The sequence below is a fragment of the Bacillus sp. MBGLi79 genome, assembly GCF_002953915.1.
Map to the genome: position 1 here is coordinate 250816 of NZ_CP026521.1, position 115343 is coordinate 366158.

Consider the following 115343-nt stretch of genomic DNA (forward strand, 5'->3'; position numbering starts at 1 on the left):
AAGAAGGAAATCCTTTAAATCCTATCTTTTGACTAAATTTCACTATTGCTGATTGGCTGACTCCCATAATTTCGGCTTATTGCTTCTGGGATAAGTGGACTTTTGTTTTTACATCCGCGAGTGCCCTTGAGTTTTGTTCGCATTCATATTGGGATTTTGGCTTTACCACTTTTGGTTGCCTTACTGATCCTTGCCAATAGCAGTGTGAGTGGAAATGTTGGCCCTTGGCACTTAGATACCTTAGCTTGTTTAATGACTTTCTTTGTTCTTGCAATTGGATTCGTTATTCAGCGTTTTTCTGTACGTTACTTAATGGGGGATCGATCTTATCGCAAATACTTTGTGCTTTTTACTTTTACAACAGGTGCTGCTTCAATGACGTGGTTAAGTGGCGATCTCCGTTTGATGGTTTTATTTTGGGGAGCAACTCTTGTTGGTTTAACTTTACTGATAAGGTTAAACAGTGCTTGGCAAGTGGCTAGTGAAGCAGCCAAAATTTCTGGCCGGTTATTTTTGTTAAGTTGGTTTTCTTTGTTTTTTGCAATGATGTGGCTTTTTCATGCCACAGGTCAATGGCAGTTATCATTGGTTGTAACAAATGAAAGTTTAGCTGGGCTGGGAGAATGGGAGAGAACAGGGATTCAGCTATTGATTGTACTAGCGGTAATTATTCCTGCAGGTCAATGGCCATTCCAAAGATGGTTAGTTGAGTCTATTGTTGCTCCAACCCCTGTTTCTGCAATTATGCATGCAGGTTTAGTAAATGCAGGAGGAATAATACTAACTCGATTTTCACCTCTATTTCATGGCGGTATCGCTTCGATTATCTTACTTCTGCTTGCTGGCATTTCTGTATTGATTGGAACTGGTATTAGTTTAGTCCAAGTTGATTATAAACGCCAATTAGTAGGCTCCACGATTGGACAAATGGGATTTATGCTCATTCAGTGTGCACTAGGGGCCTATATAGCAGCCATTATTCATCTTATTTTACATGGTTTATTTAAAGCTACGTTGTTTTTACAGGCTGGTTCAGCCGTACAGCGTCATGAAGTATCGACTCGTGTTAAAGAGAGATCATCCTATTTATGGCTCGTGGCTGGTCGTACGTTAGCCTTAGTTATAGGTGTTGCTTTTTGGCTCACTGCTCCTGGAGACGGATATCAATTAATGAGTGCGCTGATCTTAGGGTGGTCATTGTCCGTTTCCTGGACTCAGCTTGTAGCTTTTGGAGAGGGGCGAATTGGCCGAATTGCCGGCTTAATCGTTTTAGGAGGAGCAGCCTTTATATATTTTATCATTCATAACCTTTTCTATGATTGGCTGCATGCAGCCGTTTCTCAAACTGTTCAGCCTCCAATGCCAGCTGTCATCATTGTCGTATGCCTCTTCCTATTTGGCAGTGCTTTAGGTTCGTGGGTTGCTCGTCATCGTTCTTCCGTTTTCTTCACGATACTCTATCTTTGGCTAGTTCGGTTAGGTGAAGCAAAACCAAAGTCAGTGGAGAGTCACCCAGACTACCTTAAACAATATTTATCATAAGGAGCTAATCTGAGATGGGCATTACATCCGTATTAACGAAAGAAAATGTAAAAAAGATAGATACAGATATTGATGTTCAAGAAAGGGATCTTAACGTTTTGATTACATCTGCCAGCCGAGTGATTGCGCCACTTTGGCCTATTTCTACATTTGCTGCACGCAATCCGTGGATGGGACTTGAAAACCAGACTTTTGATCAGGTTGCAAGCTGGTTGAAAAATACGCGTGATGTTGATATATACCCAAGTGCGTCTATGATCCGTTCAGCAAAGAATAAGGGTGAGATTGATGAAGTTTTTGTGGAAATGGGGCTGCAGCGTTGGCTTGATTCACATTCCTTTCACATCCCACGGGACGTGGCAGAACGGTTTTGTCATGCGGGATTACAATTGGATCCATTACCTTCCGATCTTTTATCATCACACGAGATGGAGAAATTAGTAAGTGGATGTAGTGGATTGGATCCTATCGATAATGTTTTTATGGAACCACTAAGTTCATATATAGAGAATCAAGATGGTGAAAGGTTAGTCACTATACTAGATCATCATGTCATTAAGTGGAGTAAATTATATCTTGATGACTCTCAAGCCGGTTGGACAATGCCTAATCGTGAGGAAGGCTTCTATCGTGCCTGGCAGCAGCTCATACAATATGATCCAGCACTTAGCAAAAAGCAGCGTGAAAGGTTAAAAGGTTTGCCGCAAGAGGCGCATTTGGCTTTACAAGAAGCCTTATTCGCACTAGGAATCCCCGAATCAGAAATCCAGGCTTATCTTGAAGCTCACTTACTTTCCTTACCTGGATGGGCAGGGATGATGCTTTGGCGCTCCCAACAATCGAGCCATGAACATGCACTCTTAACAGAATATTTAGCGGTTCGATTATCCATGGAGTGGGCACTGATAAAGCCATATTTGCCTTTGACTAATGAACGAGCTGAGAAAAAATTTCCGATTGCTCCCCTTATAGCAGCTTGGATTCATTGGGGTGGGCTTACATTAGAGGAATGGTCACAGATGTCGGCCAGTGAACAAAATGAATATTTATCATTTGCCTACAGCTTTGATGAGAAACTTCGCAGGAAACTTTGGTTAGAAGCTTGGGAACAAACTTACACTGATCGATTGAGCCAGAAGATCATCTCGAAACAACGTGAAACCGGTAAAAAATCTGCATTAGCTCAATTAGCATTCTGCATTGATGTACGATCAGAACCTTTTCGCCGTCATCTAGAAAAACAAGGTCCGTTTGAAACGATTGGCATCGCAGGTTTCTTCGGGGTGCCGATTGCAACTTGTGAACTTGGCAGTAAACACAGTCATGCCTCCTTGCCGATCATACAAAAACCGCAAAATAAAATAAAAGAGTTCGCGGATGAGGATGTATTCAACAAATACAATCAACGGAAGCAAGCAGTTCATTCGTTAAGCTATACATTTAAAACGATGAAACAGAATGTGCTTTCAAGCTTACTTCTGCCTGAGCTAAGCGGACCTTGGCTTACTCTGCAAATGGCAGCCCGTAGCTTTGTGCCAAGAAAGGCGGGTCGTTTCATTCGAAATCTCCGTGAGGCTTGGTTGCGCAAACCTGATACAAAACTCTCGCTTCATCATGATGCTACAGAGGCAGAAATACCTGTGGGTTTTACTGATGAAGAAAAAGTGAACTATGCTCGCCAAGCATTAAAAATGATGGGGTTAACAGAAAACATCGCACCATTGGTCGTGATATGCGGGCACGGCAGTCAAAGTACCAATAATCCTTATTCCGCAGCCCTTGACTGTGGTGCCTGCGGTGGAGCGGCCGGTGGATTCAATGCAAGAGTTTTAGCTGCTTTATGTAATCTTTCAGAGGTGAGAGAAGCACTTTTAACTGAAGGAATTAAAATCCCTGAGGATACGGTGTTTGCAGCAGCTGAACATAATACAACGGTGGATGAATTACATTGGCTTTATGTACCGGAGCTTTCTGAAGCTGCACAAGAAGCATTTGAGCAAATTGAAGCTGTTATGCCGAAAGTGAGACATCATGTAAATGCAGAACGTCTGGCCCAATTACCGAATTTCCATTCGGAATTTAAAAATCCGAAGGCTGAGGCACACCGATTTGCGGAGGATTGGAGTGAGATACGCCCGGAATGGGGGCTGGCTCGTAATGCTGCTTTTATTATCGGCCAACGTGAATTAACCCAGGATTGTGATTTGGAAGGAAGAGCCTTTCTCCATAATTATGATTGGAAACAGGATGAAAGCGGCGAAATCCTAGCAAATATTATTGCAGGACCTGGAACTGTGGCCCAATGGATTAATTTACAATATTACGCATCAACGGTAGCACCTCATTATTATGGCAGCGGAAATAAAGCAACTCAAACCGTTACAGCAGGTCTCGGCGTTATGCAGGGGAATGCAAGTGACTTGTTAGCCGGACTGCCTTGGCAATCCGTCATGAAATCAGATCACGAAGCCTATCATTCTCCGCTTCGTTTGTTGATACTCATTCAAGCACCTAAAGAATATGTAGAACGGTTATTAAACAATGACTCAGCATTTATGCAAAAAGTTCAAAATGGATGGGTCCGACTGGCTAGTATTGATCCAGAAGGATGTTGGGAAAGCTGGTAATTATGAATCTAAACATTTATTAAATGGATTTGTTACTCAATACTAAACATAAGGAAGAGGTGTGCTATATGAATGGAAATCAAAATAAAAAAGTATTATTTTTGACGGACATTGAAAACGGCTTGGAGCCTATTTTACAAGAAGTGACTAACACTCCTGCAGAAAGTATGTTGACTATACAAAGCTATGGTGCCAGTATTTCACATCCTTATGGAGAAATCATGAGGTCTGTTATTTTTGCGATTTTCCAGGAAGATGTTGAGGAGATTTTTGTAGTAGGAACAAAAGATAAGAAAACTTCCACAGGTCATAGACTTACTCAACTTGAAGCAATGAAAGATAAAATACAAACATTGGATTATCTCTTTCAGAATTGCAAACCTGAATTTTTAGGTGGTACGGTCGATGAATGGCTACATGAAAATAGCAGTGACACCATTGAAAAAAGTGTTGATATCATTCGTCATCATCCATTAGTGCCGTCATATGTTAAAGTTCGAGGTTTAATCATTAATCAAGAGGATGGAACATCATCAATTGTGGAGGTTCCTGCTATGAAAACAGGTCAACCTGATCATTGCTTGTCATGATGAAATGGAAGAACTTCTATGCACCTATATGTAAAAAAAACAGCTCTAAGGAGAAGGTATGGATTCTAATTTAACTGATTTTGTCACGAAAACAATAGAGGACATGAACTCGTTTGATCGTGAAAATATGGAATGTATGAAAAAGGTAATAAGAAAAGCAATTGATTTTTATCATCTACAATCTTATGAAGAAGTTGAGGAAACCCATTTAGGAAGCATTCGATTTTTGCATATACACTCTATGATGGAGGAAAATATGTTATCCAAAATGATAGTGGTCACAAGAAACGGTAATACTGATTTGGATATTGAAGGTGTATATGAAGGACATGTTGTAAGAGAATATTAATGAGACGAAATCACAAATAGAATATGCCAATTTTTTTGCTCAGGAGATGTATGATATATGAAAAAATCGAAAGGTTCTATTGAATCAGAGATCAGTAAGTCCATTACTCAATGGGAGAAAGATTATCTTGGGCGCGGGTCTGTATCTGTTAAAACTGATATACTCCGGGATATGGTCATCGTCAATTTAAAAGGGATTTTAACACCAGCTGAATATGTAGTGTGTGGATCAAAAGAGGGTATGTTATCTATTAAACAAACTCGCTCGGAGTTAGTCGAATCAGGTATAGAAGGTCTTAAGGATATTATCCTAAAAATCACCGGAGAAAAAGTGATAAGTTTTCATACTGATTTAAGCTCCCGGACAGGTGAACGAGTAATGGTATTTAAATTATGTAATGATCTAGAGAAAAATCTTTAATATAAATGTTTGATGATCCCTGCTATTCAAGCCAGGGAGAGGGCATTCAAAATATTACCTGCCGCTTCTTTTGCTTTACAGTTATGTCATCATTACTATTTTTTATTCATAACCCACGAGCGGACTTGTTATTCCTGCTGAAAAGATCTAACATCCGCTTTTGTTACGAGCGGATGTTTTTTCACATCTAATTAAAATGCATGAATTTGGTGCTGGTGCTTAGTCAATGCCAAATTCATTAAAAACATCCAAAATACCCGAACCCAAACATCTGTGAAACGTAAGCCTCTAGCGAATAGTGTTGTTTACTCCCTTAGCCAAAATCAAAATGTTTTATTGATTTAAATTAGAAGCTTTGCTTCGGTTAACAAAGTCACCGCCGAGTTCCCCCAAGAATAACATGATAATGAGACCCATTCGAAAGTGTAGGGTTTTTGATATGCTGTCTTCAGTTTCATTCCTCGAAATGAGTACCAAAAAACGAATTGACATATCGAAATATAACGATATAATAATCGGTATGGAGCCAATTGAAGTATTCAAAGCTTTATCAAATGAATCAAGGCTGCAAATTTTACAATGGCTGAAGGAGCCCGATCGTCATTTTGCACCCCATGAAGGGATTGATATGAACACAATCGGGGTATGTGTCAGTCAAATAACAGACAAATTGAAAATGACGCAATCGACAGCTTCTCAATATCTTACCATCCTTTTAAGAGCCGGCTTGATTAAGGCGGAGCGTATTGGAAAGTACACATATTACAAAAGAGATGAAGAAGCCATTGGGAAACTTGCTGACTTTCTTAAAACAGAGATATAAAAATAAACATCAAAAGATGTTTATTTTTACACTATACATATCGACATATTACGATGTGTTTATTTTTTATAATAACATATCGATATATCGTGATATGTTTATTAACAATTAAGGAGTGAATGCTTTATGTCTAATACTTGGAAAATTTATATTTTAGCCATTGTCAGCTTTTTAGTTGGAACCTCAGAATACATCATTTCGGGAATTTTGGATCAAATTGCTCATACTCTCGGGATCACTATAGCTGCCGCGGGCCAGCTTATTACCATTTTCTCACTTGTATATGCTCTTTCTACACCCGTACTTATGGCGTTGACAGCAAGTATGGATAGACGCAAATTGATGATGTATGCCCTCGGTTTGTTTGTGTTCGGTAATGTCCTGGCTTTTGTACTGCCTGGTTATGGATGGTTTATTGCAGCGCGGATCATTATGGCGATGGGAGCAGGTGTGGTTGTTGTTACCGCTTTAACCATTGCCGCTAAGATTGCATCGGAAGGAAAGCAGGGCAGTGCCATCGCTACGGTGGTTATGGGATTTACCGCTTCTTTAATCATAGGTGTTCCGCTTGGAAGAATGATAGCAGTAGCATTAGGCTGGAAGTCCGTATTTGGTGCCATTGCTTTGTTGGGATTGATCGCAATGGCCGTTATTTTCTTTACTCTTCCGCATACTAAAGGGGATAAGCCTGTGCCTTTACTTCAACAGCTTGCTCTTTTCAAAAAACGGAAAGTGGCTATGGGATTATCAATCACTTTCTTTTGGCTCGGGGGATATTCTGTTGCTTACACTTATTTGTCACCGTATCTCTTGAACATCTCAGGTATAAACGGCAAGTTGCTTAGCGGTGTTTTGCTTATATTTGGAATTGCCAGTTTGGTTGGGTCGAAGTTTGGGGGTTATAGCACCGACAAATGGGGAGTGCCCTTTACACTTGTTGGCGGGATGACATTGCATATCGTCACACTGATTCTGCTGTCACTTGTTACTCATTCCTATATCGGCGTGTTGGTGATTCTCATATTATGGTCGTTTGCCGCATGGTCTACCGGTCCGACACAGCAATTTCACTTAGCTACAATAGAACCGGAAATGTCAGGTGTTTTGCTCAGCATGAATCAGTCTATGATGCAACTCGCCATGGCAGTTGGCGCAGGGATAGGAGGGGTTTTTGTGGAAAATGTATCATTAGCCTCGATTACCTGGATTGGGGCATTGGGGGTTATGATTGCCATTATTGCATCATTGATGATTTTCAATTCGCAACCGAAACAAGCGCTAAAAGATATTAATCAATAATTTCGAAAGATCTAACATCCGCTCGTTATACAAGCGGGTGTTTTTTTATAAGCCCAAGTAGAAGGCACACTGAAGCTGAAAGAGATTTTTGCCGACGGAGATCTGAGGTACAGCAATTTATAATATACTAGGAATGGAAATAACGATATGGCGGAAGGATTCTAATGCTTCTCACCTGTAATCACTACTTTGAGGATGTGTCATCGTGAATCAAAAGACGTACATTGAAATGAGCAGGACATCGCAGTACATCAACAAATTGAGAGAGTATTCAGTGCTAATTGATGAGGCTGAGATGGGAAATATCAAAGATGGAGGGAGGCTGCGAATTGATTTACCGCCTGGTGAGCATGTTATTCAAGTGAAGATTGCTTGGTGTACAAGCCCAACTTTGAGGTTTACTTTAGCGGAAGGAGAAGTGTTGAAGTTTAGATGCGGAAGTCCGCTTCGAGGATGGAAGTTGCTTTTGGCGCTTTTTTCTGTTTTGGGCCGTCCTGAAAATCATCTGTTTATCGAGCAGGAAGAAGAGAAAAAGGCTTTGTGGTGATTTTGTTGTGTGAATAAATAGATTAAATACCCCTGAATTATGTTTTGTGAAAGATTGATATAAGCGGTAGCCTTCTCAATGTCGTTCTCCTTGGAGAAGGCTGCGTATAAGAAATTCTCGGACTTTGCGGATAGACCCTCCGATATCCATTTTTAGGATTAATGTCTTCTGGGTGGATGAGTCCGATTTCATCATAGTATCGCAGTGTTTTTGTTGATACTTTGCATATCTTTGAAAATTCTCCGATCGATAGCAAGCGATCACCTCCTTGCTCCAAATGTACACCTTTCCGTAAGGACAAAGTCAAATGTGGAAATAAAATCTCTCCAAAGTTAATCAGAAATTTATTTTCATATCGTATCCTTTCAGTATCACGTGAAAGGAGCATCTTATGAAAACATTATGGAAAGTCGTAAAAATCTTTTTTGGTAGCTTAGCTGCTTTGGTTTTGCTGGTATCCGTCTCGGTATTTATTTATCACCATTGCCAACTAAATAAGGAAGCACCACTTCTTAAAGAAAAAGGCACATTGGTCGATGTTGACGGTAAAAAGATGAATGTGTATCAAGAGGGAAGCGGAAAGGATACGTTTGTGTTTATGTCCGGCTCGGGGATTGCTGCGCCTGCTTATGAGATGAAAGGTTTGTACAGTAAGTTTTCAAAGGAAAACAAGATTGCTGTTGTTGATCGGGCAGGTTATGGATACAGTGATGTGTCTCACGATGACAGAGATATTGATACGATACTGGAACAGACAAGGAAAGCGCTTATGAAAAGCGGAAATAAGCCTCCTTATATTTTAATGCCTCATTCGATATCCGGGATTGAAGCGATGTATTGGGCACAGAAATATCCTAAGGAAATTAAGGCGATTATTGCGATGGATATTGGATTGCCTCAGCAGTACGTCACGTATAAATTGAGCAGGATCGACAGACTGAAAGTGAGAGGATTCCATCTGTTAACGTCGATTGGTTTTCATCGGTTTATGCCTTCCGCTGTATATAACCCTGAGGTGATTCGTCAGTCGTTTTTAACCGATAAAGAAAAAGAAATCTATAAAGCCATTAACTTTAAGCAATTTTTTAATGCTGATATGGAGCATGAGCTGTTACAGTCTTACCAAAACGGCAGCAAATCTGTGAATTTGCCGGCGCCAAAAGAAACTCCTGTCTTATTTTTAGATGCGGTTTCTGACCAAAATAGACATTCAAAGTATGCCATACAAAACCGAAAAGACTATGAAGCGTTTGCGGCTCAATTCAATACTGCCGATATAAAGGAACTAAGGGGAACACACAGTATTTATTTATATCAGCCTGATCAAATATATAAACTTTCCATGGAGTTTATGAGAAAGGTTCGCTAGGATGAAGGGTTATCATATTTTAATCGTAGAAGACGATGTGATGATTGGTGATTTGCTGCAAAAGATTTTGCAGCGTGAGGGATATCGTGTGATATGGAAAACAGATGGAACGGATGTGCTTTCGGTCATACAGAAGGTGGACTTGGTCATTATGGATGTGATGCTGCCGGGTGAGGACGGGTATCAAATGTCTGCAAAAATCAAAAAGCTGGGGCTGCGCATTCCGGTCATTTTTCTTTCGGCCCGCAATGACATGGACAGTAAGCTCCAAGGGTTGAAAATCGGCGAGGATTATATGGTGAAGCCCTTTGATCCAAGAGAGCTGCTGTTAAGAATGCAGAATATGCTTGAGCATCATTATGGGACCTTTACGCAAATCAAGCACTTGTATATTGATGCTGAAACCAAAAAAGTGTTCAATGAAAGCCTGCATGATGAGGTGTTGTTTACTGCGATTGAGCGGAAAATTTTCTTTTACTTATATGAAAATAGGGACAGCACCCTGACAAAGGATCATTTCTTTGAATATCTGTGGCAGCTCGAAGACAGAAACCCGAATATCGTCAATGTGCACATTAAAAAAATAAGAGCCAAAATCAACGATCAAGCGGGTGAGATTATTGAAAATATATATGGAGAAGGGTATCGGCTGAATACCGTTGTGAAGAAATGAAGTTAAAGACAAAATATATGTTGTTATTATGTACGGCTGTCATTAGTGTCCCGGTGCTATTGCTGGCGGTTAGTATTTTGATGTCTGTCATTTATGAAAACATGTTTAAATCAATGAATCACGGTACGCCTTTTCATAGGTCGTTTGCATATCCTGCAATGCTCATTGTATTTTTGTTATCACTCTTATTGTTAGCTTTTTTATTTTCGAAGTCGATTCATTCTCTGCTGCATAAAATCAATCTATTACATCATACCATTCGGCATCTGGCGAGTGATCAAAAGGTGCCGGATAAAATAGAAGTGAAACGCGCTGATGAAATCGGGGAGCTGATCAAGTCGGTCAATTTGTTAATTGAACGGACGACATATCGTGAACTGGAATTGAAACAGCAGGAGGAAATCAAAAAGGAGCTTTTGCAAAAACTGCGTCATGACATTAACACACCTTTAACAGCTCTCAGGCTGCAGTTGTTTTATTTGGAAGGCCAATGTCATGATCAGGCTGTATTCGAATCGTTGTATCAGCAAATCGATTATATCTCGGAATTAACCAATGAATTTAATCTATATTCCGCCGAAACGCTAGAAAGTTCTTATATCGTAAATGAAGAAGTGCGTCTAAATGAGCTGTTAGAAACAGCGGTGAAAAAGTGGGATTATTTATATAGTATGAATGGGGTTGAATTGCACTTTAAGCCGGCAGATCAAGATGTGATATGGGTGAGCAACGTGTTATGGATGCAAAGGCTGTTTGATAATATTTTTCAAAATACGTTAAAGCATTCAAAAGCTGAAAAGATGGAAGTCAGGATCGAAAATGGCACTGTTTCTATCCGCGATGATGGTATTGGATTTGATCGGAATGAGAACAGTGAGGGGCTTGGGTTGAAGATTATTGAGGATATATGCAGACTGCTCGCGATGACTTATGAGTTGGAGACAAATGAGTATGGAACGCGGTTTTTGTTTTCAAAAGAGTGACCCCGCTGATGTTTTTCTTTCTCCCATAAACTATATATAATAGGAAGAAAGAAATGAGGTGATCAGTATATGTTTAAAAAATTCATCAAAACGATCAAAAACCTCTCAAGCAGTTCTAGTGACCGATATCGCAGACACCGGCATTACAGCAGCAGCCGGCGCAGACATTATCGCAGCTATAGCAGCAGCTCGGGCAAAAGAAGACACTACGACCGTTATGGCGGGAGTCATCGTTACAAACGCCGGAGCTACAGCAGCAGTTAATCCGAAAAAAGTTCTTGTTCCGCTTTTGGGACAAGGGTTTTTTTATGTGACCGATTGAATGGCCCGGTTTAGATCCTCGCGAATGGAAGCGGTGTGCTGATACTCTTCATCAATGCCCAATAATTTTTTCAGCAGCAGGGTTACTTCTGTTGTCAGCGTTAATTCCTCCAGCCAAGTGCCGTTTTTCTTCTTTTTTCCTTTATATTGAGAGTACAGCAGAAATAACAGCGTTTCTCCGAGATCGAAGAAGTCATCCTGTTTTCGCACCTTTATTTCCTTCGTTTCTTCAGGAGTCAATTGCTTTGCAAGGCCGAAATCAATGAGGCAGAGCCTGCCGTTATTGATGATGATATTAGGCGTTCTGATGTCGCTGTGAAAGATAAGGCGATCATGCAGGTATTCTATAATCTCAAGCAGCTGCGAAATCATCTGTAATGCCATAAGCTCTGTGAACGGCTGCTTTCGAAAAAATAATAATTCTTCTATATTCTCTCCCTCAACGAGCTGCATGACATAATAAGCCTGTCCGTCTATGATGAACTCATCTATGAAGCCCGGGATTTGCGGGTGATGAATGCTTTTGAGCAGTTTTATTTCCTGCTGGAACCGGACTTTCTCTTTTTCCTTTTTCGCTTTTGTCGACCGAAGCTGTTTTAAGACATAAGGTGTTTGAGTTAAAATATCGATGCACAAATAAACCAAACCGTAGCCGCCCATGCCGAGGCATTCTTCGATTTTGTATTGATGATTTAATATAACGCCGTTCTTTAGAGGGCGGTCAAAAAGCAGTTTTTTTAGAAGTTTTAATGCCATGTCTGCACTTCCCTTGGTTGTACTGACTATAGTTTACCTTCTAGACTGAGAATAAAAAAGAGCCGGATAATCGGCTCGGTATAAGTTAAAACTGCTTGGTGACATCGTATTCATAATCTATTTTTGCTTTGACATTGCTCATCGTCGATCTGGCAGTCGCTAATGTATTATATTTAAAACTCCATACCTTTGCCACACTGAGTTGATCCGACAAAGAGATATCATAAGACCCTGAAGTCGAGCTGTTTACAAGGGCACGGCGCCATTCGTTATTTTCGTTTGTCATGATCAGATGGCGTGTATTTCCTTGGCTTGGTGTTTGAGTGGCGGTTGTTTGCACTCTGGTTACAATGGCATCACGCGGTATCCCGGATTGGTTTGTTAAATCAGCCTTGATCACGCTGGAATCAGAACCTGAGGAGCTAAGGCTTGTATTTCCTTTATTTTCAGCAATGCCGCTGAATTGGAACGTTCCGCTGCCTGATTTGATTCGGTCTTCAATTGAAAGCGTAAAATACATGTTTCCGGTATAGGTGCCTCGTGACACCTTCACATAGAAGGTATCCGTCGTGTTTTGGGCGTCTGCATTTGCATAAATAAAAGAGGAGAACGTATTGGGGTTAATGACTTCTGTGCCTTGAGAAACAGGTATTCTGTTCTTATCGTAAATTTCAATTTTCATCCCTGTATATGCGCTCTGGTATGTACTCCTCACGTATACCTTTTCTCCCTTATTAGCCGTAAAAGTGAAATAGGCTTCATCTTGACCAGCTTCCAGTATTGTTGTATCGATATTTTTATATTTCCAATAACCGATCGGCATTGCGGTATCAAATGAATTGTTTCCTGTGATCGCAGTGACTCCGGCAGCTGATGCCGAATACGTAAAGGTGAATAAGACAGACAGCACAATAGCAAATGGAATAAGCCATCTTTTCGCCATGCAAACAACCTCCTTTTATTTTCATCATACATAATGACAGTACGAGTGTAAATAAATGTTTTTAGAGGTTAATATATACATTGTCATTGCCGATAAAAAAGAGTAAGAGAGAATACTCGGGAGGGAATTCAATGCGTCTGAATCGGCAATTTATCCGCACTCAGCTGATAGCACAGAATATATTAAGCAAGAATGCGCCTGCCAAACGAGAGAATTTGACTGAAAGTACAGCGGCAGTTCTGGAAAAGGCATACAGCAGGCTTGAGCCGCGATCTTCAACTGTGGGAATCAATCAGTTCAACTATTCTAAAACCAGTGTGTCGGGACACAGCGGGACGTTCAGCAAAGTGTATCAATCAGCGAATGACCGAACAGTGACAGATACAGGGAAAGAAACAGTGATCGAATCCAATAACCCCTATGACTCTGAGAGTGATATCAGAATCAAAATACTAGATGAAAAATACAGCAGGATGAATGCCATAAACAAAGCAAAGCCTGATCCCTTAGGCTATATTAAGGATAAGTACCAAAATTCAAAGTCTCCTTATTTCAGAAGTGATCTGTCTGCCGCAGAAAGACAGGCTGCTTACGATAATGAAACAGAATGGCTATTCAAAGGCAAGGCCCAAAACTATAACCTCCAGGATGCTGCGTTTCGCAATGTTACATTTAATGGGGAAGTGGAAGCTGAGAATGAAAAGGTGTATCAGCGGAGCCAAGTGAACCAGCAGCTGCAAGTGCTTTTGAATCGGAACCATATTCACATTCCAGAGGGGACGGAGCTGACGTTTACGATTACGCCGATTGACTATCAGGTGCGGGTGAGCGGGACAGACGATCAGGATCTGATCAAGCAAATTGAGCAAGTGCTGCAATCTGGAGACAACAGCAAAGAACTATTTTTACACATCATGAAAAGCCAAAGCAGTGATTCAACACAATTTTCCGAAGAGGCCTATAAAAAATATCAGGCAGCTCGTGAGATGTACGAAGTCACAGGCTACCATTTGAAGGATTTAGAAGTGATTGACGGGCGGTATGTAACGCCTGATGGACGTGACTTGTTAGACGTCTATCAAGAAGAGCTTGAAAAAAATCCTGTGCAAAAAGAGACGGCCTCTTATGCTATATCTCACTATCGTTCAGAGCTTAGTGAAATTGCGGAAGCTGGGTATGATGCCATTCCGGATTTCATCCTATCAATTGATTATAGCAATGGATCTCTGAGAGATGTGGGACAAAGCAAGAGCTATGGAACCGGAGATACCGGGTGGCTTGAAGCATTAAAGCGTCAAACGGGCGTAAATTATTAGGTAAGCTGTTCATGTAGAACAGCTTATTTTTTATGAAAATCTAAAAAATATAGTTTTAATATTCAAATAATTTTATTATTTTTATATAGAAGATTTTAAATGAAGCAAATGATTCAAAACTTAGCACAAAGGTGTTTACCTGAAAAAAACAATTGTATTTTCCAGAGAAATTTATTATGATGAAATAAGTAATTTAGGAGATTATATAACAATTTTGAGTTTGAATTTTCTGATTGTTATCACTGAGTGATGTGAGGGCAAGCAGGTCTGCTGTTTTCTCATTTGTGAGTATTTTTGTTAGGAGGAGGAAGAGGAGTGGCAAATAAAGAATTAAAGAGGGGCCTGGGCGCGCGTCATATTCAGATGATCGCCTTGGGCGGCACGATCGGTGTTGGCTTGTTTATGGGGTCTGCCAGCACAATTTCATGGACTGGCCCATCTGTCCTTCTGGCTTATGCAATATGCGGAATTTTTATCTTTTTTATTATGCGTGCGATGGGTGAAATGCTGTATGTCGAGCCGAGCACAGGTTCTTTTGCGACATTCGGCCATCAATATATTCATCCGATGGCAGGTTATATAACAGCGTGGAGCAACTGGTTCCAGTGGATTATCGTCGGCATGTCAGAAATCATCGCTGTCGGTACTTATATGAAGTATTGGTTCCCGGACTTGCCTGCTTGGATACCTGGTATCGTGGCAATGGTGATTCTTGGCGCGGCGAATTTAATTTCTGTTAAGTCGTTTGGTGAATTTGAATTTTGGTTTGCGATGATTAAAATCGTGACGATTATCTTGATGATTATTGCGGGGATCGGAATTATTTTCTTCGGTTTTGGCAACGGCGGAGATGCGATCGGATTGTCGAACCTGTGGTCTCACGGGGGCTTCTTTGCAGGAGGTTTCTCAGGTTTCTTCTTTGCGCTGTCGCTTGTCATTGCGGCTTATCAAGGAGTTGAGCTGATCGGGATTACAGCGGGCGAAGCGAAGGACCCGCAAAATACGCTAAGAAGTGCGATTCAAAGTATTATTTGGCGTATTTTGATTTTCTACATTGGCGCTATTTTTGTGATTGTGACGGTGTATCCTTGGGATGAGCTCAATTCACTCGGAAGTCCGTTCGTGTCCACGTTCTCGAAAATCGGAATCACGGCAGCGGCCGGCATTATTAACTTTGTCGTAATTACAGCGGCAATGTCGGGCTGTAACAGCGGCATTTTCAGCGCGGGCCGCATGCTGTATACACTGGGTGTAAATGGACAAGCACCGAAGTTCTTTACGAAGATTTCACGCAACGGTGTGCCGCTGTATGGCACAATTGCGGTGCTGATCGGTTTGGCTGTCGGTGTTGTACTAAACTATATCGCGCCGCCGAAGATCTTTGTCTATGTATACAGCGCAAGCGTGCTTCCTGGGATGATTCCTTGGTTTATCATTTTGATCAGCCATATTGGATTCAGAAAAGCGAAGGGCGCCGCATTAGATAAACATCCATTCAAAATGCCATTTGCTCCTTTTACAAACTATTTGACGATTGCTTTCTTGCTGATGGTTCTGGTCGGCATGTGGTTTAACGATGATACTCGTATCTCTCTGATTGTAGGCGTGATTTTCTTAGCGCTTGTGGTCATTAGTTATTATGTGTTTGGGATAGGCAAACGCACACAAGCCAATTTGACCAAAAGCCAACAAGCAGCTGAATAACGATAAAAAAGAGACATTTACGGATGTCTCTTTTTTTATTTTTCGCGTATGGATTTTCCCTGTTTTAGCAAGCTATAGGGTAAAGATAGCAGAAGGAAAGGTGTTCATAAAATGGATGTTACACTCGGTTATTTGCGTGAATCACTTTCGAATCATCTTGAAAATGAAGTCTGCCAGCGGATTTGCAAGAAAATGCTAGCGAAGCGGTATGCGAATGAAGAGGAATTTGTAAAAGACTTAGATGATAATGAAATGTCTTTTTTGAACCATGTATTAGAAAAGGAAATTAAGTATGCGCAGAATGAACAGGATCAAAAGCGGGCTAAGGAATTAAATGAGGTGTATGAATTACTGCTTTGAGAAAGGCGGGAAAAAGGAATGGGAGCAATTGAACGAAGCGGATATACTTTTCAGCCGGAGTTTAGCGTTGTCCGTCAAAATGGAGCCATCCATGTGTACCATCAAGGAGAATTTGTGGAAGAAATCGAATTTGAATTTAACGGGGAATATCCTGATCATGATTTGATTGAAGAGCTTGTGAATCATTATTGTTTTGAGCATGAGATTTAGAGCCCTGCCATGCAGGGCTCTTTCATTTATGATGTGATCAAGCCATACTTTTTCAGGATATTCACGGTGATGTTTTTGGCTTTTGTGCCGGAATCATCGACATTGGTGACAAAGACATAAGAGCCGTGCTCTGTTTTGATGAATCCGACAAACCAGCCTAATCCCATATCGGTCAGGCGGGTTCCGGTTTTCCCGTAAAGCGTGTAATGATCGCCTTCCTCTTGAATCATCATGCGCTTGACGGTTTTCATTACCGGCTTGTCAAATGGAAGCTCCTCTTTAGCCAGTTTCTCCAAAAAAGTTTCTTGTTCCAGCGGAGATATTGTAAGCGAGCTTTGCAGCCAAAACTGGTCGATTCCCCCGCTGATATCCTCGTTGCCGTAAGATAGTGTATGAAGCCATGATTTCATCCTTTCCTCGCCGATATCTCTCGCTAATTCCTGATAATACCAGATTGCGGATTCGCGCATGGCCGAGCCAAGCGTATGGTCGCGGTTCCATGATTCGAATTCACGCTTGACCCCGTCCCATCGTTTAACATCGTATTCATCTCTTACAGCTTTGACCTGCAAACCGATTAAAGCGTTCACGACTTTAAAGGTGGATTGCGGAGTTTGTCTTTGATTTGCCCGTTTTCTGTTATAGACAAATGTCTGATCCTTTTGCAAATCGTGGAGAATGAAGGTTCCATCCGTATCCTTGAATTCGTCATCGACATTCATTCTGTTGACATTCAAGTGTTTTTCATGAGCAGATGATGCTGCGTGCACGGAAAAGCCGCCGATCCCTGCAATACTTAGCACAAGCACAACATATACCCATTTCTTCATTTTGTTCTCCCCTTTGTTTTGATTAACTACCTTTTCTCTCTTTCGTTTGTTCTTCCTTTAAAAAATAATCAAAAAGCGCTTAAATTTGGATGCAAACAAATACTGTTACTGGGTTTATATTCGGAAGATAACGTGAAAATAGAGGGTAAAAAGGAAGGCAGGGTAAGCGGATGAATGAGCAGATTCCACATGACAAAAGTCTCGATAACAGCCTGACACTGCTGAAGGAAGGGTATTTATTTATTAAAAACAGAACAGAGCGCTACAATTCAGATTTGTTTCAGGCCCGTTTGTTGGGAAAAAACTTTATTTGCATGACTGGCGCTGAGGCGGCGAAGGTGTTTTATGATACGGATCGATTCCAGCGGCAGAACGCTTTGCCTAAGCGGGTGCAGAAATCACTGTTTGGTGTTAATGCGATTCAGGGAATGGATGGCAGCGCGCATATCCATCGGAAGATGCTTTTTCTGTCATTGATGACACCGCCGCATCAAAAACGTTTGGCTGAGTTGATGACAGAGGAGTGGAAAGCAGCAGTCACAAGATGGGAGAAGGCAGATGAGGTTGTATTATTTGAAGAAGCAAAAGAAATCCTGTGCCGGGTAGCGTGCTATTGGGCAGGTGTTCCGTTGAAGGAAACGGAAGTCAAAGAGAGAGCGGATGACTTCATTGACATGGTCGATGCGTTCGGTGCTGTGGGACCGCGGCATTGGAAGGGAAGAAGAGCAAGGCCGCGTGCGGAAGAGTGGATTGAAGTCATGATTGAAGATGCCCGTGCCAGCTTGCTGAAAACGACTCCCGGAACAGCGCTGCATGAAATGGCTTTTCACACACAAGAAGATGGAAGCCAGCTGGATTCCCGCATGGCAGCCATTGAGCTGATTAATGTACTGCGGCCTATTGTCGCCATTTCTTACTTTCTGGTGTTTTCAGCTTTGGCGCTTCATGAGCATCCGAAGTATAAGGAATGGCTGCGGTCTGGAAACAGCCGGGAAAGAGAAATGTTTGTGCAGGAGGTCCGCAGATATTATCCGTTCGGCCCGTTTTTAGGGGCGCTTGTCAAAAAAGATTTTGTATGGAATAACTGTGAGTTTAAGAAGGGAACATCGGTATTACTTGATGTATATGGAACGAATCACGATCCTCGTCTATGGGATCATCCTGATGAATTCCGGCCGGAACGATTTGCGGAGCGGGAGGAAAATCCGTTTGATTTGATTCCTCAAGGCGGGGGGCACGCCGAGAAAGGCCATCGCTGTCCAGGGGAAGGCATTACAATTGAAGTCATGAAAGCGAGCCTGGATTTTCTCGTCAATCAGATTGAATACGACGTTCCGGAACAATCACTGCACTACAGTCTCGCCAGAATGCCGTCATTGCCTGAAAGCGGCTTTATCATGAGCGGAATCAGGCAGAAAAGGTAAATCAAAAGCTCTCTTCCTTATCGAAGAGAGCTTTTTTGATTACTTCTTTTTTTCATCGTAGTATTGGACGGGATACATGGAGCCTTCTGATACCATTTTGTTGTCCTCGATATCTTGCGGGTCCGGGTGGCCGGCTTTATCGACTGGGAACGTTTCCATGTCTGGCTGTTTTGTTATTTTCATCTTCATGCTGTGAATGAATTCTCTTGCTTTTTGGCGATTTGACGGGTCTTTTAATAGATAAGAAGTGATGCCGACAGTTGAAACAGCGAGACCTGAAAGTAACAGTTTTTGTTTCATGGTGATACTCCTTTCTATTTTAAGAGTAGTGTTTCCTGTATCATTCCCGTTTTGGCTATAGCTAAACCTACTATGTTTTTATCATTCGAATTCTCAGTAAAATCCATTTTTTAAAAATTAGTGACTTCATTCCTGTATTGGAAGGTAATATACATTGATTTATTATTATTTTAGTCAAAATTCGATAAATATTGACAAGGTCAAGTAATCAGAATAATAATATAACTAGCAAGAGAATGCCATCATACATGAAAGGTGTTTACGATATGAATCAATTGCATCGAAGAATGGGAACGTTTTCCCTCATGATGGTCGGGCTCGGGTCGATGATTGGCTCAGGCTGGCTGTTCGGGGCGTGGCGTGCGGCCCAGATAGCAGGACCAGCTGCTATTATTTCATGGATTATTGGAATGGTCGTCATTTTATTTATTGCTCTTTCTTATAGTGAATTAGGATCTATGTTCCCTGAAGCCGGGGGAATGGTAAAATATACGCAGTATTCACACGGTTCGTTTATCGGTTTTATCGCAGGCTGGGCCAACTGGATTGCGATTGTGTCAGTTATTCCGGTTGAAGCCGTTGCCTCTGTTCAATATATGAGCTCTTGGCCTTGGGAATGGGCAAAATGGACAAGCGGTTTGGTGAAGAATGGAACACTGACTGGGGAGGGGCTGGCATTTGCCTCTGTATTGCTTCTCATTTATTTCCTGCTGAACTACTGGACAGTCAATCTATTTTCTAAAGCGAATTCATTCATTACAATTTTTAAAATTATTATTCCGGGTCTGACGATTGGAGCTTTGCTGTTTGTCGGATTCCACGGAGAAAACTTTACTGACGGTCAAAGCGTTGCGCCGAATGGCTGGGCGAGTGTGCTGACAGCGGTGGCCACTTCCGGTATCGTTTTTGCGTTTAATGGTTTCCAAAGCCCGATTAATATGGCGGGTGAAGCAAAAAATCCGGGAAAATCAATTCCGATTGCAGTTGTCGGTTCTCTTTTCGTAGCAACAGTCATTTATGTCCTGCTGCAGATCGCCTTCATCGGAGTGGTGAATCCTTCTGATATTGCTCACGGCTGGAGCCACCTGAACTTTAATTCTCCTTTTGCTGATTTGGCGATTGCGCTGAATATTAACTGGCTTGTGATTGTGTTATATGCGGATGCATTTGTATCACCGTCTGGAACTGGGATTACGTATACGGCGACAACGTCCCGAATGATTTACGGAATGGAAAAAAACAAATATATGCCGAGTATATTCGGGAAGCTTCACCCGATTTACGGTGTGCCGAGACAAGCCATGTTCTTTAACTTGATTGTTTCGTTCATCTTTTTGTTCCTGTTCAGAGGGTGGGGCGTGTTAGCGGAAATTATTTCTGTTGCTACGTTAATTTCTTATATCACCGGCCCGGTTACAGTGATGACATTGAGACGGACGGGGAAAGACCTGTACAGGCCTCTTCGTTTAAAAGGCTTAAACGTGATTGCGCCGCTTGGATTTATCTTTGCGTCGCTGGTGCTATATTGGGCCCGCTGGCCGTTAACAGGACAGGTGCTGTTTATTATCCTGATCGGTCTGCCGATTTATTTCTATTATCAGGCGAAGGCGAAATGGAAAGGGTTTGGCCGAAACTTCAAAGCCGGCGTCTGGATGGTGTTTTATCTGCTGGCCATGATGGTCATTTCTTATTTGGGCAGTGATAAATTCGGCGGCCTGAATGTCATTCATTATGGCTGGGATATGGTTCTGATTGCGATGGTATCACTTGTATTCTATGTGTGGGCGCTGAAGAGCGGCTACCAGACAGAATACTTAAAGGATGCGAAAGAGATAAATTCTCAGCTGCTTAATGGACAGTCAGAAGCTGCTGCCGGAAAAGAATAAATGAAAACCTTGCGCGGAGGGCGCAAGGTTTTTTTGTTGATTTGCTTCATATTGAAATGTTACACCATTGTAAATTCAATTTGGGTTTTAAAGGCCCATTGTTAAGTTAGTGTAAATTTGTTAGAAGATTCATTTACATTCATATGAACTTGAAACATAATCATAGGGAGTTTTGCTGATATATGTCGAGACAGAGGTGAAAGCGTTGACGATTGATATCCAAACATTACTGTTCGAATTCTTTGGGGGTCTCGGTATTTTCCTAATTGGAATTAAGTTCATGGGAGAGGGACTTCAGAAATCGGCTGGGGATAGATTGAGAAATATATTAGACCGTTTTACAAGCAATCCGCTGATGGGCGTATTGGCGGGCATCATTGTGACGGTTTTGATTCAAAGCAGCTCAGGAACGACGGTAATTACCGTCGGGCTTGTCAGTGCGGGCTTTATGACGCTTCGTCAAGCCATTGGCGTTATTATGGGAGCCAATATTGGAACAACAGTTACCGCGTTTATTATCGGGATTGACATAGGGGCTTATGCATTGCCGATTATTGCTGTCGGCGGATTTTTACTGTTTTTCTTTAAGCATAAACATGTGCAAAATGCCGGTCAGATTGTGTTTGGGTTTGGGGCTCTGTTTTATGGGCTGGAGTTAATGAGCGGCGGCATGAAACCGCTCCGTTCACTTGAGGCATTTCATGATTTAACTGTCAGTATGAGCTCTAATCCGTTACTAGGTGCTGTCATTGGGACTTTGTTTACGGTTCTTGTGCAAAGCTCCAGCGCCACGATCGGCATCTTGCAAGGTTTATTCTCAGACGGGCTGATTGATATTAACGGTGCGCTGCCGGTGTTATTCGGTGATAATATCGGGACGACGATCACCGCGGTTCTTGCGTCTTTAGGTGCATCTGTTGCGGCGAGGCGTGCTGCTGCTACTCATGTGCTGTTTAACCTAATCGGGACAGCAATTTTCCTGATTTTTCTTAAGCCGTTTACAGCATTGATTCTGTCACTTCAGGCTTCGATAGGGCTTGATCCGAAAATGACAATTGCATTCGCACATGGAATCTTTAATACGACCAATACGATTATACAGCTTCCTTTTGTCGGGATATTGGCTTTGATCGTAACAAAACTGATTCCGGGCAAGGATTCAATGGTCGAATACAAGTCGCATCTTGATCCGATTTTTATTGAACAATCACCATCTATTGCTCTCGGACAGGCAAAAGAAGAAGTGATCCAAATGGGGAATTTTGCGGTGCAGGGGCTGGAAGTCACAAAGCAGTTTTTGGTAACAAAACAGCCAAAATATGCGGCCAATGCTTATCAGATAGAGGATGCGGTTAACAATCTCGACCGGAAAATTACCGATTATTTGATCGAACTTTCTTCAAGTTCTCTCTCAGAGCACGAGTCTGAGGAGCATCATATGTTGATGGATACGGTCAGAGACATTGAAAGAATCGGAGATCATTTCGAAAATGTGATTGAATTGATAGAATACCAGCAGGCGCATCGTGTGGTTATAACTGAATCTGCCATGACGGATTTAACTGAAATGATGGATTTGACGATTTCTACTGTGAAGGCGTCCATTGAAGCTTTGCACCACAATGATGCAAAGATAGCTGAACAAGTCATTGAAAAAGAAGATGACATTGACAAAATGGAACGGAAGCTTCGCAAAAAGCATATTATCCGTTTGAATGAAGGGCTGTGTACTGGACAAGCGGGCATCGTCTTTGTTGATATGATCAGCAACCTAGAGCGTATCGGCGATCATGCGGTCAATATTGCTGAAGCTGTTATTGGTGAAAATCGATGAGGAAAAAGCATAGAATCCTAGGGATTCTATGCTTTTTTGTAGTCTTTTTTCACCTTCTGGAAGACATCAGCGTAATTTGTGAACACCCCTGTCACGCCCCAATCAAGCAGGCGGCGCATATCTGCTTCTGTATTGACTGTGTAAGGGTGCAGCAGGAGGCCGTGGCTGCGGATCATACGGACGTTTTCTTGATTCAAAGCTTTATAATCCGGGCCTGCACCAACAGCGTATGTTTTGATTTCTTCCAGTTCAGCATCTGTCATTGTCGCCATTTGTTTGGCTTCCAGCAATTGAACGGTCGGCAGTTTTGGCTGTAATTGATGGACTTTTAACAGGCTTTCTTTGCTGAACGATTGAATGATCACCTGGCCGGGCTTAGAATGTTTGCCCAGTAATTTATGTTTCTGCAAGGAAGCGATCAGTTTTTCTTCCATACCAGGGTAGGTGTCAGGCGATTTTGTTTCAATGTAGTAGTTCGCGTGCTTTCCGAAACGGTCTAATACTTCTTCTAATGTAGGAACTTTAAGGCCGGCGTACTGCGGCTTCGCTTTTTCCGGATAAGCTTCATTAAACCAAGAACCGGCGTCCAGCTTCTTAATGTCTGCGAGCGTATGGTCTTTCACCCAGCCCGTTCCGTTTGTGGTACGGTCCAGTTTTTCGTCGTGCATGACAATCAATTTCCCGTCTTTTGTCATTTGCAGATCCAATTCAATATAATCTGCTTTCATTTTTTGAGCGGTTTCGTAAGACAGAATCGTGTGCTCAGGCACATATCCAGAAGCCCCTCTATGCGCAACAGTCAGGATACGGTCAGGCGACAGCAGGTTTCCTTTTGACGCTGCCGACACTGGTGTTACCATAAATGAGAGTAAGCCTAGCGACAGAACAACCAAGGCAAGTATTCTATTTTTTCTCATGATTTCTCCTCCTTATCGATAAAGACTACCTGTCTTTCATATTAAAAAACGGATGTAAACGGCGTGTTGGAAAATGATTAATCTTTTATGTGGCTTTTTTAAACGTGCTCTGCCCGTTTGCCTGTATTCCATGTCAAAGCTAAGAAGACGATAGCAAGAATGCAGGAAGAGATCAGCATGATAAAGCCGCCGTTCCAATCAAACCGATCAACGACAAAGCCCATAATGGCGTTTGCGAAAGCAGATCCGCCGATGTATCCGAAAAATCCGGTCAAACCGGCTGCAGTTCCGGCTGCTTTTTTCGGTGCTAGGTCAATCGCTTGCAGGCCGATCAGCATAACAGGTCCGTAGATTAAGAAGCCAATGCTGATCAAGGCGATATTGTCTACGAGCGGATTGCCGGCTGGATTCAGCCAGTACACCAATACGGCAATGAAAACACCTGCCATAAACAAAACGCCTGCCGGTGCCCGGCGGCTTTTGAAGAATCGGTCACTGATCCAGCCGCACAAAATGGTTCCCGGTATGCCGGCATATTCGTAAAGAAAATAGGACCAGCGCGAGTCTTCAGGAGAAAAGCCTTTGGCTTCTGTTAAGTAAGTAGGCGCCCAGTCAACCACGCCGTATCGCACGAAATAGACAAATACATTGGCAAACGCGATATACCAAAGAAATTTGTTATTCAGCACATATTGAAAAAGGATTTCTTTTGTTGTTAATTCCTTTTCTTGATTTTTAAAAGCGTGTTTTGGATAGTCATTCCGATACTCTTCAATTGGCGGGAGTCCGCAGGATTGAGGCGTATCACGAACCAATAAAACAATTAAAAATGAAATGATAATGGCGATGATGGCAGGGAAGAAAAACACGCTTTTCCAAGTGACGAACATCGCGATGCCAAGAGTGACAAGCGGAGCAAGAATACCGCCGCCTATGTTATGTGCGACATTCCAGATCGACATTTTTGTGCCGCGTTCACTTATAGAAAACCAATGGGCCATTGTCCTGCCGCATGGCGGCCAGCCCATTCCTTGAAACCATCCGTTGATAAACATAAAAATAAACATGATGGTGACGCTCGAAGTCACCCACGGCATTGAAACGAATAGAATATTGACGATTGCTGATAGAAATAAGCCTGTTGCGAGAAAATATCTCGGATTACAGCGGTCAGATACCATTCCCATGATGAATTTGCTGAAGCCGTACGCAATGGACACAGCGGCCAGCACCAAACCTAGTTCTGTTTTGGAAAATCCCTGTTCCTGCAGATAAGGAATGGCAAAGGCAAAGTTTTTCCGCAGCAGGTAGTAGCCTGCGTAGCCAATGAAAATACCAATGAATACTTGCAGCCTGAGCCGTTTATAAGCCGCATCCATCTTTGAATCATCCAGTCTCTCAATATGAGGAGCCGGTTTAAATATATGAAGCATCAAAAATTATCCCCCTTTGTTGTTTGTGCTGGATGTATGCGTGCCTCCTTTCTGAAAAACAAAAAGAGCCAGAAAACACCCCTTGTCAAAAGGGGGGGGATTCCTGGCTCTCCTCATCTCCATCCAAGCTATTAACTTATTATGATAGCGCTTTCTTAAGTTATCATAGTCTAGAGTGAATGTAAACGGGTAATTTCAAATTGGGTATTGAGTAAGTAAATATTATCCTTTTACTAAATGGAGTTATGTTTTTTTACTGGCAGCATAAAAATCTGGAGGGAGGCTGTTGCAGGTGGATGAATTAGATATCGCATTCGGTATTTTACCGTTAGGAATTATGCTGTTGTCGATTGTCGGGACTTGTATTTGTAAAAAAGCGTATCTGATGCCAATGCTTAGTTTGGTGATTTCTCTAGTGCTCACCTTTACCATTTTTAATGAATCATTTTTGGGATGGGTTGTAGTCTATAGCTTGATTTCCCTGGTTTTATCCTATATCACATTGATTGTGGTAAGGAAAAAGAAAGAATCAGGAAAATAAAAATCCTCACTTTCTAACAGAATTGTTGACTAAGGCAACTATATGTGATTATAATTGGCTTAGTCAACGATATTAGAAAGTGGGGATTGATTTGAAAACAAGAGAATCATCTGTCGGATTAAAATTCAGAAAGTTCAATCGATTTTATACAAACGTCCTTGGTTTCCTTAATGAGCATATTTACGACAGCCCGTTTTCCTTAACGGAAACACGGATATTATTTGAAGTTTATAATACGCCTAATTGTACGGCAAAAGCCCTTCAGGATAAGCTGGGGCTTGACCGGGGATATGTCAGCAGGATTGTGAAGCAGTTTGAGAAAGAAGGTTTGATCTATAAACAGAGGAGCAAAGATGACGCCCGCCACCATTATATTTTTGTCACAGAAACAGGAAAAACGATTTATAAAAAGTTGGAGGAGAAAGCCAACGAACAAGTAGAACTGATGCTGAAGGAAATCAACCAAAAGGAGCAGCACAAGCTTGCCGAGGCGATGGCAGAGATTGAAGCGATCCTTTCACAGTCGCTTTCTGCCAGAACATCAGAGATATCGATTAGAGATTATTTTCTGTCGGATGATCTTCAACTCCTTATTGAGAAACAAAGACAATTTTACGCGGAGGCTCACGGTTGGGACGACACGTTTTTAGCTTACCTTCAGGAGACATTTGACGCTGACATCGAAAACATATGGATTGCGGAAAGCGGCGGGAAATTTGCCGGCTCTGTCGGGCTGGTCAAGCATGATGATAAGACAGTCCAGCTCAGATGGTTTCTGGTTGATGCGGCTTTTCGGGGCAGGGGGCTCGGCACTCAATTGCTGGAGCATCTGGTTGCATACTGCCAAGACATGAAGTTTGACCGCATTTTCCTTTGGACGGTGAGCACCATGGCTGAGGCTCGTCCGCTCTACGAAAAATTTGGATTCAGGATAAGTGAAGTGAAACAAGAAGCGCCATTATGGGGACAGCAGCTGACAGAAGAACGGTGGGATTTGGAGCTGTCATGAAAAGACTGCACTATGCTTGGATCATCGTCTCCGTCACCTTTTTGATCTTATTGGCGGTTCAGGGGGTGCGGCTGTCGTTTGGTGCATTTGTGGAGCCGTGGGAACGGCAATTTTCAATGGATAGAAGCATCATCTCGTTGATTTCGACGATGAGCTTTATTGTTTACGGCATATCACAGCCTGTGATCGGCCGGCTTGTGGACAAGTGGGGTGCTCGGGCTGTTTTGGCATGGAGTGCGTTACTGACAGGCGTCAGCATTTTCTTAACATACCTTGTGACTTCGCCTTGGCAGCTGTTTTTGCTTTATGGGCTGGGTGTCTCGCTTGGGGTTGGCGGAGCATCGAATGTGGCAGCAAGTGTATTGGTCGTCAATTGGTTCAGCAAAAAGCGGGGACTAGCCTTTGGGATCATGGAAGCAGGATTTGGCGCGGGGCAAATGCTTCTCGTCCCTGTCTCACTCATGCTGATCCATTGGTTTAGCTGGAAGCTGACGGTTGTGGTGTTGGGGCTGCTGTTAATCGTGATTGTTTTTCCGGCTGCGCTGCTGATGCTGAGGAACAATCCTGCAGAAAAGAAGACAGAGCCGATAGGCGGACTGGCTGCTTCAGAAAAAGACACAGCACCTAAAACAACTGCTCTTTCAGTGACCGGGATGTTTCGAATGAGGCAATTCTGGTTTTTGATTTTGCCGTTTTTGATCTGCGGATTTACGACCGTGGGGCTGATGGATACCCATTTGATTCCCTTTTCTCACGATCACGGCTTTTCCACGACGGTCACAAGTGCCGCTGTCAGTCTGCTGGCAGGCTTTAATATTGCCGGCATCTTACTGTCGGGAATTATAGCGGACCGGTGGAGCAGCCGGAAAATCCTTTGCTTTTTATATGCGGTGCGCGCAATGTCGATCGTGATTCTCATTTACAGCCACGAGCCTTACTTGCTTTTAGCTTTTGCGATTCTGTTTGGATTAGTGGACTTTGCAACGGTAGCACCGACTCAAATGCTCGCCACCCAGTACTTTCAAAACTACTCGATCGGCCTCATGATTGGCTGGCTCTCACTCGCCCACCAGATCGGATCGGCACTTGGCGCGTACGTGCCTGGCGTCATCTATACGATAACAGGTGAATATACACTGGCTTTTTATTTGTCGATTGGAATGCTCGTGCTGGCGAGCGTGATGAATGTGATGCTGAGGGAGCCCGCAGCGGTCACGCGTGACAGTGCAGCTGTGATAGAGAAGTGATAAGGGCAGAGGGGAAGCATCTCTGATTTCGGAATTATTCAGAGATGCTTTTTTTGTATTTTTGTTCTAATACGAAGTCGATCATACCGACAATGCGGGCGTTTTCGGATTTTTGCTTGAAGCGCTCAGAGATTTGAACTTTTCTTGAAAATGGGGAAACACCAAATACCCATATTAGGCCAATTAACACAAAAAACATTTGTACACCCATTTCTATTAAATCATTGTAATGAGAACTGAAAAAATAAATATATAAGGTTATTAGTGTCACTGTAAATACGATTTTGACAGTGTGTTTGAATGTGAGCTGTGGTTCAATTAAACACACTTTCATTTGGTTGAGTGTGAAAGAGTCTTGTTTCATTAGGTAAGAAAGTAAATCGTTATCGTTTTGACTGATAGGGTACAAATCGGTTTCTATTTTTTTTGTGATTTCCTGATATTTATGTATATTGTTTTTCATACAGTATCCCCCCTTTTTTAAGAAGAACTCCATGAATCCTCTAAAAGGACCCATGGAGATCAAGACTATTAATAATGTACGGAAGAGTCTTGCAACTGCTCCTGCTTCAGGGCCTATTTTAAATCTAATCGAAGTCTTAAGTCCAGAAGTAGCGCTGTTACATATTGCAACGTCAAAAAGGTACAAATTAAATTCAATGTTTGAGTTATTGAATGACATAAAGTTCAGTCGGTAAGCTAAGACTGTTAGATAGATTTTGATAAAGTGGATTTGGAACCCAGTGAGCGCCGTTTGTGTCTGCCCATACACCCCGTGTATAGATGCCGTTAAGCATCCATTCTAGATCCGTTCTCCATCAGCTTCGCTTTCGGTTTCAGTTCTGAAATGTAGAGGCCTGAAAGTGTAAGTGCGCCTCCTAGAAGAGCGATCCATGTCATGTTTTCGTGCAGAATCAGGACGGAAGCGGCGATTGTGATAACCGGGACCATGTAAATATACGCACTGGATTTGACGGCTCCGAGCACGCCAACTGAATAATTCCAAGTGGCGAAGCACAGGGCGGAAGCGCCAATGCCTAGGAAAAGCATGTTAAGCGCATTCGAAGCAGATGAAAACCGGCTCAGGCCAAAATGGAAGTCGAACAAAAATAAGGCGGGCACCATAAACAATAAGCCGTACAAAAATACTCTCTGTGTCAGCTCGATGATGTGGTATTCGTAAGCGCTTAATTTTTTCATGAATATCGAGTAGCCTCCAAACACGAGAGCCGCCCCGGCTGCCATGATGTCTCCGAGCGGATTCAGACGCAGTACCACATTGCCGTTAAACGTAATCAATAAAAGCCCGATCAGTGCCGAGACAAATCCAATGAAAAAAGTGAGACGCAGTTTTTCGCCTTCGAGCAGAAAATGGGCCAAAACCGCAGTGATCATCGGTATAATGGACACGATCATGCCGACATTGGATGCGTATGTATAGGTGAGAGCTATATTTTCTAATAAAAAGTATAAGGTTACGCCAAATAAACCAGCCCCGGCAAACAACAGCTCCTGCCGCCAATTTCTGAACGGAATCATGTTGGGACGAACGAGGATCAGAGCGATAAAGCCCATCAAAAACCGATAAAATAATATTTCCATTGGAGAGAAGTCAGCCAGCAGAACCTTTGTCGAAATAAAGGTCGTCCCCCAAATCAGAATGGTCACAATGGCTGCGATATGCCCGGAAGTTTCTCTTTGTATGTTCATCTGTGAAGCTCCTTTTCAAAAATCTTCATGTATTGCTTCGGTGTCAGCCCCACCTGCCGTTTAAAAAACTTCGTCATATGGCTCTGATCACTGAACCCTGTCTGAAATGCGGCATCAATTGGTCTAACCCCTTGTTCAAGAAGTTTTTTCGCTTGATTAATCCGGATTGTTTCCATATAGCTATTAGGCGTAATTCCTTTTTGTTTTGTAAACGAACGCAATAAATGATAATTGCTCCACCCTGTTAATTCACTCAAATCATTGAGCGTGACGTTTTCGGCATAATGCTCTTCTAAAAATTCGCAAACCAATTTGACTTCGTCGGATGGTTCGGGAACGCTATTAAGGAACGTAACATCAGAATAGCGGCGAATCAGCTCTTCCAGCAGATGAAGAAACAGCTCCTCCTTACGCAAAGCTTGTTTTTCGTCTGATATCAAAATATGCAATTCCTGCAGGCTGGCTGTCAGCTCATGGCGGAATAACACATGCTGGGAGAAGTAAGGGAGATGCCCGGCGCCGGTAATCTCTTTCACTGCCTTCTCCATGACATCCGGCATGACATTGATACACCGATAATCAAGCGTCCGGCCGTCAATCTGTTCACAGCTATGCGTGTCACGGGGGTTAAAGAGGAGAAGATCACCTGGATTGATGATATATTCTTGATCCTGACAGGCCAGATACCGTTGCCCTTTTTCAATAAATCCAATCACATAATAATCGTGAAAGTGGTTCGGGAACTTTTGCATAATCCCCTTGAAGCGGTAGGCTTCTATATGAAGATGTGGGTCAAGCTGCAGTGTGCGGGTTTCGTTTTGCATGGGATCCCTCCTGTCGGTATGGTGGTCTTGGATTAAGTGTAGCATGGTTTTGGGGGATTTCTTGTATGATGTTGCTGTTTAAAAAAGCTAACCTTTATTGGCTGCTTTCGTTTAGGAATCAAATAATAATATTTTCTATTTTAATAAAAATTTATTTTTCAAATATTTCAGTTATAATGGTTTGGAACAGATAGGAGGGGCAAAGATGTATCAATCAAAGAAGGTTTTATTGTTAGGTTCAGGTGAGTTAGGTAAAGAGGTAGTGATTGAAGCCCAGCGTCTTGGGGTACAGACGGTGGCGGTTGACAGTTACGAGCATGCTCCGGCGATGCAGGTGGCGCATAACAGCTATGTCGTTGATATGCTTGACCCCGAGCAGATCAGAGCCATCATTGAGAAAGAAAAGCCGGATTTGATTGTGCCTGAGGTTGAGGCGATTGCGACGGATGAATTGCTGAAGCTTGAAGAAGAAGGATTTCACGTTATCCCGAATGCCCGTGCGGCCAAGCTGACAATGGATCGGGAAGGCATCAGACGGCTTGCGGCGGAAACGCTCGGACTTGCGACGGCTGGCTATGAATTTGCGAATACATATGATGAATTTATACAAGCGGCAGCTCAGATCGGGTTTCCTTGTGTCGTTAAACCATTGATGAGTTCTTCTGGAAAAGGCCAAAGTGTGTGCCGCTCAGAAGCGGATTTAGAGAGCTGCTGGGAGACGGCGATGGAAGGCGGACGGGTGAAAAACGGCCGCGTGATCGTTGAGGAGTTTATCCCTTTCGAATCAGAAATCACACTCTTAACCGTACGTGCGGTTAACGGTACGGCATTTTGTGAGCCGATCGGTCATGTGCAAAAGGATGGGGATTATATCGAATCGTGGCAGCCGCATGATATGACAGAGCAGCAAATAGAAGAAGCGAAGCATATTGCAAAAGCGATCACGGATGAGCTTGGCGGATACGGCCTGTTTGGTGTTGAACTGTTCCTTGCGAAAGATAAGGTATATTTCAGTGAAGTATCTCCCCGTCCGCATGATACAGGCCTTGTCACGCTGGTGACGCAAAATTTGTCAGAATTCGCGCTGCATGTCCGGGCGATTCTCGGCTTTCCGATTACAGAAATCACACAGCTTTCTCCTGGCGCCAGCAGGCCCCTCAAAGCACCGGAAGAATTAGCGGATTACACTGTTGAAGGACTGGAACACGCACTGGCAGTCCCACAGACACAAGTGCGCGTCTTTGGAAAGCCAATAACGAAAGCCGGACGGCGTATGGCAGTTGCGCTTTCTGCTGCTGATACAGTCGAAACGGCGAGAGAGAACGCTAAGAAAGCATTGGATCAGCTAACGATAAAATAGAGTTTGAGCAGGCTTTGTCATCGCACAAGGCCTGTTTTTTTTCTTTCTCTATAAAAGTTTTATCATAAGAATCCGAAACCTGATTATAATGTAAAAGTCTTCCATCAATGCTGGTGGTTGACACTAAAGGAGGGAGATGACAAAATGAAATTAGTTCCAAGATTCAGAAAACAATGGTTCGCTTACTTAACGGTTTTGTGTTTGGCTTTGGCGGCAGCGGTATCTTTCGGTGTACCGGCAAAAGCAGCAGAGAATCCGCAAACTTCTGTATCGAATACCGGTAAAGAAGCTGATGCCACGAAAAACCAAACGTCAAAAGCAGAACAGGTTTCCGCACCTTATGAGGGAACTGGGAAAACAAGTAAATCATTATACGGCGGCCAAACGCAACTGGAAAAAAACATTCAAACCTTACAGCCTTCGAGCATTATCGGAACTGATGAACGCACCAGAATCTCCAGCACGACTTCTTTTCCATATAGAGCAACCGTTCAGCTATCAATCAAGTATCCCAACACTTCAAGCACTTATGGATGTACCGGATTTTTAGTCAATCCAAATACAGTCGTTACGGCTGGACATTGTGTGTACAGCCAGGATCATGGATGGGCTTCGACGATAACCGCCGCGCCGGGACGCAATGATTCGTCATATCCATACGGAACTTATTCAGGCACGATGTTTTATTCAGTCAAAGGATGGACGGAAAGCAAAGACACCAATTATGATTACGGAGCTATTAAATTAAACGGTTCTCCTGGAAACACGGTTGGCTGGTACGGCTATCGGACAACAAACAGCAGCAGTCCCGTGGGCCTTTCCTCGTCAGTGACAGGATTCCCGTGTGACAAAACCTTTGGTACGATGTGGTCTGATACAAAGCCGATTCGATCTGCTGAAACGTATAAGCTGACCTATACAACCGATACGTACGGCTGCCAAAGCGGCTCGCCTGTATATCGAAACTACAGTGATACAGGGCAGACAGCTATTGCCATTCACACGAACGGGGGATCGTCATATAACTTGGGAACAAGGGTGACGAACGATGTATTCAACAATATTCAATATTGGGCAAATCAATAAATACAGCAAACTAGCCATATTCATATCTATTTTGTTTTTATGCGGATGCAGTTCGCAGACGCATTCTTCACAAAAAGAAATGACGATTCCTGTCACTCTTCATGTGGAGGATGCTAAGGGGCTTCCGGTCGAAGGAGTTCAAGTGACGATTGTCAAAGCGCCTGCGTCAGATGAGGAGCCGAGTACAGAGATCGGCGAGATACTCGGTAAAACAGACAAAAACGGAGACATCAAATGGGATACCGGTAAAAAAGGCGATTATTCAGTCGCGTTGACGAAGGGTGAAACATCAGTAACCCATCAAATTTCATTAACAGAGGATAAAAAAGATCAAATCATTCCATTAGTCTTTAAAGAATAGCAGTTTCCCTGATTTTAAGGGAAACTGCCTTTTTTTTATTGATCACAGGAAGCCAAACTATATACTGGAAATTTATAATATGAGATAATAAGAAATAGGTATTTTTTCTTACGAGACAAAAGGGCGCTATCCTTTCATTTATATCAATCAAACCCGGAGGAAAAAGAAGAAGATGACACAAGATTCGATGCAGCTTGCCGCGGTTGAAAGCGGTCTTCGCTTTTACAAGGCGTATAATCAAAGCCTTTCTTTGTGGCCGATTGAGTCGGAAGCATTCTATGTTTCTACTCGTTTTGGAAAAACACATATCATTGCAAGTGGGCCAAAGGGCGCACCTTCGCTCATTTTGCTTCACGGGGGCCTTTTTAGCTCTGCGATGTGGTATCCGAATATTGCGGCGTGGAGCAGTCAATTTCGTACATATGCGGTCGATATAATAGGAGACAAAAGTAAAAGTATACCATCAGCAGCGATGGAAACAAGAGCTGATTTTGCAGAATGGATGAAAGATGTCTTTGATTCTCTTGGACTTGAGACAGCACACCTGGCCGGTCTTTCGCTTGGCGGCTCCCATATCGTGAATTTTTTGCTTCAAGCGCCTGAAAGAGTAGAGCGGGCGGTTGTTATGAGTCCCGCTGAAGCGTTTATTTCATTTCATCCGGATGTCTATAAATACGCTGCGGCGCTTACAGGGGCAAGAGGAGCCGAAGCATATATCAAGTGGATCACAGATAACAGATATGATCTGCATCCTTTACTGCAAAGCCAAATTATGGAGGGCGCGGCGTGGCAGGATGAACAAAGGAGCCTGAAGCCGACAGAAAATGGCTTTCCGTACGTGTTCACAGACCAGGAATTGAAATCAATACAAGTCCCGGTACTGCTGATGTTCGGTGAGCACGAGGTCATGTACCATCAGCAAATGGCTTATGAGCGGGCGTCGGTGCTGGTGCCGGGAATTCAGGCTGAAATCGTAAAGGACGCCGGACACTTGTTATCTCTGGAGCAGCCAGAGTACGTCAATCAACGCGTTTTGTCCTTTTTGGACGGAGAATAAATGAGTAAAAAACATGAAAAGGTTGGCATTCATTTTTCAAATGGTAACAAATGTTGTATAATAATAGAATTTGAATGCTGCTTTTTTGGGGGCATTTTATGTTATCATGCTTATTGAAGAAATTTTTTCCTGAAACGCTATTCGATTACTATCGTCGAATAATATAGATGGTTTTACAATTGGAGGTTTGGTTACACTGTGAATTACATCCCCTGTATGATTACGATAGGAAACTTCATTTGCGGATTGCTGGCGATTCATTCCTTGCTCTATCACAACATTCATTCAGCAGTGCTATTCATTTTTACCGGCATGTTCCTTGATTTCTTTGACGGTATGGCTGCACGTAAGCTGAATGCCGTTTCTGATATGGGAAAAGAATTGGATTCGTTTGCCGACTTGGTTACGTTTGGGGTGGCTCCCTCTATGCTTGCTTACAGTGTCGCGTTGTATACCCTGCCATTTATAGGGATCTTATGCGCATTGACGTACAGCATTTGCGGAATGCTTCGTCTCTCTAAATTTAACATTGAACAAAGCAAACTCCCGACATTTATTGGTATGCCGATTCCATTTGCGGGCATGTGCCTTGTTATTCTAAGCTTCACCTATAACCCGATCCTTCTGGCAATCGGCACTTGCGGACTTTCATATTTAATGGTGAGTAAAATAAAATTCCCTCATTTTAAAAAACATGCGGCAGAAAACCTGGAGTCCGGGAGATGGAATTAGTTCAGCAGCTCATAGCGGATTACGGTTATCTCGCTATTTTTTTGATGCTCGTATTAGGGATTGTAGGATTGCCGATTCCAGATGAAGTGATGATGACCGTTGTTGGCTATTTCACGCATACCGATGTATTGAATTATGAGCTTTCGATATTGATCAGTTTTGTCGGGGCTTTGTTAGGTATGCTGATCAGCTACATGATTGGCAGAAAAGCCGGACGCCCGTTTATCGATAAGTACGGCAAGTGGGTCGGCTTAAAAGAAAAAAGAATGATGAAAGTGGAGAAATGGATGAAGAGATACGGTCCATATTCTCTTATTTTAGGTTATTTTATTCCAGGCGTCAGACATGTGACATGCTACTTTTCGGGGATCGGCAAAATGGATTTGAAAACGTATATTGCGTTTGCGGCAATCGGCGCCTTTTTGTGGTGCTTTGTTTTTATTACAATCGGAAGGGTAATAGGGATTATTCATGTTTAATACGGCTGTAAAGATTCTGTATCGATCATTGATAGAGCTGACGAATCATCGTCTGTCATCCTATCTGATTAAAGGATTTTGCGAGTCGAAAATCAGCAAACCGGTCATTCCGCTGTTCTCAAAACATTTTCGGCTGAATTGGGATGATGTGGACGGGACGGCTGCTGATTACGGATCGCTGTCCGAATTGTTCATTCGACAAATTAATCTGGAGCGGCGCCCTGTTTCAAAAGAGGCGCATGCGGTGGTCAGCCCTGTTGACGGTGTGGTTCAGACGGTAGGAATCATCAACCCGAATCAAACCTTTACGGTGAAGGGGAAAGATTACTCATTCGCTGAGCTGACTGGCTGTAAAAGCGCGGACCATCAATACAACGGCGGATACTTCGTCGTGCTGTATCTAAGCCCGCGTCATTATCACCGTTTCCATTCTCCGATCAGCTGCAAGTATCAAAAGCTGGCCGAGCTCGGAAATCGCTCATATCCGGTCAATCAATTAGGGTTGAAATACGGAAAAGATGTGCTGTCGAAAAATTATCGGTTTGTGTACGAACTGAATGGCGGCAGCCGAAATATCCTGATGATTCCTGTCGGGGCGATGAATATTAATTCTATCGTGCAGACAAATACCCGTGCTGAATTGGAGATCGGCGAGGAGCTGGGATACTTTTCATTTGGATCAACCGTCATTTTGATTTTTGAAAAAGACGCGTTCCAGCCGTCCGCCAATTTAACAGAAGGCCAAGAAGTTCAAGTCGGAGAACTGATAGGTTACGAAGAGTTAAAAGAGGAGCTTGCATAGACGCAGCGCCTCTTTTTTTGAAGAAAGGTGAGACCCATGGAGAAACAAATCATCAGCTGGATTACAGATTATCAGAACACCGGAGATGAGACCGTCCTGAGGCAAGTGCGGGAAGCGTGCTGGCCGATCATTGAAGCGGTTTTGCAAGAGACGGCAATAGATGAAGAGCAAGCGAACAATTTGCGCGAAAAAGGAATCGAGCGGTTTCCCTTTATCATCAGCAAATACCAAGCGGATGTGCAGCTTCCGGTTGAGACATTTTTACGAAATACATATCGGTTTTACTTTCATCAGGTGATAAGAGAATCCAGCTAAAGCTTCTTTCAACAGAGAAGCTTTTTTTGTTGGCGGAAAAAGGAAACTTTTTCAATATCTATCTCGTAACGACTAGAGAACCTAATAGAAAAGGAGAGATAGAATTGAAACGAATCATAGTGAGAATGACCCTGCCGCTGCTGATTGTCTGTCTGGCGTTTTCTTCTTTTTCAGTCTCGGCACGTGCTGCTTCTGAAGAAAAACATTGGGAGCGCTGGATTGAACGACATGCACAGCCGCTGGATGCTTCCGATGCTTCAAACAAAGACCTTCGCTTTCTGAAGAAAGTGCTGAAAGGAAAACGAATCGTTCAGTTAGGAGAAACCACACACGGCGCTGGTGAAATCAACGCCACAAAGGTCCGCATGATCAAATACCTTCATGAAGAGCTGGGTTATGATGTGTTGGCCTTTGAATCTGCCTTTACCGATACTAATGCCTCCTACCTCAATATGGATCAATCCACACCTAAGAGCACGATGAAAAACTCCATTTATGCTGTATGGCACACAGAAGATGTCGTTGAGCTGTTTGATTATATGAAAGAGCAAAAAGAGAAAGGGGATCCGCTGATCCTTACCGGTTTTGATATTCAAAGCATGAAGAATTCATTCAATGATGCTGCGACTCAATGGGTAAAAGCGGTGGACCCGGAAAAAGCAGAGCTGCTTTCCCAATCAGAAAATGATTTTTCAACATTAGTGACAGACAGCAATACGTTTGATGAATTTTCGCAAAAGAAGGAAAAGCTTGTGAAAAACTATCAGGAGCTGATCAAATTCGCTGAAACACATGCCTCAGAGCTAAGAGCTAACCTTCCGAAAGAGCCGAAAGCTTATGAAATGTTTATGCATTCCCTTCAGCTGAGAATTGATGTCATGGAAACGTATATGCTGGAAGAAATGAAAGAAAAACTAGAGGATTATCCCAAGAATATTGAGGATTTTTCATTCTTTATGAGAGACCGCATGATGGCTGAACAATTTCAGTGGGTAGCCGAAACCCTTTATCCGAAAAAGAAAATCATTGTCTGGGGCCACAATTACCATCTTCGCAAACAGAATACGAAAATGATAAAGGACTGGGTACAGCTAAACGGCCCTAACATGGGTGATTATTTGCCGGAGCGACTGAAGAAACAAACATATACGATTGGCATTTATGCTTACTCTGGTGCGAGTCTGAATAGTTCCGATAATAAGACGGTTATGCCGGTTACAAGCCCGCCGCCGTCTGGAAGTCTTGAAGCTTTGCTAAAAGCTGCGGACCATCCTGCTGTCTTTGTTGATTTTCTCCACACAAAAAACAAGAAAGGCACTTCGTGGATGTATACCCCGCGGACTGCGCTCTATTGGGGGAACATGGAAGAGCAGATGATCCTGAAGGAACAATATGACGGTGTCATTTGGCTGGAGCATATCACGCCGTCAGTCATTATCAAGTGACCAGTGTCCCCTGTGCTACAACAGGGGATTTTTACATATCGCAAAAATAATCAAAACATATAATCAGTGATCCATTATTCTAAAACAGAAAGGAGATTGGAGCGTGCAATGTATTATGAAAAGGCTGTCCAGAAAACAATCAATTGGATTGAATCACATTTACATGAGCAAATATCAAACGAGGATATTGTAAACGTTTCAAGCTTTTCAAAATTCCATTTTCATCGGATTTTTCAAAAAGAAGTCGGTATGTCGGTTGCTTCTTATATTCGCTTAAGACGTCTTGCGAATGCGGCAGCGGCTTTGCTTTATACAGATCTTCGTATTATCGATATTGCTTTGTATTTTCAGTTTGAATCTCAAGAAGCATTTACGAGGACGTTCAAAAAGATGTATCACATGCCGCCAGGTGCATACCGAACATTTATGAAACGCTTTACTTCAAAAAAGGAGGAATCTTACATGGAGAAAAAAATGAAGGGCTGGGTATTGAGCGGGAGCCATCCGTTCCAATTCGAAATGGGGATTGACCGGGAAAATGTACATCAGGGAAAAGCTTCAGGGTATTTAAAGTCAACAATGGTTCAGGATATTGGTGAATTTGCGACGATGATGCAGCAATTCAAAGCAGGCCGCTATCTTGGAAAAAGGCTTCGTCTATCAAGTTTTATCAAAACAAAAGGAGTGCAGCATTTTGCCTCGCTTTGGATGAGGGTTGACAGTGCCGCTGATGATGTTCTCCAATTTGATAATATGAGCAACAGACCTATTACCGGAACAACCAATTGGAATCATTATGCTATCGTTTTAGATGTTCCAGAAAATAGCGCAGTGATATCCTTTGGCGTTCAATTAGCTGGACCGGGGCAGGTGTGGATGGATCATGTTGTTTTTGAAGAGGTAGATAAGAGCGTACCTTCAACAAACCTTGAAATGCCGGGAGAGCTTTTAAATGAACCGGTAAATTTATCTTTTGAAGAGGAATGATAATAATAGTTTTCAGACAACTACATTTATTAGTAAGTTAATGGAAAATACTATCCGTCATTCAGAAACCCTTGTGCCACGCAGGTTTGTAAGAGCTTGGATATTTTTATTAGTCTGGGCGGATCTGTTCATCTTTGCGGCATTTTCCTGTATGATATAGTAAGAGTGTGCATAGCAACTAACTATAATTGAACAGGGTGTTTAAAACATGGAAAAACAATACAGAGTATTACTTTACTATAAATATGTTCCGATTGAAGATCCAGAGGCGTTTAGAGAGCAGCATCTGGCTTTTTGTAAGGAGCTTGGTTTGTTAGGCCGTATCCTTGTTTCTTCTGAAGGAATTAACGGTACGGTATCAGGAACGGTTGAACAGACTGGAAAATATATGGAAACAATGAAAGCTGATCCTCGTTTTGCGGACATGGTATTTAAAATTGATGAAGTAGAAGGCCATGCCTTCAAAAAAATCTTCGTGCGCCATAAAAAAGAACTTGTCACGCTTCGTCTTGAAGATGATGTCGATCCGAATGAAACAACAGGTCAGCATTTGAAGCCAGCAGAATTTTATGAGAAGATGCAGGATCCAAACACAATTGTAATCGACGCGCGTAATGATTACGAGTACGACCTTGGCCATTTCAGAGGTGCAGTCCGTCCTGACATCGAAGCCTTCCGCGAATTACCGGAATGGATCGAAGAACACAAAGATATGCTTGAAGGCAAAAAGATTTTAACGTACTGTACAGGCGGCGTACGCTGTGAAAAGTTTTCAGGATGGCTGGTGAAGCAAGGCTTTGAAGATGTAGCCCAGCTTGACGGCGGCATCGTGACATACGGAAAAGATCCTGAGGTGCAAGGCAAGCTTTGGGACGGCCAGTGCTACGTATTTGATGAAAGAATCAGCGTGCCTGTCAACCGTGTCGAGCATGTGATTGTCGGAAAAGACTACTTTACAGGAGAACCGTGTGAGCGTTATGTGAACTGCGCGAATCCATCTTGCAATAAAAAAATGATATGCACACCGGAAAATGAGTATAAATATATGCGCAGCTGCAGCCACGAGTGCCGCACGAATCCAAGAAACCTGTATGTGAAAGAGCATAATATGTCAGAAGAAGAAGTAAATGCAAGACTGGCAGCGATTGAAACAGAAGAACATGCTTCTGTTGAATAATGGAAAGAACACCTCGGAATGAGGTGTTCTTTTTTTATAAGCTTTCGGTTTGGCTGTTTGCGGAAACCCATTCTTTTTGGCGGAAGGCTTTTTCCCATTTTGACACCACGATGCAGGCGATCGCATGTCCCGGAACGTTCACGCCTGTTCGCGCCATGTCCATGACGCGGTCAACACCCGCGATAATGGCAACGCCTTCAGCCGGCAGTCCTACAGCATTTGCAGTCGCCAGAAGCACAACAAGCGAGCCAGAGGGAACAGCTGCAATGCCTTTACTGGTCATCACAAGCACAAGCATCATGAGGAGCTGCTGGGACAATGTCATGTCTACATGAAAGGCCTGCGCCAGAAAGATACAAGAAATCGATAAATATAAGCTCGAGCCGTCACAGTTCAATGACAAGCCGGAGGGAATGACGAATGATACCACTCGTTTGGGACAGCCGTATTTCTCCATTCTATCCATCAGCTGAGGGAGAATGGTTTCAGTGCTGGTGGTGGAAAATGCAATTAAAAACAGATCCCAGATCATTTTCAATACTTCGAAATACTTAATCTGAAAGATGAGACCGACAAGCGGAAAGAGGACAAAGAGGATTAGGAACAGGCCAAGGAATACTGTGCCAACCAGCTTAAACATAGGAAGGAGGAGTTCAATGCCATATTGGCCTACAGAAGCTGCCATCAGGGCTAACACGCCGATAGGAGCAGTCACCATGACGATTTGCGTGAGTTTAAACATAATTTGTGCGGCGGATTCAAAGAAATTCATCACGGGTTCAGAGGCTTTGCCAATACCGGCAGCGGCGACACCGAATAAAATCGCAAAGAAAATCACGGCAAGCAAATCATTTCTGGCCATGACATCAATAATGTTTGTAGGGATAATATCGAGGATCATTTGTTTGAAATCAACAACTTTTTCAGTGTAGCCTGACAGTTCATTGATATCTTTTTTCGCCAAATGGGAGAGATTAAGCCCGACACCCGGTTTTAAGACATTTGCTAATAAAAGACCGAGCGCCAATACAAGCGTGGTAATCACTTCGAACCAAATGATTGTCTTGATACCGAGGCTACCCATTTTTTTCATGCTTCCGCTTCCTGCGGCTCCGATGACAATGGTAGAAAACACAATCGGCACAACAATCATTTTAATCAAGCGGATAAATCCATCCCCGACAGGCCTGAGTGCCATCCCGAAATCAGGAAAAAAGTGGCCGATCACCGCTCCGGCAGCCAAAGCGATTAAAATTTGAAACGCGATTAATTTTTTCAAATGAATCCCCCTTTAGAATGATAGAATGAAGGCATATTCATATCATTCGTGATTCTAATGCAAACCCCTTTTTTCAAGTTATTTTATTTTGGTAACGCTTTCATTATGTTGGCGAAAAAGTCCCCCGCAGGAGGGGGGACTTTTTTACTTCATTTGAATGTGCTTCATATTACCTTCAGAGATATTTGTAAAAATAACCGGTGTTACGGCTGAAGCGGCATGCTGCTTGATGTAATCAAGATCAAAAGTGAGAAGCAGTTCACCTTGTTTGACGGCTTGTCCGCTCGTGACATGTGCTTCAAAGCCTTCCCCATTCAATTTCACGGTATCAATGCCGACATGAATCAGGATTTCGGTGCCTCCGGCGCTCATAAAGCCGATGGCGTGTTTTGTTGGAAAGATCGAGACGATCTCGCCGTCCGCAGGTGCAACGACTTTTCCTTCTGTTGGATTAATCGCGAACCCCTCGCCCATCATTCTTTCTGAAAAGACTTGATCGGGCACGTCCCCCAGAGAGACTGTTTCTCCTTTGAGCGGATAAATAAAGGCCTCGCCGGAAACAGGATTTTGCTGCTTGTCCGTTTCCGTGTCCAGCGCGGCGGCGGTGTCAGGGACGCCTCCGGCCATGATCGTTTTGATGTCGTCTTTTAAGGCATCGGATTTTGTTCCGAATATCGCCTGAAAGTTGTTGTTGATTTCGAGCACACCTACTGCGCCAAGCCGTTTTAATTCATCTTTGCTGACTTGGCTTGGCTGATGAACGGTCACGCGAAGCCTTGTAATACACGCATCCAGATTAGCGATATTTTGCTGTCCGCCCAAGGCCTGCAGCACGTGAAAGGCAAGCTGGTCTTTTGCGACTGGAGCTTTCTCCTCATCCTGACCGTCTTCATCTGTTTCACGGCCGGGCGTTTTCAAATTCCATTTCAGAATCGCAAATCGGAACAAATAATAATAAATGAAAGCAAACACGATCCCGACAGGAATGACAACCCAGCCGTTTGTAGACAGTCCGTAGTTCAAGACGTAGTCAATTCCGCCGCCTGAGAACGTATAGCCGTGGCGGACATGGAATAAATCACAAACGACAAAGATGACGCCGGCAAGAATAGAGTTAATCAAATAGAGCACGGGCGCAACGAACAAGAAAGAAAACTCAACCGGTTCTGTAATTCCGGTCAGCATAGATGTGAGCGCCGCAGAAATCATCACGCCAGAGATCATTTTTTTCTTATCCGGACGCGCGGTATGGATAATGGCAAGAGCAACTGCCGGCAGACAGAAAATCATGTAAGGAAAATCCCCCATCATAAAGCGCCCGGCTGTCGGGTCTCCCGCGAAAAACCTTGTCAGGTCGCCGGTTACGGTGTTGCCTGTTGATGGGTCTGTGTATTCTCCCATCATAAAATAGAAAGGCGTATAAAAAATATGATGCAGGCCAAAAGGAATCAGCAAACGATAGATCGTTGCATAAAAGAACAGGCCGACTGTTGAATCGGCAATTAAACTGCTGGCTGCGTTAATTCCGTTTTGGATCAGCGGCCAAACGAATGAGAAAATGACGCCGATCACCAATGAACTGACGGAAGTAATAATCGGGACAAAGCGTTTTCCAGAGAAAAATCCAAGGACCGGATGCAGCTCGATTGATGAAAATCGCTTATATAAATAGGCGGCGAGAAGCCCGATGATGATTCCTCCGAAAACCCCCATATCAATCAGGTGCTCGGCTCCTTCATACGGAGGCTGAAGGCCGAGTAATTTCCCCATATTGTCGAGAGTGACGGTTAAAATTAAGTATCCGATGACAGCGGCAAGTCCGGCTACACCTTCTCCGCCGGCTAATCCGATCGCGACCCCCACGGCGAAAATCAGCGGAAGATTATCGAATACAACACCGCCCGCATCCTTTATAATAGGGATGTTCAGTAAGTCCTTGTCTCCGAAACGGAGCAAAAGACCCGCTGCCGGCAGGACGGCAACCGGAGTCATCAACGCGCGGCCAAGCTGCTGCAGAATTTGAAATGCCTTTTTAAACATGACAGTCTCCTTCTATTGTTTTATGAGTATGGTGCACTCTTTAATTTTTGAGCTGCTTTATTATCGACGATAACGGTTACATGATTGTGTTTTTGAAGAATGGAAGCCGGTACATCTGTCGTGACAGGACCTTCAGCCATCTTTTGAATGGCGTCTGCTTTTTCCTCGCCGCTTGCTAAAAGCACAATATGTTTGCTGAATTCCATGATGGTTTTAATGCCCATTGAAATCGCGAGTCTCGGCACCAGCACCGGATCACCGCTGAAGAATCTGGCATTTGCCTGTATCGTGCTTTCTGAGAGCTTCACAACACGTGTCCGGTCCTCAAAATCAGATCCCGGTTCATTGAAACCGATATGGCCATTGGCGCCGATGCCGAGAATCTGGACATCAATGCCTCCCGCCTGGCGGATGAGATTTTCGTATACCTTGCATTGAGCCTCAAGCTGCGGATTGTCTCCTTGCGGGATATGAATATGATCAGGCTGCATATTGATATGCTGAAAAAGATGTTCATGCATAAATTTGTTATAGCTTTGAGGATGAAATGGAGAGAGACTAGCGTACTCATCCAAATTAAATGTAGTAACCTTTGAAAAATCAATTTCACCTGCCTGATAGTCTGAAATCAGCTGCTTGTACAAGCCGACCGGTGTGCTTCCGGTTGCCAGGCCGAGAACGGCATCTTTCTTAGCTTGTATTTGCTCTTTAATAATGGTAGCGCTTAACTTACAGAGTTCATCGTAGTGCTCAGCAATCAGAATCTTCATGTGACACCCCCTCAAAGAGATAGACAAGCACCATATTTGTTATGACCAATTTTCGATACTTGTCATTACGAATTTAGCACCACCGTTATCAAACTGTCAATATTAATTTCTGAAAATTTGTTATAAAGGAAGGATACAAATCTTTCATATTGGGATGGCAAATGGTATTATGGTCTCAATGAAAAAGAACGGATTGCATACAGAATGGGGAGAATGAAATGACAGCTTTATATTCTGTTATCAAGTTTAAAATCATTGAATTAATTAAGTCGGGCAAATATCAGGCGAATGATCAGCTGCCGACGGAGAGTGAGTTTTGCGAACAATATGATGTCAGCAGAACAACTGTGAGACTGGCCCTGCAGCAGCTAGAGCTTGAAGGATATATTAAGAGAATTCAGGGGAAAGGGACGTTTGTATCGGCGGCAAAAATACAAACGCCGATTCCGCATAAGATTACGAGCTTTGCAGAACAAATGAGAGGCCTGCGTTCCGAATCAAAAGTGCTTGAGCTTGTGGTGATACCCGCTGATCACTCCATTGCCGAACTTTTGAAAATGAAAGAGAATGAACCTGTCAACAAGCTTGTCAGAGTCAGATACGCCGAGGGGGAGCCTTTGCAGTATCATACCTCGTATATTCCCTGGAAGGCGGCACCGGGGCTGGCGCAGGAGGAATGCACCGGCTCGCTGTTTGAATTGTTAAGGACAAAATACAATATTGAAATCAGCAGGGGAACGGAATCGATCGAACCGATTTTAACGGATGAAACGATCAGCGGCCACTTATTAACCAATGTCGGAGCGCCTGCGTTTTTATCAGAATCCCTTACCTATGATAAAAATGAAGAAGTGGTGGAATATGCGCAAATTATTACGCGGGGAGACCGAACGAAATTCACCGTAGAACAGTCATATCATTCATAAAGCAATAAGAAGGGAATGGTCGTTCTATGTTTCTATTGACGAATGGAAAAGTGCTGTGGGGAGCTGTAATTGTTGCATTCATCCTTTCAATCGTGTTTTACCCTTTTCTGCCGGCGCAGATGCCGATTCATTATGATGTAGCGAACAGCCCGGATCTGACAGTGAACAAGCTGGCGGGGACTGTGATGCTGCCTGTTTTGATGGTGGTGTTTGCATGGGCGCGGAAGATCAATTGGCAATTAGTGTTCGCAGTGTATATTTTGCTGATTTGCCACATTGTCGTCCTTTGTTTAGCGGTCTAAATCAAACAGCCAGAATAAAACTGGCTGTTTTTCTTTAATTTCAGCTTCATCTGACAATGAATGTGGTGTATAATAGCTGATGATCCTAAAGAATATTCTGAAATTTATCGGTGTGGAGCGGCGTATCATGAAAGGAAGGGCTGTATATTTTTTGCAGCCTAAAAAAGACTGAATATTTAAACAATTATATGAAAGGTGTGCTGGTCAGATTGAATAAGCTTATTGAACGAGAAAAAACTGGATATTATAAGGAAAAGCCCGACCCGTCTTCCTTGGGGTTTGGACAATATTTTACAGATTATATGTTTGTGATGGACTACGAAGAGGGAATTGGATGGCATCATCCGAGAATTGCACCGTACGCACCGCTTACGCTCGATCCGTCTTCATCTGTTTTTCATTACGGCCAGGCTGTTTTTGAAGGATTAAAAGCATACAGAACAGAGGATGGCAGGGTGCTCCTGTTCCGTCCGGATCAAAATATCAAACGGCTGAACAGATCGTGTGAGCGCATGAGCATGCCCCCTTTAGACGAAGAGCTTGTGCTTGAGGCATTGACGCAATTAGTTGAGCTGGAGAAAGATTGGGTTCCAAAGGAAAAAGGAACGTCACTTTATATTCGTCCTTTTGTCATTGCCACAGAACCGAGTCTCGGTGTGAAGGCATCCAGGAGCTATACATTTATGATCGTGCTTTCGCCTGTCGGCTCCTATTATGGCGACGATCAGCTGAAGCCGGTTAGAATCTATGTCGAAGATGAGTATGTGCGGGCGGTCAACGGCGGAGTCGGATTTGCAAAAACGGCTGGGAACTACGCGGCCAGTCTTCAGGCACAGCGGAAAGCGAATGAGCTGGGCTATGACCAGGTACTGTGGCTGGACGCCATTGAAAAGAAATATGTGGAAGAAGTAGGGAGCATGAACATCTTTTTCGTCATAAACGGGGAAGCTGTCACACCTGCTTTAAGTGGAAGCATTTTAAGCGGGGTGACACGCGCGTCTGCGATTGAATTGATTCGAAGCTGGGGCATTCCGGTTCGTGAAGAGAGAATATCAATTGATGAGGTGTATGCAGCCTCTGCACGCGGAGAATTGACAGAGGTCTTCGGCACAGGCACGGCAGCCGTCGTTACGCCTGTCGGTGAACTCAACATTCATGGAAAAACGGTGATTGTCGGCGACGGGCAAATCGGGGACCTCTCGAAAAAGCTGTATGAAACGATAACAGATATTCAGCTTGGCAAGGTAAAAGGCCCGTTCAACTGGACAGTGGAAGTGTAAAAATTGAAAAAGAACCTGCCTGAAGGCAGGTTCTTTTTATTTTGAATGAGTCATATCAGCAGCCGGCAGGCTTTTGCGGTTTTTCACATAATATATTGCATAGCAAATGGCCATAAACGGAACGCCGCAATACAGTGCGATTCTTTGATTCGGATCAAAGGCAATGCCAATGACGGAAGCCAGGCATAACAGAAACGCTGCAATCGGCACGATCGGATACAAAGGCGTTCTGTATTTCAAATCAGAAACTTTGTTTCCCGCTTCGATATAACGTTTTCTGAACATGAATTGAGATGCAGCGATTCCCATCCATACGACAACGACAGCAAAACCGGAAATCGACACGAGCACAACGTATACAGTGTCTGGTGCAAATACACTGGACAGTAGCGACAGAATGCCGCCGATCATGCTGAACACCAGCGCGTTAAACGGGGTTCCTTTTGACGTCAGCTTTGCAAATGTCGGATGAAGCGTTTTTTCTTTTGATAAAGACCACAGCATCCGGGAAGAAGCGTAGAGTCCGGAATTAGCCGCTGACAGGATCGCTGTCAGGATAACAAAGTTCATGAGATCGGCCGCGTATGGTACACCGACTCTGTCAAAGACAGCAACAAACGGGCTTTTGATGACACCTGCATCTTGAATCGGAATCAGCCCTGACAGCACAAAAATTGTTCCGACAAAGAAGAGTGAGAGGCGCCAGACCGTTGTTTTAATCGCTTTTGGTATCGTCTTGTCCGGATCAACACTTTCACCGGCTGCGATTCCGATCAGTTCCGTTCCCGAAAAGGCGAAATTGACGGACAGCATCGTCATCAATATCGGAACAAATCCATTAGGAAAGAGCCCGCCTTCCGCCGTGAAGTTAGACAGCATCGGAGCGGCTTCTCCGCCTTTGATGGGGATGAGGCCGAACATGGCAGAACCGCCTAAAAGAATAAATAATATGATGGCTAATACTTTGATGCTGGAAAACCAAAATTCTGATTCAGCGAAAAACCTGACCGAAAATGTGTTAAGCAAGAAAATGAACAGCGCAAATACGGCACTCCACATCCAAACCGACGTATGGGGAAACCAGCGCTGCATTAACAGGCCGGCTGCTGTGAATTCCGATCCCAATGCCACGGTCCATGTCAGCCAGTACAGCCAAGCGACCGTAAAGCCGGTGCCAGGCCCTATGTATTTGGCTGCATAGGTGTGAAAGGCGCCTGTCACAGGCATGGCGACTGACAGCTCACCGAGGCATAGCATGACCAGATAGACAATTCCGGCCCCGACTAAGTAGGCAAGTATCGTTCCAGCGGGGCCTGCCTGCTGAATGGTATAGCCAGAGCTTAAAAACAGTCCTGTTCCGATGACACCTCCTAAGGAAAGCATAAAGAGATGCCGGCTTTTCATACTTCTCTGAAAGGTTGTCTCATTCTTGTTGTGAGCAGAGTCCATCTTTTTCCAACTTTCTATCGGCGATTTATTTCCTTCCTAATAAAAAATCTCATGTCAGGAAGTGACACGAGACTCCGGCGAACCGGCTTTAAGTTAGAATATACAAACAATTCCGATAAGTCAAGTTGTTTTTAAAGAGCTGACCCAAGCCGCGATTTCTTGAATATCTTCGGGTTTTGTCCGGCAGCAGCCGCCGATCAGCTTCGCACCTTTTTCATGCCAGATGCGGGCGCTCGCCCCGTAAGATTCTGCGCATGCTGCGCCGTTCCACGTTTTAGTTTCCGGATCATATTGCTCACCTGAATTCGGGTAGACGATGATCGGCTTTGACGTGTTCTTTTTTAACTCCTCTATCAAGGAAGAAATATGCTGAAGCGGCGTACAGTTGATGCCGAGCGCTGCAATTTGGCGATGTTCATCAAGCCACGCCGCGCAGTCAGCGGCCGATGTTCCGTCACTGATATGCAGGCCGTCTTTGGCACTGAAGCTGATCCACGCATACGTTTCGGGAAATTCCTTCAGCAGCCGCACAATCGCTTTGGCTTCAGTCAGACACGGAATCGTTTCGCATGCCAATACATCAGCTCCGGCTTCAATCAGCGCCTTCATCCGGGGGCGATGAAATTCAATCAGTTCATCTTCTGATATTGCGTAGTTGCCGCGATACTCAGACCCGTCTGCAAGATAAGCGCCATAAGGGCCTACAGAAGCCGCAATGATCGGTTTTGGCCGATTCAAACGGTTCTCTTCAAGCGACCAAAATTCATCACGTGCTTCAGCTGCGATGCTGACGGACAACTCGATGAGCCGGCGTGCTTCCGCTTCGCTCAGCTCGCGTGCGGCAAAGCCTTCGAATGTGGACTGATAGCTGGCGGTAATCGCACAATCGGCGCCTGCCGCGAAATAATCAGTATGAACTTGTTTAATCAGGTCCGGCTCTTCCAGCAGGATTTTTGCCGACCACAGACTGTCGTTCAAGTCACAGCCCTTGCGTTCAAGCTCGGTCGCCATGGCGCCGTCTAGCACAATAAGCGGGAATGTATCTAGTATGTGTTGGATAGGATTCATAGAATGTACCGATGCCTTCTTTCAGATTTTTTAAAAAGATATGAAAATCGTAATGGAGGCTTACGTGTTTGTCAATAAACGCAAATAGAGAAAGGTGTTCAGCCCATATGTCTGAACACCTCTTTTTTATGATATTTGTTTGTTGTGTGAGTCTGACGATGTATCAGAAAGCGGCCAGCATTCAATGCCGTTGTGGTTTTTGAGCACATCTTTATAGAAGACCGGATCTTTGCCAGCTTTTTTCTGGCGTGTATAGTCCTTCAGCGCTGTAAAAACGACCTTTGATAATAAGAAAATTGCAATTAAATTCACGACGACCATCAAGCCCATGAACAAATCAGCAAGATCCCAGACGAGCTGGACTTTGGCGACACAGCCAAACACAATCATCGCCAGCACGCCGATACGGTAAACGAATATTAGTTTTTTGCTTTTGTTCAAAAAGCCAATATTGGTTTCGCCATAATAATAGTTTCCGATTAAAGCACAGAATCCGAATAACAAAATCAGAATGGCGAGAAAGCCTGATGCCCATGATCCGACATGGGAGCTTAGAGAGGCTTGTGTCAAGGCGATTCCGCTCAGACCCGGAGTATGATAGGCATCCGAAAACAGAATGATAAAGGCGGTGCTTGTACAAATGACCAGTGTATCAGTAAGCACACCAAAAGCTTGGATCAGCCCCTGTTTGACGGGATGGCTTGTTGTGGCGGTGGCAGCGGCATTCGGTGCGCTCCCCATTCCCGCTTCGTTTGAAAAGATTCCCCGTCTGACACCTTGCATGAGTGCCGCACCCAAAGCCCCGCCGGCGGCCTGGTCAAAACCAAACGCATTTTTCACGATTAGCGCAAGCACATCTGGAAGCTGCGTAATGTTGGTGAAAATGACGAAAAACGCAACTCCGATATACAGGACAGCCAATACGACGACAATGGATTCAGCCAATTTTGCAATGCGCTTGACTCCGCCGAAAATGATCGTGCCGAATACAGCAATTAAAATGAGTCCCAATGTCAGGCGGTTTGTGCCGAACGCGTTTTCAAAGGCAAGGCTGACTGTATTGGATTGAACCGAGTTGAAGACGATACCGAACGATAGGGTGATTAACACAGCGAACAGCGCGCCCATCCACCTTTTGTTCAGCCCTTTTTCCATGTAATACGCTGGCCCGCCGCGGAAGCCGTTTACATCTTTTACTTTATAAATCTGAGCCAGTGTGCTTTCCACAAAGCTGGATGCTGATCCGATAATGGCGATAATCCACATCCAGAAGATTGCACCGGGCCCGCCGAGTGCAATGGCGATGGCAATGCCCGTAATATTTCCCGTTCCGACACGGGCCGCCATGCTGATGCAAAAGGCTTGAAACGGAGAAATGGTGTTTTTCGACCGGGAAGCAGCACCTTCTCTTAACACCCTCACCATTTCTTTCAGCATGCGAACCTGTAAAAACTTAAGCCTGAACGTAAAATAGATTCCAAGAGAAAGAAGCAATACAATTAATAGCTTTGACCACAAAAGATCATTTGCGATACCGACGATATGTTCCAGGATTTGCTGCATACAATCACCTCTTTTTTATGTTTAAAAAATACTGAGTTCCCACTCCTGTGCCATATGCTTCAGCAGCATACCCCCGGTGAGGCTGTTGCCGTATTCGTCAATGGCAGGCCCGTAAATGCCGATACCGCATCCGGATTGAAAAGGCTGTTCTCTTCTGGCGCTTGGAGGAACCAGCGCCATGATGCCGCCGGAGACGCCGCTTTTGGCCGGCACGCCGACAAACGCCGCATATTTGCCTGAAGCATTGTACATGCCGCACGTCAGCATTAACGCCTTGGCCAATTTTGCCACATCTTTTGGAATCACCTGCTCGCGTCGAATCGGATGATACCCGTCATGGGCAAGGATCAGGCCGATCAACGCGATGTCTTCTGTGGTGCTCTCCATGGCGCATTGCTTCAAGTACACTTCAAGTGTTTCTTCTACGTCAGCTTCTAAAAAGTTTGTTTCTTTTAAATAGTAGGCCAGCGCTCTGTTGCGGTGGGCGGTTTCCCATTCAGAACGGAACACTTCCTCATTAATTCTCGGTTGTTTTCCTATTAAAGTTTCCATCACCGAGTATAGAAACTCGAGCTTTTTGTATGCCGATTCACCGGGAAGAATCGAGGCGATGGTAAGGGCACCCGCGTTGATCATAGGATTAAACGGCTTTCCCGGCTTGTTGATTTCGAGCCGAATGATTGAATTAAAGGCGTCGCCTGTCGGTTCGACATCTACGCGGTCCAGCACATAGGGAATGCCGCGGCTCATGCAGGCGGCGATAAAGCTGATCACTTTGGAAATGCTTTGCAGGGTAAAAGGGACGTTCCAATCGCCGGCATGTATCATCGTTCCGTCAGGCTCCAATATACAAATGCCGAGCTGTGAGTCATTGACTTTTCCTAAAGCGGGGATATAGTTTGCACTTTGTCCATTGGCGGCAAAGGGGCGATAATGCTCAACCCAATGATGCAGCTGTGACGCCGGGTTTATTTCTTTCAGAGTCTCTTTTATCAATTCTTTCATCGAATTCCTCCTCACTGATTTTCTTCTTTAAGGACTGAGGTTTATCAAAGCGAAGGCTGAAGGGGCGTTAAACGCTTTCATAAAAGCGGATGGTATATTTACTTTATAATGGCGACTACAGAATCATACAAAATACGACAAAAACATTTTGAAAATAAGCAGTAAGATTTATAAAAACCTGATTTTCTGGGTCAAAAGCAATTTGCAGGTTTTCTCCCGTTTCTCCAAAATAAAAAGCGAGGATGTGATCATCATAAAACTGGAACGTTTTATCGAAAAAGACGGATATATACTGGCTCTCATGCTGATTACGGTGCCGCTGGCCGGTGAACTGAAATTTTATCCCCTCAATGAAGAATTCCGGGTCAGCTTTGGCGCACCGGTTTTTTTCTTCTTTTTATCGTTGTTGCGGCATGTGCCCGCTGTGCTGCCGGGTTTTCTGACTGGAGCGGCTGTGTTTATCTTTCGCGTCTTTCTGGAATTATGGGGCGGAGGGCACAACGGATTGACTCCGATTCTGTATGACCAAGCGTCTAGCTTTTTCTTTTATATGACTTACGCTTGCCTGTTTTACATACTAAAGGCCAATCGTTTCCGTGAACGGCCGATTATGCTCGGTTTCATCGGGTTTATGATTGAAGTTGTGTCAGATTGTGTCGAGCTGGCTGTGCAATTTCTCATTTTTCATACGGTTGTCACGCCTGAGGAAATCACTGACATTGCGGTGATTGCGATTTCTCACACATTTATCGTGATGAGCTTTTATAGTGTGCTGAAGCTGTATGAAACACAATCGAGAGAAAAACAGACAAGGCAGCAGCATGAGCACATGCTGATGATCGTTTCTAATTTATATGAAGAAACGGTGCATCTAAAAAAGACTTTGAAAACGACAGAGAAAGTGACAAACGATTCGTATCAGCTCTATCGGGAAATGAAGGGCAAGGATCATCAGCTCAGCGGCAGAATCCTGAGACTGGCCGGGGAGATTCATGAAGTGAAAAAGGACAACCAACGGATATTCGCCGGGCTTTCAAAACTGATTTCGAATGAGAGTTTGAGAGATTATATGAGGGCCTCTGATTTGCTGCAGCTCGTGATTCGAATGAATGAAAAGTACGCTGAAGCACTGGGAAAGCAGATTGATTTTTACTGCTCCATAGAGGGAGAGCATGACGAATATCACGTATTTATTGTGCTTTCGATCATTAATAATCTAACGGCAAATGCGGTAGAGGCTATGGATGAAGAGGGAATGATCAGCCTGAGGCTCCATAAGTTAAATGAGAGTATGGTAGAATTTCAGGTGGAAGACAATGGTCCCGGTATATCTGAAAAAATAGGGGAGATTGTGTTCGACCCGGGCTTTACTTCAAAATATGACGAATTCGGCACGCCTTCTACGGGAATAGGACTTTCCTATGTGAAGGAAATGGTGACTGAACTAGATGGGGATATTACGTTTGATAATCAGCAGCGGGGAGTGGTGTTTGCCATCAGGCTGCCTGTCCGGCATTTGATTCAGAAAGGGTGAACCGAAAGCTATGCGTTTTTTTATCGCTGATGATGACCGTGCGGTACGGTCGATTTTAAGGCAGATCATTGAGGACGAGGATCTTGGGGAAGCTGCTGGTGAAGCAGACGACGGAAGCCAAGTGGAAGGGCATATGCTGCAGTTCAAACAGATTGATATTTTATTAATTGATCTGTTAATGCCCGGAAGAGACGGCATTGAGACAATTCGTGAGATCCAGCATACGTACTCCGGCAAAATCGTCATGATCTCTCAAGTGGAGGCAAAGGAAATGGTCGGAGAAGCCTACTCGCTCGGCATCGAATATTTTATCCATAAGCCGATTAACCGCATTGAAATTGTTACGGTTCTCCAAAAGGTGAAGGAGCGGATTGAGCTTGAACACTCGATTGGAGCCATTCAGCATTCACTAAGCCGGCTTGTCAATCGGACTGATCGGAAAGCGCGTCCCCAGCAGAAGAGTGACAGCGGTTTAAAAGAGGCGGGAGCATTTCTGCTGTCCGAGCTGGGCATGATGGGAGAAGGCGGCGCACAGGATCTCATGGCGGTCCTGCAGTATTTAGCAGAATATGAGCAATCCGAGCCGCACGAAAAACAAAGCCCTTCGCTAAAACAAATATTCACCCAAGTAGCCGAACGGAAGCTGGGGACAGGGGCCTCTCAGACGGAGGTCAATCGAGAAATGAAAGCCTCAGAGCAGCGTATCCGCAGAGCGATTATCCATTCGCTGCACCATTTTGCATCACTGGGGACAACTGATTTTTCGAATCCAAAATTTGAAACCTATGCGTCGAAGTTCTTTGATTTTCCGGTAGTCAGCCAGAAAATGAAAGAACTCCAATCCAAGGATGCAAAACCTCTCGCCCCTGCTAGAATAAATATGAAAAAATTCATCCACGTGTTTTTTTTGGAAGCGAAGCTTTTGCACGAGACGATGAAACAAAGAAGGATATAAACCAAACAGCCGGCTGATCCGGCTGTTTTTTTGCTGCGCAGAATCCCGGCGGGACAGCGATTTACTGTTTTTTTATAAAATATCAGAAAATAAAGATATTGACTTATTGTTTATTTGTCTTACAATTAAACAAAAGGATATACGGGAAGGAGCGGATGTGAAAAAAAGATTTATAAAGCGCTTTCAGTTAGGGGCTGTATACACAAATAACAGGAGGTTATGTTGATGAGCCGTATCAGAAAAGCACCCGCTGGCATTTTAGGTTTTCCGGTTGCTCCTTTTAACACACAAGGAAAGCTGGAGGAAGAAGCTCTTTTTCAAAACATTGAGTTTTTGCTGAAAGAGGGCTTAGAAGCGATATTTATCGCTTGCGGGTCTGGTGAATTTCAATCTCTCAGCCAGAAGGAATATGAGCAAATGGTGGAAGTCGCAGTCTCTGCAGCCGGGGGAAAGGTGCCGGTTTACACTGGGGTGGGCGGCAACCTCAGCACAGCGCTTGAATGGGCGCAGCTGTCGGAGAAAAAGGGCGCCGACGGCTACTTGATCCTGCCCCCGTATTTGGTGCATGGCGAACAGGAGGGACTGTATCAGTATGCGAAAACGATTATTGAAAGCACTGACTTGAATGCGATTCTCTATCAGCGTGATAACGCCATTCTCGCTGTAGAACAGATCAAACGCTTGACCGAATGTGAACAGCTTGTCGGTGTCAAAGACGGGGTAGGGAATATGGATTTAAATATTAACCTCGTCTATACGATCGGCGACCGCTTAGGATGGCTCAATGGAATGCCGATGGCTGAAGTGACGATGCCGGCTTACCTGCCGATCGGATTCCACTCTTACTCTTCAGCGATTTCAAATTATATCCCGCATATTTCGCGAATGTTTTATGATGCATTGAAAAACGGAGATGCCGAGCTGGTGAAGGAAATCTATCAGCATGTGATTCTCCCAATCAACGACATTCGCAAACAACGAAAAGGCTACGCCGTATCCTTGATTAAAGCGGGGATGGAGATCATGGGGCTGAATGTAAGAAATACAGCCAGACCGCCTGTCGGCCCGGTTGAAAAGGATCATTATCAGCAATTGGAAGCGATTTTGAAGCAGGCGGCTGACCGTTTTCCGAAAAAAGCCGCAACGGTTTGACCAGAAAAAACACGAGAGGGGCAATGGGCATGTCTGTGATCACGGAACAAAACACGTATCTCAACTTTATTAACGGAGAGTGGGTTCAGTCTCAATCAGGCGATATGGTTAAGGTCGAAAACCCTGCCGATGTGAATGATATTGTCGGTTATGTACAGAATTCAACAGCTGAGGATGTGGAACGTGCCGTCGCCGCCGCCAATAAAGCCAAAACGGCTTGGAGAAAGCTGACGGGTGCTGAGCGGGGCCAATACTTATACAAAACAGCGGATATCATGGAGCGTCGCTTGGAGGAAATCGCTGCCTGTGCAACGCGTGAAATGGGCAAAACACTGCCGGAAGCGAAGGGAGAAACAGCCCGGGGGATTGCCATTCTGCGCTATTACGCCGGAGAGGGCATGCGCAAAACGGGTGACGTCATTCCGTCTACTGACAAAGACGCCCTCATGTTTACCACCCGTGTCCCGCTCGGTGTGGTCGGCGTGATTTCTCCGTGGAACTTCCCTGTGGCGATTCCGATTTGGAAAATGGCGCCGGCACTGGTATACGGCAATACCGTTGTCATCAAACCGGCGACAGAAACAGCTGTGACATGCGCGAAGCTCATTGCCTGCTTTGAGGAAGCGGGGCTGCCGGCAGGGGTCATCAATTTGGTGACAGGCCCGGGCTCTGTTGTCGGGCAGGGGCTTGCTGAGCATGACGGTGTAAACGCCGTTACGTTTACCGGTTCAAATCAAGTCGGAAAAATCATCGGGCAAGCCGCTTTAGCGAGGGGAGCTAAATATCAGCTTGAAATGGGCGGCAAAAACCCTGTCATCGTAGCTGATGACGCTGACCTTGAAGCTGCGGCTGAAGCTGTCATTACGGGGGCCTTCCGTTCAACCGGCCAGAAATGCACCGCGACAAGCCGTGTCATCGTACAAAGCGGCATTTATGAGCGCTTGAAAGAAAAACTGCTCCAGCGCACAAAGGATATTACAATCGGAGACAGCTTAAAAGAGGATGTCTGGATGGGACCGATCGCCAGCAAGAATCAGCTTGATAACTGCCTGTCATACATTGAGAAAGGCAAGCGGGAGGGCGCTTCCCTTTTAATGGGAGGAGAAAAGCTGGAGAACGGAAAGTATCAAAACGGCTATTATGTTCAGCCTGCGATCTTTGACAATGTGACATCTGAGATGACGATTGCCCAGGAGGAAATCTTCGGTCCGGTGATTGCTTTGATCAAGGTTGATTCGATGGAGGAGGCGCTGGATATCGCCAATGATGTGAAGTTCGGTTTAAGTGCATCCATCTTCACGGAAAACATCGGCAAAATGCTTTCTTTCATTGAAGAAATCGATGCCGGGCTGGTTCGGGTGAATGCAGAAAGCGCAGGTGTTGAGCTGCAGGCGCCTTTTGGCGGCATGAAGCAGTCGAGCTCCCACTCCCGCGAACAGGGGGAGGCGGCGAAGGACTTTTTCACAGCGATCAAAACCGTTTTTGTGAAGCCGTAATGGTGCTGGAAAGAGGCGTATGTCTCTTTCCCAGCTTTATCACAGCCAGCATATGATTCTCTACTTTGAAAAGGAGAAGATACTATGAAAAAAGACTTTGCGAGTGTTACACCGGCGGGCAAAAAAACGTCTGTGCGCTGGTTCATCGTGTTTATGCTGTTTCTTGTGACCTCTATTAACTACGCGGATCGAGCGACGCTTTCCATCACCGGAGATTCCGTCCAGCATGATTTGGGATTGGATTCGGTCGCCATGGGATATGTCTTTTCTGCCTTTGGCTGGGCCTATGTCATCGGGCAGCTTCCGGGCGGCTGGCTGCTGGACCGTTTTGGTTCTAAGACTGTCATTGCGTTAAGCATCTTTTTCTGGTCGTTTTTTACGCTGCTGCAAGGGGCGATTGGCTTTTTCTCAGCCGGCACAGCGATTATCCTGCTGTTTGCACTGCGTTTTCTGGTAGGCTTATCAGAAGCGCCTTCATTTCCTGGAAACGGCAGAGTTGTTGCCTCATGGTTTCCAAGTTCCGAGCGCGGGACAGCTTCAGCCTTTTTTAATTCAGCACAATACTTCGCAATCGTCATTTTTTCTCCTTTAATGGGCTGGCTCACCCACTCTTTCGGCTGGCATTCCGTCTTCGTTGTCATGGGGGCTGCGGGGATTCTTCTGGCTGTCATCTGGCTAAAAACGGTGTATGAACCGAAAAAACACCCAAAGATTAACGAAGCTGAGCTTGCGTACATCGAACAGGGCGGCGGGCTGATTTCCATGGATGACAGTAAAAGCAAACAAGAAACAGAATCGAAATGGCCGTATATCAAACAGCTGTTAACGAACCGCATGCTGATTGGCGTGTACATCGCGCAATATTGCATTACGACTCTCACCTATTTCTTTCTCACATGGTTTCCGGTATATTTGGTTCAGGCCCGCGGCATGTCTATTCTAGAAGCTGGGTTTGTCGCTTCCCTGCCGGCGCTGTGCGGATTTGCCGGCGGCGTGCTTGGAGGTATTGTGTCAGACATCTTACTCAAAAAAGGCCGTTCACTGACCTTTGCTAGAAAAGTGCCAATCATTGCCGGCATGCTGCTGTCTTGCAGTATGATCGTCTGCAACTATACAGATTCAGCGTGGCTCGTCGTTGTTATGATGTCGCTCGCGTTTTTTGGAAAAGGCTTCGGCGCACTGGGCTGGGCTGTCGTGTCGGACACGTCTCCGAAAGAGTGTGCAGGACTGAGCGGCGGTTTGTTCAACACTTTCGGAAATATTGCCTCGATTACAACACCGATTATTATCGGTTACATCGTCAATGCCACAGGATCATTTAATGGCGCGCTCGTGTTTGTCGGCGCTAATGCGATTGTTGCGATCCTCAGCTATTTGCTGCTGGTCGGCCCGATTAAACGGGTCGTGTTAAAGAAACAAGAACAAGACCCCGATCAATCATTGCCTGTCTAATATTTATGAAAGCGCTTTATAAAAGGAGGAGAAAGCATGGGTTCATCGATACAAGAGCAGGTTCAAAAAGAAAAGAGATCGAATATTCCCTCAATTTCAGAAATGAAGGTGATTCCGGTTGCGGGACATGACAGCATGCTGCTGAATCTAAGCGGAGCGCACAGCCCGTTTTTCACCCGGAATATCGTAATCTTAACAGACAGCAGCGGAAATCAGGGAGTTGGCGAGGTGCCAGGCGGAGAGCGTATTCGCCGCACACTGGAGCTGGCAGAGCCGCTTGTTGTCGGAGCATCCATTGGTGCGTACCAGGCGATATTGCAAAGGGTCAGAAAGCAGTTTGGCGATCAGGACAGGGGAGGACGCGGAATCCAGACGTTTGATTTGCGCACCACTGTGCACGCCGTCACCGCATTGGAAGCGGCTTTGTTGGATTTGTTTGGAAAATTCCTTCAGGAACCGGTCGCAGCTTTGCTTGGCGAAGGGAAGCAGCGAGATGAAGTGAAAATGCTTGGTTACCTTTTTTACATCGGCGACCGAAAGCGGGCGACCTTGCCTTATCAAAGCGATGAGCAGTCAGATTGTGCGTGGTTCCGTCTGCGCCATGAGGAAGCGCTGACCCCCGAGGCCATTGTGCGTCTTGCAGAATCAGCACAGGAGCGCTATGGCTTTCAGGATTTCAAGCTCAAAGGCGGGGTGCTGCGAGGAGAAGAAGAAATCGAAGCTGTTACCGCCTTATCGAAACGTTTTCCAGAGGCAAGGATCACCCTTGACCCGAACGGGGCGTGGTCATTAGAGGAGGCTATTGCATTATGCAAAGGAAAGCAAGATGTGCTCGCGTACGCAGAAGATCCATGCGGTGATGAGAACGGCTACTCCGCTCGTGAAGTGATGGCTGAATTCCGCCGCGCGACAGGGCTTCCGACTGCGACAAATATGATTGCGACCGACTGGCGGGAAATGGGTCACGCGATTCAGCTTCAAGCGGTGGATATACCGCTGGCTGATCCGCACTTTTGGACGATGCAAGGGTCAGTGCGGGTGGCGCAAATGTGCCATGATTGGGGTTTGACATGGGGCTCGCACTCCAACAACCACTTTGATATTTCCCTTGCGATGTTTACCCATGTGGCAGCAGCAGCTCCGGGGCGCATCACGGCGATTGATACCCATTGGATTTGGCAGGACGGCCAGCGATTAACGAAACATCCCTTTGAGATTTCCGCTGGCTGTGTCAAAGTCCCTGATAAACCTGGGCTAGGCGTCGATATTGATATGGAACAAGTGGAAAAAGCGCATGAGATCTACCAAAAAATGAATGTAGGCGCCCGAAATGACGCGATCTCTATGCAGTTTCTGATCAGCAACTGGAAATTTGACCGAAAGCGCCCGTGTCTTGTGCGATAAGTTTTATTGTAAATATTGTCATATCGGCTATTTTGTCTTACAATTGAACAACTGAAGGGAGAGTTGTTCGTGTACGAAGGTTTAGAGGATTTGAAAGTCGATACAGTCAATCGGAAAACATTAGCCAAACAGGTCATCGAACGGATTGTCCATTTATTATCGAGCGGACAGTTGAGGGCCGGAGACAAATTGCCGACAGAAATGGAACTGATGGACATTTTGCATGTCAGCAGGCCGGTGCTTAGGGAGGCGCTCAGTTCACTTGAAACGCTGGGCGTCATTACGAGAAAAACCCGCGGGGGCACATATTTCAACGATAAAATCGGCATGCAGCCCTTTTCCGTCATGCTTGCCTTGGCGACTGATAATCTTCCGGCAATCATTGAAGCGCGGATGGCGTTAGAACTAGGACTCGTGACGATTGCCGCGGAAAAAATCAACGAGGATGAGCTTCAGCGTTTGCAGAAGACAATCGACGACATTGCCAACAGCACTGACAATCTTTATGGTGAAGCGGATAAAGAATTCCATCGAATTATAGCGTTAAGTGCCAATAATCCCGTTGTAGAGGGGATGATTCAATCCCTCTTAATCACCCATGCGAAAATTGACAGCCAAATACCGTACAGGGAGAGAGATGTAACGGTCGAATATCACAAAAAAATCTACGACGCCCTAGTCAACAGAGATCCTTACAAAGCGCATTACCACATGTATGAGCATCTGAAATTTGTCCGTGACAAAATTCTAAAAGGACTGGATGAAAAATAATGGTGAGACAACCGCAGTTGAAACGTAAGAGCTGCGGTTTTTTTAAAACCAATTTAGAAAACGCTTACTAAGATATGAGGAGTGATTTTCATATGGCGATGAATCTCAGGCAAAACCAAGCGCCCCTCTACATCAAAGTGAATGCCACAGATAACACGGCGATTATTGTAAATGATGGAGGACTGCCAAAGGGCACTGTTTTCTCATGCGGGCTCGTCCTTGAAGAGGATGTCCCTCAAGGCCATAAGGTGGCCTTAACCGATCTCAATCAAGGGGATGAGATCGTGCGTTACGGAGAGGTGATCGGGTTTGCTGATGAGACGATCAAGCGCGGAAGCTGGATACGGGAATCCCTCGTGAGAATGCCCGCTCCTCCGGCGTTAGACGATCTTCCTCTCGCAAACAGGGTGCCGCAGCCGCGGCCGCCTCTTGAAGGCTACACTTTTGAAGGATACCGTAATGCGGATGGCAGTGCGGGGACAAAAAATATCCTCGGCATCACCACAAGTGTTCAATGTGTCGTTGGCGTATTAAATTATGCGGTCAAACGGATCAAAAAAGAGCTGCTGCCGAAATACCCAAATGTCGATGACGTTGTGCCGCTGCATCATCAATATGGATGCGGCGTGGCGATCAATGCGCCCGACGCCGTCATTCCGATCCGCACGATTCAAAATCTCGCGAAGCATCCGAACTTCGGCGGAGAAGTAATGGTAATCGGATTGGGATGTGAAAAGCTCCTTCCGGCAAGAATTGCCTCTGAGAATGATGATGACATTCTATCGCTCCAGGATCATCAAGGTTTTGCGGCGATGATCCAATCCATTTTGGAAATGGCGGAGGAGCGGTTAATCAGGCTGAACAGCAGAACCCGGGTGTCTTGCCCTGTTTCAGATCTGGTTATCGGCCTGCAATGCGGCGGCAGTGATGCGTTTTCCGGCGTGACGGCGAACCCTGCCGTGGGGTATGCGGCTGATTTATTGGTTCGCGCAGGTGCGACGGTTTTATTTTCTGAAGTGACAGAGGTACGTGATGCCATTCATTTATTAACGCCTCGTACTGTCAGTGAAGAGGTCGGACAATCGCTGATCAATGAGATGAAGTGGTATGACAGCTATCTCCGGCGGGGAGAAGCTGACCGAAGCGCAAACCCGTCACCAGGCAATAAAAAAGGCGGATTATCCAATGTTGTGGAAAAAGCGTTAGGCTCGGTGGCGAAATCAGGCACTAGCCCTATCTCCGGCGTGCTCGGCCCAGGTGAAAGGGCAGAGCAAAAAGGCCTGCTGTTCGCCGCGACACCGGCAAGCGATTTTGTGTGCGGCACCCTGCAGCTGGCTGCGGGCATGAATCTGCAGGTGTTTACGACAGGGAGGGGAACACCGTACGGCCTGGCGGCTGCACCGGTGCTGAAAGTATCGACGCGGCATTCATTATCAGAGCATTGGGCGGATTTAATCGATATCAATGCCGGCCGAATCGCGACAGGAGAGGCCAGTATCGAAGATGTAGGCTGGGAAATCTTCAGAACGATTTTGGATGTGGCAAGCGGCCGCAAACAAACGTGGGCTGACCGTTGGGGTCTTCATAACGATTTGTGCTTGTTCAATCCTGCTCCAGTGACTTGATTCATTTTTTTATAGCGAAGAGATGGAATATGCTGTAAAATGCAATTAACGTCTAGGAAACGGAGGGGTTACAGCATGGCATTTATTAGATTCCGAGTGACACGAATTCAATAGTGAACAACTCTCGCCTGAATGAGGGAGAATCGGGATGAATCCGCCTATGTATGAGCCCTTATATGGTTATCAAAAAAGAGGGTGGCGATGCTTGCCCTCTTTTTTTGTGCCTTCAAACATCCCTTCTCTCTACAGCAGGCCGGAGCATGAGAAAGGGGAAATGGGGATGACAAACCTTGCCGAAAAACAGCTAATTACAGAGATTGTCGGGCTTGCACGCAACCAAGGTTTGAGAGTTCGCTCTGAGAACGCGCAATTGAATGAAACCGGAATGGACTTTCAAGTTGTATTTGCCGAGGACGATACAGGTATGCAATGGGTGCTGCGAAAGCCGCGTCGCAGTGATGTTGTGGAAAGAGCATCTGCGGAAGGCAAAACGCTTGCCTTTCTCCGCGCGAATCTTACAGCTGATGTGCCGGATTGGAGAATTCACACACCGGAATTGATCGCTTACCCAATGTTAAAAGGAACGCCGGCTGCTGGAATTGATTTGGAACAAAAGCAATATGTATGGAATATGGATCATCAGCCGCCGCCAGACGACTTTGTCCGCACACTTGCTGGCATACTGGCTGAATTACATGGCACGGATCTAATATCTGCTGGGCAATCCGGAATAGAAGTGATAAGTCCAGAAGATTTCAGGCAAATGACAGCAGACTCTATGGTTGATGTGAAAAATAAGCTTGGCGTATCTACGACGCTTTGGGAAAGATGGCAAAAGTGGATAGATGATGATGCATACTGGCCGGGTTTCTCTTCTTTGATACACGGCGATCTCCACCCGCCGCATATTCTTATCGACCAAAATGAACGTGTCACAGGGCTTCTGGATTGGACAGAAGCGAAGATTGCAGATCCAGCCAAGGATTTTGTTCTTTATCAAACCATTTTTGGGGAAAAAGAAACTGCCCGTTTACTTGAACACTATGATCGAGCAGGCGGCCGGATATGGGCAAAAATGCAGGAGCACATTTCAGAGATGCAGGCGGCGTATCCGGTGGAAATCGCCAAGCTCGCTCTGCAAACACAGCAGGAGGAGCACGTTCATATGGCGCTGGAAGCGCTCGGTGTAACATCGGATTAGGAATTGACTTCATTTCATGAACCAAGTATTATAAACTTTACAAATAATAGAACGGAACAACAATCGTGAGGAAGAGTAAGTACGCATCAGAATGGAGGTTCAGAGAGTCGGTGGCAGGTGTGAACCGATCCTCCCCTGATGCCGAATGGGCTTCTGAATTGCTTTGCTGAACGGATAGTAGGCGATGCCGGGTTTCTCTCCCCGTTACCAGGAGAGGAGTATTGAAACATAGGTTTTCTGTACTTAGAGTGAACGGCTGTATAGCTGTTAATAAAGGTGGTACCGCGAGACCCTCGTCCTTTGCATAGGATGGGGGTTTTTTTGTGTTTCTTAAAGGAGGTGACGGCCAATGGACGATGGCTGGTGGTGCATAGCAGATGAATAGGAAAGGAGGATGTCAAATGGTCATTGCAACTGATGATCTTGAGGTCGCATGTCCTAAATGTGAAAGAGCGGGAGAAATTGAAGGAACACCATGCCCGGCCTGCAGCGGGAAAGGTGTTATTCTGACTGCCCAAGGATATACGCTTCTCGATTTTATCCAAAAGCATTTGAATAAGTAAAGGAGAATAGCTGAGCTGAGATGAGAAAAGAAGAGAAGAGGAAGTTTCGCGAGGCCGCTTCAGGTACAATTTTTTTGCTGATCGGAACGGTTTGTTTTGCGTCTAAGTCAATTTGGATTAAATGGGCCTATCAAATGGGTGCTGAGCCAGACGCGGTGTTGTTATACAGACAGCTGATGGCTGTTCCGCTGTTTTGGCTGATTTTTTTGATATACCGCCCTCCAATGCCAGGCGGCAATAAAAAAGGAGACCTATGGAAGGCTTGTGGCGCGGGAGTGTTTTGTTTTTTTCTGTCTCCCCTGCTTGATTTTATCGGGCTGAACCATGTATCCGCAATGGTTGAACGTATATTGCTGATGAGCTATCCATTGTTTGTGTTTGGATTTACCGCGTGTCGTGACCGGAAAATGTCTTCAATTCAGGACCTTTTCGCAGTGCTGGCGGTCATGTTCGGACTTTTCTTAGCGTTGGGCGGCTGGGATGCTGAGCTTTTTCAGGCGAATATGATTGGATCTGCATTCATTTTGTTATCCTCGGCCGTCTATGCCGGTTATCTTGTCCTTTCCGGGCGGCTCGTCCATCAAATCGGAGGCATCCGTCTTAATGCGTACGGGATGACAGCTGCCGGAGCGGCCATGATGCTTTACATTGGCATCAAATCGACAATCGGTCTGAATACACCAATAGCAGCATATCCGCCTGCTGTCTATGGTTTGTTTGTGTTAATCGCAGTCGCGACTACTGTGATTCCATTTGTGCTGATGCTTGAAGGCATAAAACGAATCGGGGCACAGCGAGCCGCCGCCATTTCAATGGCAGGGCCTGTCCTGACGATTTTCTATGGGGCTTTATTTCTTGGTGAACGGCTTCGGCTTATTCAAGCCATCGGATGTGGTGCCGTATTCTTTGTCATTACGGTGATGGAATACAGGAAGCTGAAAACAGGAAAAAATGAATAATTTTTATAAAACACACACGTTTTTCAATTACAATAAGTGTAATTACGTGTGTGTTTTTTGATTTTGTAAAGGTTAGGTGAGAAGATGCAGAGCATATTGCTTGTGGAAGACGACCACTCAATCAGTGAAATGGTGGATCATTATTTAACAAAAGAAGGCTTTCGGATTGTACATGCTTTCGACGGAGAAGAGGGCATCCGGCTGTTTCAGCAGAGTTCATACGATTTGATCCTCCTCGATATCATGCTCCCGAAGCTGAACGGCATGGATTTTCTGAAAATCATCCGGGAAAGAAGCAATATACCGGTCTTAATGATTTCGGCAAAAGACGGAGATGTGGACAAGGCATTGGGATTGGGTTTTGGGGCGGATGATTATATCGCCAAACCGTTTTCGATGATTGAGCTGACAGCAAGAGTAAAAGCCGCGATACGAAGGGCGACTCAATATTCAGCAGAGGAACCGGCTGAGAATAAGGTGATCCGGATTCACCAGCTTGCGATCGATATAGACAATGTCTCAGTTATGAAAAATGGAGAACCGCTTCAGCTGACATCAACAGAATGGCAGCTGCTGTGCCTATTTGCGGCAAATCCTAAAAAAGTGTTTACGAAAGAACAAATCTACCGTTCTGTCTGGAATGAAGAGTATTTTGGCGATCAAAACATTATTAACGTACATATGCGGCGGCTTAGAGAAAAGATTGAAGATGACCCCTCCTCCCCTCAATATATTAAAACCCTATGGGGCATCGGTTATAAATTAGGAGAGTTTTAGAATGACAGTGCTATGGGTGGCCGCCGTCATCGTTCTGGCGTGCCTGAATGTGATTCAATTCATAATGAAAAAGAAGCGAGACGGGAATTTGGCATATATGGCAGAACAGCTTGGCTCCATGCTCAGGCAGGATTCGGCGGGGCGAATTTTGCTTCCTACAGACGATCAAGCGCTCAAAGACTTGCTTGTTAACATCAATCTTTTCCTTGAGAATCGTCAGCAGATCAGTGCCCGGTTTGCGAAAACAGAGCATTCCATGAAGCGAATGCTGACCAATATGTCGCACGACCTGAAAACGCCGTTAACGGTCATTCTCGGTTATATCGAAACCATTCAAAGTGATCCGAACATGCCTGACGAAGAGCGGGAAAGATTGCTGGGGAAGCTCCGCCAGAAAACAAATGAACTCATTCAGATGATCAATTCCTTTTTTGATTTAGCGAAATTAGAATCTGAAGATAAAGACATCCCAATCACCAAAGTACATATGAACGACATATGCAAACGCAATATCCTGCATTATTATGACGCAGTTCAATCTAAAGGCTTTCGTGCAGCCATTGATATCCCGGATACGCCGGTGTATGCGCAGGCGAATGAAGAGGCTCTGGACAGAATCCTGCAAAACCTATTGTCAAATGCGATTCAGTATGGCGCGGCCGGCAAGTTAATCGGACTGACGCTGTCATATGATGAGACGAACATTGCCATCACCATATGGGATCGCGGAAAAGGGATAAGTGAAACCGATCAGCAGCGGGTGTTTGAAAGGCTGTACACACTTGAAGAATCCAGAAATAAAGCATTTCAGGGAAGCGGTCTCGGTTTAACCATCACAAAGCGGCTTACAGAAAAAATGGGGGGCGCTATATCTGTCAAAAGCAAGCCGTACGAACGGACTGCATTTACGATCACATTGAAACGCATGACATTTTAAACGTAAGAATTTCGTAAGGTGTGAGAAATAAAAATGACAGGGCTCGCCGCTACAATAAAAAACAGGAAAAGAGAGGGAAGGAGAAACAAATTTGACTTATATCGTACAAACAAACGGACTGACCAAAACGTATCAGGGCAAAGAGGTTGTATCCGATGTCAGCATGCATATTAAAAAAGGTGAAATCTATGGCTTTCTCGGCCCGAACGGCGCGGGGAAAACAACCATCATGAAAATGCTGACGAGCCTTGTTAAACCGACAAGCGGTGAAATCATCATCCTTGGGAACAAGCTCACCCACACGTCATATGAGGTGCTGGGAAACATCGGCAGCATGATTGAATATCCGATTTTTTATGAAAACCTGACAGCTGAAGAAAATTTAGAGCTGCATTGTGAATATATGGGATATCACAATAAAAAAGCCATTCAAGAAGTGCTGGATATGGTGAATTTAAAACAAATCAACGAGCAGCCCGTCAAAACCTTTTCGCTCGGAATGAAGCAGCGCCTTGGAATTGCGCGTGCCATCCTCACAAAGCCGGATCTGCTTATTCTGGATGAGCCGGTGAATGGGCTTGACCCTCTCGGCATTAAAAAAATCAGGCAATTGTTTCAAGTGCTGAGCAAAGAGTACGGCATAACGCTGCTGATTTCAAGCCACCTGCTGGGTGAAATCGAACAAATCGCGGACACGATTGGCGTCATTCGGGACGGCAGACTGATTGAAGAGGTATCAATGGAGGATGTCAGAGGCCAGAACACTGAATACATTGAGCTTGTTACATCGAATCAGACAAAGGCCTGCTTTGTGCTTGAGAAAGAGCTGAATTTAACGAACTTTAAAATCTTAAATGAGAAAACGATTCGAATTTACGAGGCTGAAGCCACTCAGTCTGACATATCCAAAGCGTTGGTTTTGAATGATGTAGACATTGAATCAATGAACAAAAAGTATACGTCGCTGGAGGATTATTTTATCAACTTGATCAACGGCAATAGCATCAGTGCGTAAAGGAGGAGAGACACGTTGGTGAATTTGATCAGAATCGAATTAAGAAAAATGAAAATAGGCTGGTATGTCAGAGGCGCCCTCATTGCCAACCTGATTATTATGGGCTTTTTATGGCTGATCAGTTATTCCGAAAAAGCTGATGGCGGGGTTTCGTTCCAAAGTACGGATGAAGCATTCCTCATCATCGGTACCTTCGTCAGAGCGGTATTTATCGTATTTGGCGCAGTGCTGATCGCAAAATTGGTGATTTCGGAATATAAAAACAAAACCATTCTTGTGATGTTTACGTACCCGATCAGCCGTAAAAAGCTGCTCACCGCTAAGCTCATGATCGCGGGCGGACTGACGTTTATCACGATTTTACTTTCAAATATACTCATAGCCGCCGGTTTCTTTTGGCTGAACTCGATCTACCATTTCATACCGGGAGAGCTTACTTCCGAGATCATTTCTCAACAGGCGGTCAAAATGGCGGTTTTCGCTTTTGGCGCCGCTGGAACCAGTTTAGTTCCCATCTTTTTTGGGATGCGTAGACACTCGGTTCCGGCGACCATCATTTCATCTGTAGTAATTGTGATGCTCATCAGCTCAACAAGTCCGGGCTTCTCGATTTCATCTGTTGTGTATATCCCGTTATCGTTAGCGGCATTCGGATTGTTCTTTTCCTACATGGCGATCAGGAATGCGGACAAGCAGGATGCGTAAACAAAGGCGCCCAATATGTATAAAAGGCCGATGCTGTCAGCACCGGCCTTTCCATTATGAGTCTGTTCTTGTTTCAAGATAATGCTTCTTGCCAATTTCTTTGCTCATCATATAGAAATGGAAGCAATATTCACCGATTGCCATGACGATCGCGCCGAATAAAGCCGCCAATGCAATTTCACCGCCAGTCATCCCCATAGAAAGCGGCATGCCCATCAGCCAGATCACGAGAAAGGCCAAACCAAAATCAGCCAAAGTTGCAATCATATTATTCCATTTCGGCAATACATAAAGATCGCCCAGCAAATAAGAAATAACCCCTAACACAATCGTCATTAGCAGCGTATCACCAAACGTGAAACCAAAGCCCAGACCAAGCACCAGATACAACACAATAATCGTCATAATACCTTTAATCGCGAGCGCTTTCACATGTGTCATTACATTTCCTCCTTTTGTCAGTTGATTTGTTATGTATAATTCCTCAAATGTAAAAACTTAAACCTTATTTCGTGTTTTTCCGGAGCGGGTGCAAAATTGCCGGGAGAGGGAGGCCCAGCGCCATACATTTATTAAGGCGGATGAATCAGCATTGAGTCTCCTGCTGTTCGTCAGCGGAAATTGCAGAGTCCGTCTCGCACCAGACGCTGCTTTGACGGCCAACCACCCATTTTTCTTTGTAGCAAACAAAATGTTTGGTGTTTTTAGATGAATTAATTTTTAAAAACTTCTCCTGTCCCTCAGTCATCACTTCTGAAGTAATGAAATATGATGAAAGGAGATCAAGGGGAGGTGACGTGATGGCGGTCGTGAAAGCAACGAGTGCGGATGTCGATTTGCTGGCAAGGCTGCTCAGAGCGGAAGCGGAAGGCGAAGGCAAGCAGGGGATGCTGCTTGTCGGCAACGTTGGAATTAATCGGCTGCGGGCGAATTGCTCAGATTTTAAAGGCCTCCGCACCATCAGGCAGATGATTTATCAGCCACACGCGTTTGAGGCTGTGACTCATGGATATTTTTATCAAAGGGCGCGGGATAGCGAGCGTGCCCTTGCACGCCGGTCGATTAATGGTGAAAGGCGCTGGCCTGCAAAATTTAGTTTATGGTACTTCAGGCCGGAGGGAAACTGTCCCGCCCAGTGGTATAACCAGCCGTTTGTGGCCAGGTTTAAGTCACACTGCTTTTATCAGCCGACGGCGGAGACGTGTGAAAATGTATACAACACATTTTAGACAGGACACCGTTCAAATTGAACGGTGTTTTTCTTTGAAGAAATGCAATGGAAAATATTCCTGTGAAAAGAACTGACGGAGATGACAGAATGGCAACAATCGACCTGCAAAAGAAAAGTGTAAAGATCGTACTGGAGAAAAAGCAATTAACGAAGGTGATGGCTCGTGTCGGACTGGTTCTTGATATTTCGGGATTGATGAGATTGCTCTACAAAAACGGGACGGTCAACATGTGGTGGAGCGGATTTTGGCAGTGGCTGATCAGTTTGATGAGTTGCTGGGTGTATGTGTGTATGATAATGAATATTCCCGATAAAAGCCAGTTTCAGAAAAGGATTTTTCGGGCTATGTCGAGCGTGAAATTTTAAATAATGACCTCTTGCATAAATTCGGCAGAAATGATGAACCGCCGGTCATGAAGGACGTGCTGCGCAAATATGTTGCGGAGGAACCGAGCTCGTATCCCGCTTTCATTGTTTTTATCAATGACGGAGGCTGTAAAAAGTCGATTAAACCGATCATTGAAGCTTCCTCTGATAAGCCTGTGTTCTGGCAGTTTGTCGTCATTGGTAAATTGATTTTCTCAATAAACTCCATACGCTAGAAGGGCGTGTCGTTGGTAACACGAACATCCTGCTTAACGAAGAAATTGACCGCATTTCTGATGATGAGCTTTATGATGCTCTGCCCTGCTGAATTTCCATTTTGGCTGAAAGAAGCGAAGGAAAAAGGAATTGTAAGGGATCAAGAGCCCTCTGCTGAAAACCCGAAAAAGAAGGGCTTTTTCAGCAGATTGTTTTCGAAATAACTGATAAGGCACTGAGCCATTTTGCGAAATGGCTCGGTGTTTTTGTTTTTTTAAGATCATGTGAAGAAAAATAGGCCGAATGGGTGGCTTGCAAACGACAGGATATGCAGAAAACGCGTCATTCAGCCAGCTTTCGGCATGTTTCAGCGGCAGGCTTGTGAGGGAAGACCTGTTTTTGATGTTCAGCGCTTACAATCGGTTCACACTTCTTCACAGTCGTTTAACAATGATTTCCTATAATGGAGACGATCAATGAGAAGAGAGGGGATCTTGAATGGCATACGACAGTCGTTTTGATGAATGGGTACAGAAACTGAAAGAGGAAAGCTTTCAAAACAATACGTTTGACCGCCGCAAATTTATTCAAGGAGCGGGGAAGATTGCAGGACTTTCTCTTGGATTAACCATTGCCCAGTCGGTTGGGGCCTTTGAAGTAAATGCTGCGCCTAAATTCTCAAGCTATCCGTTTACATTAGGGGTAGCGTCAGGTGATCCGCTTTCTGACAGTGTCGTGCTCTGGACGCGCCTGGCACCAGATCCGTTGAATGGCGGGGGAATGCCGAAGCAAGCGGTGCCTGTCAAATGGGAGGTTGCAAAGGATGAGCATTTCCGCAAAATCGTAAGAAAAGGCACTGAAATGGCTAAACCGAGTCTTGCCCATTCCGTTCATGTGGAAGCAGACGGGCTTGAGCCGAACAAAGTGTACTATTACCGTTTCAAAACCGGACATGAACTAAGCCCTGTCGGAAAAACAAAAACACTGCCTGCCCCTGGCGCCAATGTGCCGCAAATGACCTTTGCGTTTGCTTCCTGCCAGCAATATGAGCATGGATATTATACGGCCTACAAGCATATGGCGAAGGAAAAGCTTGATCTTGTCTTCCATCTTGGTGATTACATATATGAATACGGGCCGAATGAGTATGTATCAAAAACGGGCAATGTCCGCACGCACAACAGCGCGGAAATCTATACGCTGCAAGACTATCGGAACCGTCACGCCCAATACCGCTCTGATGCCAATCTTAAAGCAGCACATGCTGCGTTCCCTTGGGTTGTGACATGGGATGACCATGAAGTCGAAAACAACTATGCCAATAAAATACCGGAAAAAGGACAGTCGGTTGAAGCATTCGTGCTCCGCCGCGCGGCAGCATATCAGGCATACTATGAACATATGCCGCTCCGCATTTCCTCTTTGCCGAATGGCCCGGATATGCAGCTGTACCGGCACTTTACGTACGGAAACCTGGTGTCCTTCAATGTGCTTGATACCCGCCAGTACAGGGATGACCAAGCCAATAACGACGGCAATAAGCCGCCTTCTGATGAATCACGAAATCCGAATCGAACCCTGCTTGGAAAAGAACAGGAGCAGTGGCTCTTCAACAATTTGAGCAGCTCGACCGCCCACTGGAATGTGTTGGCGCAGCAAATTTTCTTTGCGAAATGGAATTTTGGGACAAGCGCAAGCCCGATCTACAGCATGGATTCTTGGGACGGCTATCCGGCTCAGCGCGAACGGGTTATCAATTTCATTAAAAGCAAAAATCTGAATAATGTTGTCGTACTGACAGGTGATGTACACGCAAGCTGGGCATCGAATTTGCATGTCGATTTCGAGAAGACAAGTTCAAAAATATTTGGAGCCGAATTTGTCGGAACCTCGATCACATCCGGAGGAAACGGCGCAGATAAGCGGGCGGATACAGACCAAATTTTAAAAGAAAATCCGCACATCAAGTTCTTTAACGACTATCGCGGATATGTCCGCTGTACAGTGACGCCTCACCAGTGGAAAGCCGACTATCGGGTGATGCCGTTTGTAACCGAGCCGGGCGCAGCCATTTCCACGCGGGCTTCATTCGTTTACCAGAAAGACCAAACGGGGCTGAGAAAGGTATCATCCACAACGATCCAGGGCGGGGTGAAGCAATCCGATGAGGTCGAAGAGGATCGTTTCTTTGCGCACAACAAAGCCCACGAAAAACAAATGATTAAGAAGCGTGCAAAAATCACGAATTAAGGAGTGAAAATTATGTTTTCAAACATTGGAATACCGGGCTTGATTCTGATCTTCGTCATCGCCCTCATTATTTTTGGCCCTTCCAAGCTGCCGGAAATCGGACGAGCCGCCGGACGGACACTGCTGGAATTTAAAAGCGCCACAAAATCACTTGTGTCTGGTGATGAAAAAGAAGAGAAATCAGCTGAGCTGACAGCGGTAAAGCAGGACAAAAACGCGGGCTGAATGCTGAGGAGGCAGACACCGGGTCTGCCTCTTTTTTTATGAAAGGGAGGGCTTTTTTGAATGGATAAAAAAGAAACCCATCTGATCGGGCATTTAGAAGAGCTTCGCCGCCGGATGATCATAACCCTTGCGGCATTTCTTCTATTTCTCATCACGGCTTTTTTATTTGTACAGGATATTTATGACTGGCTGATCAGGGATTTGGACGGAAAGCTGGCTGTGCTTGGTCCGAGTGAAATCCTCTGGGTGTATATGATGCTTGCCGGCATTTGTGCCATTGCGGCCTCCATCCCTGTTGCCGCGTACCAGCTGTGGCGTTTCGTTGCTCCGGCGCTGACGAAAACGGAGCGCAGGGTGACGCTCATGTACATACCAGGTTTATTTGCGTTGTTTTTGGCGGGCATCTCCTTCGGATACTTTGTCTTGTTTCCAATCGTGCTCAGCTTTTTGACTCATTTATCCTCCGGCCATTTTGAAACGATGTTTACGGCTGACCGCTACTTCAGGTTTATGGTGAATTTGAGCCTGCCGTTCGGCTTCTTGTTTGAAATGCCCTTGGTGGTGATGTTTTTAACAAGGCTGGGCATCTTAAATCCCTACAGGCTGGCCAAAGCGAGGAAGCTGTCCTATTTTCTGTTGATCGTGGTGTCCATATTGATTACACCGCCGGATTTCATTTCTGATTTTCTCGTGATGATCCCGCTCCTTGTCCTGTTTGAAGTAAGTGTCACCCTATCAGCGTTTGTCTACAAAAAGAGGCTGAGGGACGAATCGGCGGCGGCCGCTTAGTGCAGCGCACCGCCTGGTGACTTCACATCCTCATCATATTGTACGGCCGTAACAGCGGCGATTCTCAATGCCCGGACAATCGTGTCGAGGCTGAGGCTCGGCGCTGTTTTGTCTGTTGTTTGCTCCGGAATGTAAGGAATATGAATAAACCCTCCGCGAATGTGCGGAGCTGTCTGGCTAATGTGATCCATTAATCCGTAGAACAAATAGTTGCATACAAAGGTCCCCGCTGTATACGAAACAGCGGCCGGAATGCCGTTTTCCTTCATTTTTTCAGTCATTCGTTTCACGGGAAGTCCCGTCCAGTAAGCAGCGGGCCCGTCTGGAGAAATCTCCTCATCAATTGGCTGCTGTCCTTCGTTATCGGGGATTCGCGCATCTGCAAGGTTGATCGCCACTCGTTCCGGTGTGACCTGCATCCGTCCTCCTGCTTGGCCGACACAAATCACGATATCTGGCTGATGTTTTTGAATGGCTTGGCGCAGAGTGTCCAGAGCGGATCTAAAGACGGTTGGAATTTGTTCCGCTGTAATGATGGCTTCATCCGTCTCGAAGCCATTAAGACGTTTTGCCGCTTCCCATGATGGATTGACGGTTTCTTTGTCAAAAGGGTCAAAGCCTGTGATCAGCACTTTTTTTCTCATCTACTCATCTCCTTTTTCTTTTATTCTATTGTTTATTTATGGGTTTTTCATCAAAATAATGTAAAGGAGTGAATCATAATGGAGCATTTGCCGCAGAAGTATCGCCAGTTATTCCCAACCTTGCAGACGCATACGATGCTTGCCAGCTGTTCTCAGAGCGCGTTGGCAGAGCCTGTATCAAGGGCGATCCAGGATTATCATGACAGCCTGCTGCATAGGGGGACGAACTGGAAAGAAGCGATCGAAAAAACAGAGAGTGCGAGAAACGAGTTTGCTAAGCTGATCGGAGCTGAACCGGATGAAGTGGCGATTGTGCCGTCAGTTTCTGATGCGCTGGTTTCCGTAGCATCGGCCCTATCTGTTTTTAGAAAGAAACATGTTGTGTATACGGAGATGGAGTTTCCGGCAGTGTCTCATGTCTGGCAGGCACAATGCGACTATCACGTATCCGTCATTCCATCAATAGACGGCGTGATGCCGCTCGAACAGTATGAAACGCATATTTCAGAAGAAACAGTGCTGACGTGTGTTCCTCACGTTCATTATCGTGACGGCTATGTTCAGGATATAAAAGCGATTGCCGAGATTTCTCAGAGAAAGGGCTCTTTATTATTTGTGGATGCTTATCAATCAGCGGGACACATTCCCATTGATGTGAAGAAGTGGGGCGTAGATATGCTGGCAGCAGGCACCCGGAAGTATTTGCTCGGCATACCGGGTGTGGCGTTTCTTTATGTAAGAAAGGAGCTGGCTGACGTACTGAAGCCGAAAGCATCAGCTTGGTTCGGCAGAGAGAACGGATTTGATGGGGCTTATGCAAAAGACGCGCGTCGTTTTCAAACAGGCACCCCAGCTTTTATCAGCATATACGCAGCTGCAGCGGCTTTGTCGCTGTTGAATCATATCGGGGTTTCTCATATCCGGAATCATGTAAAAACGATCTGTGCCGATGCTTGTCAATATGCTGCTGAAAAAGGCCTGCAGCTAGCGTCAGCACAAGGCGGGGTTCAGCCGGGCATGGTTGCGATCCGGGATGAGCGGGCATCGGAAACGGCGGAATTGCTGAAGAAGAAAAAAGTGATTTGCACGCCGCGAGACGAAGTCATCCGTCTCGCTCCCCACTTTTATAATACGAAGGAGGACATGCGGCACGCGATTGATGTAATCGCGGCGAAAATGGTCGATAAGTAAACATAGAAAAGCCCCTGAACACTAGGTCAGGGGCTTTTCATATTAATGGTCTACTTTAACGCGCTTCATAAAGAATGCGCCAACTAAACCGATAATGGCAACAATCATCGCAAACACAAACGCGTGCTGCACACCCGCTGTTAAAGCTTGCGGGATGACTGCCGGATCGGCAGGGTTTTTAACTGTGCTCATATAATCATGCTGGCCCGCAGCCATAATGCTGACCGCAACCGCTGTTCCGATGGCGCCCGCCATTTGCTGCAGCGTGTTCATAATGGCGGTGCCGTCTGGATAAAATTCGCGCGGCAGCTGGTTTAAACCATTTGTCTGCGCAGGCATCATGATCATAGAAATCCCGATCATCAAGCAGGTGTGCAGGATAATAATCAGCACAGCCGTTGATGTGGTTGTGACATTTGAGAAGAACCAAAGAACAACAGTGACAATCACAAATCCAGGAATGACAAGCCATTTTGGCCCGTATTTGTCGAACAAACGGCCTGTAACAGGGGACATAAATCCATTTAAAATACCGCCTGGCAAGAGAACAAGACCAGATGCAAATGCCGTCAGGACTAAGCCGCCTTGCAGGTACATCGGCAAAAGCAGCATAGATGACAGAATGACCATCATGCAAATGAACACCATGATCACACCCAAAATAAACATCGGGTATTTGAACGCACGGAGGTTCATCATCGGCTGCTTCATTGTCAGCTGGCGGATTGAAAATAGGATAAGGCCGACAACGCCGACAATCAGCGACACGATAACAGTCGGGCTGGACCATCCCCCGGAGCCTTCACCCGCGTTGCTGAATCCGAACACAATGCCGCCGAAGCCAATCGTCGACAGGATGATAGACAATACATCGATTTTCGGCTTTGTCGTTTCAGATACATTCTGCATATATGCGATACCGAAAACAAGGGCCAGCACAAGGAACGGAAGAGAGATCCAGAAAATCCAATGCCAGTTGAGGTGCTCCAGAACCAATCCTGAAAAAGTTGGGCCGATGGCGGGCGCGAACATAATGACAAGCCCGATCGTTCCCATTGCGGCGCCCCGTTTATGAGGCGGGAATATCACCAAGATTGTGTTAAACATTAGGGGCAGTAAAAGACCGGTTCCAAGTGCCTGAACGATCCTTGCCGCCAATAAAAACGGGAAGCTTGGCGCGAGTGCCGCGATCAAGGTTCCTATAATTGAAAAGATTAGTGACACGGTAAAAAGCTGTCTTGTTGTGAACCACTGCAACAGCAGTCCTGAAACAGGAACAAGGATACCGAGTACAAGCAGGTAGCCCGTCGTTAACCATTGGACGGTTGCCGCTGTAATGTTCAATTCCTTCATAAGGTCGGTTAACGCAATATTCAGTGCTGTTTCACTGAACATGCCGATAAAACCGGCCAACAGCAAGGAAATCATAATCGGCATCACTTTGTATTGCTGAGATGCTTTAGCTGTTGTTTCCAAAATCATTTCCCCTCTCTATCAACTGCATGTAGGATGTCGTTTTTTATCTCTTCAGCAGGTCAGGAATGCAGCTGGAGATATGAAGGAGCGGCGTACTGTTTTTTGCCGTCAAAGATAAAAGAATGCCGCCTTCAATCATCGCGTTAACTACAGTGCTGGCTTCTTTTGCATGGTTCTCGCTGCAGCCAGCCTGCCTCAGTTTTTCTTCATATACAGAGGCCCATTCTTTGTAGGCTTCATGGCAGGCTTCACGCAATGGTTCGCTTTTCAATGACGTCTCAGCCGCTAGCAAGCCCACAGGCAAGCCTTCAATGTCTTCCGTACATGAAAACTGGCAGGAGAGCTCCTTCAAAAAGGCTTGAATGCCTTCCGCCGGATCGGTGTAGGCTTCCATACAGTCCGCGATTTTCTGGCGGATATACTCCTTCATCTCATTCACGGCTTCGATCGCAAGCTGTTCTTTACCGCCGGGAAAGTGGTAATAAAGAGAGCCTTTAGGCGCGCCGCTTTCCTTTATAATCTGGTTCAGCCCCGTGCCGTAATACCCCTGCAGCTGAAAAAGCCGGGTAGCTGCCGAAAGGATTTTCTCACGGGAATCTCCATAACTCATAACATTCCCACCTTACTGAATTCAATCAAAAATATATTGACTGGTCTATTATCTTGATTCGTTCATCAATTGTCAAGAGAAATTCACTGTATGAAAAGACAAAAAAAGAAGGATATTACAACAAAAAAAGTGAGAGAAAAGCTGACTGGACTTTTGACTGAATAGATAAAATATTCAATGATTAATCATCATAAGGATGTAAGGAGAGAAAGAGATGAAAAAACAACGACTGCTTGCACTTTTTACCGCACTACTGTTTGTTTTTGCCGGATGTTCACATTCTCCTGAAACAAAAGAATCCCCGAAAGAAAAAACGCAGACACAAAAAGTCTCTTCGGCGTCCGCCTCTGACAAAAAGGACCTGCCAAACGTTACAATTTTAGCGACTGGAGGCACGATTGCAGGAGCCGATCAATCCAAAACCTCAACAACTGAATATAAAGCAGGTGTTGTCGGCGTTGAATCATTGATCGAGGCAGTCCCGGAAATGAAGGACATCGCGAACGTCAGCGGCGAGCAGATTGTCAACGTCGGCAGCACAAACATTGATAATAAAATATTGCTGAAGCTGGCGAAACGAATCAACAACTTGCTCGCTTCAGATGATGTAGACGGAATCGTCGTGACTCATGGAACTGACACGCTGGAAGAAACAGCTTATTTTTTGAACCTCACTGTGAAAAGCGATAAACCGGTTGTTATTGTCGGTTCGATGAGACCATCCACAGCGATTAGCGCCGACGGGCCGTCTAATCTGTACAATGCAGTAAAAGTGGCAGGCACACCTGAGGCAAAAGGAAAAGGTGCGCTCGTCGTTCTTAACGACCGGATTGCTTCAGCACGGTATGTCACCAAAACAAACACAACCACAACAGATACATTTAAATCAGATGAAATGGGCTTTGTCGGAACAATTGCCGATGATATTTATTTTAATAATGAAATAACCCGCAAGCATACGAAGGATACGGACTTTTCGGTTTCTAATCTTGATGAGCTGCCGCAAGTAGACATTATCTATGGATACCAAAATGACGGAAGCTACCTGTTTGACGCAGCTGTAAAAGCCGGAGCAAAGGGGATTGTATTTGCCGGTTCTGGGAACGGGTCTTTATCTGATGCAGCCGAAAAAGGGGCGGACAGCGCAGTCAAAAAAGGCGTTACAGTGGTGCGCTCTACCCGCACGGGAAATGGTGTCGTCACACCAAACCAAGACTATGCGGAAAAGGACCTGCTGGCATCGAACTCTTTAAACCCCCAAAAAGCACGGATGTTGCTGATGCTTGCGCTTACCAAAACAAATGATCCTCAAAAAATCCAAGCTTATTTCAATGAGTATTGAAGAAAAGAAGGCGAATAAGCCTTCTTTTTTTTGGCTTTTTAGGACCAATAATGACCTCTGAATCTTAAAATTTCTTTAAAAATGAGCCAAAATTACCCTTTACTTAATTAATTTGGTAACGTAATATAATTGGAGAATTTGTTACAAAAAAAGGAGGATATTATGAAATTTGTAAAAATAAGGATCATTGCACTTGTAACAATTTTGATGCTGTCTGTTACATCGCTGTTTGCGTTGCAGCCGTCAGTAAAAGCCGCTGAACACAATCCAGTCGTTATGGTTCACGGCATTGGAGGGGCATCATTCAATTTTGCGGGAATTAAGAGCTATCTCGTATCTCAGGGCTGGTCGCGGGACAAGCTGTATGCAGTTGATTTTTGGGACAAGACAGGCACAAATTATAACAATGGCCCGGTATTGTCACGATTTGTGCAAAAGGTTTTAGATGAAACGGGTGCGAAAAAAGTGGATATTGTCGCTCACAGTATGGGGGGCGCGAACACACTTTACTACATAAAAAATCTGGACGGCGGAAATAAAGTTGCAAACGTCGTGACGCTTGGCGGCGCGAACCGTTTGACGACAGGCAAGGCGCTTCCGGGAACAGATCCAAATCAAAAGATTTTATACACATCTATTTACAGCAGTGCCGATATGATTGTCATGAATTATTTATCAAGATTAGATGGTGCGAGAAACGTTCAAATCCATGGCGTTGGACACATCGGCCTTCTGTACAGCAGCCAAGTCAACAGCCTGATTAAAGAAGGGCTGAACGGCGGGGGCCAGAATACAAACTAATGAGATAAATAACCTTGAAGAGTCCTATTCTTCAAGGTTATTCTGCTTTTAGCACAATGGTTTTCGCCGCCATATCATGAACGGTTTGTTTTTTCTTCGTAAATGCGGCTGTCAAATAGATCAGGCGGGAGAATACATGCACCCACGCTATGATGTAACGGACAATCGCCTGTAGGAAAGAAATTTTCTCGTGTGTTTCGTCCCTCACGATTTGCAGCCCGATGATTTTTTTGCCCAGTGTGCCCTTCCAATTTGTCAGCGGCATCAGCAAAGGGTACACAATCAGCATCAATATGGCGACAATAATGACACCGGCGGACCCATCGCCAAACGTAAATCCGGCTGCCAAAATCACTGCTGCGGCAATGATTACATCAAGTACAAGCGCGCAGGCGCGCAGCATGAAACCAGCTAGTTCCAATAGAAACACTCCTTAAAATGTTAAATAAATACCTAATGATTGTAAAAAAGATGGGCCTGAAGTGGGAATAGGTGATAAGCCTTAAATCACAAAAGTTGGTGAAAATGTCATAGGTAAATTGGCATAATCAGCCAGCTTATCACATTACCAAATTCTTTTTTAGCCCGAAACCAAGCCCTCAGAAGTTATTTTTGTTAAAATAGAAAAGTTACAACAGAATTCGGAGGGTTTATTGTGGGAAAAGTGAAACGAAATGCCCCTTGCCCGTGCGGCAGCGGCAAGAAATATAAAAAATGCTGCGGAAGTAAAGTAGTCGACTTCCCGGCAGAGTTAGCGGCAAAAGAAGCAAAACAAATTCAGGAAGACTTAGTGGAGTATGCCTTCACAGTACATAGAGAAAGCATTTCAGGCTTTATCAACCAGCATGATTTTCTTTCTGCTATGGACAGACAGACGAAAGACATCAGCGTATTTAACTTGGGTATCTGGGGAATCTTCTTCCATCCGCTTGCCGGTGAGAAGACAATCTTCGAAGAGTACCTGCAGAAAAAAGGCGATTCGATCACTCGTCCGAAAACGCGTGAGATCGTTGAATCATGGAACAGCATGACGCCAGCTTTATTGTTGCTGAAGGACCTGAAAGAAGGCATCATTCACTTTGAAGATGTCATTACGGCAAAACAATTCGAAGTGGAAATGGACGCCAGCAATCAAGACCTTCCTCCAGTGGGAAGCCTGATTCTTGGATATCCAATCCACGAAGCCGAAAAAGCAGAATTCTTCATGCAGTTCACGATCTTCCCGGTGAAGAGAACAGAAGCGCTGATCAGCAAGGTGAAGAAATATGCGGATGCCGCTGTGAAGAACGGCAAAACGCCGGAGGACTTCATGAAGCAGGAATTCAACAACGTTCTGTTCGCGCTGTTAGCTGAAAAGGATGAAGAGCCGCAAGCAGAAAAAGCGGAGGAAAGCTCTGTTGAGTGGGCAAACGACTTGGAGAAAGAAACCGCTGCGGCTATCGAAGAAGGCATGAGCGGAGATGAGTATCCGACTGAGTTGATTCCGGCTGTTATTGACATCTGGAAAACATTCTGTGAGAAAAAATCACCTGTCATCAGAAAGCCGGAAGCTTTTGCGGCGGCAGTTGAATATTATGTGAACGCGATTTCTCTTAACGGCGCGTCCGTTTCCCAGGCTAAACTGGCGAAAAAATACGGCGTCAGCGCATCAACCATTTCCAGCCGTTACAAAGAAATTGAAAGCACGCTGCAGGACGAAGCGGATCGCTTTGCCCAAGCGTTATCCTCATAATGAAAAAAACCTTGAAAAGCCAGGCTTTTCAAGGTTTTTTTATTTCTGAAACGGAATTTTGATTTCTAACCGGAAGACGGGGTGACGGTAGGTAAAATCCAGCCTGCCAAAAGCGCTCTTCACCAGTTTTTGAATGATATATGTGCCCATGCCTTCATGAGCACCGCCTTTTGTTGAGCGGCCAAACGATTGATACAGAGTATCGAGCACCGTAGGGTCCATGCCGGGGGTGCTGTTTTCACAAATCAGCACATAAAGCCCGCTTCGCAGCGAAGTTTCCAGCTTAATCTCCGCTTTTTCTCGGGCCTCCGCCGCGCTGTCGAGCGCATTTTCCAATATGTTGCCGACCAAGCTGACCTGATCAGCAGCTGAAAACGGAAGTGAAGAAAGCGGTGTATGCATATGAAGTGAAACACTCACATTCGAGGCGCGGGCTTTTTCTAGAAAATCATAAAGCACCCCTGCAACGTACGCATTCTCTCCCTTCAAAAAACGGTCATATTGACTGTATTGATCTGCCCAGTTTTGAATATATGCTTGTGTATCTGCCTTGGGCTGAGCTGATTTGATTGCTGTGATATGTTTCATTGTGTCATGATTCCGGCTTCTGACATCAATCAGCATTTGATTGGCGTGCTGTTCAGCTTGTGTCAGCTTATCAATTTGATCAGAAAGCCTTGCTTGCAGGGCAGACTGTCCGATACGGAGCCCTTCACACCCTGCAAATATCACGATCGCAAATAATGCCGGCGGTATGTCAGAGCCGAACGGCACTACCGCCGCTGCCATCGCTTGAATCACCGCAATCCACGCACAAAGCTGGAAGGAACAGCGGTCCCACACCAGCTTCGTTTTCCATAGGTACAATCCTGCTGCCGCCGCACCTAAAGCAGCGGCGAGCCAAGAGACGGCTGTACTGTGCCAAAGGGCAGCAGCCCCCTGATAACATATGAAACTAAATAAAAACAGATAAAGACATTGAAAAAGGGTAATCACGTACTAAACTCCTCAAAAATAGTAGTTTTGAAAATAATCAAGCTGCTGCTTGGTGATCATCGCTTTTTTAGACGTTCCCTCAAAAGAAACCGTGAATGAATGCTTGGTATAAGCGGAAAAGTGCTTTATGTAATGAATGTTGATAATAAAGGAACGATGCGAACGGAGAAAATCCTTTTCGGGCAGGTCGCCTTTAATATCATTTAATGTTTGATACGTTTGCACCTCTTCAGCGGTTGTCACAATCGTCGTGGAACGTCCTGTCCGTTCTGCGAAAATGATATCCTTCTTTTGCAGGACGTGCATTTCAGATTTTTGCTTGATCAATATACGCCCATTCAAACTCGTTTCCGTTTTCTTTTTCAAATAACGGTCGAAGGAAGCGGCCAGACGGTCAGCATAGTAAGGCTTCATAATATAATCGTGGACGTTCAGGTCAAAGGCGTGAACCGCATAACCGCTGTGGCCGGTAACAAATATCACATCCACATCAAGTGAATGGGATCTGATCAAATCCGCAAGCTCGTAGCCAGACATATGAGGCATCTCGATATCGGCAAGCAGCAGATCAATGTCTTCATTCTTTACCCGGCTGTAGGCTTCCTCCGCTGAATCGGTGGAAAAGACAATTTCGACATTTTGCATTCTGGATACGATCGCTTCCAGCTTCTCTAAATCTACTCGATAATCATCGACAAGTCCGACTTTTACCATTATCATTCTCCTAGTTACATAGAATCATCTTTATTCTATCCCATTTCGCGACATAAAAAGAACTCTTCGCGACAACTTTATCCAACAAATCCAGCATTTCGTATATAGTCATTATTAGAAAAAAGAAAAGGGAGATTATGACATGATTACACTGACCGATTGCAGCCGCAGGTTTCAGGATAAGAAAAAAGTAGTCAAAGCGGTGCGAGATGTAAGCTTAACAATTCAAAAAGGAGAAGTCGTCGGCATTCTCGGAGAAAATGGTGCGGGCAAAACGACGATGCTGAGAATGATTGCAGCCTTGCTTGAACCGTCACAAGGGGCAATCACGGTAGACGGCTTTGACACGGTCAAGCAGCCGGCTGAGGTCAAAAAAAGAATCGGTGTCTTATTCGGAGGAGAAACCGGGCTTTACGACAGGATGACCGCTAAAGAAAATCTCCAATACTTCGGCAGGCTGTATGGGCTGAACCGCCACGAGATCAAAGCAAGAATTGAAGATTTATCGAAACGGTTTGGCATGCGCGATTATATGAACCGCAGAGTGGGCGGGTTTTCGAAAGGCATGAGGCAGAAGGTCGCCATTGCCAGAGCGCTGATTCATGATCCGGACATCATTTTATTTGATGAACCGACTACAGGGCTTGATATTACATCCAGCAATATCTTTCGCGAATTCATCCAGCAGCTGAAAAGAGAACAGAAAACCATTCTTTTTTCCAGCCACATTATGGAGGAAGTGCAGGCGCTCTGTGACAGTGTCATCATGATTCACAGCGGAGAGGTGATCTACCGGGGGGCGCTCGAATCACTATACGAGAGCGAGCGCAGTGAGGATTTGAATTACATCTTTATGTCTAAGCTTGTCAGGGGGATTTCTTAAATGCTGAGCCATATTTATAAAAAAGAAATGATCGACGCTTTGCGCGACAGAAAAACGATATTACTCACAATCCTAGTGCCGATGATTATGATGCTTGGGCTTGTATTCTTTTATGAAAGCATGCTGTCCGACAAAGAGGAGCAATACACGCTGGCTGTCGGCCATTCTCTGCCGCCCGCACTGGAAAGTAAGCTTCATGCGATTGACGAGATCAGCGTAAAAACGTTTGCTGAGCCTAAAGAAGCGGTTGACGAAGGAAAAGCAGATGCCTATCTGAACGTCCCGAAAGAGTTCGAATCATATGTCAACAGCATGACGCCATTTAAGATTGATGTTTACGGCAATTCAGTCGATCAAGGGTCGTCAAATGCCATGCAGCTTGTGCAGTCTGCCTTAGATCAGTATAAAAATGAAATTGTGCAGGACCGTTTAACAAATAAGCGCATTGATCAATCGGTTATCCAGCCATTTACGATTCAGCAAAAGGAAGCGGATGAGGAGAAAGGGGTTTCCGCTATTATGCTTTCCGCCATCCTGCCCATGCTGATTCTGACTTCCATTGTTTCCGGCGCAATGCCGATCGCTCTTGATATCATGGCCGGGGAAAAGGACCGGAAATCAATTGAGGCGCTGTTATTGACGCCAGTCAGCAGAAACAAAATGCTGGTCGGCAAGTGGCTTGCGGTTTCTACTTTTGGCGTTGCTTCAGGTGTATTTGCTTTGGTGTTTTTGATTTTGTCCACCGTCTTATTTACTGAGAATTTAAAAACGGCCCTCCAGCTGGGAGATCATATGTGGAGTGTAATTGGCGCTTCAGCTTTAATCATCGTGCTTTCTGCATTGCTGATATCTGCGATGGAGCTTTTCATCAGCATCATTTCGAGCTCGGTAAAGGAAGCGCAAAGCTATATGTCTCTCGTCGTCTTTCTGCCTGTGTTCCCGATGTTTTTCATCTTCAGCAAGGCACCGAATCAATTTGATTTATCGTACTTTCTTATCCCGTTTCTGAACCTGCATGCATTATTCAAACAACTTTTATTCGGGATGGTTGACCCGGCTGCCATTTGGTGCACGTCAGGAACCATCGCCGTGCTCATCGCCATTTTCTTTTTACTGGCCAGAGCCTGCTTCCTGAAAGACAAATGGGTTCTTCCGAAATAAACTTTGCAAAAGGAGAAATACACTTTCTCCTTTTTGTATATCCTGAAAAAAGAAGGAAAATAGAAAAAGGATATCTAATACAAAAAGTGAACCTGCACTATTTTTCATCAAAATTGGTTTCGAAGGAGAAGGAACAATGGATCATACACGTACACTCGGCAAAACGAAGATGAAAGTGAAGCGGATCGGACTCGGCGCGAATGCGGTCGGCGGGCATAATCTATTTCCAAATCTACATGATGAAACTGGGAAGGATTTAGTGCGTACGGCATTGGATGGCGGCGTGAACTTTATCGACACCGCCTTTATATATGGATTGGGGCGATCTGAAGAATTAATCGGCGAAGTCGTGCAGGAGCGCGGCGCACGGAATGAGCTCATTATTGCCACCAAAGGTGCCCATAAAGAAGTGAATGGCAGCATTGAATTAGACAATAGCCGGGAGTTTCTTCGCAGCGAGGTGGAAAAGAGCCTGAAGCGGCTGAAAACAGATTACATTGATTTGTATTATGTTCATTTTCCGGATGGAAAAACGCCTCTCGCTGAAGTGGCGGGCACTTTGAAAGAGCTGAAGGATGAGGGGAAAATCAAAGCAATCGGCGCATCGAACCTTGATTATCAGCAATTGCAGGAATGTAATGCTGACGGCTATTTGGAGGTCTTCCAAGCCGAATACTCTCTCATTCAGCGTGATGCCGAGAAGGAGCTTCTTCCATACTGTGAACAACACGGCATTTCTTTTATTCCTTACTTTCCGCTTGCGTCCGGACTGCTGACAGGAAAATTCTCGCAAGACACAGTCTTTGATGACATCAGAAAGGATAAACCGCAATTTCAGGGTGAAACGTTTATCCACAATCTCAAAAAAGTAGATAAACTGAAAGCGGTAGCGGAGGAAAAACAAGCCGAGACAGCACATGTTGCTTTGGCGTGGCTGTTAACGAGACCAGCGATTGATGCCATTATTCCGGGAGCTAAACGCCCTGAGCAATTACAGGATAACCTGAAAACCTTAAACGTTGATCTGACCGAGGATGAAGTGAATTTCATCAGCGACATTTTCAAATAAAAAAGGAAATAGCCGTCAAGGCTATTTCCTTTTGGTGTTTTATTCTTTGATGAATGCTTCGACTAATTCTGCTGCTCTGTAATCGTCCATATCAAGCTGCCATTGATCGATGTCATTTTTCTTCATTTTCACTTCAACCGTTTTTTCAGATGAAGCCGGTCCAAGCTTTTTGAATTCCTCAGGATAGACTTGAAGCGCGTATTTCACAGCTTCTTCATAGCTGGCATTAGAGTTTTTGCTATAGTAGTCTTTCACTTTGTCTTCGATACGGTCTGAAAGAGAAGATGCATCTACAGGTTTCACTGTGGCTTCAACAATGGCTTCGTCCTTAGAGATTGAAGTCGTTTTTGCCTGAATGGAAGAGTTTTTGCTTAATCCCTCTTTAATGCCGTTTACGATATTATCAAGCGCTTTGCTGTCCGCATATGTGCTTGAAAGGCCGGAAGCTGATAGATAACCGTCTTTGGCTGATTCGTTGAAGTCATTGACAATTTCATTCTTGTTAGCGCCGGTGATTTTTTCGAAATCGGCGTTATCTTTGCCGAAAAGAAGGACATCAATATAAGCCGATAACGCTTTTGCAGAATCTTGGAGCTTATCTGCCGTCGCCAAGATTTTTTTATCTTTTCCGTCAATTTTAAAAGTAACTGATTTTGGCTTTTTATCACCGTAAGACTCAGGCGTATAGTTAAGTTCGTATTGTTTGCCTTTATCTACAACGAAGAACAGATTTCCTTCAACGGATTTGTCAGCGTTAATCGTGCTGCCTTGAAGCTTTTCACTATAGTCTTCAGGATCTGTGTCAGACATTTTCGTATCACCTTGATACAAAGTGAAATCCATGCTGTCTACATTCAGCGGGTCTTTTCCTGTGTTTTTCACAGCGACATTCACTTTTAACACAAGCTGGTCATCTGAAGTGGACTTATCATATTTAGACGGAAGCGTGTAAGAAACATCCTTGATTTTGACTTGAGCTATATCTGAGCTTTTTTCTGTTTCTGATTCTTTCTTCTCCGCGCTTGTTTTGCTGCCAGAACAAGCAGCTGTAAACATCATCAGCAGAAGAATTAGGAAAACAGCGTACGTTTTTTTCTGAAACATTCATTTTTCCTCCTCAAATGGTTTAGGGAAGGGGAGTCTTTTGTCTTTGAGAAATGGATCTTTTTGAATGGATTAGCATCATATAACCAAAAAAATCAGTTCTTTTCTCATGGTTTTCACCGGATTTTCTGGAAACTCCGCCCTCCTTTGTCATGAATGGACCTATAAAAAGTTACAACGGAATTAATTTTAAGATTATTAGCTTTTATATTGAATAGGTTCATCATCCTATTTTTGGCGAAAAATGTTCTGGTAAAACTGGTAAACTCAGAAAAATGTGCATTTTAGACTATTACTTTTTAACCTGTTGAAGGGGACATATGAAGGATGAAAGGGGCTGTCTTTGTGAAGAAAGAGGAATTGAAACAAAAAGCACTGGAAATCGGCCGAGTGCCGACACACTTAAAACTGGAAATTGAAGATTTTGACGATGATGACAAAAGAGCTCATTTTTGTTGGACAGATCCTCAGGATGAGAATATCGGCATTATCGTGGAACTTGGACCGGGCGGGGAGCTGGAATCCCTTTCCCGTGATAAGGAGCCTGAAAGCGGAGAAAGGCTGTCTGAGGAGAAACTAGAGGATATCATGCGCCAATTTGTAGAGACCCATCATCCGGGAGCACTCTCTGCCTTTGTTCGTGAAGAAAATGACCGTACATCCTGTGATAAAGTGAGATTTTCATATGTTCAAATGGAGGCCGGGCTTCCTCTCCCTATGAGCGGATTTATGGCTGATGTTTCTTTATCAGGTGAGATCGTTTCCTTCCGCTATTACGGCAAAGCCGGCAGCATCATCAAGCCAAAGCGAATCGCGGATGATAAAGAGGCACTTGCCTTCTTCAAGAAGGACGTGGAGTTTGACCTTTTATTTGAGGTTCTCCATCGTTCTGTTTACGAAAACGGAGATGATCAGCCGCATTTGGTGTATGAGCCTGAATGCAGGGCCATTACCGTACCTGCGGATTTGGTTCTAGAAGAACAGGCAGTTGATGATGACGATGATTACAGGGAGCCGGAGAGCTTTCCTCTCCCTTTATTCGAGGAGATTCACGAAAAGGCCGATCCTGACAGCATGATTGGAATCGAAAAAGGATTTGTCAAAGAACGGGAAGTGGATTTGGACGATGGGAGAATCGGGATCGTTTGGCGGAATCCGAATGAACCTATGTATCAGCCGGCGGATAAAAGTTTGGACAGCTGGTTCAAGGGACGGACGCATCAAGTGCTGAAAACCATCTATCACAAAGAAACCGGAAAACTCGAAGGCGTCATGTCATTTATGGAGAAAAAAGGGCCATTGACAGTAACTGAGGCAGAGTGCGAAAAAATCGCGCTGCGCTTTCTGTTTGCTTTATTTCCAAATGCCGATCAATATTTTAGGATCAGATACGACGAAAAGGATGAAGAAGAAAACGCAGTCGCTGGTTTTACGTTTGAAGCGCATTGTCACGGAGTTCCGCTCCGATTTGGGCAGATCAGAATTTGCGTCAGCCGCCAGACAGGGGATATCACCGTTTATATGGGGCCGGATATTGACCCAAATGAGCTGGCAGCCATTGATCCAGTTCCAGCCATTTCAGTTGAACAAGCCAAGACTCTCTTTTGGCAGCATTTTAAAGTTGAGCTTGGCTGGGAAAGAGAATACGGGGATGATGAAGAACCCAGCTACCGGCTCGTCTATCAGCCGGTGTATCCCCGTTTTATCGAAGCCCATACAGGAGAGCCTGTCTTTAGCTCATGGTAAAACAGCTAAAAGTCACACAATTGCCTTAGATTTATAAAGGGATATGTGATGAAAGTAACAGGAGGAATGTCAAAAAACAATGATAATAATATAAAAGGACCTTTCTTCACTTTAAAAGAAGAAAGGTCCTTTTATATAATAAACTGGATTCTCTTTGTCGTAGACTCTTTGAAAGGATGACTTCATTGGTAAATAAACAGCTGAAAAAGAAGGCGCAAGAGATCGGGAATGTACCGCCGCATTATGAGCTTGAGATAGAAGATTATGATCAAAAACAAAAGAAGAAGGGGCGGGCATACTTCATCTGGAGGAACCCTGAAGATCCGGAAAAGCACATTACAGTGGAACTCGGAAATGATGGTGCTTTGCTCACCTTTTCAACATCCGTCCGCTCCGAGACAGACAAACAACTTCCAGACGCCGAGCTGAAGCTGACGGCTCTTCAGTTCGCCGCTGCCAACCATCCCGGCACATTTATGAATTTTCATTTTCAAGGCAAGGAAGAACGGAGGCAGCACATTCGTTTTATGTATACCAAAATGGAATTAGGGCTTCCGCTTCCTAATTCAGGCTTTTTAATTGATGTGACACGCAGCGGTCAGATCATCCATTTTTTATATTACGGAGAAGGGCACAAAGCCGAAGTTCCAAAAGAATTTGTAGCGAAAGAGAAGGTTGTGTCCCATTACTTAAATACAATGTCTTTTCAGCTGATGTACGATGTCATTGATGGCGATCAGGCACCCAGGCTTGTATATGAACCGATTCTGCCGGGATACAGCTATCCCGCGGATATTGACGAAATTGTGCCCGACCAGCATATCGGAGATGAAAGAATAGAAAACGCGGCGCCATTGCCGCCGCTTCGGAACAACGAAGAAGTCGATATATTTGCCTTGCTGGGTCTTACCCCTGATATGCAGAAAGTCAGTGAAAAAGACTTTGGGGAACAAATAGGAAGCACGTGGCGCAGGGGGACTGCGCCGGAGCGTAAGGATCTGAGCATAGGAAGTTATTTTGAAACGAGAAATAAAAACACAATCAAAATGAAGACGGATAAAAGAACCGGAAAATTAAAAGCAGCGCTTTCTTTTATCGAGCGGCGCAACAACCGCCAATGCTCAATGGAAGAATGCCAGACAATAGCGCTTCAATTTTTGTATGCTCTTTATCCGAGAGCAGCCGAGTTTTTCAAATTGAATCCCGTCCGAATTGATGAAAGAGGGAGAATCCGCAACCATTTTTCTGTCTGGTATAAAGGAGTGCCGCTGCGGTTCGGCGCCGCCCGTATCATTGTCAATCCGGAAACGGGATTGATTGATGCTTTTATGGCGCCTGATATTGAACCTGAACAATTGGAAGCAATAAATCACAGGCCGGATATTTCCGCTGAAGAAGCGAGAGAAGCGTTTTTAGCCGGTTTTGATGTGAAGCTGGAATGGCAGCCTGATTTTACAGCAGGCAGTGACCAGCACTGCAAACTTGTCTATAAGCCGGTTTACCCTTCCTATATTGATGCGCACATAAGGAAAAAGAAAAGGCTGTGAGGGATGTCTAGTTAGGAATCATCTCCAAGTGGGGATAGTCCTTGAATCGTTTCCAATCCCCGCCCCATTCAAAACCGAGTTGCTTGGCGATCTCCACAACCTCCAGCCAATCTGATTTTCCATTTTGATTGCCGTCATATTCCATATCCCATATGATGCTGCCATCCTTTTTTTGCAGGGCGAAATCAATCGCTAAACCATAGTTGTGATACGATTCCCCTCCTCTTGCATAGGTGACAATATTCCCTTTTTTTGTACGTCCCTGTTTATATAATTCGTCTTGTTCCTTAAAGGATCTGAATCCTTCAGTAATAACGACGGTAATGCCTTTATTCGCTGCTGCGGCTTTGAGTGCATCGGCATTCTGCTTCACAATCGGGTGAAGATCCGAAGGGACAGGCATGTGCTGCAAGGCGTTTTGAGAATGCCATTCATGCCGAATATAACTAACACAAAGATTTAGAAAAAATAGAATACATAAGATAACAGATGTTTTTGCGGCCAACTTCATATCGATCTCACTTTCTCAAGATGTGCTGAATGTTAACGCTTTTAAGTGATTGACTCTCTCTAAAAGCGGACAGCTATGATAAAATATAACATAAATAGTAGCAGGAGGAAGGAGGCAGACCGATGAGAGCAAAGATTCCATCTGAAGAAGTAGCAGTAAAGCTAAATGAATGGTACAAGCTCATTCGCGCATTTGAAGCAGATCAAGCAGAAGCGTTAAAGCAGGAGATTGAATACGATTTAGAAGATATGGAAGAGAACCAGGACTTGCTTTTATATTTTTCTTTGATGGAATTCCGGCACCGAATCATGCTTGATAAGCTGATGCCGGTGAAAGACAGCGACACCAAGCCTCCGTTCTCTGATATGCTGAATGAAATTGAAAGCAATCAGCAAAAACTTACGGGCTTATTGGAATACTACTTTTATTATTTCAGAGGAATGTACGAATTTAAGCAGAAAAATTTCATATTAGCGATTGACCATTATAAACATGCTGAGGAGAAGCTCGAGTATGTTGAGGATGAGATCGAAAAAGCTGAGTTTCTTTTTAAGGTTGCAGAAGTGTATTATCACATCAAACAAACGTATTTTTCCATGAACTATGCGAGCCAGGCGCTTGATATCTATACGAAATATGAACTGTACGGCCGACGCCGCGTGCAGTGTGAATTTATCATCGCCGGAAATTTGACGGATGTGTATCATCATGAAAAAGCACTGACCCATTTGTGCAGTGCCTTAGATCATGCCAGGCAGCTGGAAGAAGCGTATATGATCGCCGCTGCCTATTATAATGTCGGCCACTGTAAATACAGTCTGGGCGATTACAAAGAAGCGGAGGGCTATTTCAAAACAGCCGCCGCTATTTTTGAGGAGCACAACTTTCAGCAGGCTGTTCAAGCTGTTTTTTCACTGACTCATATGTACTGTAAAGAAGGAAAATACGACAAAGCAGTAGAGACATATGACCGCGGGATAAAGAGCGCGGCTGAATGGAAAGATGACATGTACTTGACGAAATTCCGCCTCATTCATGAGCTGTATCTTGGAAGCGGCGACCGGACCGTGCTTACAGAATGCTTTGACCTGCTGGAATCCAGGCAGCTTCTTGCCGACGCCGAAGATCTGCTGCATGATACAGCGGAACGTTTCAATCAGCTAGAACATTACGAGTCCGCCGCTTTCTTTTACCGCAGGCTGATGAATATTAAAAAGAAGCTTGCTGAGCAGCGCTTTCAATAGAAAAAAGCAGAGAACTACAGGTTCTCTGCTTTTTTTGTGCTGTTTTCAACTCGGAAAAACAGGGTATTTTCCACTGCATAGTGAGAAATCAGAGGAGGATATCATGTATGTATAAAGAGTTAACTGGAAAAACAGCGATTGTGACAGGGTCTTCAAAAGGAATCGGGAAAGCCATTGCGGAACGGTTCGGACAGGAGAAAATGAATGTTGTTGTAAACTACCACAGCGACCCGTCTGGAGCCGATGAAACCCTGGAAATCATCAAGCAGAACGGAGGGAAAGCCGTTGCAGTTGAGGCGGACGTGTCAAAAGAAGAGGGGATTCAGGCGCTCTTGGACACAGCTTTAGAGCATTTCGGCACGCTCGATGTGATGGTGAACAACTCCGGCTTTAACGGCACGGAAGCCATGCCGCACGAGATGAGTCTTGAAGATTGGCAGAGAGTGATTGATGTCAATGTCACCGGAACCTTTCTGGGAGCGAAAGCGGCACTTAACCACATGATGAAAAACAATATCAAGGGCAATGTGCTGAATATCTCAAGTGTTCATCAGCAGATTCCGCGCCCAGTCAACGTTCAGTATTCCACATCCAAAGGCGGCATCAAGATGATGACGGAAACGCTGGCGCTCAATTATGCGGATAAGGGAATCCGCGTCAATGCGATAGCGCCCGGCACCATTGCCACAGAATCAAATGTTGATACAAAAAAGGAAGAGAGCAGGCAAAAACAATTGAAAAAAATCCCGATGAAAGCCTTCGGAAAACCGGAAGAGGTGGCGGCAGCAGCTGCTTGGCTCGTATCTGAGGAAGCAAGCTATGTGACCGGGACTACACTTTTCGTCGACGGCGGAATGACTCTTTATCCGTCTCAGCTTGAATAGAACATCAAATACAGGGGGATTGCGGGATGAACACAGACTGGTGGAAGGATGCGGTGGTGTACCAGATTTACCCGAGAAGCTTTCAGGACAGCAATGGAGACGGAATTGGGGACTTGCGGGGGATTATTTCCCGTCTTGACTACATAAAGGAGCTCGGGGCGGATGTGATTTGGGTTTGCCCAATCTATCCTTCTCCGAATGTTGATTACGGCTATGATGTGACAGACCATAGGGCAATCATGGATTCATACGGAACAATGGACGATTTTCACGAGCTGCTGGACCAGGTGCATCAGCGGGGATTAAAGCTGGTGATGGACTTTGTGTTAAATCACACCTCTGTCGAGCATCCGTGGTTTAAAGAAGCGGAGCTGGACAAAAACAGCAAATACCGCAGCTATTATTACTGGCGTCCCGGCACAAAGAACGGCCCGCCGACGGACTGGCTCTCAAACTATGGCTGCCCGGTCTGGCAATACGAGGAGCATACCGGAGAATATTATCTCCATATGAACGCCGTCAAACAAGCTGATTTAAACTGGGAAAACCCCGAAGTTCGCCAAGCGGTGTATGACATGATGAAGTTTTGGCTCGATAAAGGGGTCGACGGCTTGCGCATTGATCAGCTCCATCTCATTTCTAAGAAAGAATATCTTCCTTCGTATGAGGACTATATCAATCAGCAGGCAGAGCCGAAGCCCTTTCAGCCAAATGGCGATCGAATCCATGACTATTTGAAAGAAATGACAGATGAAGTGTTTTCTCAATATGATGTCATGTCTGTCGGAGAGGTCGGCAATGTCACGCCGGAAGAAGGCCTAAAATATACAGGAACAGATAAGCATGAGCTGAATATGATTTTTCACTTTCAGCATATGGAGCTTGACCAGCAGCCCGGAAAAGAACATTGGGATGTAAAGCCCCTTGAGCTTTCTGATTTAAAATCGGTTTTGACCGCATGGCAAAAAAAGCTTGAACATCAAGGCTGGAATACATTATATTGGTGCAACCATGACCAGCCCCGGATTGTATCCAGATTCGGGGACGATGGGAAATACCGCAAAGCATCTGCGAAAATGCTGGCTACCGTACTTTATTTCATGAAGGGCACGCCATACATTTATCAGGGAGAAGAAATCGGGATGACAAACGCGCCGTTCACCCAGATTGAGGACTACAAAGATATCCAAACGATCAATATGTATCATAAACGGGTATTTGAAAAAGGCTATGATCCAGAGGATGTAATGAGATCAATCTTAGCCAAAAGCCGGGATCATGCTCGGACCCCGATGCAGTGGAACAGCGGCAAACATGCCGGATTTACTGACGGCACGCCTTGGCTGAAGGTCAACCCGAACTTCACCTCTATCAATGTGGAGGAAGCGCTGAGTGACCCCGATTCGGTCTTACTCTATTACAAAAAGCTGATCAGACTGAGAAAGCGGTATGCTGATCTTATAAAAGGAAGCTATGATCTTTTGCTTCCGGACGACCCGCAGTTGTTTGTATATATGAGAGAAAACGGTAACCAGCAGCTTTTGTCAGTCAATAATTTTTCAAAAGAGCAGGCTGTTTTCCCATGGCCGAAGAACTGCTGCAAAGCTCAGGCATCTCTGCTTCTCAGCAACTATAACAACAACGGCGACCTTGCTGACGAAATGGTGTTCCAGCCTTATGAAAGCAGGGTGTACCTTCTGGACAAAACAACCTAATGATTTAGCAGCCCGGCATTCAGCCGGGTTTTTTTAGTACATATATTCGCTCTGCAGGCGGGAAGAATAAAAAGAAAATGAAATTTATTCTTGCAAAACGTAATGACTTCGGTTTATTATGATATAGGATTACAAAATCGTTATCATTTTGATTTAAAGCTACTGAAAAAGAGGGGATATACGATATGTTTAAAAAATGGAGCAGTTTGTTTGTGATTGCAGCGTGCTTTTTATTGGTTGCAGCATGCGGCAACTCATCAACAAAAGGGTCGGCGGATTCAAAGGGTGATAAACTGCACGTTGTCACAACGTTTTATCCGATGTATGAATTCACAAAACAAATTGTAAAAGACAAAGGCGATGTGGATCTGTTAATCCCATCTTCCGTTGAACCGCATGATTGGGAACCGACGCCGAAAGACATTGCCAACATTCAGGATGCTGATCTGTTCGTTTATAATAGTGAATACATGGAGACATGGGTTCCGTCAGCTGAAAAAAGCATGGGCCAAGGCCACGCCGTTTTCGTTAACGCAAGCAAAGGCATTGATTTAATGGAAGGCTCTGAAGATGAACATGAAGACCACGATCATGGGGAGCATGAGCACAGTCATGCAATGGACCCTCACGTATGGCTAAGCCCTGTTCTGGCGCAAAAGGAAGTTAAAAATATTACGGCGCAAATCGTAAAGCAAGACCCGGATAACAAAGAATACTATGAGAAAAATAGTAAAGAATATATTGCAAAACTGCAGGATCTTGATAAACTATATCGTACAACCGCAAAAAAAGCGGAGAAAAAAGAATTTATCACGCAGCATACTGCTTTTGGCTATCTCGCAAAAGAATATGGCCTGACGCAGGTTCCGATTGCAGGGCTTTCTCCTGACCAAGAACCGAGCGCAGCCAGCTTGGCAAAGCTGAAAACATATGCCAAAGAACATAATGTAAAAGTCATTTACTTTGAAGAAATTGCATCCTCAAAGGTCGCAGATACGCTCGCCAGTGAAATCGGTGCGAAGACAGAAGTGCTGAATACACTGGAAGGCTTAAGCAAAGAAGAACAGGATAAAGGTTTAGGGTATATCGACATTATGAAACAAAACCTCGATGCCCTGAAAGATTCACTATTGGTTAAATCATAAGATAGTGTGCGCCGGAGGGGTGCACACTATTTCTTTGTGAGAAAGGAAGATTAACATGAATCTCGTCTCATTGAAAGATATCGTATTCGGCTATTCCCATACGCCTGTTTTAGATAAAGTATCACTTGATATTGAAAGCGGTGAGTTCGTCGGCATCACTGGACCAAACGGCGCCTCTAAATCGACGCTCATAAAAGTAATGCTCGGCATGCTGAAACCGTGGGAAGGCACAGTGACGATCAGTAAAAGAAATACAGAAGGGAAACGCCTGACCATTGGGTACGTCCCGCAGCAAATTTCTTCATTTAACGCCGGCTTTCCGAGCACGGTGCTGGAGCTTGTCCAGTCAGGCCGATACACAAAAGGGAAATGGTTTAAACGTTTAAATGAAGAAGATCATCTTGAAGTAGAAAAAGCACTGAAAATGGTGGAAATGTGGGAGCTCCGCCATCGCAAAATCGGTGATTTATCAGGCGGACAGAAGCAGAAAATCTGTATCGCCAGAATGCTCGCCAGCAACCCGGATCTCCTGATGCTGGACGAACCGACAACTGCAGTTGACTACGACAGCAGAAAAGGATTTTACGAATTTATGCATCACCTCGTGAAAAATCACAACCGCACAGTTGTGATGGTTACTCACGAACAAAACGAAGTACAGCAATTTTTAGATAAAGTGATTCGGTTAGAGAGAGGAGAAAAAGGCGGATGGAAATGTTTGACTTGGAATTCATGCGACGAGCTTTTCTAGCAGGCGGCATGATTGCCATCATGGCTCCGATACTGGGAGTGTATCTCGTTCTCAGAAGACAGGCCTTAATGGCTGACACACTTTCACATATCTCGTTGTCAGGTGTGGCCATCGGCTTTTTTCTCAGCACCAATATTACCGCAGCGAGCATAGTCGTCGTGACCATCGGCGCGATCGGAATTGAATACATGCGGCGGGCGTATCGGACTTATTCAGAAGTGTCCATTGCCATCTTAATGGCAGCTGGTTTGTCCTTCGCGATGTTTTTAATCAGCCTTTCCAAAGGCACAGCCAATATGAGCATCGATCAATACCTATTTGGATCGCTTGTGACAGTCAATCAGCAGCAGGTCTATATTATCGGTATTATCACACTGCTGATCCTGCTTTACTTTATCGTATTGAGAAGACCGCTCTACCTGCTGACGTTTGATGAAGCAACAGCCAAAACATCGGGAATTAATACAAACGTTCTCTCGTTGTCATTCAGTATTGTCACAGGCCTTGCGATTTCAGTCATTATACCGATCATCGGGGTCCTTCTTGTATCAGCCCTGCTCGTATTGCCGGCAGCATTCGCCATTAGAATTGCAAAAGGCTTTAACATGGTCTTCATTACAGCCATACTCATTTCGTTATTCAGCGTATTTGCGGGACTGACATCATCCTATCAGCTCGGGACGCCGCCAGGGCCGTCTATTACCCTGCTATTGATCGTTCTGCTTTTGCTCGGATTTGCAGTTCAAGGAGTTTGGATGTTTATCAAAAAAGAAGCGCAGCGCAAAAAAGGGCGCCAATAACAAAAAAAGCAGTTTCCCCAGGGGAAACTGCTTTTTTTTATAGAAATAATCCGGCAAGGCGCTCATACGATTCTTTTTTCGCCTCAAAATCAAACACATTGCACAGAGCCATGATTTCATTTGTTTCATAGCGGTCTGTGAGGTCTAACAGCTGCTGTTTGACAGTGCTTGGAGAACCGATTATCATCCGCTTTCTGTTTTCTGCAATGAGTTTTTTATCGGATTCAGTGTAGGGATGCGCTTTCGCTTCCTCGATGCTCGGCACGCGGCTGTCCAAGCCTTTTCCGACGCGAAGAAGCCATAAATCCTGGCTTAACGCGAGTTCCTCTGCCTCTTCATCTGATTTTGCGCAAATGACAAAAATCGTAAAAAGGGCGGCCGGATTTGAGAAATGGGCTGAGGGCCGAAAGCTTTCTCGGTAGATGCGGAACGAATTTTCTCCTCGTTCTGGATTAATGAAATGCCCAAATACATATCCAATCCCCTGTTGCGCTGCACGTCTTGCACTGTTTTCGCCAAGGCCGAGCACCCATAGCTCTGGTGCAGTGTCAATCAGGGGCGCCGCTTTGATTCCGGCATACGGATGGTCGGGAGGAAGGGAATCTGTGAGAAAATAAGAGACATCCAGCAGCTGTCTGTTAAATTCGGTTAAGCTTTTTTTTACCCCGTCTGTTAGCGCAAGCCGGGTTTTTGTCGTGCCTCCGGGGGAACGGCCGACGCCAAGGTCAATCCGGTTTGGATACAGGGCCTCAAGCTGGCGAAAGGTTTCAGCCACTTTAAACGGACTGTATTGGGGCAGGAGCACGCCGCCTGATCCGACACGAATCGTGTTTGTCTGTGCTGCGATGCGGGCGATCATGATTTCAGGCGCTGTGCTTGCCAGTCCTTTCGTGCTGTGGTGCTCGGCAAACCAATAACGCTTATAGCCCCACTGTTCGCTTAATTGAGCAAGCTCAACCGAATGCTGAAGAGTTGTCACAGGGCTTTCTCCTTTAGAAACAGGTGCCTGATCAAGTATGCTTACATGAATCAAATGGCCGCTTCCTTTCTGTCTGTTTTTACAATGTGACACAAGAATAGGCAAAATGACTCGCTCACGTCAAATGGTTTGTTTAAGAAGTGCATTTTATAGCATTTGCAAATCATATATCAAATATGGAAGTTTTTTTTCGAGGTTTTTCGTCAATTATTCTTAACTTTTACGAAACTTTGATATAATAACAAACGTATATATTAGTAATTTACGGCTTATTTTCCTTGTGAGCGTAAAAATAAATGTGACTATCTTCACATTTTGATGAGTAGGAGTGAATCGTGTGGCAATTTCTTTAGAAAAAGGTCAACGAATTGATTTAACAAAAGGAAAAGCCGGTCTGTCAAAATTGATGGTCGGTCTCGGCTGGGACCCAGTGTCCTCAGGCGGAGGATTCTTCAGCAAACTGCTTGGCGGAGGCGGTCCGAATATCGACTGTGACGCTTCAGTGCTGATGTTGGAAAACGGAAAATTCACCGAAAAGAAAAATCTGATTTATTTCGGCAACCTGAAAAGCCGCTGCGGCGGTGTACAGCATACAGGCGACAACCTGACGGGTGACGGTGCGGGCGATGACGAGCAAATTATGATAGATTTAGATAAAGTGCCTGGAAACATCGATAAGCTTGTATTTGTAGTGAACATTTACGATTGTGTCAGAAGAAAACAAGATTTCGGCATGATTCAAAATGCGTTTATTCGCGTAGTTGATCAATCTAATCATGAAGAAATGCTCAAATACAATTTGAGAGACAATTATGCCGGCAGAACAAGCCTGATTACAGCAGAAATCTACCGAAGCGGCAGTGAGTGGAAGTTTGCGGCGATTGGTGAAGGCACGAACGATACGAGATTAGAAGATATTATCAGCCGATACGTATAAAAGAAAAGGAGTGGATGAAACATGACAATTTCATTGGCAAAAGGACAAAAAGTAGATTTAACAAAAACAAATCCGGGTCTTTCAAAGGTTGTTGTCGGTTTAGGCTGGGATACGAACAAGTATGACGGCGGACACGACTTTGATCTTGACTCAAGTGTGTTTCTGTTAGACGCCGCAGGCAAATGCGCGTCACCAAACGACTTTATTTTCTACAACCAGCTTGAAGGCGGCAACGGTTCAGTCGTTCATTCAGGCGACAACCTGACTGGTGCTGGCGAAGGCGATGATGAGAATGTAAAAGTAAATCTCAGCGCTGTACCGGCAAACATTGATAAAATCTCATTTGTTATTACCATTCACGAAGCAGAAGCGCGCAGCCAAAACTTTGGACAAGTATCAAACGCGTTTGTCCGCATCGTAAATGAAGAAACAAATGAAGAGCTCATCCGTTACGATCTTGCAGAAGATTTCTCTATTGAAACGGCAATCATTGCAGGGGAGCTTTACAGACATAACGGCGAGTGGAAATTCTCTGCAATCGGCTCAGGCTACCAAGGCGGCCTTGCCCGCATCGCAACAGACTACGGTTTGCAAGTCGGTTAAGAAAAATACGAAGAGCAGAAAGGAGAGAGGCAGTATGGCCATTCAATTATCAAAAGGACAGCGCATTGATTTAACGAAAACAAATCCGGGACTGACAAAAGCGGTGATCGGTTTAGGCTGGGATACAAACAAGTACTCTGGCGGACACGATTTTGACCTGGATGCTTCGGCCTTTTTAGTTGATGCGCATGATAACTGCGTAAATGATCTCGATTTCGTCTTCTATAATAACCTTGAACACCCGAGCGGCGGTGTCATCCATACGGGTGACAACCGCACGGGTGAAGGCGACGGAGATGATGAGCAGATTATCGTGGATTTCTCAAAGATCCCTGCTCACATTGAGAAAATCGGCATCACAGTGACCATTCACGATGCTGAAGCACGCAGCCAAAACTTCGGACAAGTTTCCAATGCGTTTGTCCGCGTTGTGGATGAAGAAACGCAGAATGAGCTTCTTCGCTTCGATTTGGGAGAAGACTTCTCCATAGAAACAGCTGTTGTCGTTTGTGAGCTTTACAGACACGGCGGCGAGTGGAAATTCAATGCGATCGGCAGCGGTTTTTCCGGCGGGCTGGCTGCATTGTGCCGGAATTACGGTTTGCAAGTGTAAACGAGTGACAAATAGAGAAGTCACCGTTTCAAATTAATAGGAGGAAAAAACTTGGACTTTTTACATCATATCATGTCTACGTATGCTTCATTTTTCGATTGGAAAATGTGGGGGGAAGTTCTGACTGATCCTGTTTCCTGGGGTCTGATCGGTTCCCTTGTTGTTCTGGAAGGCCTTTTATCGGCCGATAACGCGCTTGTTCTTGCGGTCATGGTCAAACACCTGCCGGAAAAACAGCGTAAAAAAGCGTTAACGTATGGTTTGTTTGGAGCTTATATTTTCAGGTTTATTTTCATCGGGCTCGGTATGCTCCTCATTAAATTCTGGTGGATCAAGGTGCTTGGCGCGCTTTACCTAGCTTGGCTCGTCATTAAGCACTTCTGGATAGGCGAAAAAGAAGAAGAAGCGGACGGCATGAAGAAAAACTCTTGGATGGTCCGCACGTTCGGGATCTTCTGGGCGACTGTCGTTTCAGTAGAATTAATGGATCTTGCCTTCTCTGTGGACAGCATCCTGGCCGCGTTTGCGGTATCTGAAAAAGTATGGGTGCTTCTGATCGGCGGTATGCTTGGTATTTTAATGATGCGTACAGTGGCAAAAGTGTTCCTTGTGCTGATTGATAAAATTCCTGAGCTGGAAAACACAGCATTCGTGTTAATCGGCATTATCGCGCTAAAAATGGCGGGGAGCGCTTTCCATTACGAAATGCCGCACTCTGTATTCTTCATCATCATTATCGCTGCATTTGCGGTAACATTGATCATTCACTACATCAACAAACAAAAGCAGGTGCGCGAACAAACAGCCGCTTCAAAAGAAGAATAAAACAAAACAAGGAGGGAGGTTCAATGTCCTTCCTTTTTTGTTACCGAAATATCGTTCAATAACAAACCGGAAAGGAGGATATGATGAGACAAGAAGAAGTAATCATTCATAAAGCACTTCCGGCTGATGGGGATTGGAAAAGCCTGCTGTTTCAGCCATTGCCGGAGCGAGATCACTATGAAACAGCACAGGGCCTTTCGTTTTCCCGCCTTGCCGGACAGATATTAGGCACGCCTATTGATGAGACGGATTACTATAACGAGCTGTACGAGCTGTCTGTAAATGACGGCATGACTATTTTGAGTGAAACGCTTGATAAAACAATCGAACCGGAAACATTCCAAAAGCTTCAGCATATTCATTCCATCAATCAGAAAGAAAAAGGGCTGTCAGTCAGCCGCTTTGTTGCCTTTCTGGACGGGGAAAAGCTGATTGCGAGGCACTCAAATCCCTTGATGCACCGCCATTTAAGAAAAGCGCTGATGACGCTTTTACATACCTTTGCGGACAGTCATGAGAAGGGGCTGAATCATCCTGATTTTCGCAGAGTGCTGCTTGATGTCTCGAAGTTTTCTTTAAATCACCTGAATCCGTGGCTGGAAAAAACCGATATAGAGCGTGAGATGCCAAAGGTTGTTTGGTATGGAGATGCGACGAAAAGCCAGCTCTATTTCTTATATTATCTGATGCTGGTCGGCTGTGATGTTCTGCTGTTTCATCCGGCGGGTACCGATCAGCTGGCGCTTGTCGATCCAAAGCAGGAGCTCAGTTTTACGGAAAAGCTCCCGGATGTTTCGGAGCTTCAGCCGTTTCCGAAAGAAAAACCAGACCGTAAATCAACAGTGGCTTACCGCTCAACAAAAGAAATTGAACATGTGCTGAATCACGAGGAGTCCATGCTGTACAAGCCATGGCAGTTCAGAGATCACACACCGGTGTCCGTTACGCTGAAAACGACCTATGATGAACTGTTTTTAATCACGAAAGAACGCGCCTTTATTCGGCCGAATTTCAAAGCAGATAAACACTCCATTGAGATTCCGAATGTTTTCGCCAAAATTATGGGCGTGTCCAAAGACAATAAGGAATATTGGAACAGGCTTCATACTCTAGCGGATTATCAGGAAACAGAAATGGTCAGAAGCTTTCCATTTACAGAAGAAATAAAGTCGAACTATCAATTTCACTACAGCCACGCACTTGACCACGAAGAGAATATTGATCCGGACAAGCTGATGGCAAGCAATGTGTGGCAGTACAAACAGCTGCCGGCGGGCGTTCAGACCGCCATTGCCAAAACGATTTCGAGAATGTGCAGGCATCCTCGGCTTAAGGCTTTGCATCAGGAACAAGTCAAGGATGTTCAAATCTATTTGTTTAAACAAACGACAAACCTGCCTGCGAATCTGCTGAAATTGATTCAAATGTTTGACTATGCGCAAACCGTTCCGAAACTCGTTTTATATCATACGGAAATGAGCGGCGGACTCACGCGTTCGGATGCCGCTGCCCTGCTGTTCCTGAATGAAATCGGAATCGATATCATCATTTATAATCCGCCCGGACACCAAGATATTGAGCAGTTTATTGAAGAGGATCAGTATGATATCCACTGGCTGGACGACATGGTGTTCCAGCAGGACTACAAAGAGCCTTCGCTTGTGAAAAGGCTCTTCAGAAACATTACCCAAAAATAAGGAGAGAAGAAAAGCATGACAACAGAAAATCAAAATCCGCTTGTTCTCGATAAAAATGAAGAGATTTCCCAGCAAAAAGCTGACGATATCCGTCTTCAGCTCCGTCAGGAACCAGAGGTAAAGCGGCTCGCTCAACAAATTGACGTTAAAAACCAAATGGAGCTGCTTGAGTACGGCAAGGAGCCGGCCGTTGAAATTTCCAAGTTCTCTGACCGCATCTTGGGGATGATGAAGACAACAAGTGTGACAGACTCCGGCACAATGCTGACTCAGCTTGGAAAAATCATGGACCGCTTCGACAAAAATGATTTTGATGAGCCTAAGGGATTAATGGCGAAAATTTTCAAACGCGGCGGCAGCATGGTTGAAAAAATCTTTAAAAAGTATCAGACACTCGGCGGAGAGATTGAAAAAATCAACGTTGAGATTTCGAAATACAAAGATGAGATGACGAAGACGAACTACACGCTCGATGAAATGTATGAAAACAATATCAAATACTATATGGAGCTTGAAAAATACGTCGTTGCCGGGCAGATGAAACTGGAAGAGATGCAGTCGATCCTTCCTTCATATGAGGAAAAAGCGGCAAGCGGAAACCAGCTGGCGCAAATGCAGCTCGATACGTTGCGCAACGGTATTCAGGCGCTTGAGGAACGGGTGTATGATCTGGATATGGCACGGATGGTGGCTCTTCAAACCGCACCACAAATCCGTCTCCTGCAGCGCGGAAACGCAAAGCTGATCGGGAAAATCAACTCCGCGTTTATCATTACCATTCCGATTTTCAAAAACGGCATTATTCAGGCTGTTACGGTGAAACGGCAAAAGCTTGTGGCTGATTCAATGAGCGAGCTTGACCGCCGGACAAACGAGATGCTAAAACGAAATGCTGAAAACATCTCGAGCCAAAGTGTTGAAATTGCGAGAATGGCCGGCAGACCGAGCATAGATATTGAAACGATCGAATCGTCTTGGAACACGATTGTCAGCGGCATGCAGGAAACAAAACAAATCGAAGAAGAAAACAAACGCCTCCGCGAAGACGGCGCGAGACGAATTGCCCAGCTTCAGGATAATATTAAAAAAGCAGCATTACAGCAATAATCAGAACCCCGCTTGTGGAACATAAGCGGGGTTTTTCATTTACATCATTTAGTTAATGACAATGTGTAAAGACAGGTGTAAACTTAAACGGTAATCATTTTGCATATCAGAGGTGTTGGCAATGGGAAAACAACAGCCTATATCCCAGCGTAAATTGCTGGGCGTCGCCGGTTTGGGGTGGCTGTTTGATGCAATGGATGTCGGAATATTATCGTTTATTATCGCCGCGCTCCATGTAGAGTGGAATCTGTCGCCCGAGGAAATGAAATGGATCGGAAGCGTCAATTCCATCGGCATGGCTGCGGGAGCGTTTTTGTTTGGTCTGCTGGCTGATCGAATCGGCCGAAAAAAAGTATTTATTATCACCCTTCTATGCTTTTCCATCGGAAGCGGCATTTCCGCTTTTATGACGAGCTTATCGGCATTTCTAATCCTTCGTTTCGTGATCGGCATGGGACTTGGCGGAGAGCTTCCAGTCGCTTCGACACTCGTTTCGGAAGCGGTTGTGCCTGAAAAGCGGGGCAGAGTGATTGTGCTTCTGGAGAGCTTTTGGGCTGTGGGCTGGCTCGCAGCGGCCTTGATTTCTTACTTTGTGATACCAAGCTTCGGCTGGCAGGCTGCCCTGCTGTTAACCGCACTGACTGCTTTTTATGCGTTATACCTGCGGACGAGTCTGCCTGATTCACCAAAATATGAATCGCTTTCTGCCAAAAAGAAATCTGTGTGGGAGAATGTAAAAAGCGTCTGGGCAAGACAGTATATACGGCCGACCGTAATGCTGTCGATTGTTTGGTTCTGTGTGGTGTTTTCTTATTACGGCATGTTCCTATGGCTCCCGAGTGTCATGCTTCTGAAAGGCTTCAGCATGATTCAAAGCTTTGAATATGTCCTGCTGATGACGCTTGCTCAGCTACCGGGCTATTTCTCTGCCGCATGGCTGATTGAAAAAGCGGGCCGGAAGTGGATACTTGTCATTTACCTGATTGGTACAGCAGGAAGCGCCTATTTCTTTGGAACGGCTGATTCTTTAGGCCTTCTGCTTACGGCTGGAATGCTGTTATCGTTTTTCAATCTCGGTGCGTGGGGCGTGCTGTATGCGTATACCCCGGAGCAATATCCGACTGCGATTCGCGCAACAGGTTCAGGAACGACGGCGGCGTTTGGAAGAATCGGCGGCATCTTCGGGCCTCTGCTCGTTGGAACGCTCGCAGCCCGTCATATTTCGTTTTCGGTCATCTTTTCAATCTTTTGCATTGCCATCTTACTCGCGGTTGCTTGTATTTTGATTATGGGGAAAGAGACGAAACAAACTGAGCTAGAATAGGAAAAGCACCTCTTAAAAGAGGTGCTTTCAGCGTGTCGACAAACCCTCGCATTCGTTGTCAGGACTGCGCTTCGGTGCTCACGAATTAGAACATTCGCTCCGCTCCTATGCTCGTCCTTCCTAGACTTCAAGGGTTTTCAATCACGCTGAAAAGATGACAAAATCCTAAAATGAAGACCATTTTAGGATTTTGTCAACAATCTGAAGCACCTCTTGAATGAGGTGCTTTTTTTACATCTGCGCCCGGGCTGCGGATTGGCGTTTCCCGGTTTTACTAATTGTCTGGTAGAGCGCCATTGACAGCATGAATAGTATGGCAGTAAATCCTGTGACAGCTCCGAAATGCTGTGTGCTTTGATATAAAAAACCTGCAATACCTGTGCCGACAGTGGTTCCTGCATACATAGCGGCATTGGAAAGGGAAGCGATGGTTCCACGCGCGTTTGGTGAAATGGATTGAGAGACACCCATCATTAACGGAAAGATAATGCCAGCTGTAAAGAACGTGAGAAAAAAGCTCGTTTCGACTAAAAATAAGTTAGGAAAGAAAGGAAGAGCGAAATAGAGAGCGCCCATCAGCAGCATCCCGCCGATCAATGTCTTAAACATGCCAAGCTTTGCTGAAATCCGGCTGCCGATAAGGCTTCCGAGCATATTTCCCAGTCCGAGAACAAGCATAGCTGCCCCAATTTGTGACACGGTTAAATGATAATCCGCAGCAAGCCAAGTGCCTAGAAAGCTGAATGAAGCGAAGTTTCCGGTTTGAAAGAGAAAATAGGCAAGCAGAATGACCGATGTTTTCGGCAATGAAAAAAGCTCCCGATATGGGTTGATTGTTGATGGGCGCGCCAAGGATTCAGAAGGGCGGATATCAGGCATAACCACCGCCAGAATCAATAGAAGAATAATCGAGCACGCTGACAAAACGAAAAATGGCGTATGCCATGTAAAGGAAGCGAAAAACCCTCCGATCGGCAGTCCGAGCATTTGTGAAGCGGCCAATCCTGCTGTCGCTATCCCCATGCTTTTTATAATCTGAGACGGCTTAACAATGATTGGGATGGACGCCCAAATCTGAGGCGTCACAAACGCAGCGCTAACGCCTGCGGCAAAACGGAACAGGCACATGGCGGCAAAAGAGGGAGCGATGCCGCATAAAAACGTGGATACGATAAAGCCCGCAAGTCCCCATAGCATGACTGTTTTCCTGTTCAAACGGTCTGAGATTGGGCCCGCGATGAAAGCGAAGAGCGCATAACCGAGTGCATAAGCACTGACCATCCAGCCTGACAAATCAGTAGAGACATGAAACTGCTCCTGTAAAAGCGGGAGAAGCGGAGAAAGCAAAAAGGTATCTGTGCCAATGACAAACATGACACTGAAGAAAAGCCAAATACGATTCAAATTTTATCACTCCTATAGTTTTATAACTTTGAAACTATGAAACAAATATGTATAGAGAAAACCCTTTGTTAGAGGGTTTCCAAAAAGCCAGGCAGGTATGTTTGAAATGTGTCTTCACGGAGACTGACATATTTTGTCCGCGAATCTTTTCGGGTTGCCGTCAATCCCGCTTCACGCAGCGTTTTAAAATGATAAGATGCCGTGGTTTTGACAATATTGCACTTTTCACCTACTTCACCGCAGCTGAGTTCTTTTCCGCTGGCATAAAGCGTACGAATAATAGCAAGCCTTGATTCATCAGACAGTGCTTTAAAAATTTGCGCTCTTATTTGATCATCTGATAGTTTCATAGTCATGAAACTATAATACATAATTGATGCTGGAAAAGCAACTTATTTTTCCAGTAAAGGAGCAGGAAGTCATAAGGCAGGAGGAATTCAATTCCAATAAAAGCGTTTTCAACTATAGATAGGAGAAAAATCACCCGTAAAATACAATTATATAGGAGGATTACAGAGTATTTAGAAGCATAAATAAGATCATGTGGTCACATGGATGTTTATAAAGAAATGGTACAGAATAAAAGAGAATATGCTGTTTGTGTGGGAAGTTACATAAATGTTACGGTTATTAGGATTGCTTAATATGGAGGGAAAATATGAGTGTAGATGAGAAACCAATTAAGATAAAAGTCGAGAAAGTCTCTAAAATTTTTGGGAAACAAACAAAGAAGGCAGTTCAAATGCTTGCCAATGGAAAGACAAAAAAAGAGATCCTGAAAGCAACCGGTTCAACCGTTGGGGTTAATCAGGCAGATTTTGAAGTATATGATGGTGAGATATTTGTCATCATGGGTCTATCAGGGAGCGGTAAATCAACTTTAGTACGGATGTTAAACCGGCTTATTGAACCGACTGCCGGAAATATTTACATTGATGGTGACATGATAACAAATATGTCTAAAGACCAGCTCCGGGAAGTCCGCCGGAAAAAAATCAGCATGGTCTTCCAAAAGTTCGCTCTGTTTCCGCACAGAACGATACTTGAAAATACAGAATACGGACTGGAACTTCAAGGTATAGACAAACAGGAGCGCCAGCAAAAAGCGCTTGAGTCCTTAAAGCTCGTCGGACTTGAAGGATTTGAACACCAATATCCTGACCAGCTTTCCGGCGGGATGCAGCAGCGTGTTGGCCTTGCCCGCGCGTTGACAAATGATCCGGACATTCTTCTGATGGATGAAGCGTTCAGTGCGCTCGATCCACTGATTCGTAAAGATATGCAGGATGAACTTCTTGATCTTCACGATAATGTCGGAAAAACGATTATCTTTATTACGCACGACTTGGACGAAGCATTGCGGATCGGCGACAGAATTGTTCTGATGAAGGACGGCAACATCGTTCAAATCGGCACGCCTGAAGAAATCCTGATGAATCCATCTAACGAATATGTTGAGAAATTCGTCGAGGATGTTGATTTATCTAAAGTCCTCACAGCAGGCCATATTATGAAACGCGCTGAAACAGTGCGGATTGATAAAGGGCCTCGCGTGGCATTGACATTGATGAAAAACCTTGGAATTTCTTCAATTTACGCAGTGGATAAACAAAAGAAATTGTTAGGTGTTATCTATGCGTCTGATGCGAAAAAAGCGGCTGAATCTGATTTGTCACTTCAAAATATCTTGAATACAGAATTTACGACTGTACCAGAGGATACGTATTTGACAGAGATTTTTGACGTTGTTTCTGACGCGAATATTCCAATTGCGGTTGTAGATGAGAAGCAAAGAATGAAAGGGATTGTCGTAAAAGGCGCACTGATTGGCGCGCTTGCCGGCAATAACGAGTATATCAATGCTGAAGGCACTGGCGAACAAACACAAGATCCTTCTGCACAGGAGGTGAAGTAAGATGGATAGACTGCCTAGAATACCTTTAGCAGATATCATTGACCGTTTTGTTGACTGGATTACAATGACGTTTGGCGGATTCTTCGACGGAATCGCAAACGGACTTGCCGCTTTTGTAAATGGAATTGTCAGCGGACTTGGATTTATCCCATCTATTTTGTTAACGATTATTTTCGCCGCACTTGCGTGGTGGATCAGTACAAGAGGAATTGCGTTATTTACATTGATTGGATTCCTTCTGATCGATTATTTAGGATATTGGGACCCAATGCTGCAAACATTGGCGCTTGTTTTGACATCTGTGATTATTTCGATTGTGGTCGGGGTTCCGATCGGAATTTGGGCGTCCCAGAAAGAAATGGTACGCCGTATTGTAACGCCAATTCTTGATTTAATGCAGACAATGCCTGCTTTCGTATATCTATTGCCGGCGATTTTCTTCTTTAACATCGGTGTTGTGCCGGGTGTTGTTGCATCAGTTATTTTCGCGATGCCTCCGACAATCCGCATGACCGTTCTCGGTATTAAACAAGTGCCGGCGGATCTGATTGAGGCGACTGAGGCGTTCGGTTCTACAACAGCTCAGCGTTTGTTTAAAGTTCAGCTTCCGCTTGCGACAAAAACCATCCTGGCCGGAATCAACCAAAGCATCATGCTTGCGTTATCAATGGTTGTTATCGCCGCAATGGTCGGTGCGCCGGGACTTGGTTCTGAAGTATACAGCGCCGTTACACAGCTGAAAACCGGGGTCGGAGTAGAGGCCGGTATCGCCATCGTTATCGTTGCCATTACTCTGGACCGTATTACTCAAAATATTAAAGTGAAGAAGAAAAGCAGGGGGAATGCCTGATGCTTAAAAAAATCATCGGCATTGGCGTTTCCGCCATGCTGGCGCTCTCACTTACGGCTTGCGGTTCACAACACGATGAAAATGCATCTGCAGCGGAACAGGTGAATAAGACCATCATCGGGATTGACCCCGGTTCAGGGATTATGGCCCTGACTGACAAAGCGATGAAGGATTATGACCTGAATGACTGGACATTGATTTCAGCGTCAAGTGCCGCGATGACCGCAACACTTAAAAAGTCATACGACCGTAAGAAACCGATTATCATTACAGGATGGACACCGCACTGGATGTTCTCCAGATATAAGCTGAAATATCTCGATGATCCGAAACAATCTTATGGCAGCGCGGAGGAAATCCATACGATCACACGCAAAGGCTTCAGCAAAGAACAGCCGAATGCCGCAAAGCTTCTGAGCCAGTTTAAATGGACGCAAGACGATATGGGCGAAGTGATGATCAAAGTGGAAGAAGGCGAGAAACCTGCCAAAGTCGCAGCTGAGTATGTGAAGAATCACAAAGATCAGATTGCGGAGTGGACAAAAGGCGTTCAAAAGGTCAAGGGGGACAAAATCAACCTTGCCTATGTGGCGTGGGACAGTGAAATTGCAAGTACAAACGTGATCGGCAAAGTCTTAGAAGACTTAGGCTATGAGGTCACGCTTACTCAGGTAGAGGCCGGTCCGATGTGGACTGCAATCGCGACGGGAAGCGCGGATGCATCCCTTTCCGCATGGCTGCCGAATACCCATAAAGCATACGCCGCCAAATATAAAGGCAAATATGACGATATTGGCACCAGTATGACGGGCGTGAAAATGGGTCTTGTTGTTCCTCAATATATGAAAAACGTTAACTCAATTGAAGATTTGAAGAAGTAACCAAAAAGCAGCCTGTAGCCAGGCTGCTTTTTTTGCGTTAAGAAGCGTTAGCGGCAGCAAGCGATTCCGCTTTCTGAAATGTTTTGAGCACGGCGTTCGCCAAAATGTGAATGCCGTTGAACATTGCATTTCTGTCAAAGGTCATGTGCGGATGATGGAGTCCTGGCTGGAGTCCGCAGCCGAGACCAAGCATTGTTGTTTTGAGGTTCGGCACTTTCACGGCGTAAAAATGGAAATCCTCGCCGCCGGTGGTGACAAGCGGGTCATCAAGCTGCTCAGCCCCGATGATTTCCGTAATGGCTTCTGCCATGATCGCTTCAGCTTCTTTGTTTTGTGTCGCTGCAGGAAGGCTGTGTTCTTTTTGCAGGTCGATCTTTGCGCCGAATGCGGCGGCGGCCGCTTCACAGGCTCTTTCTGTTTCGGCAATTAACGCCTCCATGGCTTCATTCGTCTGTGCGCGCAAATCAAGGCTGAACGATGCTTTTCCCGGAATGATGTTAGAGCTTTCTCCGCCGGCTTGAAGCTTTGTCATTTTGACGGTATGCGGGATTTGCGGGTCAATATGGATGAGCCCGAGCTTATGTACAAGAAATGCCGCAATTTCAATGCTGTTTTTCCCGAGGTGCGGACGGGCGCCATGAGCCTCTTCCCCGATGATCGTTCCCTCAATGTGCTGGCTTGATCCGTGCAGAATAGACGGAGCGCAGCGGCCGTTTTGTGTTTCCTGAATTGGGCGGACGTGAACACCATACAAATAGTCGATATCATCAAGCACGCCTTCTTCTATCATTTTCAAGGCGCCGCCGCCTTTTTCTTCTGCCGGCTGAAAGATAAAACGGATTGTGCCCTTCGGAAGCTCAGGTTGTTTTTTGAGCAGCATTAACGTGCCCAATGCCATTGTCATATGTGAATCGTGTCCGCAGGAATGGTTGGCGCGAAATGTGCCGTTAACCTCCTGCCACAGCGCGTCAATATCAGCGCGTACCGCTACAACAGGTGAGCCTGAGCCGATTTCGCCGACAACCCCGGTGCAGTCTGAAAACGTGCGCGTCCGGCACCCTAAATCCTCAAGCTTTTGTTTCAAAAATGAAGTTGTCTCATATTCCTTCCAGCTGACTTCAGGGTTCGCGTGCAGATGTTCGAAGATGTCCATAATGGTTTGTTTCATGTCTTCTGAAAGCTTTTGCATGGTTAGAAATACCTCCTTCTATCAGAATGAATTTTTACCTTCTTTACTTTATTTATATTGAAACAGGAAGATAGGCTGTATATAATATAGCACATATTGCTACTTTTCAGAATAATTAATATTTTCAAACAGAGGGGATGGATCGAAATATGAGTATGCCAGCAGCCGAAACACAGCCTAAGAAAAAACGAACGACATTTAAAATGCCTGACGCCTATGTCCTCTTATTTATGATTGCTTTCATTTGCGCAATCGCTTCATATATTGTGCCGGCAGGTGAATTTGACCGCGTGACAAAGGGGGATGTCACGACCGCTGTTCCAGGAAGCTATCATTCAATTGAACAGTCTCCGGTCAGCTTGATCAGCTTTTTTACTTCTCTACAGGATGGAATGATTGGATCAGCACCCATCATCTTTCTGATTTTATTCACAGGCGGCACCATTGCTATTCTAGAAAAAACCGGTGCCATCAATGGCCTGATTTACAATGTCATCAGCAAATTCCGCACAAAGCAATTATTTTTTATTTGTATTGTCGGCGCATTGTTCTCCATTCTCGGAACAACCGGGATTGTCGTGAATTCAGTTATCGGTTTTATCCCCATCGGCCTCATTGTGGCACGATCCTTAAAATGGGACGCAGTCGCGGGAGCCGCTGTTATTTACATCGGCTGCTACGCTGGATTTAACTCCACCATATTATCACCGTCACCGCTCGGTTTATCACAATCAATCGCGGAGCTCCCTCTTTTTTCTGGAATCGGCCTGCGAGTTGTGATATACATATGCTTTTTGCTGTCTTCTATTATTTATATCTATTTGTATACGAGAAAATTAAAAAAATCAAAGGATGCCAGTGTGTTAGGAACAGATTGGTTCCCTGCGGCAGGAATGGGCGAAGCCGGTAAAGAAGAAGATCAGTCAGTGCCGTTTACCGTTCGCCATAAGCTGATTTTGGCTGTGGCGGGACTCTCACTTGTCGGATTTTTATACGGCGCTTTGAAGCTTGGCTGGTCGGATTCCCAAATGGCTGCGACATTTATTTTTATTTCTGTCCTTGCCGGTTTAATAGGCGGACTTGCGGCGAACGATATTGCCAAAACCTTCATTACGGGCTGTCAAAGCCTTGTATACGGGGCGCTGATTGTCGGGATGGCACGAAGCATTTCCGTCATCCTTGAAAATGGAAAGTTACTCGATACAGTCGTCAATGCTTTGGCTTCACTGTTGGACGGTTTCAGTCCGATTGCCGGGGCAATCGGCATGTATATCGCCAGTGCGCTGCTTCATTTTCTCATCTCCTCAGGATCTGGCGAAGCCGTTGTATTTATTCCAATCCTGGCGCCGCTCACTGATTTGATGGGAATCACGAGACAGGTTGCGGTGGAGGCGGTTATGCTTGGAGAAGGGGTCGTCAACTGTGTCAATCCAACATCCGGTGTTCTCATGGCGGTACTTGCCGCCAGCGGCATTCCGTACGTCAAGTGGCTGCGGTTTATGGTGCCGCTTGCTCTGATTTGGTTCTTGATCGGGCTTGTTTTTATTGTGATCGGCGTCATGATCAATTGGGGGCCGTTTTAACAATTGCTGCCCGCCGGCTTGTACGGCGGGCTTTTGAGTTATTCATTGCAGAAGCGCAGGCTGTTATTGTAACATGTAAGCCATAGCCATTCGTAAAAGTGCGGGAGGAAGGTCATGAATAATCTGCGTAATAGACTTTCAGGCGTGAATGGGGAAAATAAGAGAGTAAAAGAAAAAGAACAAAAAATCTGGTCGGAGATTGGGATGATAGCGGGATCGTTTGCGCTCCTTGATGTGATCATCCGCGGCATTATGTTTGAATTTCCGTTTAAAGAATGGGCTGCAAGCCTTGTGTTTTTGTTCCTCATCATCTTATATTACTGCATCAGGGCAGGAGCGTCAGGAATGCTCATGCCGAGAATAGACACCGAAGAAGAACTGCGAAAACGGGTAAAGCAGCAGCGAATAGATTCAATTGCGGTCGCCTTTGCGGTAGTGGTGCTTACGATGTACGACAGGGGGATTCCCCATACATTCTTCGCTTGGCTGAAAATGATTCTTCTTTTTATCGTCTGTAGCGGCGTTCTGTTTTTGCTTCGATATGTGATTGTGAAGCTGGCTTACAGAGGAGCGGTAAAAGAAGAAGCAAAGAAGAAATCATCTTGATGGTGGTTTCTTTTTTTGTTTATAAGAGCAAAGTCTTTTTATTTGATAGGAATATAGATTTGAATTCACTCTGCCGCGTTGCTTTGATAGAGAGGGTGTGATAAGTTCAAATGTAAGCGTTAACATAATTCTTCTCCAGTCTTCACAACAGTTGAAAGGAGGAAGCTGAAGAAAGAGTAAGAGGAATTTTTGACTCCGCAGTCAGTCTTCAAAAATCAAATAAGGAGTGTCAAAAATGTTTAAAAAACGATTCAAAACCTCTTTACTGCCGTTATTCGCTGGATTTTTGTTGCTGTTTCATATGGTTTTGGCAGGACCGGCGGCTGCAAATGCTGAAACACAGAACACATCAAATGAACTGGCAGCGCCATCGATTGAAAGTGGGACCATTCTTCATGCTTGGAATTGGTCATTCAATACGTTAAAACACAATATGAAGGACATTCATGATGCAGGATATACAGCCATTCAGACGTCTCCGATTAACCAAGTAAAGGAAGGGAACCAAGGAAATAAAAGCATGTCGAACTGGTACTGGCTCTATCAGCCGACATCGTACCAAATTGGCAACCACTACTTAGGCACTGAACAAGAATTTAAAGAAATGTGTGCAGCCGCTGAAGAATATGGCGTAAAAGTCATAGTTGACGCGGTCATCAATCATACCACCAGTGACTATGCCGCCATTTCCAATGAGATTAAGAGTATTCCAAACTGGACACACGGAAACACACAAATTAAAAACTGGTCGGATCGATGGGATGTCACGCAGAATGCATTGCTAGGGCTGTATGATTGGAATACACAGAACACTGAGGTGCAAACCTATCTGAAACGTTTCTTAGAAAGAGCATTGGATGACGGAGCAGAC

Annotated in this window: 115 protein-coding genes, 3 pseudogenes and 1 other annotated feature (1 of these 119 running past the window's edge); of the genes and pseudogenes, 85 read left to right on the forward strand and 33 right to left on the reverse strand. The window is 44.9% G+C overall.

From position 1 onward, the window contains the following. On the reverse strand, positions 1-67 hold a 67-nt coding region (locus C1T29_RS25030; RefSeq protein ID WP_369122222.1), incomplete at its 3' end, for a hypothetical protein. Between the two features lie 11 nt (positions 68-78). On the opposite strand from C1T29_RS25030, the gene C1T29_RS01440 reads away from it, so the two are divergent. The 8 genes from C1T29_RS01440 (at position 79) to C1T29_RS01475 (ending at position 8197) form a co-directional block, all read left to right on the forward strand. After that, positions 79-1542 (forward strand): NADH dehydrogenase subunit 5, encoded by a 1464-nt coding sequence (locus C1T29_RS01440; RefSeq protein WP_208945711.1) that lies wholly within the window; start codon positions 79-81, stop codon positions 1540-1542. Between the two features lie 14 nt (positions 1543-1556). Further along, on the forward strand, positions 1557-4169 hold the full coding sequence (locus C1T29_RS01445; protein ID WP_103749856.1) for a DUF2309 domain-containing protein: 2613 nt from the start codon (positions 1557-1559) through the stop codon (positions 4167-4169). Between the two features lie 68 nt (positions 4170-4237). Next, positions 4238-4759 (forward strand): carbonic anhydrase, encoded by a 522-nt coding sequence (locus C1T29_RS01450; RefSeq protein WP_103749855.1) that lies wholly within the window; start codon positions 4238-4240, stop codon positions 4757-4759. Between the two features lie 58 nt (positions 4760-4817). Further along, a complete protein-coding gene (locus C1T29_RS01455) occupies positions 4818-5108 on the forward strand; it encodes a DUF6407 family protein (RefSeq protein ID WP_014662580.1) in 291 nt (96 codons plus the stop codon). Positions 5109-5165: 57 nt separating this feature from the next. Next, complete coding sequence (locus tag C1T29_RS01460) at positions 5166-5528, forward strand: Na-translocating system protein MpsC family protein (RefSeq protein ID WP_040084346.1); 363 nt, start codon at positions 5166-5168, stop codon at positions 5526-5528. Positions 5529-6048: 520 nt separating this feature from the next. Continuing rightward, positions 6049-6351, forward strand: a complete 303-nt coding sequence (locus C1T29_RS01465; RefSeq protein ID WP_003234907.1) for an ArsR/SmtB family transcription factor — start codon at positions 6049-6051, stop codon at positions 6349-6351. Positions 6352-6477: 126 nt separating this feature from the next. Next, on the forward strand, positions 6478-7650 hold the full coding sequence (locus C1T29_RS01470) for an MFS transporter (protein ID WP_103749854.1): 1173 nt from the start codon (positions 6478-6480) through the stop codon (positions 7648-7650). Positions 7651-7945: 295 nt separating this feature from the next. Continuing rightward, positions 7946-8197: a hypothetical protein gene (locus C1T29_RS01475; protein WP_231516533.1), complete on the forward strand. Its 252-nt coding sequence runs from the start codon at positions 7946-7948 to the stop codon at positions 8195-8197. A 139-nt stretch (positions 8198-8336) separates the two neighbouring features. Here the strand turns inward: C1T29_RS01475 and C1T29_RS01480 are convergent. After that, positions 8337-8453: pseudogene (locus C1T29_RS01480) on the reverse strand (MerR family DNA-binding transcriptional regulator); the annotation flags it as partial. 135 nt (positions 8454-8588) lie between these two features. Between C1T29_RS01480 and C1T29_RS01485 the strand changes: the two are divergent. The 4 genes from C1T29_RS01485 to C1T29_RS01500 are packed head-to-tail and all read left to right on the forward strand — an operon-like array spanning position 8589 to position 11544. Next, positions 8589-9566: an alpha/beta hydrolase gene (locus tag C1T29_RS01485; protein ID WP_103749852.1), complete on the forward strand. Its 978-nt coding sequence runs from the start codon at positions 8589-8591 to the stop codon at positions 9564-9566. A 1-nt stretch (position 9567) separates the two neighbouring features. Continuing rightward, positions 9568-10239 (forward strand): two-component system response regulator YbdJ, encoded by a 672-nt coding sequence (ybdJ, locus tag C1T29_RS01490; RefSeq protein ID WP_103749851.1) that lies wholly within the window; start codon positions 9568-9570, stop codon positions 10237-10239. Continuing rightward, the gene (locus tag C1T29_RS01495) at positions 10236-11222 is read left to right on the forward strand and encodes a two-component system sensor histidine kinase YbdK (protein ID WP_189396856.1); all 987 of its coding nucleotides are present in this window, start codon (positions 10236-10238) and stop codon (positions 11220-11222) included. Before ybdJ ends, C1T29_RS01495 begins: the two co-directional genes overlap by 4 nt. Before the next feature lie 58 nt (positions 11223-11280). Then, on the forward strand, positions 11281-11544 hold the full coding sequence (locus C1T29_RS01500) for a hypothetical protein (RefSeq protein WP_081483590.1): 264 nt from the start codon (positions 11281-11283) through the stop codon (positions 11542-11544). Here C1T29_RS01500 and C1T29_RS01505 read toward each other — a convergent pair. Continuing rightward, positions 11529-12299, reverse strand: a complete 771-nt coding sequence (locus tag C1T29_RS01505; RefSeq protein WP_103749850.1) for a serine/threonine protein kinase — start codon at positions 12297-12299, stop codon at positions 11529-11531. The genes C1T29_RS01500 and C1T29_RS01505 overlap by 16 nt on opposite strands. A gap of 85 nt (positions 12300-12384) precedes the next feature. Continuing rightward, positions 12385-13242 carry a hypothetical protein gene (locus tag C1T29_RS01510; protein WP_095431159.1) on the reverse strand — a complete coding sequence of 286 codons (858 nt, stop codon included), beginning with the start codon at positions 13240-13242 and terminating at the stop codon, positions 12385-12387. A gap of 131 nt (positions 13243-13373) precedes the next feature. On the opposite strand from C1T29_RS01510, the gene C1T29_RS01515 reads away from it, so the two are divergent. The 4 genes from C1T29_RS01515 (at position 13374) to C1T29_RS01530 (ending at position 16832) form a co-directional block, all read left to right on the forward strand. Beyond that, positions 13374-14558: a DUF4885 domain-containing protein gene (locus C1T29_RS01515; RefSeq protein WP_071580985.1), complete on the forward strand. Its 1185-nt coding sequence runs from the start codon at positions 13374-13376 to the stop codon at positions 14556-14558. A 315-nt stretch (positions 14559-14873) separates the two neighbouring features. After that, positions 14874-16262, forward strand: coding sequence for an amino acid permease (locus tag C1T29_RS01520; RefSeq protein WP_071580984.1), 1389 nt, complete (start codon positions 14874-14876; stop codon positions 16260-16262). A 111-nt stretch (positions 16263-16373) separates the two neighbouring features. Then, a complete protein-coding gene (gene csgA / locus C1T29_RS01525) occupies positions 16374-16622 on the forward strand; it encodes a sigma-G-dependent sporulation-specific acid-soluble spore protein CsgA (RefSeq protein WP_003234887.1) in 249 nt (82 codons plus the stop codon). Positions 16623-16640: 18 nt separating this feature from the next. Further along, positions 16641-16832 carry a DUF5370 family protein gene (locus tag C1T29_RS01530; RefSeq protein WP_003234886.1) on the forward strand — a complete coding sequence of 64 codons (192 nt, stop codon included), beginning with the start codon at positions 16641-16643 and terminating at the stop codon, positions 16830-16832. A 26-nt stretch (positions 16833-16858) separates the two neighbouring features. Here the strand turns inward: C1T29_RS01530 and blaOXA are convergent, their stop codons facing one another. Next, a complete protein-coding gene (gene blaOXA, locus C1T29_RS01535; RefSeq protein WP_071580983.1) occupies positions 16859-17662 on the reverse strand; it encodes a class D beta-lactamase in 804 nt (267 codons plus the stop codon). Between the two features lie 170 nt (positions 17663-17832). Between blaOXA and cypC the strand changes: the two genes are divergently transcribed. Further along, positions 17833-19086 carry a CYP152 family fatty-acid peroxygenase CypC gene (gene cypC / locus C1T29_RS01540; RefSeq protein ID WP_103749849.1) on the forward strand — a complete coding sequence of 418 codons (1254 nt, stop codon included), beginning with the start codon at positions 17833-17835 and terminating at the stop codon, positions 19084-19086. Between the two features lie 39 nt (positions 19087-19125). On the opposite strand, the gene C1T29_RS01545 is transcribed toward cypC, so the two are convergent. Beyond that, a complete protein-coding gene (locus C1T29_RS01545) occupies positions 19126-19386 on the reverse strand; it encodes a hypothetical protein (RefSeq protein WP_003234883.1) in 261 nt (86 codons plus the stop codon). Between the two features lie 266 nt (positions 19387-19652). On the opposite strand from C1T29_RS01545, the gene C1T29_RS01550 reads away from it, so the two are divergent. After that, entirely contained in the window at positions 19653-21272 is a 1620-nt protein-coding gene (locus C1T29_RS01550) for a glutamate/serine transporter AimA (protein WP_103749872.1), read from the forward strand. 205 nt (positions 21273-21477) lie between these two features. Then, entirely contained in the window at positions 21478-23106 is a 1629-nt protein-coding gene (locus C1T29_RS01555; RefSeq protein WP_103749871.1) for a Na/Pi cotransporter family protein, read from the forward strand. Between the two features lie 26 nt (positions 23107-23132). Here the strand turns inward: C1T29_RS01555 and C1T29_RS01560 are convergent, their stop codons facing one another. Continuing rightward, complete coding sequence (locus C1T29_RS01560) at positions 23133-24023, reverse strand: glycerophosphodiester phosphodiesterase (RefSeq protein WP_071580981.1); 891 nt, start codon at positions 24021-24023, stop codon at positions 23133-23135. Between the two features lie 98 nt (positions 24024-24121). Then, the gene (gene glpT, locus C1T29_RS01565; protein ID WP_040084398.1) at positions 24122-25456 is read right to left on the reverse strand and encodes a glycerol-3-phosphate transporter; all 1335 of its coding nucleotides are present in this window, start codon (positions 25454-25456) and stop codon (positions 24122-24124) included. 292 nt (positions 25457-25748) lie between these two features. Here glpT and C1T29_RS01570 point away from each other — a divergent pair, with 292 nt between their 5' ends. From C1T29_RS01570 to C1T29_RS01580, 3 genes are all read left to right on the forward strand, one after another. Further along, entirely contained in the window at positions 25749-25997 is a 249-nt protein-coding gene (locus tag C1T29_RS01570) for a YbeF family protein (protein ID WP_103749870.1), read from the forward strand. Positions 25998-26088: 91 nt separating this feature from the next. Continuing rightward, on the forward strand, positions 26089-27006 hold the full coding sequence (locus C1T29_RS01575) for a bifunctional helix-turn-helix transcriptional regulator/GNAT family N-acetyltransferase (protein ID WP_103749848.1): 918 nt from the start codon (positions 26089-26091) through the stop codon (positions 27004-27006). Beyond that, positions 27003-28253: an MFS transporter gene (locus C1T29_RS01580; protein ID WP_103749869.1), complete on the forward strand. Its 1251-nt coding sequence runs from the start codon at positions 27003-27005 to the stop codon at positions 28251-28253. Before C1T29_RS01575 ends, C1T29_RS01580 begins: the two co-directional genes overlap by 4 nt. 34 nt (positions 28254-28287) lie before the next feature. On the opposite strand, the gene C1T29_RS01585 is transcribed toward C1T29_RS01580, so the two are convergent. From C1T29_RS01585 to C1T29_RS01595, 3 genes are all read right to left on the reverse strand, one after another. After that, positions 28288-28716, reverse strand: coding sequence for a hypothetical protein (locus tag C1T29_RS01585; protein ID WP_071580979.1), 429 nt, complete (start codon positions 28714-28716; stop codon positions 28288-28290). Between the two features lie 326 nt (positions 28717-29042). Next, on the reverse strand, positions 29043-29963 hold the full coding sequence (locus C1T29_RS01590; protein ID WP_071580977.1) for a DMT family transporter: 921 nt from the start codon (positions 29961-29963) through the stop codon (positions 29043-29045). Further along, complete coding sequence (locus tag C1T29_RS01595) at positions 29960-30787, reverse strand: AraC family ligand binding domain-containing protein (RefSeq protein ID WP_103749847.1); 828 nt, start codon at positions 30785-30787, stop codon at positions 29960-29962. Before C1T29_RS01595 ends, C1T29_RS01590 begins: the two co-directional genes overlap by 4 nt. Before the next feature lie 190 nt (positions 30788-30977). On the opposite strand from C1T29_RS01595, the gene purT reads away from it, so the two are divergent. From purT to C1T29_RS01650, 11 genes are all read left to right on the forward strand, one after another. Continuing rightward, a complete protein-coding gene (purT, locus tag C1T29_RS01600) occupies positions 30978-32147 on the forward strand; it encodes a phosphoribosylglycinamide formyltransferase 2 (protein WP_255220397.1) in 1170 nt (389 codons plus the stop codon). Positions 32148-32291: 144 nt separating this feature from the next. Further along, a complete protein-coding gene (mpr, locus tag C1T29_RS01605) occupies positions 32292-33233 on the forward strand; it encodes an extracellular metalloprotease Mpr (RefSeq protein ID WP_014662610.1) in 942 nt (313 codons plus the stop codon). Beyond that, on the forward strand, positions 33196-33594 hold the full coding sequence (locus C1T29_RS01610) for a YbfJ family protein (RefSeq protein WP_095431168.1): 399 nt from the start codon (positions 33196-33198) through the stop codon (positions 33592-33594). Before mpr ends, C1T29_RS01610 begins: the two co-directional genes overlap by 38 nt. A gap of 172 nt (positions 33595-33766) precedes the next feature. Beyond that, positions 33767-34651: an enantioselective carboxylesterase CesB gene (locus C1T29_RS01615; protein WP_095431169.1), complete on the forward strand. Its 885-nt coding sequence runs from the start codon at positions 33767-33769 to the stop codon at positions 34649-34651. Positions 34652-34849: 198 nt separating this feature from the next. Beyond that, a complete protein-coding gene (gene pssA, locus C1T29_RS01620) occupies positions 34850-35383 on the forward strand; it encodes a CDP-diacylglycerol--serine O-phosphatidyltransferase (protein WP_014475661.1) in 534 nt (177 codons plus the stop codon). Beyond that, positions 35374-35862 (forward strand): DedA family protein, encoded by a 489-nt coding sequence (locus C1T29_RS01625; RefSeq protein WP_095431170.1) that lies wholly within the window; start codon positions 35374-35376, stop codon positions 35860-35862. The genes pssA and C1T29_RS01625 overlap by 10 nt, the downstream gene beginning before the upstream one ends. Beyond that, positions 35855-36664, forward strand: coding sequence for a phosphatidylserine decarboxylase (locus tag C1T29_RS01630; RefSeq protein ID WP_095431171.1), 810 nt, complete (start codon positions 35855-35857; stop codon positions 36662-36664). Before C1T29_RS01625 ends, C1T29_RS01630 begins: the two co-directional genes overlap by 8 nt. 36 nt (positions 36665-36700) lie before the next feature. After that, positions 36701-36979, forward strand: coding sequence for a hypothetical protein (locus C1T29_RS01635; RefSeq protein WP_095431172.1), 279 nt, complete (start codon positions 36701-36703; stop codon positions 36977-36979). A gap of 104 nt (positions 36980-37083) precedes the next feature. Further along, positions 37084-38424, forward strand: a complete 1341-nt coding sequence (locus C1T29_RS01640; protein WP_103749846.1) for an erythromycin esterase family protein — start codon at positions 37084-37086, stop codon at positions 38422-38424. A gap of 108 nt (positions 38425-38532) precedes the next feature. Then, a complete protein-coding gene (locus C1T29_RS01645; RefSeq protein ID WP_095431174.1) occupies positions 38533-39411 on the forward strand; it encodes a helix-turn-helix transcriptional regulator in 879 nt (292 codons plus the stop codon). Between the two features lie 208 nt (positions 39412-39619). After that, a complete protein-coding gene (locus tag C1T29_RS01650; RefSeq protein WP_103749845.1) occupies positions 39620-40588 on the forward strand; it encodes an oxygen-dependent tRNA uridine(34) hydroxylase TrhO in 969 nt (322 codons plus the stop codon). Positions 40589-40622: 34 nt separating this feature from the next. On the opposite strand, the gene gltP is transcribed toward C1T29_RS01650, so the two are convergent. The 3 genes from gltP to nagB all read right to left on the reverse strand — a co-directional run bounded on the left by gltP (position 40623) and on the right by nagB (position 44677). Further along, the gene (gene gltP / locus C1T29_RS01655; RefSeq protein ID WP_069148882.1) at positions 40623-41867 is read right to left on the reverse strand and encodes a glutamate-aspartate/proton symporter GltP; all 1245 of its coding nucleotides are present in this window, start codon (positions 41865-41867) and stop codon (positions 40623-40625) included. A gap of 144 nt (positions 41868-42011) precedes the next feature. After that, positions 42012-43907 carry a glucose-specific PTS transporter subunit IIBC gene (ptsG, locus tag C1T29_RS01660; protein ID WP_103749844.1) on the reverse strand — a complete coding sequence of 632 codons (1896 nt, stop codon included), beginning with the start codon at positions 43905-43907 and terminating at the stop codon, positions 42012-42014. 20 nt (positions 43908-43927) lie between these two features. Further along, positions 43928-44677: a glucosamine-6-phosphate deaminase gene (gene nagB, locus C1T29_RS01665; protein ID WP_103749843.1), complete on the reverse strand. Its 750-nt coding sequence runs from the start codon at positions 44675-44677 to the stop codon at positions 43928-43930. Positions 44678-44895: 218 nt separating this feature from the next. On the opposite strand from nagB, the gene gamR reads away from it, so the two are divergent. From gamR to C1T29_RS01680, 3 genes are all read left to right on the forward strand, one after another. Next, positions 44896-45603 carry a transcriptional regulator GamR gene (gene gamR, locus C1T29_RS01670; RefSeq protein WP_003234841.1) on the forward strand — a complete coding sequence of 236 codons (708 nt, stop codon included), beginning with the start codon at positions 44896-44898 and terminating at the stop codon, positions 45601-45603. A gap of 26 nt (positions 45604-45629) precedes the next feature. Then, complete coding sequence (locus C1T29_RS01675) at positions 45630-45905, forward strand: DUF1648 domain-containing protein (protein ID WP_103749842.1); 276 nt, start codon at positions 45630-45632, stop codon at positions 45903-45905. A 209-nt stretch (positions 45906-46114) separates the two neighbouring features. Next, positions 46115-47185 carry a branched-chain amino acid aminotransferase gene (locus C1T29_RS01680; protein WP_069839762.1) on the forward strand — a complete coding sequence of 357 codons (1071 nt, stop codon included), beginning with the start codon at positions 46115-46117 and terminating at the stop codon, positions 47183-47185. 36 nt (positions 47186-47221) lie between these two features. Here the strand turns inward: C1T29_RS01680 and mmuP are convergent, their stop codons facing one another. The 4 genes from mmuP to C1T29_RS01700 form a co-directional block, all read right to left on the reverse strand. Further along, a complete protein-coding gene (mmuP, locus tag C1T29_RS01685; protein ID WP_103749841.1) occupies positions 47222-48634 on the reverse strand; it encodes an S-methylmethionine permease in 1413 nt (470 codons plus the stop codon). A 120-nt stretch (positions 48635-48754) separates the two neighbouring features. Continuing rightward, positions 48755-49702 carry a homocysteine S-methyltransferase gene (mmuM, locus tag C1T29_RS01690; protein ID WP_095431178.1) on the reverse strand — a complete coding sequence of 316 codons (948 nt, stop codon included), beginning with the start codon at positions 49700-49702 and terminating at the stop codon, positions 48755-48757. A 126-nt stretch (positions 49703-49828) separates the two neighbouring features. Beyond that, positions 49829-51265, reverse strand: coding sequence for an alanine/glycine:cation symporter family protein (locus C1T29_RS01695; protein WP_014662627.1), 1437 nt, complete (start codon positions 51263-51265; stop codon positions 49829-49831). 21 nt (positions 51266-51286) lie between these two features. After that, positions 51287-52270: a glutaminase gene (locus tag C1T29_RS01700; protein ID WP_069839766.1), complete on the reverse strand. Its 984-nt coding sequence runs from the start codon at positions 52268-52270 to the stop codon at positions 51287-51289. 301 nt (positions 52271-52571) lie between these two features. On the opposite strand from C1T29_RS01700, the gene glnK reads away from it, so the two are divergent. From glnK to C1T29_RS01775, 15 genes are all read left to right on the forward strand, one after another. After that, complete coding sequence (glnK, locus tag C1T29_RS01705) at positions 52572-53804, forward strand: two-component system sensor histidine kinase GlnK (RefSeq protein ID WP_095431244.1); 1233 nt, start codon at positions 52572-52574, stop codon at positions 53802-53804. A 10-nt stretch (positions 53805-53814) separates the two neighbouring features. Beyond that, on the forward strand, positions 53815-54759 hold the full coding sequence (gene glnL, locus C1T29_RS01710) for a glutamine utilization two-component system response regulator GlnL (protein ID WP_014662630.1): 945 nt from the start codon (positions 53815-53817) through the stop codon (positions 54757-54759). A 225-nt stretch (positions 54760-54984) separates the two neighbouring features. Then, on the forward strand, positions 54985-55911 hold the full coding sequence (gene kdgD, locus C1T29_RS01715; RefSeq protein ID WP_041521239.1) for a 5-dehydro-4-deoxyglucarate dehydratase: 927 nt from the start codon (positions 54985-54987) through the stop codon (positions 55909-55911). 29 nt (positions 55912-55940) lie between these two features. Continuing rightward, the gene (gene gucD, locus C1T29_RS01720; RefSeq protein WP_095431179.1) at positions 55941-57407 is read left to right on the forward strand and encodes an alpha-ketoglutaric semialdehyde dehydrogenase GucD; all 1467 of its coding nucleotides are present in this window, start codon (positions 55941-55943) and stop codon (positions 57405-57407) included. Between the two features lie 84 nt (positions 57408-57491). Next, positions 57492-58859, forward strand: coding sequence for a glucarate transporter GudP (gene gudP / locus C1T29_RS01725; RefSeq protein ID WP_071580965.1), 1368 nt, complete (start codon positions 57492-57494; stop codon positions 58857-58859). A 36-nt stretch (positions 58860-58895) separates the two neighbouring features. Then, positions 58896-60263: a glucarate dehydratase gene (gudD, locus tag C1T29_RS01730; protein WP_095431180.1), complete on the forward strand. Its 1368-nt coding sequence runs from the start codon at positions 58896-58898 to the stop codon at positions 60261-60263. 69 nt (positions 60264-60332) lie between these two features. Beyond that, complete coding sequence (locus C1T29_RS01735) at positions 60333-61034, forward strand: FadR/GntR family transcriptional regulator (protein ID WP_095431181.1); 702 nt, start codon at positions 60333-60335, stop codon at positions 61032-61034. Between the two features lie 92 nt (positions 61035-61126). After that, on the forward strand, positions 61127-62659 hold the full coding sequence (garD, locus tag C1T29_RS01740; RefSeq protein WP_095431182.1) for a galactarate dehydratase: 1533 nt from the start codon (positions 61127-61129) through the stop codon (positions 62657-62659). Positions 62660-62939: 280 nt separating this feature from the next. Continuing rightward, entirely contained in the window at positions 62940-63860 is a 921-nt protein-coding gene (mphK, locus tag C1T29_RS01745) for a macrolide 2'-phosphotransferase MphK (protein ID WP_095431245.1), read from the forward strand. 56 nt (positions 63861-63916) lie between these two features. After that, positions 63917-64164: a binding site (T-box leader), on the forward strand. Between the two features lie 97 nt (positions 64165-64261). Beyond that, positions 64262-64423, forward strand: a complete 162-nt coding sequence (gene rtpA, locus C1T29_RS01750; RefSeq protein WP_003234807.1) for an anti-TRAP regulator — start codon at positions 64262-64264, stop codon at positions 64421-64423. Positions 64424-64443: 20 nt separating this feature from the next. Next, positions 64444-65382 carry a DMT family transporter gene (locus C1T29_RS01755; RefSeq protein WP_095431183.1) on the forward strand — a complete coding sequence of 313 codons (939 nt, stop codon included), beginning with the start codon at positions 64444-64446 and terminating at the stop codon, positions 65380-65382. A gap of 96 nt (positions 65383-65478) precedes the next feature. Continuing rightward, complete coding sequence (gene ycbL / locus C1T29_RS01760) at positions 65479-66159, forward strand: two-component system response regulator YcbL (RefSeq protein WP_095431246.1); 681 nt, start codon at positions 65479-65481, stop codon at positions 66157-66159. A 1-nt stretch (position 66160) separates the two neighbouring features. Continuing rightward, positions 66161-67096, forward strand: a complete 936-nt coding sequence (locus C1T29_RS01765) for a HAMP domain-containing histidine kinase (protein ID WP_071580959.1) — start codon at positions 66161-66163, stop codon at positions 67094-67096. A 91-nt stretch (positions 67097-67187) separates the two neighbouring features. Beyond that, positions 67188-68111 carry an ABC transporter ATP-binding protein gene (locus C1T29_RS01770; protein WP_095431184.1) on the forward strand — a complete coding sequence of 308 codons (924 nt, stop codon included), beginning with the start codon at positions 67188-67190 and terminating at the stop codon, positions 68109-68111. Positions 68112-68129: 18 nt separating this feature from the next. Next, positions 68130-68816: an ABC transporter permease gene (locus C1T29_RS01775; protein WP_095431247.1), complete on the forward strand. Its 687-nt coding sequence runs from the start codon at positions 68130-68132 to the stop codon at positions 68814-68816. Here the strand turns inward: C1T29_RS01775 and C1T29_RS01780 are convergent. Next, positions 68777-68911 carry a hypothetical protein gene (locus C1T29_RS01780; protein WP_119122840.1) on the reverse strand — a complete coding sequence of 45 codons (135 nt, stop codon included), beginning with the start codon at positions 68909-68911 and terminating at the stop codon, positions 68777-68779. The two genes, C1T29_RS01775 and C1T29_RS01780, sit on opposite strands and share 40 nt — an antisense overlap. Next, on the reverse strand, positions 68871-69257 hold the full coding sequence (locus tag C1T29_RS01785) for a YndM family protein (protein ID WP_095431185.1): 387 nt from the start codon (positions 69255-69257) through the stop codon (positions 68871-68873). Before C1T29_RS01785 ends, C1T29_RS01780 begins: the two co-directional genes overlap by 41 nt. A gap of 359 nt (positions 69258-69616) precedes the next feature. Between C1T29_RS01785 and cwlJ the strand changes: the two genes are divergently transcribed. The 6 genes and pseudogenes from cwlJ to tatC all read left to right on the forward strand — a co-directional run bounded on the left by cwlJ (position 69617) and on the right by tatC (position 73893). Beyond that, entirely contained in the window at positions 69617-70045 is a 429-nt protein-coding gene (gene cwlJ, locus C1T29_RS01790; protein WP_095431186.1) for a cell wall hydrolase CwlJ, read from the forward strand. An 89-nt stretch (positions 70046-70134) separates the two neighbouring features. Further along, positions 70135-70853: pseudogene (locus C1T29_RS01795) on the forward strand (VWA domain-containing protein). A 79-nt stretch (positions 70854-70932) separates the two neighbouring features. After that, entirely contained in the window at positions 70933-71109 is a 177-nt protein-coding gene (locus C1T29_RS01800) for a hypothetical protein (protein WP_003234785.1), read from the forward strand. An 18-nt stretch (positions 71110-71127) separates the two neighbouring features. Then, positions 71128-72879, forward strand: coding sequence for an alkaline phosphatase PhoD (gene phoD / locus C1T29_RS01805; RefSeq protein ID WP_095431187.1), 1752 nt, complete (start codon positions 71128-71130; stop codon positions 72877-72879). Between the two features lie 12 nt (positions 72880-72891). After that, the gene (gene tatAD / locus C1T29_RS01810) at positions 72892-73104 is read left to right on the forward strand and encodes a sec-independent protein translocase protein TatAD (RefSeq protein WP_003223835.1); all 213 of its coding nucleotides are present in this window, start codon (positions 72892-72894) and stop codon (positions 73102-73104) included. 60 nt (positions 73105-73164) lie between these two features. Further along, positions 73165-73893, forward strand: coding sequence for a twin-arginine translocase subunit TatC (gene tatC / locus C1T29_RS01815; RefSeq protein WP_095431188.1), 729 nt, complete (start codon positions 73165-73167; stop codon positions 73891-73893). Here tatC and pcp read toward each other — a convergent pair. Then, positions 73890-74537, reverse strand: coding sequence for a pyroglutamyl-peptidase I (gene pcp, locus C1T29_RS01820; protein WP_103749840.1), 648 nt, complete (start codon positions 74535-74537; stop codon positions 73890-73892). The two genes, tatC and pcp, sit on opposite strands and share 4 nt — an antisense overlap. A gap of 78 nt (positions 74538-74615) precedes the next feature. Between pcp and C1T29_RS01825 the strand changes: the two genes are divergently transcribed. Beyond that, complete coding sequence (locus C1T29_RS01825) at positions 74616-75728, forward strand: aminotransferase class V-fold PLP-dependent enzyme (protein ID WP_095431190.1); 1113 nt, start codon at positions 74616-74618, stop codon at positions 75726-75728. A 42-nt stretch (positions 75729-75770) separates the two neighbouring features. Here C1T29_RS01825 and lmr(B) read toward each other — a convergent pair whose 3' ends face one another. Together lmr(B) and lmrA are read right to left on the reverse strand one after the other, a co-directional pair. Then, entirely contained in the window at positions 75771-77210 is a 1440-nt protein-coding gene (lmr(B), locus tag C1T29_RS01830) for a lincomycin efflux MFS transporter Lmr(B) (protein WP_095431191.1), read from the reverse strand. A gap of 37 nt (positions 77211-77247) precedes the next feature. Then, the gene (gene lmrA / locus C1T29_RS01835; RefSeq protein WP_095431192.1) at positions 77248-77814 is read right to left on the reverse strand and encodes a transcriptional regulator LmrA; all 567 of its coding nucleotides are present in this window, start codon (positions 77812-77814) and stop codon (positions 77248-77250) included. A gap of 214 nt (positions 77815-78028) precedes the next feature. Between lmrA and ansZ the strand changes: the two genes are divergently transcribed. Then, positions 78029-79156, forward strand: a complete 1128-nt coding sequence (gene ansZ, locus C1T29_RS01840) for an asparaginase AnsZ (RefSeq protein WP_095431193.1) — start codon at positions 78029-78031, stop codon at positions 79154-79156. A gap of 162 nt (positions 79157-79318) precedes the next feature. Beyond that, a complete protein-coding gene (gene lipA / locus C1T29_RS01845) occupies positions 79319-79957 on the forward strand; it encodes a lipase EstA (protein WP_095431194.1) in 639 nt (212 codons plus the stop codon). Between the two features lie 37 nt (positions 79958-79994). Here lipA and C1T29_RS01850 read toward each other — a convergent pair whose 3' ends face one another. Continuing rightward, positions 79995-80378, reverse strand: coding sequence for an RDD family protein (locus tag C1T29_RS01850; RefSeq protein WP_015482755.1), 384 nt, complete (start codon positions 80376-80378; stop codon positions 79995-79997). Between the two features lie 234 nt (positions 80379-80612). On the opposite strand from C1T29_RS01850, the gene C1T29_RS01855 reads away from it, so the two are divergent. Continuing rightward, the gene (locus tag C1T29_RS01855; RefSeq protein WP_095431195.1) at positions 80613-81689 is read left to right on the forward strand and encodes a helix-turn-helix domain-containing protein; all 1077 of its coding nucleotides are present in this window, start codon (positions 80613-80615) and stop codon (positions 81687-81689) included. A 39-nt stretch (positions 81690-81728) separates the two neighbouring features. Here the strand turns inward: C1T29_RS01855 and C1T29_RS01860 are convergent, their stop codons facing one another. Both C1T29_RS01860 and natR read right to left on the reverse strand, forming a co-directional pair. Then, positions 81729-82685 (reverse strand): two-component system sensor histidine kinase NatK, encoded by a 957-nt coding sequence (locus C1T29_RS01860; RefSeq protein WP_095431196.1) that lies wholly within the window; start codon positions 82683-82685, stop codon positions 81729-81731. A 12-nt stretch (positions 82686-82697) separates the two neighbouring features. After that, complete coding sequence (gene natR, locus C1T29_RS01865) at positions 82698-83399, reverse strand: two-component system response regulator NatR (protein ID WP_014662661.1); 702 nt, start codon at positions 83397-83399, stop codon at positions 82698-82700. 142 nt (positions 83400-83541) lie between these two features. Here natR and natA point away from each other — a divergent pair, with 142 nt between their 5' ends. The 3 genes from natA (at position 83542) to C1T29_RS01880 (ending at position 86512) form a co-directional block, all read left to right on the forward strand. After that, positions 83542-84282 carry a sodium ABC transporter ATP-binding protein NatA gene (gene natA / locus C1T29_RS01870; RefSeq protein WP_014662662.1) on the forward strand — a complete coding sequence of 247 codons (741 nt, stop codon included), beginning with the start codon at positions 83542-83544 and terminating at the stop codon, positions 84280-84282. After that, positions 84283-85443, forward strand: coding sequence for a sodium ABC transporter permease NatB (natB, locus tag C1T29_RS01875; RefSeq protein ID WP_095431198.1), 1161 nt, complete (start codon positions 84283-84285; stop codon positions 85441-85443). Positions 85444-85579: 136 nt separating this feature from the next. Continuing rightward, complete coding sequence (locus C1T29_RS01880) at positions 85580-86512, forward strand: aldo/keto reductase (protein ID WP_095431199.1); 933 nt, start codon at positions 85580-85582, stop codon at positions 86510-86512. Between the two features lie 39 nt (positions 86513-86551). Here C1T29_RS01880 and C1T29_RS01885 read toward each other — a convergent pair whose 3' ends face one another. Together C1T29_RS01885 and C1T29_RS01890 are read right to left on the reverse strand one after the other, a co-directional pair. Beyond that, a complete protein-coding gene (locus tag C1T29_RS01885) occupies positions 86552-87616 on the reverse strand; it encodes a DUF4352 domain-containing protein (protein WP_069839784.1) in 1065 nt (354 codons plus the stop codon). A gap of 22 nt (positions 87617-87638) precedes the next feature. After that, complete coding sequence (locus tag C1T29_RS01890) at positions 87639-87770, reverse strand: hypothetical protein (RefSeq protein ID WP_139236117.1); 132 nt, start codon at positions 87768-87770, stop codon at positions 87639-87641. Positions 87771-87943: 173 nt separating this feature from the next. Between C1T29_RS01890 and C1T29_RS01895 the strand changes: the two genes are divergently transcribed. Together C1T29_RS01895 and C1T29_RS01900 are read left to right on the forward strand one after the other, a co-directional pair. Then, positions 87944-89362, forward strand: coding sequence for a YcdB/YcdC domain-containing protein (locus tag C1T29_RS01895; protein WP_095431200.1), 1419 nt, complete (start codon positions 87944-87946; stop codon positions 89360-89362). A gap of 185 nt (positions 89363-89547) precedes the next feature. Beyond that, entirely contained in the window at positions 89548-90909 is a 1362-nt protein-coding gene (locus C1T29_RS01900; RefSeq protein ID WP_103749839.1) for a YcdB/YcdC domain-containing protein, read from the forward strand. A 7-nt stretch (positions 90910-90916) separates the two neighbouring features. Here C1T29_RS01900 and cwlK read toward each other — a convergent pair whose 3' ends face one another. Further along, on the reverse strand, positions 90917-91420 hold the full coding sequence (cwlK, locus tag C1T29_RS01905) for a peptidoglycan L-alanyl-D-glutamate endopeptidase CwlK (protein WP_014662669.1): 504 nt from the start codon (positions 91418-91420) through the stop codon (positions 90917-90919). Positions 91421-91542: 122 nt separating this feature from the next. Between cwlK and rapJ the strand changes: the two genes are divergently transcribed. From rapJ to znuB, 6 genes are all read left to right on the forward strand, one after another. Then, positions 91543-92664, forward strand: coding sequence for a response regulator aspartate phosphatase RapJ (rapJ, locus tag C1T29_RS01910; RefSeq protein WP_103749838.1), 1122 nt, complete (start codon positions 91543-91545; stop codon positions 92662-92664). A 107-nt stretch (positions 92665-92771) separates the two neighbouring features. Beyond that, a complete protein-coding gene (locus C1T29_RS01915; protein WP_071581412.1) occupies positions 92772-93548 on the forward strand; it encodes an SDR family oxidoreductase in 777 nt (258 codons plus the stop codon). Positions 93549-93574: 26 nt separating this feature from the next. Further along, the gene (locus tag C1T29_RS01920; protein WP_095431203.1) at positions 93575-95263 is read left to right on the forward strand and encodes a glycoside hydrolase family 13 protein; all 1689 of its coding nucleotides are present in this window, start codon (positions 93575-93577) and stop codon (positions 95261-95263) included. A 185-nt stretch (positions 95264-95448) separates the two neighbouring features. Next, positions 95449-96408 (forward strand): metal ABC transporter substrate-binding protein, encoded by a 960-nt coding sequence (locus C1T29_RS01925; protein WP_103749837.1) that lies wholly within the window; start codon positions 95449-95451, stop codon positions 96406-96408. A 55-nt stretch (positions 96409-96463) separates the two neighbouring features. Next, positions 96464-97159 carry a zinc ABC transporter ATP-binding protein ZnuC gene (gene znuC / locus C1T29_RS01930; RefSeq protein ID WP_014475714.1) on the forward strand — a complete coding sequence of 232 codons (696 nt, stop codon included), beginning with the start codon at positions 96464-96466 and terminating at the stop codon, positions 97157-97159. Continuing rightward, positions 97117-97959 carry a zinc ABC transporter permease ZnuB gene (gene znuB / locus C1T29_RS01935; RefSeq protein WP_014662674.1) on the forward strand — a complete coding sequence of 281 codons (843 nt, stop codon included), beginning with the start codon at positions 97117-97119 and terminating at the stop codon, positions 97957-97959. The genes znuC and znuB overlap by 43 nt, the downstream gene beginning before the upstream one ends. 37 nt (positions 97960-97996) lie before the next feature. Here the strand turns inward: znuB and C1T29_RS01940 are convergent, their stop codons facing one another. Next, a complete protein-coding gene (locus C1T29_RS01940) occupies positions 97997-98992 on the reverse strand; it encodes an LLM class flavin-dependent oxidoreductase (protein ID WP_103749836.1) in 996 nt (331 codons plus the stop codon). A 283-nt stretch (positions 98993-99275) separates the two neighbouring features. Here C1T29_RS01940 and C1T29_RS01945 point away from each other — a divergent pair, with 283 nt between their 5' ends. The 7 genes from C1T29_RS01945 to niaP all read left to right on the forward strand — a co-directional run bounded on the left by C1T29_RS01945 (position 99276) and on the right by niaP (position 106044). Continuing rightward, on the forward strand, positions 99276-99875 hold the full coding sequence (locus tag C1T29_RS01945) for a TerD family protein (protein WP_014662676.1): 600 nt from the start codon (positions 99276-99278) through the stop codon (positions 99873-99875). 21 nt (positions 99876-99896) lie between these two features. After that, positions 99897-100478, forward strand: a complete 582-nt coding sequence (locus C1T29_RS01950) for a TerD family protein (RefSeq protein ID WP_014475718.1) — start codon at positions 99897-99899, stop codon at positions 100476-100478. A 34-nt stretch (positions 100479-100512) separates the two neighbouring features. Further along, positions 100513-101091: a TerD family protein gene (locus C1T29_RS01955; RefSeq protein WP_003241242.1), complete on the forward strand. Its 579-nt coding sequence runs from the start codon at positions 100513-100515 to the stop codon at positions 101089-101091. Between the two features lie 51 nt (positions 101092-101142). Beyond that, positions 101143-101916 carry a TerC family protein gene (locus C1T29_RS01960; protein WP_014662678.1) on the forward strand — a complete coding sequence of 258 codons (774 nt, stop codon included), beginning with the start codon at positions 101143-101145 and terminating at the stop codon, positions 101914-101916. 83 nt (positions 101917-101999) lie between these two features. Further along, entirely contained in the window at positions 102000-103613 is a 1614-nt protein-coding gene (locus C1T29_RS01965) for a YceG family protein (protein WP_103749835.1), read from the forward strand. 15 nt (positions 103614-103628) lie between these two features. After that, positions 103629-104720 (forward strand): toxic anion resistance protein, encoded by a 1092-nt coding sequence (locus C1T29_RS01970; RefSeq protein WP_095431206.1) that lies wholly within the window; start codon positions 103629-103631, stop codon positions 104718-104720. A 121-nt stretch (positions 104721-104841) separates the two neighbouring features. Further along, positions 104842-106044: a niacin permease NiaP gene (gene niaP, locus C1T29_RS01975; RefSeq protein ID WP_095431207.1), complete on the forward strand. Its 1203-nt coding sequence runs from the start codon at positions 104842-104844 to the stop codon at positions 106042-106044. 231 nt (positions 106045-106275) lie between these two features. Here the strand turns inward: niaP and C1T29_RS01980 are convergent, their stop codons facing one another. Together C1T29_RS01980 and C1T29_RS01985 are read right to left on the reverse strand one after the other, a co-directional pair. Next, positions 106276-107448 (reverse strand): MFS transporter, encoded by a 1173-nt coding sequence (locus C1T29_RS01980; protein WP_103749834.1) that lies wholly within the window; start codon positions 107446-107448, stop codon positions 106276-106278. Between the two features lie 68 nt (positions 107449-107516). Next, positions 107517-107819: an ArsR/SmtB family transcription factor gene (locus C1T29_RS01985; RefSeq protein WP_103749833.1), complete on the reverse strand. Its 303-nt coding sequence runs from the start codon at positions 107817-107819 to the stop codon at positions 107517-107519. Between the two features lie 287 nt (positions 107820-108106). Between C1T29_RS01985 and opuAA the strand changes: the two genes are divergently transcribed. Genes opuAA through opuAC form a run of 3 tightly spaced genes read left to right on the forward strand, consistent with a single transcriptional unit; the run spans position 108107 to position 111094 of the window. Continuing rightward, on the forward strand, positions 108107-109363 hold the full coding sequence (gene opuAA / locus C1T29_RS01990; RefSeq protein WP_095431209.1) for a glycine/proline betaine ABC transporter ATP-binding protein OpuAA: 1257 nt from the start codon (positions 108107-108109) through the stop codon (positions 109361-109363). A 1-nt stretch (position 109364) separates the two neighbouring features. Continuing rightward, positions 109365-110213, forward strand: coding sequence for a glycine/proline betaine ABC transporter permease subunit OpuAB (gene opuAB, locus C1T29_RS01995; protein WP_014662685.1), 849 nt, complete (start codon positions 109365-109367; stop codon positions 110211-110213). Continuing rightward, positions 110213-111094 (forward strand): glycine/proline betaine ABC transporter substrate-binding protein OpuAC, encoded by an 882-nt coding sequence (gene opuAC / locus C1T29_RS02000; RefSeq protein WP_103749832.1) that lies wholly within the window; start codon positions 110213-110215, stop codon positions 111092-111094. The genes opuAB and opuAC overlap by 1 nt, the downstream gene beginning before the upstream one ends. A gap of 37 nt (positions 111095-111131) precedes the next feature. Here opuAC and C1T29_RS02005 read toward each other — a convergent pair whose 3' ends face one another. Next, positions 111132-112283, reverse strand: a complete 1152-nt coding sequence (locus C1T29_RS02005; protein WP_103749831.1) for a M20 peptidase aminoacylase family protein — start codon at positions 112281-112283, stop codon at positions 111132-111134. A gap of 149 nt (positions 112284-112432) precedes the next feature. On the opposite strand from C1T29_RS02005, the gene C1T29_RS02010 reads away from it, so the two are divergent. From C1T29_RS02010 to C1T29_RS02020, 3 genes and pseudogenes are all read left to right on the forward strand, one after another. Next, on the forward strand, positions 112433-113866 hold the full coding sequence (locus C1T29_RS02010) for a YfcC family protein (RefSeq protein ID WP_103749830.1): 1434 nt from the start codon (positions 112433-112435) through the stop codon (positions 113864-113866). Positions 113867-113980: 114 nt separating this feature from the next. Then, a pseudogene (locus C1T29_RS02015) lies at positions 113981-114529 on the forward strand (DUF6773 family protein). 178 nt (positions 114530-114707) lie between these two features. Beyond that, positions 114708-115343, forward strand: the beginning of a protein-coding gene (locus C1T29_RS02020) for an alpha-amylase (RefSeq protein WP_103749829.1). The gene runs 1344 nt beyond the window's last position; only the first 636 of its 1980 coding nucleotides appear in the window; it begins with the start codon at positions 114708-114710; its stop codon lies beyond the right edge, outside the window.

Coding starts and splice junctions, on each gene's coding strand:
- C1T29_RS01445 (WP_103749856.1), top strand. CDS start 1,557: ATGGGCATTACATCCGTATTAACGAAAGAAAATGTAAAAAAGATAGAT.
- C1T29_RS01450 (WP_103749855.1), top strand. CDS start 4,238: ATGAATGGAAATCAAAATAAAAAAGTATTATTTTTGACGGACATTGAA.
- C1T29_RS01455 (WP_014662580.1), top strand. CDS start 4,818: ATGGATTCTAATTTAACTGATTTTGTCACGAAAACAATAGAGGACATG.
- C1T29_RS01460 (WP_040084346.1), top strand. CDS start 5,166: ATGAAAAAATCGAAAGGTTCTATTGAATCAGAGATCAGTAAGTCCATT.
- C1T29_RS01465 (WP_003234907.1), top strand. CDS start 6,049: ATGGAGCCAATTGAAGTATTCAAAGCTTTATCAAATGAATCAAGGCTG.
- C1T29_RS01470 (WP_103749854.1), top strand. CDS start 6,478: ATGTCTAATACTTGGAAAATTTATATTTTAGCCATTGTCAGCTTTTTA.
- C1T29_RS01475 (WP_231516533.1), top strand. CDS start 7,946: ATGGGAAATATCAAAGATGGAGGGAGGCTGCGAATTGATTTACCGCCT.
- C1T29_RS01485 (WP_103749852.1), top strand. CDS start 8,589: ATGAAAACATTATGGAAAGTCGTAAAAATCTTTTTTGGTAGCTTAGCT.
- ybdJ (WP_103749851.1), top strand. CDS start 9,568: ATGAAGGGTTATCATATTTTAATCGTAGAAGACGATGTGATGATTGGT.
- C1T29_RS01495 (WP_189396856.1), top strand. CDS start 10,236: ATGAAGTTAAAGACAAAATATATGTTGTTATTATGTACGGCTGTCATT.
- C1T29_RS01505 (WP_103749850.1), bottom strand. CDS start 12,299: ATGGCATTAAAACTTCTAAAAAAACTGCTTTTTGACCGCCCTCTAAAG.
- C1T29_RS01510 (WP_095431159.1), bottom strand. CDS start 13,242: ATGGCGAAAAGATGGCTTATTCCATTTGCTATTGTGCTGTCTGTCTTA.
- C1T29_RS01515 (WP_071580985.1), top strand. CDS start 13,374: ATGCGTCTGAATCGGCAATTTATCCGCACTCAGCTGATAGCACAGAAT.
- csgA (WP_003234887.1), top strand. CDS start 16,374: ATGGATGTTACACTCGGTTATTTGCGTGAATCACTTTCGAATCATCTT.
- C1T29_RS01530 (WP_003234886.1), top strand. CDS start 16,641: ATGGGAGCAATTGAACGAAGCGGATATACTTTTCAGCCGGAGTTTAGC.
- blaOXA (WP_071580983.1), bottom strand. CDS start 17,662: ATGAAGAAATGGGTATATGTTGTGCTTGTGCTAAGTATTGCAGGGATC.
- cypC (WP_103749849.1), top strand. CDS start 17,833: ATGAATGAGCAGATTCCACATGACAAAAGTCTCGATAACAGCCTGACA.
- C1T29_RS01545 (WP_003234883.1), bottom strand. CDS start 19,386: ATGAAACAAAAACTGTTACTTTCAGGTCTCGCTGTTTCAACTGTCGGC.
- C1T29_RS01550 (WP_103749872.1), top strand. CDS start 19,653: ATGAATCAATTGCATCGAAGAATGGGAACGTTTTCCCTCATGATGGTC.
- C1T29_RS01560 (WP_071580981.1), bottom strand. CDS start 24,023: ATGAGAAAAAATAGAATACTTGCCTTGGTTGTTCTGTCGCTAGGCTTA.
- glpT (WP_040084398.1), bottom strand. CDS start 25,456: ATGCTTCATATATTTAAACCGGCTCCTCATATTGAGAGACTGGATGAT.
- C1T29_RS01580 (WP_103749869.1), top strand. CDS start 27,003: ATGAAAAGACTGCACTATGCTTGGATCATCGTCTCCGTCACCTTTTTG.
- C1T29_RS01585 (WP_071580979.1), bottom strand. CDS start 28,716: ATGAAAAACAATATACATAAATATCAGGAAATCACAAAAAAAATAGAA.
- C1T29_RS01590 (WP_071580977.1), bottom strand. CDS start 29,963: ATGAACATACAAAGAGAAACTTCCGGGCATATCGCAGCCATTGTGACC.
- C1T29_RS01595 (WP_103749847.1), bottom strand. CDS start 30,787: ATGCAAAACGAAACCCGCACACTGCAGCTTGACCCACATCTTCATATA.
- mpr (WP_014662610.1), top strand. CDS start 32,292: ATGAAATTAGTTCCAAGATTCAGAAAACAATGGTTCGCTTACTTAACG.
- C1T29_RS01610 (WP_095431168.1), top strand. CDS start 33,196: ATGTATTCAACAATATTCAATATTGGGCAAATCAATAAATACAGCAAA.
- C1T29_RS01615 (WP_095431169.1), top strand. CDS start 33,767: ATGACACAAGATTCGATGCAGCTTGCCGCGGTTGAAAGCGGTCTTCGC.
- C1T29_RS01625 (WP_095431170.1), top strand. CDS start 35,374: ATGGAATTAGTTCAGCAGCTCATAGCGGATTACGGTTATCTCGCTATT.
- C1T29_RS01630 (WP_095431171.1), top strand. CDS start 35,855: ATGTTTAATACGGCTGTAAAGATTCTGTATCGATCATTGATAGAGCTG.
- C1T29_RS01635 (WP_095431172.1), top strand. CDS start 36,701: ATGGAGAAACAAATCATCAGCTGGATTACAGATTATCAGAACACCGGA.
- C1T29_RS01645 (WP_095431174.1), top strand. CDS start 38,533: ATGTATTATGAAAAGGCTGTCCAGAAAACAATCAATTGGATTGAATCA.
- C1T29_RS01650 (WP_103749845.1), top strand. CDS start 39,620: ATGGAAAAACAATACAGAGTATTACTTTACTATAAATATGTTCCGATT.
- ptsG (WP_103749844.1), bottom strand. CDS start 43,907: ATGTTTAAAAAGGCATTTCAAATTCTGCAGCAGCTTGGCCGCGCGTTG.
- nagB (WP_103749843.1), bottom strand. CDS start 44,677: ATGAAGATTCTGATTGCTGAGCACTACGATGAACTCTGTAAGTTAAGC.
- gamR (WP_003234841.1), top strand. CDS start 44,896: ATGACAGCTTTATATTCTGTTATCAAGTTTAAAATCATTGAATTAATT.
- C1T29_RS01675 (WP_103749842.1), top strand. CDS start 45,630: ATGTTTCTATTGACGAATGGAAAAGTGCTGTGGGGAGCTGTAATTGTT.
- mmuP (WP_103749841.1), bottom strand. CDS start 48,634: ATGGACTCTGCTCACAACAAGAATGAGACAACCTTTCAGAGAAGTATG.
- mmuM (WP_095431178.1), bottom strand. CDS start 49,702: ATGAATCCTATCCAACACATACTAGATACATTCCCGCTTATTGTGCTA.
- C1T29_RS01695 (WP_014662627.1), bottom strand. CDS start 51,265: ATGCAGCAAATCCTGGAACATATCGTCGGTATCGCAAATGATCTTTTG.
- C1T29_RS01700 (WP_069839766.1), bottom strand. CDS start 52,270: ATGAAAGAATTGATAAAAGAGACTCTGAAAGAAATAAACCCGGCGTCA.
- glnK (WP_095431244.1), top strand. CDS start 52,572: ATGCTGATTACGGTGCCGCTGGCCGGTGAACTGAAATTTTATCCCCTC.
- glnL (WP_014662630.1), top strand. CDS start 53,815: ATGCGTTTTTTTATCGCTGATGATGACCGTGCGGTACGGTCGATTTTA.
- kdgD (WP_041521239.1), top strand. CDS start 54,985: ATGAGCCGTATCAGAAAAGCACCCGCTGGCATTTTAGGTTTTCCGGTT.
- gucD (WP_095431179.1), top strand. CDS start 55,941: ATGTCTGTGATCACGGAACAAAACACGTATCTCAACTTTATTAACGGA.
- gudP (WP_071580965.1), top strand. CDS start 57,492: ATGAAAAAAGACTTTGCGAGTGTTACACCGGCGGGCAAAAAAACGTCT.
- gudD (WP_095431180.1), top strand. CDS start 58,896: ATGGGTTCATCGATACAAGAGCAGGTTCAAAAAGAAAAGAGATCGAAT.
- garD (WP_095431182.1), top strand. CDS start 61,127: ATGGCGATGAATCTCAGGCAAAACCAAGCGCCCCTCTACATCAAAGTG.
- mphK (WP_095431245.1), top strand. CDS start 62,940: ATGACAAACCTTGCCGAAAAACAGCTAATTACAGAGATTGTCGGGCTT.
- rtpA (WP_003234807.1), top strand. CDS start 64,262: ATGGTCATTGCAACTGATGATCTTGAGGTCGCATGTCCTAAATGTGAA.
- C1T29_RS01755 (WP_095431183.1), top strand. CDS start 64,444: ATGAGAAAAGAAGAGAAGAGGAAGTTTCGCGAGGCCGCTTCAGGTACA.
- C1T29_RS01765 (WP_071580959.1), top strand. CDS start 66,161: ATGACAGTGCTATGGGTGGCCGCCGTCATCGTTCTGGCGTGCCTGAAT.
- C1T29_RS01785 (WP_095431185.1), bottom strand. CDS start 69,257: ATGACACATGTGAAAGCGCTCGCGATTAAAGGTATTATGACGATTATT.
- cwlJ (WP_095431186.1), top strand. CDS start 69,617: ATGGCGGTCGTGAAAGCAACGAGTGCGGATGTCGATTTGCTGGCAAGG.
- C1T29_RS01800 (WP_003234785.1), top strand. CDS start 70,933: ATGGGTGGCTTGCAAACGACAGGATATGCAGAAAACGCGTCATTCAGC.
- phoD (WP_095431187.1), top strand. CDS start 71,128: ATGGCATACGACAGTCGTTTTGATGAATGGGTACAGAAACTGAAAGAG.
- tatAD (WP_003223835.1), top strand. CDS start 72,892: ATGTTTTCAAACATTGGAATACCGGGCTTGATTCTGATCTTCGTCATC.
- tatC (WP_095431188.1), top strand. CDS start 73,165: ATGGATAAAAAAGAAACCCATCTGATCGGGCATTTAGAAGAGCTTCGC.
- pcp (WP_103749840.1), bottom strand. CDS start 74,537: ATGAGAAAAAAAGTGCTGATCACAGGCTTTGACCCTTTTGACAAAGAA.
- C1T29_RS01825 (WP_095431190.1), top strand. CDS start 74,616: ATGGAGCATTTGCCGCAGAAGTATCGCCAGTTATTCCCAACCTTGCAG.
- lmrA (WP_095431192.1), bottom strand. CDS start 77,814: ATGAGTTATGGAGATTCCCGTGAGAAAATCCTTTCGGCAGCTACCCGG.
- ansZ (WP_095431193.1), top strand. CDS start 78,029: ATGAAAAAACAACGACTGCTTGCACTTTTTACCGCACTACTGTTTGTT.
- lipA (WP_095431194.1), top strand. CDS start 79,319: ATGAAATTTGTAAAAATAAGGATCATTGCACTTGTAACAATTTTGATG.
- natR (WP_014662661.1), bottom strand. CDS start 83,399: ATGGTAAAAGTCGGACTTGTCGATGATTATCGAGTAGATTTAGAGAAG.
- natA (WP_014662662.1), top strand. CDS start 83,542: ATGATTACACTGACCGATTGCAGCCGCAGGTTTCAGGATAAGAAAAAA.
- natB (WP_095431198.1), top strand. CDS start 84,283: ATGCTGAGCCATATTTATAAAAAAGAAATGATCGACGCTTTGCGCGAC.
- C1T29_RS01880 (WP_095431199.1), top strand. CDS start 85,580: ATGGATCATACACGTACACTCGGCAAAACGAAGATGAAAGTGAAGCGG.
- C1T29_RS01885 (WP_069839784.1), bottom strand. CDS start 87,616: ATGTTTCAGAAAAAAACGTACGCTGTTTTCCTAATTCTTCTGCTGATG.
- C1T29_RS01890 (WP_139236117.1), bottom strand. CDS start 87,770: ATGACAAAGGAGGGCGGAGTTTCCAGAAAATCCGGTGAAAACCATGAG.
- C1T29_RS01895 (WP_095431200.1), top strand. CDS start 87,944: ATGAAAGGGGCTGTCTTTGTGAAGAAAGAGGAATTGAAACAAAAAGCA.
- cwlK (WP_014662669.1), bottom strand. CDS start 91,420: ATGAAGTTGGCCGCAAAAACATCTGTTATCTTATGTATTCTATTTTTT.
- rapJ (WP_103749838.1), top strand. CDS start 91,543: ATGAGAGCAAAGATTCCATCTGAAGAAGTAGCAGTAAAGCTAAATGAA.
- C1T29_RS01915 (WP_071581412.1), top strand. CDS start 92,772: ATGTATAAAGAGTTAACTGGAAAAACAGCGATTGTGACAGGGTCTTCA.
- C1T29_RS01920 (WP_095431203.1), top strand. CDS start 93,575: ATGAACACAGACTGGTGGAAGGATGCGGTGGTGTACCAGATTTACCCG.
- C1T29_RS01925 (WP_103749837.1), top strand. CDS start 95,449: ATGTTTAAAAAATGGAGCAGTTTGTTTGTGATTGCAGCGTGCTTTTTA.
- znuC (WP_014475714.1), top strand. CDS start 96,464: ATGAATCTCGTCTCATTGAAAGATATCGTATTCGGCTATTCCCATACG.
- znuB (WP_014662674.1), top strand. CDS start 97,117: ATGGAAATGTTTGACTTGGAATTCATGCGACGAGCTTTTCTAGCAGGC.
- C1T29_RS01950 (WP_014475718.1), top strand. CDS start 99,897: ATGACAATTTCATTGGCAAAAGGACAAAAAGTAGATTTAACAAAAACA.
- C1T29_RS01955 (WP_003241242.1), top strand. CDS start 100,513: ATGGCCATTCAATTATCAAAAGGACAGCGCATTGATTTAACGAAAACA.
- C1T29_RS01965 (WP_103749835.1), top strand. CDS start 102,000: ATGAGACAAGAAGAAGTAATCATTCATAAAGCACTTCCGGCTGATGGG.
- C1T29_RS01970 (WP_095431206.1), top strand. CDS start 103,629: ATGACAACAGAAAATCAAAATCCGCTTGTTCTCGATAAAAATGAAGAG.
- niaP (WP_095431207.1), top strand. CDS start 104,842: ATGGGAAAACAACAGCCTATATCCCAGCGTAAATTGCTGGGCGTCGCC.
- C1T29_RS01985 (WP_103749833.1), bottom strand. CDS start 107,819: ATGTATTATAGTTTCATGACTATGAAACTATCAGATGATCAAATAAGA.
- opuAA (WP_095431209.1), top strand. CDS start 108,107: ATGAGTGTAGATGAGAAACCAATTAAGATAAAAGTCGAGAAAGTCTCT.
- opuAB (WP_014662685.1), top strand. CDS start 109,365: ATGGATAGACTGCCTAGAATACCTTTAGCAGATATCATTGACCGTTTT.
- opuAC (WP_103749832.1), top strand. CDS start 110,213: ATGCTTAAAAAAATCATCGGCATTGGCGTTTCCGCCATGCTGGCGCTC.
- C1T29_RS02005 (WP_103749831.1), bottom strand. CDS start 112,283: ATGCAAAAGCTTTCAGAAGACATGAAACAAACCATTATGGACATCTTC.
- C1T29_RS02010 (WP_103749830.1), top strand. CDS start 112,433: ATGAGTATGCCAGCAGCCGAAACACAGCCTAAGAAAAAACGAACGACA.